The sequence below is a fragment of the Enterococcus italicus DSM 15952 genome (assembly GCF_000185365.1).
Classification (GTDB): Bacteria; Bacillota; Bacilli; order Lactobacillales; family Enterococcaceae; genus Enterococcus_G; species Enterococcus_G italicus.
Genome location: NZ_GL622241.1, coordinates 1609160 through 1724502 on the forward strand (window position 1 = coordinate 1609160; position 115343 = coordinate 1724502).

At 38.7% G+C, this 115343-nt stretch carries 125 protein-coding genes and 3 tRNA genes (1 of these 128 cut by a window edge); 16 read left to right on the plus strand and 112 right to left on the minus strand.

Features of this window, described 5'->3' with window-relative positions:
* Nucleotides 1–128: 128 nt before the first annotated feature.
* The 18 genes from HMPREF9088_RS07445 to HMPREF9088_RS12085 form a co-directional block, all read right to left on the minus strand.
* Nucleotides 129–914, minus strand: a complete 786-nt coding sequence (locus HMPREF9088_RS07445; protein WP_007208582.1) for an acetyl-CoA carboxylase carboxyl transferase subunit alpha — start codon at nt 912–914, stop codon at nt 129–131.
* A 2-nt stretch (nt 915–916) separates the two neighbouring features.
* A complete protein-coding gene (accD, locus tag HMPREF9088_RS07450; protein WP_007208583.1) occupies nt 917–1777 on the minus strand; it encodes an acetyl-CoA carboxylase, carboxyltransferase subunit beta in 861 nt (286 codons plus the stop codon).
* Between the two features lie 12 nt (nt 1778–1789).
* Nucleotides 1790–3154 carry an acetyl-CoA carboxylase biotin carboxylase subunit gene (locus HMPREF9088_RS07455; protein ID WP_007208584.1) on the minus strand — a complete coding sequence of 455 codons (1365 nt, stop codon included), beginning with the start codon at nt 3152–3154 and terminating at the stop codon, nt 1790–1792.
* Nucleotides 3155–3162: 8 nt separating this feature from the next.
* Nucleotides 3163–3591: a 3-hydroxyacyl-ACP dehydratase FabZ gene (gene fabZ / locus HMPREF9088_RS07460; RefSeq protein WP_007208585.1), complete on the minus strand. Its 429-nt coding sequence runs from the start codon at nt 3589–3591 to the stop codon at nt 3163–3165.
* Nucleotides 3592–3594: 3 nt separating this feature from the next.
* Complete coding sequence (gene accB, locus HMPREF9088_RS07465; RefSeq protein WP_007208586.1) at nt 3595–4062, minus strand: acetyl-CoA carboxylase biotin carboxyl carrier protein; 468 nt, start codon at nt 4060–4062, stop codon at nt 3595–3597.
* Entirely contained in the window at nt 4059–5300 is a 1242-nt protein-coding gene (gene fabF / locus HMPREF9088_RS07470) for a beta-ketoacyl-ACP synthase II (RefSeq protein ID WP_007208587.1), read from the minus strand. The genes accB and fabF overlap by 4 nt, the downstream gene beginning before the upstream one ends.
* 12 nt (nt 5301–5312) lie before the next feature.
* Complete coding sequence (gene fabG / locus HMPREF9088_RS07475) at nt 5313–6050, minus strand: 3-oxoacyl-[acyl-carrier-protein] reductase (RefSeq protein WP_007208588.1); 738 nt, start codon at nt 6048–6050, stop codon at nt 5313–5315.
* Nucleotides 6051–6059: 9 nt separating this feature from the next.
* On the minus strand, nt 6060–6989 hold the full coding sequence (fabD, locus tag HMPREF9088_RS07480) for an ACP S-malonyltransferase (protein WP_007208589.1): 930 nt from the start codon (nt 6987–6989) through the stop codon (nt 6060–6062).
* A 53-nt stretch (nt 6990–7042) separates the two neighbouring features.
* Nucleotides 7043–7267, minus strand: coding sequence for an acyl carrier protein (locus HMPREF9088_RS07485; protein WP_007208590.1), 225 nt, complete (start codon nt 7265–7267; stop codon nt 7043–7045).
* A gap of 31 nt (nt 7268–7298) precedes the next feature.
* Nucleotides 7299–8252 carry a beta-ketoacyl-ACP synthase III gene (locus HMPREF9088_RS07490; protein WP_040367358.1) on the minus strand — a complete coding sequence of 318 codons (954 nt, stop codon included), beginning with the start codon at nt 8250–8252 and terminating at the stop codon, nt 7299–7301.
* A gap of 9 nt (nt 8253–8261) precedes the next feature.
* Nucleotides 8262–8702 (minus strand): fatty acid biosynthesis transcriptional regulator FabT, encoded by a 441-nt coding sequence (gene fabT / locus HMPREF9088_RS07495; RefSeq protein ID WP_007208592.1) that lies wholly within the window; start codon nt 8700–8702, stop codon nt 8262–8264.
* A 210-nt stretch (nt 8703–8912) separates the two neighbouring features.
* Nucleotides 8913–9143 carry a YkuJ family protein gene (locus tag HMPREF9088_RS07500; RefSeq protein WP_007208594.1) on the minus strand — a complete coding sequence of 77 codons (231 nt, stop codon included), beginning with the start codon at nt 9141–9143 and terminating at the stop codon, nt 8913–8915.
* Between the two features lie 87 nt (nt 9144–9230).
* Entirely contained in the window at nt 9231–10106 is an 876-nt protein-coding gene (locus HMPREF9088_RS07505; protein ID WP_007208595.1) for an NAD(P)-dependent oxidoreductase, read from the minus strand.
* A gap of 67 nt (nt 10107–10173) precedes the next feature.
* Nucleotides 10174–11409: a glycosyltransferase family 4 protein gene (locus HMPREF9088_RS07510; RefSeq protein WP_040366784.1), complete on the minus strand. Its 1236-nt coding sequence runs from the start codon at nt 11407–11409 to the stop codon at nt 10174–10176.
* Nucleotides 11410–11425: 16 nt separating this feature from the next.
* On the minus strand, nt 11426–12457 hold the full coding sequence (locus HMPREF9088_RS07515; RefSeq protein ID WP_007208597.1) for a glycosyltransferase family 4 protein: 1032 nt from the start codon (nt 12455–12457) through the stop codon (nt 11426–11428).
* Nucleotides 12458–12615: 158 nt separating this feature from the next.
* Entirely contained in the window at nt 12616–14343 is a 1728-nt protein-coding gene (gene ptsP, locus HMPREF9088_RS07520) for a phosphoenolpyruvate--protein phosphotransferase (RefSeq protein ID WP_007208598.1), read from the minus strand.
* Nucleotides 14343–14609 (minus strand): phosphocarrier protein HPr, encoded by a 267-nt coding sequence (locus HMPREF9088_RS07525; RefSeq protein WP_007208599.1) that lies wholly within the window; start codon nt 14607–14609, stop codon nt 14343–14345. The genes ptsP and HMPREF9088_RS07525 overlap by 1 nt, the downstream gene beginning before the upstream one ends.
* 154 nt (nt 14610–14763) lie before the next feature.
* A complete protein-coding gene (locus HMPREF9088_RS12085) occupies nt 14764–14940 on the minus strand; it encodes a hypothetical protein (protein ID WP_007208600.1) in 177 nt (58 codons plus the stop codon).
* A 158-nt stretch (nt 14941–15098) separates the two neighbouring features.
* On the opposite strand from HMPREF9088_RS12085, the gene HMPREF9088_RS07530 reads away from it, so the two are divergent.
* Complete coding sequence (locus HMPREF9088_RS07530; protein ID WP_040367360.1) at nt 15099–17315, plus strand: ATP-dependent Clp protease ATP-binding subunit; 2217 nt, start codon at nt 15099–15101, stop codon at nt 17313–17315.
* Nucleotides 17316–17536: 221 nt separating this feature from the next.
* A complete protein-coding gene (locus HMPREF9088_RS07535; RefSeq protein ID WP_007208602.1) occupies nt 17537–17848 on the plus strand; it encodes a DUF1827 family protein in 312 nt (103 codons plus the stop codon).
* Nucleotides 17849–17887: 39 nt separating this feature from the next.
* Here the strand turns inward: HMPREF9088_RS07535 and HMPREF9088_RS07540 are convergent, their stop codons facing one another.
* The 4 genes from HMPREF9088_RS07540 to HMPREF9088_RS07555 all read right to left on the minus strand — a co-directional run bounded on the left by HMPREF9088_RS07540 (nt 17888) and on the right by HMPREF9088_RS07555 (nt 22949).
* The gene (locus tag HMPREF9088_RS07540) at nt 17888–19468 is read right to left on the minus strand and encodes a peptide chain release factor 3 (protein ID WP_007208603.1); all 1581 of its coding nucleotides are present in this window, start codon (nt 19466–19468) and stop codon (nt 17888–17890) included.
* A 128-nt stretch (nt 19469–19596) separates the two neighbouring features.
* Nucleotides 19597–20100: a DUF6287 domain-containing protein gene (locus HMPREF9088_RS07545; protein WP_007208604.1), complete on the minus strand. Its 504-nt coding sequence runs from the start codon at nt 20098–20100 to the stop codon at nt 19597–19599.
* Nucleotides 20101–20363: 263 nt separating this feature from the next.
* Nucleotides 20364–21740: a hemolysin family protein gene (locus tag HMPREF9088_RS07550; protein WP_007208605.1), complete on the minus strand. Its 1377-nt coding sequence runs from the start codon at nt 21738–21740 to the stop codon at nt 20364–20366.
* A gap of 69 nt (nt 21741–21809) precedes the next feature.
* A complete protein-coding gene (locus HMPREF9088_RS07555) occupies nt 21810–22949 on the minus strand; it encodes an AI-2E family transporter (RefSeq protein ID WP_007208606.1) in 1140 nt (379 codons plus the stop codon).
* A 135-nt stretch (nt 22950–23084) separates the two neighbouring features.
* Here HMPREF9088_RS07555 and HMPREF9088_RS07560 point away from each other — a divergent pair, with 135 nt between their 5' ends.
* Nucleotides 23085–23522, plus strand: a complete 438-nt coding sequence (locus HMPREF9088_RS07560) for a GNAT family N-acetyltransferase (protein ID WP_007208607.1) — start codon at nt 23085–23087, stop codon at nt 23520–23522.
* A gap of 157 nt (nt 23523–23679) precedes the next feature.
* On the opposite strand, the gene ntdP is transcribed toward HMPREF9088_RS07560, so the two are convergent.
* The 3 genes from ntdP to recX all read right to left on the minus strand — a co-directional run bounded on the left by ntdP (nt 23680) and on the right by recX (nt 26246).
* Nucleotides 23680–24213, minus strand: a complete 534-nt coding sequence (gene ntdP, locus HMPREF9088_RS07565; RefSeq protein ID WP_007208608.1) for a nucleoside tri-diphosphate phosphatase — start codon at nt 24211–24213, stop codon at nt 23680–23682.
* 103 nt (nt 24214–24316) lie between these two features.
* The gene (mutY, locus tag HMPREF9088_RS07570; RefSeq protein ID WP_007208609.1) at nt 24317–25462 is read right to left on the minus strand and encodes an A/G-specific adenine glycosylase; all 1146 of its coding nucleotides are present in this window, start codon (nt 25460–25462) and stop codon (nt 24317–24319) included.
* Nucleotides 25449–26246, minus strand: a complete 798-nt coding sequence (recX, locus tag HMPREF9088_RS07575; RefSeq protein ID WP_007208610.1) for a recombination regulator RecX — start codon at nt 26244–26246, stop codon at nt 25449–25451. The genes mutY and recX overlap by 14 nt, the downstream gene beginning before the upstream one ends.
* A 94-nt stretch (nt 26247–26340) precedes the next feature.
* Here recX and rlmD point away from each other — a divergent pair, with 94 nt between their 5' ends.
* Nucleotides 26341–27717, plus strand: a complete 1377-nt coding sequence (gene rlmD, locus HMPREF9088_RS07580) for a 23S rRNA (uracil(1939)-C(5))-methyltransferase RlmD (protein WP_007208611.1) — start codon at nt 26341–26343, stop codon at nt 27715–27717.
* Nucleotides 27718–28078: 361 nt separating this feature from the next.
* On the opposite strand, the gene HMPREF9088_RS07585 is transcribed toward rlmD, so the two are convergent.
* The 10 genes from HMPREF9088_RS07585 to rpsB all read right to left on the minus strand — a co-directional run bounded on the left by HMPREF9088_RS07585 (nt 28079) and on the right by rpsB (nt 42030).
* Nucleotides 28079–32416: a PolC-type DNA polymerase III gene (locus tag HMPREF9088_RS07585; RefSeq protein ID WP_007208612.1), complete on the minus strand. Its 4338-nt coding sequence runs from the start codon at nt 32414–32416 to the stop codon at nt 28079–28081.
* Between the two features lie 126 nt (nt 32417–32542).
* A complete protein-coding gene (gene proS, locus HMPREF9088_RS07590) occupies nt 32543–34213 on the minus strand; it encodes a proline--tRNA ligase (RefSeq protein WP_007208613.1) in 1671 nt (556 codons plus the stop codon).
* A gap of 23 nt (nt 34214–34236) precedes the next feature.
* Entirely contained in the window at nt 34237–35502 is a 1266-nt protein-coding gene (rseP, locus tag HMPREF9088_RS07595; protein ID WP_007208614.1) for an RIP metalloprotease RseP, read from the minus strand.
* Between the two features lie 166 nt (nt 35503–35668).
* A complete protein-coding gene (locus HMPREF9088_RS07600) occupies nt 35669–36475 on the minus strand; it encodes a phosphatidate cytidylyltransferase (protein ID WP_007208615.1) in 807 nt (268 codons plus the stop codon).
* The gene (uppS, locus tag HMPREF9088_RS07605) at nt 36472–37266 is read right to left on the minus strand and encodes an undecaprenyl pyrophosphate synthase (RefSeq protein ID WP_040366788.1); all 795 of its coding nucleotides are present in this window, start codon (nt 37264–37266) and stop codon (nt 36472–36474) included. Before uppS ends, HMPREF9088_RS07600 begins: the two co-directional genes overlap by 4 nt.
* Before the next feature lie 21 nt (nt 37267–37287).
* Entirely contained in the window at nt 37288–38514 is a 1227-nt protein-coding gene (locus HMPREF9088_RS07610; RefSeq protein WP_007208617.1) for an aminoacyltransferase, read from the minus strand.
* Nucleotides 38515–38825: 311 nt separating this feature from the next.
* Nucleotides 38826–39383, minus strand: coding sequence for a ribosome recycling factor (gene frr / locus HMPREF9088_RS07615; RefSeq protein ID WP_007208618.1), 558 nt, complete (start codon nt 39381–39383; stop codon nt 38826–38828).
* Between the two features lie 2 nt (nt 39384–39385).
* Nucleotides 39386–40108, minus strand: coding sequence for a UMP kinase (pyrH, locus tag HMPREF9088_RS07620; RefSeq protein ID WP_007208619.1), 723 nt, complete (start codon nt 40106–40108; stop codon nt 39386–39388).
* Between the two features lie 147 nt (nt 40109–40255).
* Entirely contained in the window at nt 40256–41137 is an 882-nt protein-coding gene (tsf, locus tag HMPREF9088_RS07625; RefSeq protein ID WP_007208620.1) for a translation elongation factor Ts, read from the minus strand.
* A 104-nt stretch (nt 41138–41241) separates the two neighbouring features.
* Nucleotides 41242–42030 carry a 30S ribosomal protein S2 gene (gene rpsB / locus HMPREF9088_RS07630; protein ID WP_040366793.1) on the minus strand — a complete coding sequence of 263 codons (789 nt, stop codon included), beginning with the start codon at nt 42028–42030 and terminating at the stop codon, nt 41242–41244.
* A 249-nt stretch (nt 42031–42279) separates the two neighbouring features.
* On the opposite strand from rpsB, the gene HMPREF9088_RS07635 reads away from it, so the two are divergent.
* Nucleotides 42280–42747, plus strand: a complete 468-nt coding sequence (locus HMPREF9088_RS07635) for an arginine repressor (protein WP_040366795.1) — start codon at nt 42280–42282, stop codon at nt 42745–42747.
* 108 nt (nt 42748–42855) lie between these two features.
* Here the strand turns inward: HMPREF9088_RS07635 and argS are convergent, their stop codons facing one another.
* From argS to galE, 7 genes are all read right to left on the minus strand, one after another.
* Entirely contained in the window at nt 42856–44547 is a 1692-nt protein-coding gene (argS, locus tag HMPREF9088_RS07640; RefSeq protein ID WP_007208623.1) for an arginine--tRNA ligase, read from the minus strand.
* 394 nt (nt 44548–44941) lie between these two features.
* Entirely contained in the window at nt 44942–45964 is a 1023-nt protein-coding gene (tsaD, locus tag HMPREF9088_RS07645; RefSeq protein WP_007208624.1) for a tRNA (adenosine(37)-N6)-threonylcarbamoyltransferase complex transferase subunit TsaD, read from the minus strand.
* On the minus strand, nt 45957–46430 hold the full coding sequence (gene rimI / locus HMPREF9088_RS07650) for a ribosomal protein S18-alanine N-acetyltransferase (protein WP_007208625.1): 474 nt from the start codon (nt 46428–46430) through the stop codon (nt 45957–45959). The genes tsaD and rimI (HMPREF9088_RS07650) overlap by 8 nt, the downstream gene beginning before the upstream one ends.
* Nucleotides 46427–46960: a ribosomal protein S18-alanine N-acetyltransferase gene (gene rimI, locus HMPREF9088_RS07655; RefSeq protein ID WP_040366800.1), complete on the minus strand. Its 534-nt coding sequence runs from the start codon at nt 46958–46960 to the stop codon at nt 46427–46429. Before rimI (HMPREF9088_RS07655) ends, rimI (HMPREF9088_RS07650) begins: the two co-directional genes overlap by 4 nt.
* Entirely contained in the window at nt 46944–47663 is a 720-nt protein-coding gene (gene tsaB / locus HMPREF9088_RS07660) for a tRNA (adenosine(37)-N6)-threonylcarbamoyltransferase complex dimerization subunit type 1 TsaB (protein ID WP_007208627.1), read from the minus strand. Before tsaB ends, rimI (HMPREF9088_RS07655) begins: the two co-directional genes overlap by 17 nt.
* Nucleotides 47664–47757: 94 nt before the next feature.
* A complete protein-coding gene (locus HMPREF9088_RS07665) occupies nt 47758–48942 on the minus strand; it encodes a hypothetical protein (protein ID WP_143139647.1) in 1185 nt (394 codons plus the stop codon).
* A gap of 1 nt (nt 48943) precedes the next feature.
* Nucleotides 48944–49933 carry a UDP-glucose 4-epimerase GalE gene (gene galE, locus HMPREF9088_RS07670; protein WP_040366802.1) on the minus strand — a complete coding sequence of 330 codons (990 nt, stop codon included), beginning with the start codon at nt 49931–49933 and terminating at the stop codon, nt 48944–48946.
* A gap of 168 nt (nt 49934–50101) precedes the next feature.
* Between galE and HMPREF9088_RS11690 the strand changes: the two genes are divergently transcribed.
* Nucleotides 50102–50269: a DUF3042 family protein gene (locus HMPREF9088_RS11690; RefSeq protein WP_071859015.1), complete on the plus strand. Its 168-nt coding sequence runs from the start codon at nt 50102–50104 to the stop codon at nt 50267–50269.
* Between the two features lie 47 nt (nt 50270–50316).
* On the opposite strand, the gene HMPREF9088_RS07675 is transcribed toward HMPREF9088_RS11690, so the two are convergent.
* From HMPREF9088_RS07675 to HMPREF9088_RS07700, 6 genes are all read right to left on the minus strand, one after another.
* Nucleotides 50317–50763, minus strand: coding sequence for an 8-oxo-dGTP diphosphatase (locus HMPREF9088_RS07675; RefSeq protein WP_412338722.1), 447 nt, complete (start codon nt 50761–50763; stop codon nt 50317–50319).
* A 70-nt stretch (nt 50764–50833) separates the two neighbouring features.
* Nucleotides 50834–51229 (minus strand): rhodanese-like domain-containing protein, encoded by a 396-nt coding sequence (locus HMPREF9088_RS07680; protein WP_007208632.1) that lies wholly within the window; start codon nt 51227–51229, stop codon nt 50834–50836.
* A gap of 14 nt (nt 51230–51243) precedes the next feature.
* A complete protein-coding gene (locus HMPREF9088_RS07685; RefSeq protein ID WP_007208633.1) occupies nt 51244–52209 on the minus strand; it encodes an ROK family glucokinase in 966 nt (321 codons plus the stop codon).
* A 3-nt stretch (nt 52210–52212) separates the two neighbouring features.
* Nucleotides 52213–52416: a YqgQ family protein gene (locus HMPREF9088_RS07690; protein WP_040366804.1), complete on the minus strand. Its 204-nt coding sequence runs from the start codon at nt 52414–52416 to the stop codon at nt 52213–52215.
* A 26-nt stretch (nt 52417–52442) separates the two neighbouring features.
* Nucleotides 52443–53123 (minus strand): rhomboid family intramembrane serine protease, encoded by a 681-nt coding sequence (locus HMPREF9088_RS07695; RefSeq protein ID WP_007208635.1) that lies wholly within the window; start codon nt 53121–53123, stop codon nt 52443–52445.
* Nucleotides 53120–53686 (minus strand): 5-formyltetrahydrofolate cyclo-ligase, encoded by a 567-nt coding sequence (locus HMPREF9088_RS07700; protein WP_040366807.1) that lies wholly within the window; start codon nt 53684–53686, stop codon nt 53120–53122. The genes HMPREF9088_RS07695 and HMPREF9088_RS07700 overlap by 4 nt, the downstream gene beginning before the upstream one ends.
* Before the next feature lie 194 nt (nt 53687–53880).
* Between HMPREF9088_RS07700 and rpmG the strand changes: the two genes are divergently transcribed.
* Nucleotides 53881–54030, plus strand: a complete 150-nt coding sequence (rpmG, locus tag HMPREF9088_RS07705) for a 50S ribosomal protein L33 (RefSeq protein WP_040366810.1) — start codon at nt 53881–53883, stop codon at nt 54028–54030.
* Between the two features lie 26 nt (nt 54031–54056).
* On the opposite strand, the gene HMPREF9088_RS07710 is transcribed toward rpmG, so the two are convergent.
* From HMPREF9088_RS07710 to HMPREF9088_RS07750, 9 genes are all read right to left on the minus strand, one after another.
* A complete protein-coding gene (locus HMPREF9088_RS07710) occupies nt 54057–54815 on the minus strand; it encodes a DNA/RNA non-specific endonuclease (protein ID WP_007208638.1) in 759 nt (252 codons plus the stop codon).
* 131 nt (nt 54816–54946) lie between these two features.
* Nucleotides 54947–55402, minus strand: coding sequence for a hypothetical protein (locus HMPREF9088_RS07715; RefSeq protein ID WP_007208639.1), 456 nt, complete (start codon nt 55400–55402; stop codon nt 54947–54949).
* A gap of 97 nt (nt 55403–55499) precedes the next feature.
* Nucleotides 55500–56720 (minus strand): CCA tRNA nucleotidyltransferase, encoded by a 1221-nt coding sequence (locus HMPREF9088_RS07720; RefSeq protein WP_007208640.1) that lies wholly within the window; start codon nt 56718–56720, stop codon nt 55500–55502.
* Nucleotides 56717–57046 (minus strand): nucleotide pyrophosphohydrolase, encoded by a 330-nt coding sequence (locus HMPREF9088_RS07725; RefSeq protein ID WP_040367366.1) that lies wholly within the window; start codon nt 57044–57046, stop codon nt 56717–56719. Before HMPREF9088_RS07725 ends, HMPREF9088_RS07720 begins: the two co-directional genes overlap by 4 nt.
* 50 nt (nt 57047–57096) lie before the next feature.
* Complete coding sequence (locus HMPREF9088_RS07730) at nt 57097–57633, minus strand: YpiB family protein (RefSeq protein WP_007208642.1); 537 nt, start codon at nt 57631–57633, stop codon at nt 57097–57099.
* Between the two features lie 10 nt (nt 57634–57643).
* Nucleotides 57644–58903, minus strand: a complete 1260-nt coding sequence (locus HMPREF9088_RS07735) for a tetratricopeptide repeat protein (RefSeq protein ID WP_007208643.1) — start codon at nt 58901–58903, stop codon at nt 57644–57646.
* Entirely contained in the window at nt 58890–59945 is a 1056-nt protein-coding gene (locus HMPREF9088_RS07740) for a hypothetical protein (protein ID WP_007208644.1), read from the minus strand. Before HMPREF9088_RS07740 ends, HMPREF9088_RS07735 begins: the two co-directional genes overlap by 14 nt.
* Before the next feature lie 145 nt (nt 59946–60090).
* The gene (locus tag HMPREF9088_RS07745) at nt 60091–60699 is read right to left on the minus strand and encodes a superoxide dismutase (RefSeq protein ID WP_007208645.1); all 609 of its coding nucleotides are present in this window, start codon (nt 60697–60699) and stop codon (nt 60091–60093) included.
* Nucleotides 60700–60808: 109 nt separating this feature from the next.
* A complete protein-coding gene (locus HMPREF9088_RS07750) occupies nt 60809–61171 on the minus strand; it encodes a GtrA family protein (RefSeq protein WP_345908484.1) in 363 nt (120 codons plus the stop codon).
* A gap of 125 nt (nt 61172–61296) precedes the next feature.
* On the opposite strand from HMPREF9088_RS07750, the gene HMPREF9088_RS07755 reads away from it, so the two are divergent.
* Nucleotides 61297–62100 (plus strand): DUF1189 domain-containing protein, encoded by an 804-nt coding sequence (locus HMPREF9088_RS07755; RefSeq protein ID WP_007208647.1) that lies wholly within the window; start codon nt 61297–61299, stop codon nt 62098–62100.
* 69 nt (nt 62101–62169) lie between these two features.
* Nucleotides 62170–63123 carry a phosphoglycerate dehydrogenase gene (locus HMPREF9088_RS07760; protein WP_143139648.1) on the plus strand — a complete coding sequence of 318 codons (954 nt, stop codon included), beginning with the start codon at nt 62170–62172 and terminating at the stop codon, nt 63121–63123.
* Nucleotides 63124–63305: 182 nt separating this feature from the next.
* On the opposite strand, the gene HMPREF9088_RS07765 is transcribed toward HMPREF9088_RS07760, so the two are convergent.
* The 18 genes from HMPREF9088_RS07765 to HMPREF9088_RS07850 all read right to left on the minus strand — a co-directional run bounded on the left by HMPREF9088_RS07765 (nt 63306) and on the right by HMPREF9088_RS07850 (nt 79622).
* Nucleotides 63306–63605: a HesB/YadR/YfhF family protein gene (locus HMPREF9088_RS07765; RefSeq protein ID WP_007208649.1), complete on the minus strand. Its 300-nt coding sequence runs from the start codon at nt 63603–63605 to the stop codon at nt 63306–63308.
* 11 nt (nt 63606–63616) lie between these two features.
* Complete coding sequence (locus HMPREF9088_RS07770; protein WP_007208650.1) at nt 63617–64282, minus strand: potassium channel family protein; 666 nt, start codon at nt 64280–64282, stop codon at nt 63617–63619.
* Between the two features lie 73 nt (nt 64283–64355).
* A complete protein-coding gene (locus tag HMPREF9088_RS07775; RefSeq protein WP_007208651.1) occupies nt 64356–64985 on the minus strand; it encodes a response regulator transcription factor in 630 nt (209 codons plus the stop codon).
* Nucleotides 64960–66045, minus strand: coding sequence for a sensor histidine kinase (locus tag HMPREF9088_RS07780; protein WP_007208652.1), 1086 nt, complete (start codon nt 66043–66045; stop codon nt 64960–64962). Before HMPREF9088_RS07780 ends, HMPREF9088_RS07775 begins: the two co-directional genes overlap by 26 nt.
* Entirely contained in the window at nt 66042–66767 is a 726-nt protein-coding gene (liaF, locus tag HMPREF9088_RS07785; RefSeq protein WP_040366818.1) for a cell wall-active antibiotics response protein LiaF, read from the minus strand. Before liaF ends, HMPREF9088_RS07780 begins: the two co-directional genes overlap by 4 nt.
* Nucleotides 66768–66923: 156 nt before the next feature.
* Nucleotides 66924–67397, minus strand: a complete 474-nt coding sequence (gene greA, locus HMPREF9088_RS07790; RefSeq protein WP_007208654.1) for a transcription elongation factor GreA — start codon at nt 67395–67397, stop codon at nt 66924–66926.
* A 37-nt stretch (nt 67398–67434) separates the two neighbouring features.
* The gene (mltG, locus tag HMPREF9088_RS07795; RefSeq protein ID WP_007208655.1) at nt 67435–68610 is read right to left on the minus strand and encodes an endolytic transglycosylase MltG; all 1176 of its coding nucleotides are present in this window, start codon (nt 68608–68610) and stop codon (nt 67435–67437) included.
* A gap of 188 nt (nt 68611–68798) precedes the next feature.
* On the minus strand, nt 68799–69074 hold the full coding sequence (locus tag HMPREF9088_RS07800) for an HU family DNA-binding protein (RefSeq protein WP_007208657.1): 276 nt from the start codon (nt 69072–69074) through the stop codon (nt 68799–68801).
* Between the two features lie 238 nt (nt 69075–69312).
* Nucleotides 69313–70623: a ribosome biogenesis GTPase Der gene (der, locus tag HMPREF9088_RS07805; protein ID WP_040366821.1), complete on the minus strand. Its 1311-nt coding sequence runs from the start codon at nt 70621–70623 to the stop codon at nt 69313–69315.
* Between the two features lie 151 nt (nt 70624–70774).
* Entirely contained in the window at nt 70775–71659 is an 885-nt protein-coding gene (gene ftsX, locus HMPREF9088_RS07810) for a permease-like cell division protein FtsX (protein ID WP_007208659.1), read from the minus strand.
* A complete protein-coding gene (gene ftsE, locus HMPREF9088_RS07815; protein WP_040366823.1) occupies nt 71652–72338 on the minus strand; it encodes a cell division ATP-binding protein FtsE in 687 nt (228 codons plus the stop codon). Before ftsE ends, ftsX begins: the two co-directional genes overlap by 8 nt.
* Before the next feature lie 102 nt (nt 72339–72440).
* A protein-coding gene (prfB, locus tag HMPREF9088_RS07820) for a peptide chain release factor 2 (protein WP_143139649.1) occupies nt 72441–73548 on the minus strand; the annotation gives its coding sequence in 2 pieces (ribosomal slippage) (nt 72441–73475 and nt 73477–73548; 1107 coding nt in all).
* A gap of 71 nt (nt 73549–73619) precedes the next feature.
* On the minus strand, nt 73620–76130 hold the full coding sequence (gene secA, locus HMPREF9088_RS07825) for a preprotein translocase subunit SecA (RefSeq protein WP_040366826.1): 2511 nt from the start codon (nt 76128–76130) through the stop codon (nt 73620–73622).
* Nucleotides 76131–76297: 167 nt separating this feature from the next.
* Entirely contained in the window at nt 76298–76840 is a 543-nt protein-coding gene (hpf, locus tag HMPREF9088_RS07830) for a ribosome hibernation-promoting factor, HPF/YfiA family (RefSeq protein ID WP_040366828.1), read from the minus strand.
* A gap of 123 nt (nt 76841–76963) precedes the next feature.
* A complete protein-coding gene (locus HMPREF9088_RS11950) occupies nt 76964–77641 on the minus strand; it encodes a ComF family protein (protein WP_040366831.1) in 678 nt (225 codons plus the stop codon).
* On the minus strand, nt 77631–78932 hold the full coding sequence (locus tag HMPREF9088_RS07840) for a DEAD/DEAH box helicase (protein WP_007208665.1): 1302 nt from the start codon (nt 78930–78932) through the stop codon (nt 77631–77633). The genes HMPREF9088_RS11950 and HMPREF9088_RS07840 overlap by 11 nt, the downstream gene beginning before the upstream one ends.
* Before the next feature lie 56 nt (nt 78933–78988).
* Nucleotides 78989–79303 carry a PTS sugar transporter subunit IIB gene (locus tag HMPREF9088_RS07845; protein ID WP_245785515.1) on the minus strand — a complete coding sequence of 105 codons (315 nt, stop codon included), beginning with the start codon at nt 79301–79303 and terminating at the stop codon, nt 78989–78991.
* A 25-nt stretch (nt 79304–79328) separates the two neighbouring features.
* Complete coding sequence (locus HMPREF9088_RS07850; RefSeq protein WP_007208667.1) at nt 79329–79622, minus strand: DUF7662 domain-containing protein; 294 nt, start codon at nt 79620–79622, stop codon at nt 79329–79331.
* Nucleotides 79623–79772: 150 nt separating this feature from the next.
* On the opposite strand from HMPREF9088_RS07850, the gene HMPREF9088_RS07855 reads away from it, so the two are divergent.
* Nucleotides 79773–80360, plus strand: a complete 588-nt coding sequence (locus HMPREF9088_RS07855; protein WP_052607491.1) for a YigZ family protein — start codon at nt 79773–79775, stop codon at nt 80358–80360.
* A 1-nt stretch (nt 80361) separates the two neighbouring features.
* On the opposite strand, the gene HMPREF9088_RS07860 is transcribed toward HMPREF9088_RS07855, so the two are convergent.
* The 33 genes from HMPREF9088_RS07860 to rpoN form a co-directional block, all read right to left on the minus strand.
* A complete protein-coding gene (locus HMPREF9088_RS07860; protein ID WP_007208669.1) occupies nt 80362–81066 on the minus strand; it encodes a GntR family transcriptional regulator in 705 nt (234 codons plus the stop codon).
* A gap of 42 nt (nt 81067–81108) precedes the next feature.
* The gene (locus HMPREF9088_RS11955; protein ID WP_007208670.1) at nt 81109–81270 is read right to left on the minus strand and encodes a hypothetical protein; all 162 of its coding nucleotides are present in this window, start codon (nt 81268–81270) and stop codon (nt 81109–81111) included.
* An 81-nt stretch (nt 81271–81351) separates the two neighbouring features.
* A tRNA-Gln gene (locus HMPREF9088_RS07865) sits at nt 81352–81423 on the minus strand.
* 1 nt (nt 81424) lies between these two features.
* Nucleotides 81425–81508 (minus strand) — tRNA-Tyr (locus tag HMPREF9088_RS07870).
* A 75-nt stretch (nt 81509–81583) separates the two neighbouring features.
* Nucleotides 81584–81814, minus strand: coding sequence for a DUF2969 family protein (locus HMPREF9088_RS07875; RefSeq protein WP_007208671.1), 231 nt, complete (start codon nt 81812–81814; stop codon nt 81584–81586).
* Between the two features lie 81 nt (nt 81815–81895).
* On the minus strand, nt 81896–82543 hold the full coding sequence (locus HMPREF9088_RS07880) for a CBS and ACT domain-containing protein (protein WP_007208672.1): 648 nt from the start codon (nt 82541–82543) through the stop codon (nt 81896–81898).
* 3 nt (nt 82544–82546) lie between these two features.
* Nucleotides 82547–83248, minus strand: coding sequence for an ABC transporter ATP-binding protein (locus HMPREF9088_RS07885; RefSeq protein WP_007208673.1), 702 nt, complete (start codon nt 83246–83248; stop codon nt 82547–82549).
* A complete protein-coding gene (locus tag HMPREF9088_RS07890; RefSeq protein WP_007208674.1) occupies nt 83248–84024 on the minus strand; it encodes an ABC transporter ATP-binding protein in 777 nt (258 codons plus the stop codon). The genes HMPREF9088_RS07885 and HMPREF9088_RS07890 overlap by 1 nt, the downstream gene beginning before the upstream one ends.
* Nucleotides 84002–84982: a branched-chain amino acid ABC transporter permease gene (locus tag HMPREF9088_RS07895; protein WP_007208675.1), complete on the minus strand. Its 981-nt coding sequence runs from the start codon at nt 84980–84982 to the stop codon at nt 84002–84004. The genes HMPREF9088_RS07890 and HMPREF9088_RS07895 overlap by 23 nt, the downstream gene beginning before the upstream one ends.
* 9 nt (nt 84983–84991) lie before the next feature.
* The gene (locus tag HMPREF9088_RS07900; protein ID WP_007208676.1) at nt 84992–85870 is read right to left on the minus strand and encodes a branched-chain amino acid ABC transporter permease; all 879 of its coding nucleotides are present in this window, start codon (nt 85868–85870) and stop codon (nt 84992–84994) included.
* Between the two features lie 84 nt (nt 85871–85954).
* Entirely contained in the window at nt 85955–87133 is a 1179-nt protein-coding gene (locus HMPREF9088_RS07905; protein WP_040366834.1) for an ABC transporter substrate-binding protein, read from the minus strand.
* Between the two features lie 172 nt (nt 87134–87305).
* Complete coding sequence (gene yidD, locus HMPREF9088_RS07910) at nt 87306–87593, minus strand: membrane protein insertion efficiency factor YidD (protein ID WP_040366837.1); 288 nt, start codon at nt 87591–87593, stop codon at nt 87306–87308.
* Between the two features lie 55 nt (nt 87594–87648).
* Entirely contained in the window at nt 87649–87825 is a 177-nt protein-coding gene (locus HMPREF9088_RS11695) for a DNA-directed RNA polymerase subunit beta (RefSeq protein ID WP_007208678.1), read from the minus strand.
* A 16-nt stretch (nt 87826–87841) separates the two neighbouring features.
* The gene (gene murA / locus HMPREF9088_RS07915) at nt 87842–89137 is read right to left on the minus strand and encodes a UDP-N-acetylglucosamine 1-carboxyvinyltransferase (RefSeq protein WP_007208679.1); all 1296 of its coding nucleotides are present in this window, start codon (nt 89135–89137) and stop codon (nt 87842–87844) included.
* A gap of 47 nt (nt 89138–89184) precedes the next feature.
* Entirely contained in the window at nt 89185–89418 is a 234-nt protein-coding gene (locus HMPREF9088_RS07920) for a DUF1146 family protein (protein WP_040367376.1), read from the minus strand.
* Nucleotides 89419–89554: 136 nt separating this feature from the next.
* Nucleotides 89555–89977 carry a F0F1 ATP synthase subunit epsilon gene (locus HMPREF9088_RS07925; RefSeq protein ID WP_007208680.1) on the minus strand — a complete coding sequence of 141 codons (423 nt, stop codon included), beginning with the start codon at nt 89975–89977 and terminating at the stop codon, nt 89555–89557.
* Between the two features lie 13 nt (nt 89978–89990).
* Nucleotides 89991–91397 (minus strand): F0F1 ATP synthase subunit beta, encoded by a 1407-nt coding sequence (gene atpD / locus HMPREF9088_RS07930; protein ID WP_007208681.1) that lies wholly within the window; start codon nt 91395–91397, stop codon nt 89991–89993.
* 27 nt (nt 91398–91424) lie between these two features.
* The gene (locus HMPREF9088_RS07935) at nt 91425–92330 is read right to left on the minus strand and encodes a F0F1 ATP synthase subunit gamma (RefSeq protein WP_007208682.1); all 906 of its coding nucleotides are present in this window, start codon (nt 92328–92330) and stop codon (nt 91425–91427) included.
* Between the two features lie 23 nt (nt 92331–92353).
* Nucleotides 92354–93913: a F0F1 ATP synthase subunit alpha gene (atpA, locus tag HMPREF9088_RS07940; protein WP_007208683.1), complete on the minus strand. Its 1560-nt coding sequence runs from the start codon at nt 93911–93913 to the stop codon at nt 92354–92356.
* Between the two features lie 23 nt (nt 93914–93936).
* Nucleotides 93937–94479 (minus strand): ATP synthase F1 subunit delta, encoded by a 543-nt coding sequence (gene atpH, locus HMPREF9088_RS07945; RefSeq protein ID WP_007208684.1) that lies wholly within the window; start codon nt 94477–94479, stop codon nt 93937–93939.
* Nucleotides 94469–94990, minus strand: a complete 522-nt coding sequence (atpF, locus tag HMPREF9088_RS07950; protein ID WP_007208685.1) for a F0F1 ATP synthase subunit B — start codon at nt 94988–94990, stop codon at nt 94469–94471. Before atpF ends, atpH begins: the two co-directional genes overlap by 11 nt.
* Nucleotides 94991–95050: 60 nt before the next feature.
* Complete coding sequence (atpE, locus tag HMPREF9088_RS07955) at nt 95051–95263, minus strand: ATP synthase F0 subunit C (RefSeq protein ID WP_007208686.1); 213 nt, start codon at nt 95261–95263, stop codon at nt 95051–95053.
* A gap of 32 nt (nt 95264–95295) precedes the next feature.
* The gene (atpB, locus tag HMPREF9088_RS07960) at nt 95296–96015 is read right to left on the minus strand and encodes a F0F1 ATP synthase subunit A (protein WP_007208687.1); all 720 of its coding nucleotides are present in this window, start codon (nt 96013–96015) and stop codon (nt 95296–95298) included.
* A 266-nt stretch (nt 96016–96281) separates the two neighbouring features.
* Nucleotides 96282–96740, minus strand: a complete 459-nt coding sequence (gene smpB / locus HMPREF9088_RS07965) for an SsrA-binding protein SmpB (RefSeq protein ID WP_007208688.1) — start codon at nt 96738–96740, stop codon at nt 96282–96284.
* A gap of 12 nt (nt 96741–96752) precedes the next feature.
* Nucleotides 96753–99098, minus strand: coding sequence for a ribonuclease R (gene rnr / locus HMPREF9088_RS07970; RefSeq protein WP_007208689.1), 2346 nt, complete (start codon nt 99096–99098; stop codon nt 96753–96755).
* Nucleotides 99088–99864, minus strand: a complete 777-nt coding sequence (locus HMPREF9088_RS07975) for an alpha/beta hydrolase (protein ID WP_007208690.1) — start codon at nt 99862–99864, stop codon at nt 99088–99090. Before HMPREF9088_RS07975 ends, rnr begins: the two co-directional genes overlap by 11 nt.
* A gap of 66 nt (nt 99865–99930) precedes the next feature.
* Nucleotides 99931–100167: a preprotein translocase subunit SecG gene (gene secG / locus HMPREF9088_RS07980; RefSeq protein ID WP_007208691.1), complete on the minus strand. Its 237-nt coding sequence runs from the start codon at nt 100165–100167 to the stop codon at nt 99931–99933.
* A gap of 142 nt (nt 100168–100309) precedes the next feature.
* Complete coding sequence (gene eno, locus HMPREF9088_RS07985; protein ID WP_007208692.1) at nt 100310–101611, minus strand: surface-displayed alpha-enolase; 1302 nt, start codon at nt 101609–101611, stop codon at nt 100310–100312.
* A 117-nt stretch (nt 101612–101728) separates the two neighbouring features.
* Nucleotides 101729–102484, minus strand: a complete 756-nt coding sequence (tpiA, locus tag HMPREF9088_RS07990) for a triose-phosphate isomerase (protein WP_007208693.1) — start codon at nt 102482–102484, stop codon at nt 101729–101731.
* Between the two features lie 48 nt (nt 102485–102532).
* Nucleotides 102533–103723: a phosphoglycerate kinase gene (locus tag HMPREF9088_RS07995; RefSeq protein WP_007208694.1), complete on the minus strand. Its 1191-nt coding sequence runs from the start codon at nt 103721–103723 to the stop codon at nt 102533–102535.
* A gap of 110 nt (nt 103724–103833) precedes the next feature.
* Nucleotides 103834–104835 (minus strand): type I glyceraldehyde-3-phosphate dehydrogenase, encoded by a 1002-nt coding sequence (gene gap / locus HMPREF9088_RS08000; protein ID WP_007208695.1) that lies wholly within the window; start codon nt 104833–104835, stop codon nt 103834–103836.
* Nucleotides 104836–104874: 39 nt separating this feature from the next.
* Entirely contained in the window at nt 104875–105918 is a 1044-nt protein-coding gene (locus HMPREF9088_RS08005) for a sugar-binding transcriptional regulator (RefSeq protein WP_040366839.1), read from the minus strand.
* 231 nt (nt 105919–106149) lie between these two features.
* Nucleotides 106150–107469 carry an RNA polymerase factor sigma-54 gene (gene rpoN / locus HMPREF9088_RS08010; protein ID WP_007208697.1) on the minus strand — a complete coding sequence of 440 codons (1320 nt, stop codon included), beginning with the start codon at nt 107467–107469 and terminating at the stop codon, nt 106150–106152.
* A gap of 50 nt (nt 107470–107519) precedes the next feature.
* Between rpoN and HMPREF9088_RS08015 the strand changes: the two genes are divergently transcribed.
* Nucleotides 107520–107591: transfer RNA gene (locus tag HMPREF9088_RS08015), tRNA-Arg, on the plus strand.
* A 115-nt stretch (nt 107592–107706) separates the two neighbouring features.
* Here HMPREF9088_RS08015 and rpoE read toward each other — a convergent pair.
* Together rpoE and HMPREF9088_RS08025 are read right to left on the minus strand one after the other, a co-directional pair.
* Complete coding sequence (gene rpoE, locus HMPREF9088_RS08020) at nt 107707–108309, minus strand: DNA-directed RNA polymerase subunit delta (protein ID WP_007208698.1); 603 nt, start codon at nt 108307–108309, stop codon at nt 107707–107709.
* Between the two features lie 84 nt (nt 108310–108393).
* On the minus strand, nt 108394–108831 hold the full coding sequence (locus tag HMPREF9088_RS08025; protein ID WP_007208699.1) for a YwiB family protein: 438 nt from the start codon (nt 108829–108831) through the stop codon (nt 108394–108396).
* A gap of 146 nt (nt 108832–108977) precedes the next feature.
* Between HMPREF9088_RS08025 and HMPREF9088_RS08030 the strand changes: the two genes are divergently transcribed.
* The 3 genes from HMPREF9088_RS08030 to yidA are packed head-to-tail and all read left to right on the plus strand — an operon-like array spanning nt 108978 to nt 111965.
* Nucleotides 108978–109799 (plus strand): lipoate--protein ligase family protein, encoded by an 822-nt coding sequence (locus HMPREF9088_RS08030; RefSeq protein ID WP_007208700.1) that lies wholly within the window; start codon nt 108978–108980, stop codon nt 109797–109799.
* Nucleotides 109783–111141 (plus strand): HD domain-containing protein, encoded by a 1359-nt coding sequence (locus tag HMPREF9088_RS08035; protein ID WP_007208701.1) that lies wholly within the window; start codon nt 109783–109785, stop codon nt 111139–111141. The genes HMPREF9088_RS08030 and HMPREF9088_RS08035 overlap by 17 nt, the downstream gene beginning before the upstream one ends.
* Nucleotides 111142–111155: 14 nt before the next feature.
* Complete coding sequence (gene yidA, locus HMPREF9088_RS08040) at nt 111156–111965, plus strand: sugar-phosphatase (RefSeq protein ID WP_007208702.1); 810 nt, start codon at nt 111156–111158, stop codon at nt 111963–111965.
* Between the two features lie 160 nt (nt 111966–112125).
* Here yidA and HMPREF9088_RS08045 read toward each other — a convergent pair whose 3' ends face one another.
* A complete protein-coding gene (locus HMPREF9088_RS08045; RefSeq protein ID WP_007208704.1) occupies nt 112126–112569 on the minus strand; it encodes an NUDIX hydrolase in 444 nt (147 codons plus the stop codon).
* A gap of 133 nt (nt 112570–112702) precedes the next feature.
* Here HMPREF9088_RS08045 and gloA point away from each other — a divergent pair, with 133 nt between their 5' ends.
* A complete protein-coding gene (gene gloA, locus HMPREF9088_RS08050; protein WP_007208705.1) occupies nt 112703–113077 on the plus strand; it encodes a lactoylglutathione lyase in 375 nt (124 codons plus the stop codon).
* A 103-nt stretch (nt 113078–113180) separates the two neighbouring features.
* A complete protein-coding gene (locus HMPREF9088_RS08055; RefSeq protein ID WP_007208706.1) occupies nt 113181–113900 on the plus strand; it encodes a gamma-glutamyl-gamma-aminobutyrate hydrolase family protein in 720 nt (239 codons plus the stop codon).
* Between the two features lie 168 nt (nt 113901–114068).
* Here the strand turns inward: HMPREF9088_RS08055 and uvrC are convergent, their stop codons facing one another.
* Nucleotides 114069–115343, minus strand: the 3' portion of a protein-coding gene (uvrC, locus tag HMPREF9088_RS08060) for an excinuclease ABC subunit UvrC (protein WP_007208707.1). The gene runs 522 nt beyond the window's last position; only the last 1275 of its 1797 coding nucleotides appear in the window; its start codon lies beyond the right edge, outside the window; it ends in the stop codon at nt 114069–114071.

Below are 115343 nucleotides of genomic sequence, written 5' to 3' on the forward strand. Positions count from 1 at the left end.
ATAGATTAGATGCAGAATAAAGGACATTTTTATAAAAAATTTGGATAATCTTTATATTTATTCAAAAAAAGGAATGTGACAAAATCCCGTCACACTCCTCTTAAACATACCTATCTTCCAATAAACGTTTAATATGCACGGTACCGATTGTACCTATTTTGTACCAATTCCTCTTCATCCAAAGCCATCAATTCGGTTAATTTTCTTGATATGTCCTCTTTCAAACGGGTAACAATCTCTTCTTGAGGAAGAGGACGACCACGAAACGTCTCTGGAATCACACGCTCGATGACCTTCATTTGCTTTAGCTCGCTTGCGGTGATTTTCATTAACTCAGCCGCTTCCGGCGCTTTCTTGCCATCTTTCCATAAGATTGATGCGAATCCTTCAGGTGATAATATCGCATAGATCGAGTGCTCCATCATCCATACTTCGTCTGCTGCGGCTAGAGCTAAGGCACCACCACTACCACCCTCACCGATAATGATGGCTAAAATAGGTGTTTTAAGGTCAGACATTTCGAGTAAGTTTCTAGCGATGGCCTCGCCTTCTCCGCGCTCCTCTGCCCCAACCCCGCAAAATGCACCAGCTGTATTGATTAGCGTCACGATGGGGCGCTGGAATTTCTCTGCTTGCTTCATCAAGCGCAATGCTTTACGGTAGCCCTCTGGATGAGGTGACCCAAAATTTCGGCGTAAATTCTCAGGTAAATTTTTTCCTTTTTGAATACCTACTACAGTCACCGGCTTGCCTGCCAAAAGCCCAACACCACCAACAATTGCTTCATCATCTGCATAAAGACGATCCCCATGAAATTCTTGAAATTGATCAAAAACTTCCTGAATGATATCAAGCGAGGTCATGCGGTCTTTGTCACGTGCGAGCGACACGATTTCATAAGCGTTCTTTTCCATGCTTACCAGTCCCCCTTTTGGTGCAATTGAATCAACGTAGCTAAACGAGATTTTATTTCTAAACGGGGGACGATTTGATCAATGAAGCCGTGCTTTAATAGAAATTCCGCTTTTTGAAAATCTTCAGGCAGCTCTTGTTTAATCGTCTCTTCAATCACTCGACGCCCGGCAAATCCAATCAACGCTTGTGGCTCTGCTAAAATAATATCGCCTTCCATCGCGAAACTCGCAGTCACTCCACCAGTCGTAGGATCTGTCAAAATAGCTATGTACACTAACCCTGCATTACTATGACGCTTGACAGCTGCTGAAATTTTAGCCATTTGCATCAAGGAGAAAATACCTTCTTGCATCCGAGCACCTCCGGAAGCTGTAAACAAAATAACCGGTAATTTTTCACTTGTTGCTCGTTCAAAGAGCCGAGTGATTTTTTCTCCAACAACCGTCCCCATACTTCCCATAATGAAATGGGAATCCATAATGCCAATCGCAATTTCTTTTTGATCAAGTAACGCTTTGCCAGTTAATACCGCTTCGTTTAAATGCGTTTGTTTCTGTGCTTTGACAACTTTCTCACGATATCCAGGAAACGTCAAAGGATCTTTCGTTACCAAATTTTCATCCCATTCTTCGAAACTTTGCTCATCAATCGTTAACGCCAAGCGTTCCCATGCACGAATGCGGAAATTATAGCCACAGTTAGGGCAGACTTTTTCAGCTCCCATTTCTTTGGTATATAGGATATGTTTACAGCTCGGACATTTCGCCCACATATTGTCAGGCACGCTTGGTTCAGGATTCGTTGGTTGATGTCTATTTGGAGAAATGCGAATATAATCTTTTTTCTTCTTGAATAATGCCACTACGCCTCACCTCTAATCTTCAGGTTGCCAATTTGGTAGAAAGTCTTCTTGTAAAAAGGCCGTCGTATAATCACCGGCAATCACATTTGGATGACTAATCAAATCCATTTGAAACTCTGCATTGGTTTGTACACCTTCTGTTAATAATTCACCCAGAGCTCGTTGCATTTTCATTAACGCTTCAAAGCGATTCTCACCATGGACAATAATTTTTGCAATCATCGAATCATAGTATGGCGGAATTGTATACCCTGAATACATCGCACTATCCACTCTAAGCCCCATCCCACCACTTGGAAGCAATAAATTTGTAATCTTTCCTGGTGATGGCGCAAAATGAAAAGCAGGGTTTTCTGCATTAATTCGGCACTCGATGGCATGTCCTGTAAATGAAATATCCGCTTGTTCAAGATTCAATGGTTGTCCATCGGCAATTTCAATTTGCTTTTTGACAATATCGACTCCCGTCACCATTTCAGTGACAGGATGTTCCACCTGGATACGGGTATTCATTTCCATGAAATAAAAACGGCCGGCTTCGTCTCGTAAAAACTCAATTGTTCCGGCATTTTGATACTTCACTGCCTCTGCTGCTTTCACAGCTAGTTCGCCGACATAGGCACGATCACTAGTAGACAAAGCGACAGATGGCGATTCTTCGAGCACTTTTTGGTTGTTTCGTTGCAGTGAACAATCACGCTCACCTAAATGAACGATTGACCCATACTCGTCACCTAAAATTTGAACTTCAATGTGACGAGCTGGATAGATGATTTTTTCCATGTACATATCGCCATTGCCAAATGCTGCTTGGGCTTCTTGTTGAGCGGAGGAGAATAGACTTGCTAGTTCTTTTGGACTCGGTACTTTACGAATCCCTTTACCGCCACCACCAGCTGCTGCTTTCAGCATGACTGGATAGCCAATCTCCTCTGCTAATGTCAACGCTTCATCCATCGTTTTTAGAACACCTTCAGACCCAGGAATCACCGGTACTTTTGCATCAATCATCAATTGACGAGCATGAATTTTATTGCCCATTTCATCGATGGTTTGACTATTTGGCCCGATGAATTTGATTTGACATTCTTCACACATTTCGGCAAACCGGCTATTCTCTGATAAAAAACCAAAACCAGTGTGAATCGCCTCCGCTTTGGTCACGATGGCTGCGCTCAAAATTTGTTGCACATTTAAATATGAATCGGAAGCTTTAGCAGGGCCAATACAAATGGCCTCATCAGCTAGCTCCGCATGAAATGCTTCTCGATCTGCTTCGGAATAGACAGCTACTGTGCGTATACCTAACTCGCGACAGGCACGAATTATTCTGACCGCGATCTCTCCACGGTTTGCAATCAATATTTTTGAAAACATGTGTTCACCTATCCAATCATAAAGGTTAGCTCAGCTTCAGCTACTTTCTTCCCATCGACTTTGGCAATTCCCTTGCCCATGCCAGCATTGGCTTTCACTTTTAATAATTCTACTTCTAGTATCAGGGTATCACCAGGTGTAACTTTTTTGCGAAACTTCGCTTTATCGATCCCACCAAAATAAGCGGTCTTGCCTTTGAATTCCTCAATCGACAGTAATGCTACCGCGCCAGCTTGGGCCATCGCTTCAATGATTAAGACACCTGGCATGACTGGTTCATGCGGAAAATGTCCCTGAAAGAAAGGTTCGTTAATCGTTACATTTTTTTTAGCAATAATGCGTTCTCCGACTACTAACTCTTCTACACGATCAATTAATAGCATCGGATAACGATGAGGAATAATTTCTTTGATTTCTGTAATTGATAGACTTGTCATCGACTAACTCTCCTTTATTTGAATCAATGGTTGACCAAATTCTACCACTTCTTCATTTTCAACGTAAATTGCCGTTACTTCACCATTCACATCACTGACAATTTCATTCATGACTTTCATCGCCTCGATAATACATACTACTTCACCAACTTTAACTTGATCACCGACTTGTTTAAAGACGGGCTTATCGGGATTTGGTTTTAGATAAACGACTCCCACAAGTGGTGATTCAATCTGGTGTCCGCCTTCACTGGCTACAGGGGCTGAAGCTGGTGTTTCTTCAGTTGGTTGAATCTGAGGAGCAGCTACTGGGGCGCTAGGGCTATAAGCAACCTCTTCTTTTCGCGAGGATACTCCACATTGTTGATTTTTATTTAAATACAATTCAAACTGTTGTTCTTGCATGCGAAATTCAGTTAATTTCGAGTCATTCACCAAAGAAATAAGCTCTTTTATTTCTGAGAAGTTCATTTTTCTTCTCCCCATTTCTTCATTAAAATAACGGCATTGTGTCCGCCAAATCCCAACGAGTCGCTCAATGCGTACTCAAAAGTTGCAGGAATACTCGTATTTTTTACGACGTTCAGATTTATCGATGGATCTTGTTCATTCACATTGATATTCGGTGGAATAAATTGGTGCTGTAAGGCCAAAATGGTCGCAATCGCCTCTACACCTCCTGCGGCCCCTAGTAAGTGACCAGTCATTGACTTGGTACTACTTACATATGTCTCCAAATAGCTATCACCCAATCCATATTGAATAGCAGTCGCCTCTGCACCATCATTCGTAGGTGTGCTTGTGCCGTGTGCATTCACATAGCCGACTTGCTTGGCTTTAATGTTCGCTTCGGTCAATGCTTGCTTGATTGCTTTGCCGGCACCTGACCCATCAGGATTTGGCGCTGTCATATGATAGGCATCACAGGTGGCACCATAGCCGACTACCTCCGCTAGAATGGTGGCCCCTCTTTTTTGAGCATGTTCTAATGATTCGAGCATAACCACCCCAGCTCCTTCACCCATTACAAAGCCACTTCGTTCATTATCAAACGGAATGGATGCTCGGTTAGGATCTTCTTCTGTTGTCAAGGCGGTCAAAGAAGCAAAACCAGCAATACCAATTTCGCAAATCGTTGCTTCGGATCCTCCAGCTAAAATCAAATCTGAATACCCATGCTTAATATTACGGAATGCTTCGCCGATTGCATTGGTTCCTGTCGCACAAGCGGTTACCGGTGAATAACAAACGCCTTTCGCTCCGACACGCATGGCAATATTTCCTGACACCATATTGACGATTGAAAGTGGGACAAACATCGGTGATACGCGCTGAGCTCCCTTGGCATTCATGCGCGTTACTTGATCTTGAATGGTCGGTAATCCACCGATACCAGACCCAACAATGACACCAAAACGATCTGTATCAATCTCGTCAATCGAAATGTTCGCCATCGCCAATGCATCTAGGGCTGCATGAATACCATAAATAGAAAACATTTCCATTCTCTTAGTATCTTTTTTAGTAAAATATTTCTCTAAAGGAAACTCTTTCACTTCACCGGCAACATGAATGCCCGTTTCCTCAGCGTCAAATTTCGTTATCGGTCCAATGCCGTTTGTTCCCTCTTTTAGGCTTGTTAAAAAGGTGTCTGCATCATTTCCAATTGGAGAAACGACGCCAAATCCTGTAATTACTACTCGATTCATTTTTTTCCTCCTTTAATCATGCATGACTAGACCGCCATCAACATTGACGACCTGTCCTGTAATGTACGGGCTTTTTGCCAAAAACACAGCTGTTTGCGCAACATCTTCAACAGTGCCAAATGATTGCAATGGAATGGTTTGTGTCACTTGTTGTTTGACCTTATCAGAAAGCACCTCTGTCATATCGGTCTGAATAAACCCTGGAGCAATCGCATTACACGTAATTCCTCTTGCAGCAGCTTCTCGGGCCACCGTTTTCGTAAAGCCAATCACCCCTGCTTTACTTGCAGCATAGTTGGCTTGACCGATGTTACCAATTAATCCCGAAACACTTGATAGATTGATGATTGTCCCGCTGCGTTGCTTCATCATTTTCTTAACGATTAATTGGGTCATATTAAATGTCCCGACTAGATTGATTTTTAAGACATCTTCAAAATCACTAGGTGCCATACGCAACAATAATTTATCATTCGTAATTCCCGCATTATTTACCAACACAGAAATAGCTCCTAATTGAGATTCAGCTTGCTCGATCATTTCTTTAGCAGCGTCATAATCTGAGATATCACCACTAATTCCAATACAAGTCACCCCATAGGAAGCAATCGAGTCAATCATTTCCTTTGAAATGTCTTTACGACCATTTAAAATGATGTTCATTCCTTCTTTAGCAAATGCATGGGCAATTGCTAAACCAATCCCTCTTGAACTACCAGTAATAAATGCTGTTTTTCCTTTTAATTCCATCGCTTCCTCCTATCGACAATTTGCCACTGTCTCATTTAGTGTAGGTATATTTTCGATATGACTTGTCGTAAGGGTCTTATCAATTTTTTTCATAAAGCCTGACAATACTTTTCCAGGACCAATTTCGATAAAGTTCGTCACACCTAATTGTTGCAATGTTTGGATACTATCGTAAAACCGTACAGGTGACATTACTTGTTTTTCAAGTAGTGGAATAACCTCTTCATCTGTCAATACTTCAGCGGTCACATTGCCTACCACAGGAAGTCTCATTGGTGAAAAGGATACCCGTGCCAACTCCGCTTTCAAATCACTTGCTGCTTGTTTTAGTAGCGGTGTATGAAAGGGACCACTTACTTTTAGTGGCACGCAACGACGAACACCTGCTTCTTGTAACTGCACCACTGCTTGGTCGACCGCTTCTGTTTCGCCACCAATCACAATTTGTTGGGGCGTATTGTAGTTAGCAGGAGCAACAATTTGACCAGTCTCAGAGGCAACCTTGCGACAAATTTGTTCAATTAATGCAGGATCAGCATTCATGACCGCAACCATCTTGCCAGATCCTTCAGGTGCACAATCAGACATGAACTTTCCTCTTTTAGCAACCAGTTGGACCGCTTGAGAAAATGTAAGTGCTTGACTAGCTACCAAAGCAGTATACTCTCCAAGACTTAGACCAGCGACAGCCTCTGCCGTAAGCCCTTCTGCTTGTGCCACCCGCATAATTGCCGTGCTTACCGTTAGTATGGCTGGTTGTGTATATTCAGTGAGGTGCAGACGATCATTTTCTTCAAAACAAAGAGCGGCCATATCATATCCCAGACAATCACTTGCTTCTTCAAATTGTTCACGTGCCAATTTGAAATTTTCATATATATCTTGACCCATACCTGTATATTGCGACCCTTGGCCACTAAATAAAAAAGCAGTCTTCATGTATGTATTCCTTTCTAAAAAGAAAAGCCAGGCTTTCGCCCAGCCTCTAAGTATTATGCTTGTTGGTTTTCTACATATTTCACTAAATCTTCAACTGTCTTGATGCCATCTTCTGTTTCAATCTTCACATCAAACTCATCTTCAATTTCGTTAATAATTTGGAACAAATCTAAGCTATCCGCTTCTAAATCTTCTTGAATATTTGTTGTTAATTTGATTTCTTCTTTTTCTTTACCTAATTCTTCTGCCACAATTGCTTGAATTTTTTCGAATACCATTTATACATTCCTCCAAAGATTTCTTTTATAGTTATACTTGTAGCAAAAGATTGCCCCAAGTTAATCCACCGCCAAAACCAGTCAGGATAATTTTTTGCTTCCCGCCTAGTATAATCGTACCATCACCCACTGCTTCATCTAGCAATAATGGAATGGTTGCTGCCGATGTATTGCCGTAGTGCTGAATATTTTGTAAAAATTTCTCACGCGGCACTTGTAATTTTTTCGCAAAAATATCAAGAATCCGCGCATTTGCTTGATGCAACAAAAAGTAATCCACAGATTGTGCCTCATCAGCTAGTAATTCTTTGACCGATTGGACAACAGTCCGAGTCGCAAAATCAAAGATTGCTCGCCCTTCCATTTGTAAAGGATGGACGGTCTTTTGATAATCCGTCGTCTCTACTAATCCCGAGGTAAGTGCCTGACCTAGCGAGCCATTTGAATAAAGCTTTTCTTTAACAATCATCGGTTGATCACTTGCTTCAAGCACCACACCTGCTGCACCATCTCCAAACAATACTGCCGTCGAACGATCTTGCCAATCAAGCATCTTTGAGAGTACTTCTCCGCCAATCACCAATCCACACTTAGCTCCTGTTTGGATAAGTTTATTTGCCAATGATAGTGCATAGACGAATCCTGAGCAGGCGACACTAATATCAAATGCATAGGCATTCGTAGCTTGAATTGCTCCTTGCACCATGCAAGCTACTGAAGGGGTGTGATAATCAGGTGTCATCGTCGCAATAATAATAAAGTCAAGGTCACTACTTTGTTTCTTCACTTTTTGTAAAAGTGTGTTGGCGACGTGAATACATAAATCTGACGTATTCTCATTTTCTGCGATGTGTCGTTGTCTAATACCTGTTCGGCTAGCAATCCATTCATCACTTGTCTCCATCACTTTTGCTAAATCATCATTTGTCACTACTTTAGGCGGAAGGTAACTCGCAGTTGCCGTAATCCGTCCATAACTAACCATCTCATCCACTCACTTGTACTCTTGCAAAAAATTATGCAAATTATCTAGCGCTTTAAGTAACGCCGAAGATTGTTCTCCATCCATGCCCTTGATAACAGCTTTAATCATTTCTCGATGAAAGTGTTGATGAACACGAAAAATTAATTTTCCTTTTTTTGTCAAACCTAATTTCACAACACGTCGATCATCTTCACTTCGAATTCGTTCGACATATCCTTTTTTAACTAAGCGATTAATCGCAATTGTTAACGTGCCCACAGTATTAGATAGTTCATTTGCCACTTCCGTAGTTGTTTTCTTCTTGTACATACCTATCGCTTCGATGGTATGCATTTCAGTAATCGATAAATCTTTGAATTGCGATTTTTTTAATTCAGATTCTTCAATCACCAAAATATCATTGAATACTTCTACTAATAAATCGTTAATTTCTTCAAAATTTTGTTCCATAATGTGCCCACCCAGATAGTTTGATTGTCAAATGATTTGATAATCAAACTATAAATTAAGAAAATAAAAAAAGCAAGTATTAATTTATAAAAACCACTTTTCCTCATGAAAATGTGCGTATATAACTACTTTCTTTATTAAAAAAATCTTAAAATAATTTGATTGTCAAATTATTATTATAAAAAAAAGAGCAACTATTGCTCTTTTTGATTATTGGATTAAATCGTAAATTTCCATAGCAACAATATCAATGTTATCAAATTGATACGGTTGATTTGATTCTGCTTCGGTTAATTCAAATGTTTCAGTTGAACGATCATAGGTAACTGTGCACTTTTCAACGCCATCTTTTTCAAAACGTCGTACTTGAACTTCATTATCTTGTGCTTCGACCATTGCTTCAAGACGTTTGATAATAGCGACTAATTGCGAACTCTTCATTCGGCAATCCTCCCTTTCCTTACTTCTGTTACATTGTAACAGAAGCAAGGTTAACTTGCATTTGTTTTCAGGAAAAAAAATATCTTTTTAAGATTTTTTTTCATTCTCCCACCAAAGTTTGATTAAAGCCTGTGTACCATCATTTTCAAATCCTTGATCTGCTAATTGTTCATACAGTCTTGTTGCTAAGGAAGTGCTAGGTAAGTCAAAATTCATCGCTTTGGCTTCATCGAGCGCTATTTTCAAATCTTTAATAAAGTGTTTTACGAAGAAACCTGGTGAATAGTCTTCTTTAAGAATTCTTGGCCCATAATTCAACATCGACCAATTTTCTGCACTCCCGCCACCAAGAGTATGGATGACTTTTGGTAAATCTAAGCCTGCAGCATTGGCATAGACAAGCATTTCAGTCATTCCCGTCATCGTACCTGCAATCATGATTTGATTCGCCATTTTTGTATGCTGGCCGCTTCCTGCACCACCATGAAAGGAGTACGTCTTACCTACAATTTCAAAAAATGGGAGAACTTTCTCGTACGTTTCTTCCTCACCACCTACCATGATGGTTAAGGTCGCATTCTTGGCCCCTAAATCCCCGCCTGAAACTGGAGCATCTAAGCTGGCCGCTCCCACTTTTTGAGCTTCATGATAAATTTTTTCGGCTAGAGACGGCGTACTTGTCGTAAAGTCAACAAGTGTTTTCCCTGCTAAATTCGCTTTAAATAAACCTTTATCACCAAAGTAAATTTCTTCCACATCTTTAGGATAGCCAACCATTGAAAAAACAAACTCAGCATTCGTAGCAACTTCTGTCGGAGTGTCACACCAAGTCGCTCCATCGTTTACAAGATCATCAGTTTTTGATTTAGTACGATTGTAGACATATAATTCATGCCCAGCATTTTGCAAATGTTGTACCATAGCATGGCCCATTACACCAGTACCGATAAATCCAAGTTTCATTTTTCATTCCTCCAATCAAAAATCACAAGTCTAGTATAAGCTATCCTTGTGATCTTAAGCGAATATTTTAATCGATAGATGATCTTTTTAAGCTTGGTAACTTCATTTTCATCTTTTTTAAGATAACTTCTTCTTGCTTTTCTTCTCGTTCCAACTGATTTAGGGCAATCAAATCTTCATAAAATTCAATAATTTTCGCTCCGAATTTTTCAGCAGATATCTCATATAGTTTCTTTGCTAAGATAGCGGGATCCATCGCTATCTTTTGATCTACATAATTGATGACTGCATTTGCAAAGTCTTCATCGGTCTCAAAGGTAGTTCCTAAGCAATCGTAATTGATTAAATTATTTAGGTAATCATTTCCTTCAACGATCAGCTGTGTTCCAGCTGCCATCGCTTCCGTGTACGTCAAGCCTTGCGTTTCAGAGGTTGACGTACTAACAAAATAGTCGGCTGCATGATAATAGATTGCTACTTCATTATTCGGAACTTCTCCGACAAAAGTGACAAACTTCTCGACTTGTTTCTGCTTGACCAAAACTTCTAAATCTTCGCGATATGGTCCATCACCCACGATAACTAACTTCACATTTGGTTTCATTTTTAAAATAGCTGGTAGTCCATAGATTATTGCCTGAATATTTTTTTCATATGACAAACGACTCAATGATAGCAACATCACCTGATTTTCATCAATCCCTAATGACCTACGTGTCTTTTGTGACATTTCAGGTGTGATATCTGGACGTTCAAATTTGTCTATTTCAATACCTGTTGGAATAATTCGCATTGGGATCGATACACCATACTCTTTTAAGGTCTTAATGACTCTTTCACTAGGGCAAATCACACCACTGGAATGATTCACAAACAAGCGAGAAAAATATTTGACATGAGCTGGTCGTATAACTTTTCCATTGGCAATATAATGCAAATAGTCTTCATACATCGTGTGATACGTATGAACAACAGGAATTTTCATTTTTTTACCAACCATTTTACCTAAAATACCAGCACCAAACTCAGTGTGTGTATGAATTAAATCTAGCTCAAGCTCTTTCGCTATCAAATAGGCATACCACATTCCTCTTACAACGACACGGCGATCGGTGAAAGAGACAAATGGCACACTCGGCATGCGAATAATTCCTTCATCAAATCGCGGAGCATTTGGGTCAGTAGTCGTAAAAATATACACTTGATGACCATGCTCTTCTAGCTGGTCTTTTAATGTCTTAATGGATGTCGCTACTCCACTCACCTGTGGAAAATAAGTATCCGTGAAGAAACCAATTTTCAAGAATAGCACTCCTCTCTTATGAACGATATTTTTTATAGGTAGTCATATAATAGTTATACCAAAGCTTTGCAACTGCCGCTTCAGAATATTTCTGAGCGGCTCTTTGAGATGCTTGACGCCACTGAGCCAATTTAGGACGATTAGAATCCAAGACAGCTATCTTTTGTTGCATATCCGCTCGATCTTTACAGCCAATATAAAAGCCTTCAATGACTGATTGATACAACTCTAGCTCTCTTACCATCACCGGCGTACCGCAATTAAAAGCCTCTAAAATGCTCATTGGAAATAATTCGTTATATGAAGGCAGTAAAAAAATGGTGGCAATATTATAATAATCAACTAATGTCTCACGGTCAACAATTCCAGGAAAGTACAAATTTTTAGGTGGGTTTTTATATACTTTTTCATAGTCAGCATACCCGTCTGTAATCTTCCCGAATGAAAAACCGCCCGCCCAAATAAACTTCCATTGAGGGTTGTCTTTGGCAAGTTGGATAAAATCGTCCAGTCCTTTTCTTTTTTGAATCTGACCCACACCCAAAATGACCATATCGCCTTCATCATACCCTAATCGAGAGCGAATCTGATTTTTTTGTTCTTCAGTCTTTTCATAAAACTCGCTTTGTGAGACAAAGTTAGGAATATAGGTGATCTTGTCCTGGTCGCATCCTGTGCGCAATAATGCGGGGATAAAGCTTGGATTCACGACGACCAACTCATCCATCCGTCGATAAAAATCAAGCAAATACCAATTAAAAATTTTTTGGAATGGTTTATATAATTCAATACTTCCCTCTAGTGTCTCTGGTAAAAAATGAACATAACCAACTCTTACTCCTCTAGCTTTTTTTAAAAAAGTAGACAAATAAAAGGGGAAATTCACTGTATGATAATGGGAAATATCTGCTTTTTTCCAAGAATTAATCTTTATTTTAAATTCAGTCGGAAATTCTCTACGCAACATCTTAACAAGCTCTAAATAGGCACTGCCAACTCCTTGCCCTTTGACCTCATCAGCGCGCGAAAACATAGTGATTTTTAACATGCGAGTTCCTCTCTCCAAGCTAACAGCTAGTTAACAAATCTATTTTTATCTATTATATCATAGCTTTGTGTCATTCAAATAGCTCGGGCTAATGATTCTGAAACAAAAAAAGAGCTACATAGAAGGATATCCTTCTATGTAGCTCACTTAAGACTAGCCTATTCAGCGTACTCTTGAACCAATGCGACAACTTCTTCCATTGTATCACAATCATTCAAGGCACGATTTGCTAACTCTTGCATTTTTGTTGTGTCCAATTTTTTCATTAAGCTACGTGTCTTCAAGATTGAAGTAGCACTCATAGAGAACTCATCTAAGCCAATACCCATTAATAATGGAACCGCCGTTTGATCGCCCGCCATCTCTCCACACATACCAGCCCATTTACCTTCAGCATGCGCAGAATCAACAACATGTTTGATTAGGCGTAAAATTGAAGGGTTATAAGGTTGATACAAGTAAGAAACTTGTTCGTTCATTCGGTCAGCAGCCATTGTGTATTGAATTAGGTCATTCGTTCCAATACTGAAGAAATCAACTTCTTTTGCAAACTTATCCGCAAGAACAGCTGCTGCAGGGATTTCAATCATAATACCAACTTGAATATCATCAGCGACTGCAACACCTTCGTCAACGAGTTTTTGTTTCTCTTCGTTGTACAATGCTTTTGCAGCTCTAAATTCTTTCAAAGTTGCTACCATTGGGAACATAATGCGTAAATTACCATGCACAGATGCACGCAATAATGCACGCAATTGTGTACGGAACATATCGTCTCCTAATGAAGACAAGCTAATTCTTAACGCACGGTATCCTAAGAATGGGTTCATTTCGTGTGGTAATTTCAAATAAGGTAGCTCTTTGTCGCCACCGATGTCCATTGTACGAACAACAACTGGTTTGCCATCCATACCTTCCAATACTGCTTTATATGCGTTGTATTGGTCGTCTTCAGTTGGAAAATCAGGAGAATCCATGTACAAAAATTCTGTCCGGTACAAACCAACCGCTTCAGCACCATTATTGTTTACACCAGTCAAATCTTTTGGTGTACCAATATTGGCTGCTAATTCAAAATGCTTGCCATCTGCAGTCACAGTTTTAGCAAGTTTTAGTTTTTCCCATTCAGCTTTTTGTGCTGCGAAGTCTTCGCCAGCTTTAAGAAACTCTGCTTTTTCTTCTTCAGTTGGTTTGACAATAACATCTCCAGTAATACCGTTTACTGCCACAATTTCATCAGCTTTAACTTTCGCTGTAATTTCTTTTGTACCTACGATTGCAGGGATTTCTAACGAACGAGCCATAATAGCCGAGTGAGAAGTCCGTCCACCGATATCTGTTACAAAAGCTTTTACATATTGACGGTCTAGTTGTGCCGTATCACTTGGTGTCAAATCATGCGCGATAACAACGACTTCTTCATTAATCATTGAAGGATTTGGCAGCGTTACTTGTAACAAGTGAGCCAAAATACGCTTCGTTACGTCGCGGATATCTGCTGCGCGTTCTTGCATGTACGCGTTGTCATCCATTGCTTCAAACATAGAAATATACATATCTGTCACTTCTTTGAGTGCAGACTCTGCATTTACTTTGTTATCAGTAATGTTTTGTTTAATTTGTCCAATTAATTCTGGATCACTTAGCACCATCAAGTGTGCATCAAAAACCTGTGCTTCGGCTTCGCCTAAAGTCTTGGCAGCTTTATCACGAATAAATTGCAAATCTTGTGTTGACTTTGCTAAAGCTTCATCTAAACGTTTTTCTTCAGCATCTGTGTCAGAAACACTTACTTTAGAAAATGATAAATCTGGTTGAACTAATAGGTATGCTTTTGCAACAGCTACTCCATCACTTGCCGCAATTCCTTTTAGCTTTTCAACCATTATTCAGATAAACCTTCCTTTTGCATTGTTTCAGTAATTGCTGCAATTGCTTCAGCTTCGTCAGCACCTTCAGCTGAAATAGTCACGTCAGAACCTTGACCAACACCAAGAGACATAACACCCATGATAGATTTTAAATTAACTGATTTACCTTTGTATTCTAGGTTAACATCAGAATTAAATTTACTTGCTGTTTGCACCAATAATGTTGCAGGACGTGCATGGATTCCTGTTTCAGCTACTACATGAAAATCTTTCTTTTCCATAATGATCAATCTCCTTCATTCAACGAATAATTTTTTTAGAGTTTGCTCCTCTCATCTGAGTTTGTTCAGAAGAAAACAGTACCCCTTCAATTGTTTAGATTACCATTTTTTTCGTTCTTAGACAACCGTTTTACTGGGATATTCCTATTATTCATTATTTTTTATAACGATACGTAATCTGCCCATTCAAACTAGCCTCACCTACAAAGGCATTTCGGTCTTCTTCCTTCAGCCATACTTCTCGAAATGTTAAAAACTCTTCTCGGTTTACGACTAGCTCTGCACAGTTACCTTGCCTCAATTCCTCAAGCTCTTGTTTATAATCTCGCATACTCCTCACCTCATGTTATAGTTTATATTTTTATTATAATTAAGAATAGTGAAAAACCAAATTGTTGAAAGTTTTTTATTTTTTTGTATAATTACTTTAAAGGTCAATATTGGTCAATCAATACTGACTTAATTTATGAAAAGAAAGGTCGTGAGCCCATGCTTTGTCAAAATTGTGGAAAAAATGAAGCAACTATCCATTTGTATGCTAACGTTGCTGGCCAACGCAAACAAATTGATTATTGTCAAAGTTGCTATCAAAAAATTAAGGCTCAACAAGAAGGAAGTGCTGGTCAAATGATGCAAAAAGATCCATTTGGATTCGGAAATTTAGATGACTTTTTCCGTCAAATGTCACAACAAATGAACTCTTCTAATAATACCCAAACCCCACCTACTCAAACTGGAGGCGGCAATAACCAACCACCTAGAGATAACGGTTTACAAGGTATTTTAGGTGAATATGGGATTAACATGACTAAATTGGCACGCGAAGGAAAAATCGATCCTGTTGTCGGTCGCGACAAAGAAATTGAACGTGTCATTGAAATTTTAAATCGCCGAACTAAAAATAATCCTGTTCTAGTAGGTGAACCGGGTGTCGGAAAAACTGCGGTTGTAGAAGGATTAGCCCAAAAAATCATTGACGGTGAAGTCCCTCAAAAACTACTAAACAAAGAAGTCGTTCGATTGGACGTTGCTTCACTGGTACAAGGTACTGGAATCCGAGGTCAATTCGAAGAACGGCTGCAAAAATTGCTGCAAGAAATCAAAGATGCTGAAACTATTATTCTATTCATTGATGAAATTCATGAAATTGTTGGTGCAGGATCGGCTGGAGATGGGAATTTGGATGCCGGTAATATCTTAAAACCCGCACTCGCTCGTGGCGAAATCCAACTTGTCGGAGCAACAACCTTAAATGAATACCGAATCATCGAAAAAGATGCTGCCCTTGAGCGAAGAATGCAACCAGTCAAAGTCAACGAACCTTCTATTGAAGAAACAATTCGTATTTTAAAAGGGTTGCAACCAAGGTATGAATCTTATCATCATGTGCACTATACTGATGAAGCAATCAGAGCTGCAGCAGAACTATCAAATCGCTACATTCAAGATCGCTATCTGCCAGATAAAGCAATTGACTTACTCGATGAAACAGGTTCAAAAGAAAACTTAACCATTCAGTTTACTGACCCTAAATTAATCGAACAAAAATTACAATATGCCCAAGAGCAAAAAAACTTAGCGTCACGTGAAGAAGATTATGAAAAAGCTGCTTACTATCGTGATCAAGTGACCAAATTACAAAAGCTTAAAGAAAAACAAGTATCCGATGAAGATATTCCTGTCATTACGGAAAAAACGATGGAAAAATTGGTCGAACAACGAACAGGTATTCCAGTCGGGGAACTAAAAGAAAAAGAACAGACACAATTGCGTAATCTTGCAGACGATATTAAAAAACATGTCATCGGTCAAGATGAAGCTGTAGACAAAGTAGCAAAAGCTATCCGTCGTAATCGTATCGGACTTGGCAAGAAAAATCGTCCAATTGGTTCGTTCTTATTTGTCGGTCCAACTGGTGTCGGTAAGACCGAGCTTGCTAAGCAATTAGCCTATGAATTATTTGGATCAACAGAATCCATGATTCGATTTGATATGTCTGAGTACATGGAAAAACATAGCGTCTCAAAATTAATCGGTTCGCCTCCTGGTTATGTCGGCTATGAAGAAGCTGGTCAACTAACAGAACAAGTACGTCGCAATCCTTACAGCTTGATTCTTTTAGATGAAATCGAAAAAGCCCATCCCGATGTCTTGCATATGTTCCTCCAAATCCTAGACGATGGTCGATTGACTGATGCACAAGGCCGAACCGTTAGCTTTAAAGATACCTTAATTATTATGACAAGTAATGCTGGTACAGGCAATGTCGAAGCAAGTGTTGGCTTTGGTGCGTCCATTACTGGTACAAATAAATCGGTGTTAAACCAATTATCAAACTATTTTGTCCCTGAATTTCTTAATCGCTTTGATGGCATTATCGAGTTTAAAGCCTTACGCAAAGAACAACTACAAGCTATTGTCGGCTTGATGATTGATGAAGTAAATGACATGTTGCACCAACAAAAACTGCACCTTGATGTGCCAGTGGCTGTTCGAGAAAAGATAGTCGAACTAGGCTACAATCCTTCAATGGGAGCTCGACCACTTAGAAGAACCATTCAAGATACGCTGGAAGACGGTGTAGCAGAATATTACCTAGATCATCCTGAAGTGCATGACTTGCAAGCGACATTAGATGACAACGAGCACATTTTAATTGAAGCGCAAACTGAACCAGTTGTAATCAAAGAAAGTGTAGAAGACTAAGTAAAAGGAGTGTGATTAATTTTGTCACACTCCTTTTACTATGGAAAATTTGAAGCAAATTCTTTTTTTTTTGATTCATTAGAATTAGAAAACCACTTTTTTGGTCTTTTACCTAAATAAATGTGTGCTTTTCGTGTTTTCTACTTTCTATTTTTTATAAAACTAATTATAATTAATTATGAATATAAGTTTTTTTATTCCACAACGAAGAAGGTGAGAAAATGAAACTAATTAACGTAACCAATAGCCATTCTAGACTAGTCATGCAACAATTAGAGCACACAGACGCGGAAATGGTAAAAGTGTATACTGCTGGAGACATTACAGTTGTATATACAGTAGCACCGACTCATTATGAAATATTATTAATCAATAAAAAAAGAGCGATCAAACCAACTGAAGTTGAAGATATTCGCGCCTACTTCTTAAAAAAAATTCCTAGCGAAAATTACAATAGCTCCGCGATATCCATGATTCAGACTCCTGGTCTAGTTGAAATTTCTATTCCTCGAACAAACACCATTAACCGCTAAAAAGTGCCACTGCATTTATTTGCAGTGACACTTTTTTTCTTACATCAACTTATGCAATTCAATCTGCGGGTACTTCTCCATAAACCATCTTTCAGCAAATTGATTTTCAAATAAAAACAACGGTTGGTCAAAACGGTCTTTCGCTAAGATATTGCGACTAGAGCTCATCCGTTCATCCAAATCTTTCGGATCAATCCATCGAGCAATCTTATGGCCAAGCGGTGTCATAATGACTTCTGAGTTGTATTCATTCATCATACGATACTGGAAGACTTCAAATTGTAGCTGACCTACTGCACCCAAAATATATTCATCCGCTAAGTAAGTTTTGTACAGTTGAATCGCACCTTCTTGGACTAACTGATAAATGCCTTTATGAAATGACTTTTGCTTCATCACATTTTTAGCCGTGACTTTCATAAATAGCTCCGGCGTAAATGATGGCAATTCTTCATAATTGATCTTTAATTTACCTTCTGTTAACGTATCCCCAATTTGATAATTACCAGTATCGTAAACACCGATAATATCCCCGGCAACTGCTTGCTCGATATTTTCTCTCGCATCAGCCATAAATTGTGTCACGTTGTTTAGCTTCATTTTTTTACCCGTTCGCTGTAACGTCACATCCATGCCGCGTTCAAATGTTCCTGAACAAATTCGAACAAAGGCAATACGGTCACGATGGGCCGGATTCATATTTGCTTGAATTTTAAAGACGAAGCCTGAGAATTCTTCTTCATCTGGACGAATCAATTCGCCATCGACTGTCATATTGCTATGCGGCGCAGGTGCGAATTTTAGGAATGTTTCTAAAAATGTTTGCACACCAAAGTTCGTTAATGCCGAGCCAAAAAAGACAGGCGTTTGATTTCCTTTTGCGATTTTTTCAACATCGAATGTATCGCCAGCTTCTTTCAATAACTCAACTTCTTCTAATACTTGATGATATAAGCTGTTCTCAGTTAATGCATGATCGCCTGAAAGTTCACCATTCGCATCTAACTTAACAAAGCGTTGATCTCCATATTGCTCAGGACGATAAAATTCAATGCGCTCATTATAAATATCATATAAGCCTTCTAATCCCCGTCCCATACCAATCGGCCAATTCATTGGGTAAGACTCAATATCCAATAGTTCCTCTAATTCTTCTAATAAGTCTAATGGTTCCCGACCATCACGATCCAACTTATTGATGAAGGTGAAAATTGGGATTCCTCTTTTTTTCACGACTTGAAAAAGTTTCTTTGTTTGCGCTTCAATCCCTTTGGCACTATCAATAACCATGACGGCACTATCCACTGCCATCAGTGTTCGATAAGTATCTTCAGAGAAATCCTCATGTCCTGGCGTATCTAAAATGTTTACTTTTTTATCTTGGTAATCAAATTGCATCACTGAACTTGTCACGGAAATCCCACGTTGTTTTTCAATTTCCATCCAGTCAGATTTGGCAAAATTGCCCGTTTTTTTCCCTTTTACAGTTCCTGCTTGGCGAATAGCGCCGCCAAATAATAATAACTGCTCTGTGATAGTCGTTTTCCCAGCATCCGGATGGGAAATAATCGCAAATGTTCGCCGACTATCTACCTGTTCTTTTAAATTTGTATTTTTCATATAGTATCACTCGTTAAGAGCACTTGCCTCCTCTTATAGCTTGTCTTACTTTCACAACTGATTTAGTATAGCATGATTTGAATGGTAAAAAAAGATTCCCTTTAGCAAGTAGCTTTTTCTTTTAAATTTTATTGGCGGTAGTAATAGGTTTCTGGTGAATAGTTTCCGCCTTGTTGCGCTATGACAACTCGTGGTCTAGATGTATCCGAGCGATCGCCGTCAGGATTTTCAAAGCCAATTTTAAATAATCCTAAGGCTGCACCCGTCGTACCATCAGTCAAACTGGCATATGGGATCGTACTCGTTTGATCCGAATTTTCCACGCCATGTACTGTTAAATTCTTATTTGTAGACCCATCAGAATAAATAATTAACGTATCTCCTGTACCATTTTCCCACGTACCTACTAAAGAAGCCAAATTATTATTGTTAATTTCTTCAATATTTAAATCTGTTTCACCTTGGTTTTCAGCTGATTCGGTTATCAATTCTTGACTACTGGTACTTGTTACTGAGGTAGTTGAAGTAGTGCTAGTCAGTTCACTTTTTGAAGTCGATGAGCTAGTTTCTTCGGCACTTTGACAGCCACTTAGTAAAAGTACTGGTACAAATAATAAAAATAGTTTTTTCATGTCCCTCCCTCCCAATTCGTGTTCTTGATTTTAACCATTCAATAAGATTATTCGTCTTATCTTTATTTTACTATATGAGTTGTGATATGGCGAAGTACAAAAAGGACGTGTGACAAACTTCTGTCACACGCCTTAACATACATAACCGATTTATAAAAGTTACTCCCTCAACATTCAGTCAAAAACTTGAGAAGCAATTTTCGGAATTTCGCGATTTATTGCTGAGAGCTTACTGGATAAGCCCTAATCTTTCTGCAATTTTTTTATCTTCTTGGCTCGTCATCCTCGAAGTCTTTTTTGAAGAAGCGACGTTCCTCCTCGGGATCTTCATTTTCTTCTTGAATTTCGCTAAAGACAACTTTTATTTTTAAGACACGGCTTCCTTCCATTTCTTCGGAAGTTAGCGTTATATTATCAACCTTAAATGATAACTTTTCACCTTCATCAGGAATCGTTCCTAATGCTGTAATCAAATAGCCAGCCATGGTATCTACATCCGACATGTGCAAATTCGTTTCAAATAATTCATTGAATTCATCAATTAACATCCGACCTTGGATAAGGTACTCTTGATCTGATATTTTCTCATATAGATTCTCAACTTCGTCTGTTTCGTCGTCAATCTCGCCGACAATTTCCTCTAATAAATCTTCCAACGTCACAATCCCTACCACACCACCATATTCATCTAATAGGATAGCCATTTGGTTTTGTGTTCGCTTCAATTCATATAATAAATCATCAATAAAGACAGTTTCTGGGACAAATAGTGGTTCTTGCAAGATTTCTTGTAGCACTAATTGATCAAAACCAACTTTGTAAGCTGCTTTTAATAAATTTTTGGTATGCAAGACACCAATGACTTTATCTTTGTCTTCATTATAGACTGGAATTCTAGAGAAGTTTTCTTGTAAGACTCTGGTTAAGATTTCACTTACTGAATCATTTACGTCTACCATAAATGCATCCGTACGAGGGACCATTACTTCACGTGCTACTTTTGTATCTAAAGAAAAGACACCTTGTAGCATTTCAAGTTCGTCATCCTCTAGGACACCTTCTGTTTCAAGCATATAACGCATTTCATCACGCGTCATTTTTTCGTCTACATCATCAAATTTCATTGGGGTAATTCTAGCCAATAAGCTTGTCGAAGCCGACAGCAACCATACGAATGGTTTCATCACGATTCCTATTGCTTGAATCACTCCTGAGGTAGCCTGTGCAATTTCTTCTGATTTGTTTAATGCCACTCGTTTTGGATAAAGCTCACCAAATACAATTGATACGTAGGTCAAAACAGCTAAAATAATCAGATTTGCAAGACTCTTTGCAACAGATGTGCCACCTAGTACTGGTGCCAACTTAGCCGTCAAACTCTCTGCCAAGGAAGCCCCTGACAAAATGTTTACTAAGGTAATCCCAACTTGGATTGTCGATAAGAAATTAGTGGGATTTTCAAGAATCTTCAACAACTTTTTGGATTTAAGATTTCCCTCTTCTGCTTTTTGTTCCACACGATTTTTGTTGATGGATACAACAGAAATTTCGGCGGCAGCCAGAAAAGCATTGATCAGTGTTAAAACAATCAAAATTAAAATTTGCGCTAAAAGCGACTGACTCTCGGGGTCAGCATTCATAGTTTTTTCTCTCCTTATTCATAAAAAAATAGTAAAAAAAAGCATGGATAAATCCATGCTAAAATCGTATCACAAAGATTCTTTCTTTGCAACAGAATCCTTTTTGCTCTCGTCATCTTTATGACTTCTGGCATCTTGAATCATTTTATAAACAAAAACAATAATTGTACGACAGATTGCATAGAAAGGTACGCCTAGAAAGATACCTAATAAGCCTGCTAAATTACCAGCTACTAGCAAAACGATGATAATTGTCAATGGGTGGATTGCGAGTGACTTGCCGATAACATTCGGATAGATGATGTTTCCATCTAATTGTTGCACGACTAAAACTACAATACAGCACAACAATGCTTTGAATGGATCATTGAAGATTGTTACCAAAACAGCTGGTAATAGACCGAAATACGGGCCCAGATAAGGAATCAAGTTAGCCAAACCAGCAATGACCCCAAATAAGAAGGCAAAATCGACACCAATCAGCCAATAACCTAAAAAAGTAAAGGTTCCGACAAAAAGACATTCAATCGCTTGACCACTAATATAATTCGAGAGTGTCTTATTAAGCTGTCCCATCAAGTCTGACACTTGGGAGCTACGTTTTGGTGATAAGACTTTTTCGACGTTTGGTACAAATTTATGACCATCTTTTAACATATAAAACAAAATAAATGGCGCGGTAATCACTATCATCGCCGCATTGGCAATTGTCGATACGATTGAGCCCAAGCTACTAGAAAGGCCACTTAAAAAATTTTGCAAAATTGATCCATATGAAAGGTTAAATTTATCAAGTTCCTCCATCACATCCACTTTTTTTAACCACTCTGTTTGTGAAATATTATAGAGCCAACTTTCCACATCTGAAACAAATGATGGGATATTTGTCGCTAGTTGGGCAATTTGGTTGACCAAATTCGGAATAACACTGACAACAATCAAGACTAGTGCCACTATTAATAAAATAAATACTAGGGCAATCGCTAAAATTCGTTTAAAGTGGAACCGCTCTGTTAATAAACTAACCACTGGGTTTAAGAGGTAATACAAAAACCCTGCAATTAAAACAGGTATAAATAAGGTAGAAAAAAATGTTCCTACTGGTTGAAACAAAAACCCAATCTTACTCAGTACGTAGATGAGTGTCGCACCAATCAAAATTTCTACAGACCAAAAAAGCAAATGTTGTCTCTTTTTTGAATTTAGCAATAGACTTCCCCCTTTTATAGACTTTATTATATGTTATTTAGGCATAAAAGAAAACTTTAGGGTCAATTTTCTACTTCTTTACAGTGTGAGAAAAAAAAGTGTATAGTTATCCTAATAAAACGATGAGGTGACCAGATGATCATAAGACAAACAAAAGATACGTTAAGCCAAATATATTTGGATGCATTAGCTTTACGAAAAGAAGTCTTTGTAGATGAACAAAAAGTGCCAGTAGAGCTAGAAATCGATCAAGATGAAGCACATGCGATTCATTTCGTATTGTATGAAGCAAGCCAACCGATAGCGACAGCGCGTATTCTAGAAAAAGCGAATGGTGTGGCAAAACTACAACGGATGGCTGTCAAAAAAACTGCTAGAGGAACCGGCAATGGTGCACTACTAATAAAAGAAATCGAAAAAAGATGTGAAGAACTAGCATTTACTCGTATTGAATTAGGCGCACAAGTAACCGCAGAAGGATTCTATCGAGCACTGGGCTTCAAACCCTTTGGTGACTACTTTCAAGATGCAGGTATCAAGCATATTGCTATGCAAAAAGCACTTACGGAGTAAAGTTGGTGTAGCTAATTCATCGTATAGCGTCAAAAAATAGCTATTAGCAAAAGACCATAGAATCTAAAAGTTTAAGAAACAACTTTCGAATTCTATGGTCTTTTTGCATGTAGCTGAACACTTCTGTCTCAGCTTTCTGGACTACTTTCATAGTCGATTATCTTTGTGACAATTGCTTATAGCGATCATACCAGATATCAACATACCCTTCAGAAAACGGCCCTTCCCCATTATTTATCCAATCAACCAAAATTTTGACATTTTCTTTCAAAATAAAGTCAATATCACGAGGATAGTGCATCATCTTCTTGTGTAGCTCGTATTCATCGACGTCAAGTAGGCGCTTTTCACCATCAGGAAATACTTTAATGTCCAAATCATAGTCAATGTATTTTAGTGCTTCTTCATCCAAAAGATAAGGCGAAGCTAGATTGCAATAATAAGAAACACCTTTTTCTCGAATCATCGCAATGACATTGAACCAATATTTTTTATGAAAGTATACAATGGCTGGTTCACGTGTAACCCAACGTCTACCATCTGATTCCGTGACCAACGTATGGTCATTTAATCCAATCATTGAATATTCGCTTGTCTTCAATACCATGGTATCACGCCACGTCCGGTGCAAATTGCCATCGTGTTTGTAGCTTTGAATGCTGACAAACTCTCCTTCTTTCGGAACTCGCATAGCAACCCTTCCCTCAGCGAAACATCAACGCAATAGTTTGGTGGAATCCACCAATATCAGTAATATTATAACAATAAAAAATTTTTTTGCCTAGCACTATTCTTTATTGTTTCCCATTTTTCTTCAATTGCTCGACAAGTTTCTGCTGGGGCTTTGGAAAGACATAATTAGTGAAGTCCTTTTGTTTGACCCAATTTAACTCTTGACTCACATCTTGACCAACTTTGCGACCATAAAACAAAAGTACGTGCCATTTTAAGTGACTAAAGATATGGGTCACTTCTCCTAAATGACGTGTTTGCCAAATGACATCACCATAATCTGGAAATGGCTCAATCGTCTCCTCTGCGACTAGATCTAGATCAAGCTGCTGGTCACTTTTATCCCATGTACGCTGAATGGTCCGGTACTCGTCCTCTGATACCTCTTGCATTGGAAAGAGCCACATATTGGCTAACAAACCTTCAGATAGCCGCTTCACTAAGGCAAACTCATGGTCCACATTCTCAATCGCCGCAGCCAAATAATACAGGTTCTTTGGTTTTTGTTTTTTTGATTTAACAGGAAAAGCAGTGGTCTGCTCCGTTTTATACGCATAACAAAAATTGATAAGCGGACAGCGCTGGCAATCTGGAGAAGTCGGCGTGCAAATACTCGAGCCTAAATCCATAAAGGCTTGATTCATCTCTCCAGGTTCCACCGGCGATAATATATCGCGCACATACGCGTCAAACACTTTCCGCGTGCTGGCTTTTGCGATGTCGTCAGTGATGCCAAATAGACGACTGGTGACGCGCATCACATTGCCGTCAATAGCCGGCTCAGCAATGCCAAATGCAATACTTGCAATCGCACCTGTAGTGTACGGCCCAATTCCCTTTAATTCACGAATCTCCGCGACCCTTTTTGGAAATTGACCCCCATACTCAGTGACAATTTGTTTGGCCGCGACTTGTAAATTCCTAGCTCGTGAATAATAGCCTAACCCTTCCCAGACTTTTAGTAATTTGTCTTCCGGTGCATTAGCTAAGTCCTGAATGGTAGGAAATTCTTTCATAAAGCGGTAATAATAACCAATGACCGTTTCAACTCTGGTCTGTTGGAGCATAATTTCTGAAATCCAAATCGCATAGGGATCTCGGTATTCCCGCCAAGGTAATTGGCGCTTCTCGCGATGGTACCAAATTAAAAAGGCCTCTTGAAAAGCGCTAATAGTTGCTTGTGACCAGTTCGTTTTATTCTGACTCATCTATACATTCCCTATCTATAAACTCTTGAATCTGCTCGATTGCAAATCCTTTCGCATATAAGCCTTGTTTTACTTTTTGTCTTCTTTTAACGAGCGACAAACGCTGATTTTTGCGCCAAAGCAACCAGCCCGCCTTCTCCAACGCCAAGTTTTCTTCTTGTTCATCTTCTTCAATCTCTATCTGTCCCATCACTTGTTCGATAACTTGAGATTGATAACCTTTTTGAAGCAAGCCTAACCGAATTTTTTGCAGTCGTTCGCGATGACTTTTGTGATGAATGCGCTGATTTAATTTCATCGCCGTGCGAAGTGCTAAGTCAACTTCACTTTGCTCGTCAAACAATTGGAGCGCATCTTGAATAATTGTTTCTTTTATCCCTTTTTGCTTCAGTTTTTGTTGAATTTGCTTTGGTCCTTTATCGGATAACGCAAGCTGAGTGCGGACATAGCTCTGCGCATAAAAAGTATCGTCAATCACCTGTAGTTCCGCGAGTCGCTCGATAATTTTTTTGCGATTTTCACTGGTAAATTCCTTTTCTTTCAAAAAGCGGTCGACTTCTTGGACTGTTCGCAATTGATAACTAATATAGTTTAAAGCAAGTTGCAACCCGCGATCATAGCTCGCTTTATACACAAGCTTGTCCCACTCGTCTGAGCTAAGTTCATTGTCTTTTATTAAGCGAAATTCCACTAGCAAATCTTCTGAGACAAGTAATGAAACATCATTGTCAAATTCTACTTGGTAGCTATCTTTTTTATGTTTGCTTACCTTTATGACTTTCATGCGCCCAACTCCAATCCTTTTTCAGTGTACCATATTTTTTTCGGCTCGGCATGTATGTTACAATTAGAAGAATACAATTTCAAAGGAGCTTTCAATGATACAAGCAGCAATCAAAAAAGGGCAAACAGTCCAACTAAAAATCAAACGATTAGGCATAAACGGGGAAGGAATCGGGTATTTTCGTAATCTAATTCTATTCATTCCAAACGCCCTACCTGGTGAAGAAGTCGTGGCGACAGTAACCAACGTTTCGCAAAAATTTGCTGAAGGCCAAGTCACTAAAATTGTCAAAAAAAGCCCCAATCGTATCACACCACCTTGCCATGTTTATGAAGAATGCGGGGGCTGTCAACTACAACATCTATCCTACAACAAGCAACTGGTATTTAAGCGGGATTTACTAAAGCAAGCACTGCAAAAATTCAAACCAAAAGGCTACCAAGAATTTGACTTACGACCAACGATTGGCATGGATGATCCTTGGCATTACCGTAATAAAGCTCAATTCCAACTAAGATATTCTAATAAGCGTCAACGAATTGAAGCTGGACTCTATCGTCCGAATAGTCACGAACTAGTGCCGATTGATGATTGCTTAGTTCAAGAGCCGCAAACGCAGCAAGTCCTAAACACAACGGTCCAACTCTTAAACAAATACAACGTACCTGTTTATGACGAGAAGAAAAACAGCGGCATCTTTCGGACATTGATGGTGCGAATTGGTGTCATAACCAATGAACTACAACTTGTCTTTATTACCAATTCAGAAAAATTTCCATCCAAACAAGCACTAATAAGAGAACTGACGACTCGTTTACCAAACGTCGTATCAATCATGCAAAATATCCAAAACAAAAAGACTTCGCTCGTAATGGGTGAGAAAACGGTCAACCTTTGGGGCAAAGATACAATTGAAGAACAAATCAACGAAGTAACGTTTGATTTATCCGCACGCGCCTTCTTCCAATTAAATCCTTATCAGACAAGTGTTCTCTATCAAGAAGCCATTCGTGCTCTTGACTATCAGTCGTCAGATACTGTCATTGACGCCTATTGTGGTGTCGGAACAATTGGTTTAAGTGTCGCCCCATTTGTTAAACAAGTCCGTGGCATGGATACCATTTCGCAAGCAATTACCGATGCCAAAAAAAATGCCCAACGAAAAGGACTTACAAATACGCACTATGAGACTGGCACCGCTGAAGATCTGATTCCAAAATGGGTGAAAGATGGCTACCATGCAGATGCCATCGTCGTTGACCCACCACGCACCGGTTTGGATGACAAATTATTACAAACCCTCTTGCGTCACCCTAGCAAACGGTTGGTCTATGTCTCTTGTAACGTCTCCACCCTCGCACGTGACCTCGTACAACTGGCAAAAGTCTATCGTGTTGATTATTTGCAATCTGTCGATATGTTTCCCCAGACTGCTCGCTGCGAAGTCGTCGTAAAACTAACTAAAAAATAGGTTGTGATAAAAGCGTCTAGCTCTACGCAATAAGTCAACAATTCTAAAAATTGCTCTTCAAATTTTTAAGAAGTTTTGACTTATTGTTAAGAGAGCTGCTTTTAGAACACCGCTTAAAATAGGTTGTAATAAAAGCGTCTAGCTCCGCGCAATAAGTCAGAAATTCTAAAAATTGCTCTTCAAATTTTTAAGAAGTTTTGACTTATTGCAAAGAGAGCTACTTTTAGAACAATTCTTAATTAGGTTGTGACAATAGCAGTTTTGTACTGCAAAAAAAACCATAAACGCCAAAAGTTTGAGACATAACTTTTTGGATTTTACGGTCTTTTTGCTTCGTGTTGCATCATTCTGTCTTGTTTTTTTACAACATATCAAACAAACTAAGTTGGTTTTCATCTGGTAAATCTTTTAAGACACCATTATCTGTCATGTATTCAATCAAGGTTTTCGAAACTTTCCCCCGATTCGCTAAATCTTCTTTAGATAAGAATGGACCATCCTTACGCGCTTCGACGATTTGCTTAGCAACACTTAGCCCCAAACTAGGAACAGCGCGAAACGGTGCAATCAATGTATCACCATCAATAACAAAGTTTTCAGCATCTGATTTATATAAATCAATCATCCCAAAGTTATACCCTCGCTCTAGCATTTCATTACAAAGTTCAAGTACGGTCAAGAGATTTTTTTCTTTGGTCGAGGCATCCATTCCTTTGTCATTGATTTCTTTCATCAAATCTTTCACTGCTTGTTTTCCCTTACTCATCGCCACCAGATCAAAATCGGCCGCGCGAACTGAAAAATACGCACAGTAATAAAGAATCGGGAAATACACTTTAAAATATGCAACCCGTAAGGCCATCAACACATACGCCGCAGCATGGGCTTTCGGGAACATATATTTTATTTTTAAACAAGAATCAATGTACCACTCTGGCACATTTTGTTTGCGCATCTCTTCTTGCCAATCATCAGGAATACCTTTTCCTTTACGGACACTTTCCATGATTTTAAACGCTAGCCCATCATCCAAGCCCGCATGAATTAAGTAAACCATAATATCATCCCGACAGCCGATGACATTGGCTAAGTTCGCCTCACCACGACGAATCAACTCTTCAGCGTTGCCTAACCAAACATCGGTTCCATGTGATAAACCAGAGATTTGTAATAATTCCGCAAACGTTGACGGATGGGTTTGCTCAAGCATACCTCGGACAAACCGTGTTCCAAATTCAGGAATACCTAACGTCCCCGTCTTTGAATAGATAGCCTCTTGCGTTACACCTAAGACATCTGTCCCTTCAAAAATTTTCATCACTTCGGGGTCATCAGTCGGAATGGTTTTCGGATCAATTCCAGATAAATCTTGTAACATACGAATCACTGTCGGATCATCATGACCGAGAATATCAAGCTTTAAGATGTTGTCATGAATGGAATGGAAATCAAAGTGAGTGGTTTTCCATTCCGAGTGAATATCATCTGCCGGAAATTGAATCGGTGTGAAATCATACACTTCCATATAATCAGGAATAACAATGATTCCCCCTGGATGCTGACCGGTCGTTCGCTTGACACCCGTCGCACCTTTAGCGAGTCGGTCAATTTCCGCACCACGAAAATGCAAATTGTGGTCTCTTTCATAGCCTTTTACAAAGCCATACGCCGTTTTGTCAGCAACCGTACCAATCGTCCCTGCACGATACACATAATCTTCACCGAATAAGACTTTTGTATAATTGTGGGCTTCAGGTTGATATTCACCAGAAAAATTCAAATCAATATCTGGTACTTTGTCGCCATGGAAACCTAAAAAGGTCTCGAAAGGAATATCATGACCGTCTTTTTTAAGTCGTGCATCACATTTCGGACATTTCTTTTCAGGCATATCGAATCCTGAGCCAAACGAACCGTCTTCATAAAACTCAGAGTACTGGCAGTTTGGACAATAGTAATGCGGAGCTAATGGATTCACCTCAGTAATACCAGTCATTGTTGCTACAAAACTAGAACCGACTGATCCCCTAGAACCTACAAGATAGCCATCTTGATTACTTTTATGCACCAATTTTTGAGAAATAAGATAGATAACAGAAAACCCATTACCGATAATCGAATGCAATTCTTTTTCGAGGCGTTTTTCTACGATATCTGGCAAAGGATCACCATACAATTCTTTGGCTCGAGTATAACTTAATTGCGTAATTTCTTCTTCAGAACCAGGAATTTTAGGCGTATACAACTTATCTTTGACTGGCACTACTGTCTCACATCGGTCGACTAACGCATTCGGATTGGTCACAACGACCTCTTGTGCACGCTCACTACCTAAAAAGTCAAACTCTCGCAGCATATCATCAGTTGTACGGAAGTGCACTTTGGGTAGACTATGACGATTTAAAGGATTGGCCCCACCCATGGAATTAATCAGTATTTTGCGATAGATACTGTCTTCTTCATTCAAGTAATGGACATTTCCGGTCGCTACTACCGGTTTATTTAATTCATCACCAATTTGTATTAAGTTAGTAATAATTTCTTCCAAATCAGCTTCGTTTTTTATTAATTCTTGCTCAATTAATGGTGCATACACGGGTTTTGGCATGATTTCAATATAATCATAAAATTCTGCCAGCTTTTTCGCAGCTTCGACCCCTTTTTGCATCATCGCAACAAAGACCTCTCCTTTGTCACAGCCTGATCCGACAATCAATCCTTCACGCAGCTTGACTAATTCAGAGCGTGGAATTCTAGGAACCTTATCATGGAAATAAGTGACATTGGACATTGAGATTAATTTAAATAAGTTTTTCAACCCTTTTTGCGTCTGTACCAAAATCGTCGCATGAAATGGTCTCGCCGCCCGATAACTATTTTCTCCGCCGACATGGCGATTAAGGTCTTCATGTAAAAACATCTTGTGATGCTCCATTGCCTCTTTCACAAAAATCCAAGCCAAATGCCCTGTCGCTTCCGCATCGTAAATCGCACGGTGATGTTGTTCGAGACTTACACCGAATTTTTTTGACAAGACACCTAAACCAAACCGTTTAAATTCCGGATAAAGGTAGCGGGCTAGCTCGAGTGTATCAATCACGGGATTTTCCGCTTCAGGAATACCATATTTTCGATAACTAGTATTCAAAAAGCCCATATCAAATGACGCATTATGTGCGACCAAAACCGCTCCTTCTGAAAATTCGCGAAATAGACGCAATACTTCTTCTTCCGATTTTGACCCACGAACCATTTCATCCGTAATTCCAGTCAAATTGATGGTAGTATTCGATAATGGGTGCCCAGGATCAATAAATTCATCAAAAGATGCTTCTACATTCCCTTTGTGCATTTTCACCGCGGCTAATTCAATAATCGTATCGTAAACAGCTGACAGTCCCGTTGTCTCCACGTCAAAGACGACATAAGTTGCATCGGCTAGTGGCGTTGGTTTTGGATTGTATGCCACTTGGACACCGTCATCGACAATATTTGCCTCTACCCCGTAAATCATTTTAATTCCGGCTTTTTTAGCTGCTTGGTGAGCATCAGGAAAAGATTGTGCGCCTCCATGATCGGTAATAGCGATGGCTTTATGTCCCCACTTAGCTGCTTGGGCCACGAAATCTCCGACTTTATTTGTTGCATCCATTTGGCTCATATTGGAATGCACGTGTAGTTCAACCCGTTTTTGATCCTCAGGTGCACGATCGACTCGTTGTGCATGAGTGACTTCCACCAAATCTTGGGCATTCATGACCAAATCACGCATAAACGTATCTTCTTGGATGCTTCCTCTGACTTTTAGCCATTTTCCAGTTTGAATTGCATCAAATATCTGTTCATCTTTTTCACCAGATGAGAACTTTTTAACAATAAAGGAAGACGTGTAGTCAGTAATTTTTAAAATCAAAATTTTTCTTTTCGATCGTAATTCGCGGACTTCTTTATCGAAAATGTAGCCTTCGATCGTAATTCTACGCTCTTCTTCCAAAATATTGCCCATTGGTGTAATTAATTCTTCTTTCGGAATAGCTCTTCCTAACGCAATCGGACCATCATAGGCTGGACCATCTTTCTCTGCGGCTTTGGCTCTTTGTTCATGCAAAGCAACTGCCTCTGCAGCTTGCTTCATAAAAATTTCTTGTTGGTTTTTTTTGCGTTCCTCGTGCGCCTCTAAATCTTGCAGTGCTTGTGTTTGATCAAATTCTGCGACAAAGCGCAATTTCGGAAAGCCAGCTTGTTGAAACAGCTGAGCTAAGGTTGGAAAATACTGCTGCATTACTAAAGAGATAGCCGATTCATTGGCTACTTTAATGGTCACCTGATCATTTGCAACAGTGGGAATGCAGTCTTTTACTACCTGCTGAATAAACGGTGTAGCAAATGGTTGGTTTTCATTAATAAATTGCCAATACTCAACTAACTGTGTGCCATCATAAGCATGATTTGTCGCTTCTATCTGTAACTCGACTGTTGCGATTTGTTGAAAAGCTAAAGTTAAATTTTGTAAAAAAATCTGATACAGGTCAATCGGTAAAATTTCCGCAAATAAAAGTTGAAACGTCCATTTTCTTGATTCGGTATGGACGAGAACTTGTTTTAATTGTCCGCTTTTTAAGAGCGGTGTGTTTTTAATTGATTCTGGTAGTTGCATTTGCTCCAGAAGTATGTCATATTTTGCTTTTTGATTTTCCAAAAAGTACGCCTCCTTACCATTCTAGTCAAATGCTCAGTATAAACTATACCATTTTTTTGCTTTTAACGTTGCTTTAACGAAAAAAAATTGTCGAATACGGAATCCATACCCGACAGCCTTTCCTTTTCATTCATTGGTGTGAGTTAAAATAGCCAGCGTTGCTACTAACTCTTCCTTGCGTATTTCAAGCGAATCTCCTGACTGATGAAGCTTAATTTCTACAATACCTTCTTTGGCTTTCTTTCCAATCGTAATGCGGATTGGACAGCCTATTAAATCCGCATCGGCAAATTTCACACCTGCACGCTCAACACGATCATCCAACAAAACTTCGTATTCTGCTTGTTCCATTTGCTCAACTATTTCATCGGTAAGTTGCTGCTGATCGCTATCTTGGTAATCAATTGGAACCACATGAGCATCGAATGGTGCTACCGTATTGGGCCATTGAATTTTATTTTCGTCGCAATGTTGTTCGACAATCAATGAGAGCAAACGACTCACACCAATACTGCAATAACAAATACGAGTGGGTACTGCTTGACCAGTTTCATCAATAAACTGCGCTGAAAGTGCCTGACTATATTCTTTTGACATGGTCATCATATGACCGATTTTCAGCCCTTTTTCAATGCGAAGCGTCTCCTCACCGTCAAGCATTAAGTCCCCTTCTTGTACCATCCGAAAATCACTATAGGACGAAATATGGAAGTCACGAGGACTATTCACATTCAGATAAAGATAGCCCTCTTCATCAGCATAACAAGTCATATTCGTTAAATCTTGTAGATAGGTATCAGCAATAACCGTGATTTCAGGTGACGAATGGACAGGTGTAACCACCCCATTCGTCGCATCGAAATACAGTTGCTTTTGTTCTTTTGAAGCTGGAATAACTTGTTTTTCGGGATAAAATAGCTTGACCTTTTCCAGATTTAACTGATCACTGGCTCGTAATACTATCAGAGTCGGCTGCTCATCAACAAAATATAAATAAGAGCGAATGGTTATTTCTTGGTCCGCTGTTTGTGCTACTTTTTCTAACGGTAGTGGCGGTTGGTCCGACGTTTCCCCTTGGTATTTTGCTTCTGCTAAGTCTAAAGTGGCAACGTATGTACCTTGGTCTGATAAACAAAGTTGTTCATCTCCAAATGATGCTAAGGCCATAAACTCTTTGACTTTTTCAATGCCTACTCGGTTCGTATGGCCCAATACGAGATGATACGTTAGCCCACATCGAGCCAAAATAGTTTTGATGCTTGATTCTACTTGCTGATAGGTTTGCTCCAAGCTCACTGCACCGGCATGAAAGGAATAAAAATCAGTCATTAAAAATTCCCGACTATACAAAAATCCAAACTTTGGCTTCTTTTCATCACGGTACTTCATCTGCACTTGATACAGTTTCAGTGGCAGTTTTCTATAGGATTGCACTTCATTTCTTACTAGCTCAATGAATGCTTTCTCCTGCGAGGGTGCGAGCATGTATTGCCTTTGATTCCGATCACTCACTTCAAATAAAGATGACGTACAAAGACGTCGACAAGCATCATCTTGCCAATAATCCATAGGCAAGATATTCGGCATTTGCATTTCATTTGCACCTATCGCATCTAGCTCATCTTTAATGATCGCAGTAATTTTTTTCATAACTCTTTGTGCAAGAGGCAAATAAGCATATACCCCTGTCGCTATTTGCCGAATATAACCAGCCCTAACCAACAATTGATGGCTACGCACATCGGCCTCACTCGGTGTTTCTCGTAAAGTCGGCACTAATAAGTGTGATTGCTTCATTTTTTTCTCCCTTTATTTCCCCATTAAAAGAAAAAGCGCTGAATATCATTCCAAGTAACCAAAATCATTAATAACATCATAAAGCCAAAGCCAATCAACGTAATGATGCCTTCTTTTTCTTGACTCAACGGTTTTCCACGAACGCCTTCAATGATATTTAAGACCAACTTGCCACCATCTAAAGCAGGTATTGGCAGTAGGTTAAATATTCCAAGGTTCATAGAAATCATCGCCATGACACCGATGATCGTCGTCCAACCTTGCGTAGCAGCTTGTGAAGAAATCTGGTAAATTGCAACTGGTCCGCCGAGTTTATCCAGACTAAAGCTTTTTAAAAGTGAACCCAGAGCAACAAATATTTGAACAAAACTATTGATACTCATAGTAAACGCGCCAATTATCTTATCCATGATACCCGTTTTCATCGATATCCCAACACCAACTTGGTAGACTGTTTGGTCATTCACGGTATTTTTTTTAGGTGTCATGGTCACCGTTTTAGACTGGCTTCCGCTTTTATAGACAACCGTCAGTTCATCAGATCCATTTTTTTGTACAGCTTGCGTAAGCTCTGACCAATTCGATACCGTCGTACCATTAATTTCTTGAATGGTGTCACCTGTTTTTAGGCCAGCTGTGGCGGCCGGACTATCAGTCGCCACACTTCCTATTTTCGTCGACTGAGGATCTTGAACGCCACCTTGCAGCAAAATTAAAATAAAAAACAAAAAGACCGCCAAAATGAAATTATTCATCGGTCCAGCAAAATTGGTTAGCATTCGTTGCCAAAGCTTGGCAGATTGAAACTGGACGTCTCGTGGTGCAATACGGACTTCTGTACCATCCTCTTCAATAATGGTTGCAATGGGTGACACGTAAAATTGTTGCTCATCGGCCTCTTGTCCATTAACATATCCAGTAATGGTTAGCTCATCAACTAAATTTTGTGCAGTGACCTCCACTGGGACGGCATTGGTCAATTGAATTTTTTTACTCGTATTTATTTTTATGACATTGTTTTGCTCATCCAAGACAAGCTGGACAAACATCCCGGGTTTTAATCCATCCTCTTCTTCAAATCCAGCCATCCGCACATATCCGCCTAATGGAAGAATCCGAATTGTATAAGTCGTGCCATCTTTTCCTTGATGAGAAAAAATCTTAGGTCCCATTCCGATTGCAAATTCACGTACTAAAATCCCGGCACGTTTTGCAAAATAAAAATGACCAAATTCATGGACAACGACAACAATTGAAAATATAAAAAGGAACACTAAAAGTGCCTTCATTTTGTATCCTCGCTTTCGATCTTTTTTCTATTCTATGGCAATAGACTATTCAGTTTATTTTATCATACAAAAAAAGAATCACAATCAAACCACTTTTTTGTAATGAGAATTTAACGTTCACTCAAAAAGACCTCAATCACTTGTATACAAGTAACTGAGGCGTTGGTTAAAATATTCCTAACAAGTACATCATTGGAAAAACAAAAATCATGCTATCAAATCGATCCAAGATGCCCCCGTGTCCTGGTAGAATCGTTCCCGAATCTTTTACTTCAAAATGTCGTTTAATCGCTGATTCAACTAAATCACCAAATTGTCCAATAATCGATAAAACAATCGTTAAGCCAATCATGACAAAATAATTGTGCCCAAAATACGTATTCGCTGGAAAGACAAGCAAATAGACAATCGCAATGGCTAGCGCACAAGCAATCCCACCTAAGGCACCTTCAATCGTTTTATTCGGTGAAATTTCTGGCCATAGTTTTCGTTTGCCGTATTGTCTGCCAATCATATAGGCACCAATATCGGTCGCCCAGACAATAAATAAACCAAAAAATAAAACAACTACACTAGATGAACGCGCTAAAGCAAAGGACTCAAAACCAACACCAGCATAAAACATGGCAAGAATTGGATAGGCAGCTTCCTCAATCGTGTAGGTATTTTTTGAAATTACTGATAACCCAAGAAAGAGCATCACAATGAAATAAATCAGTGCGTACTTGGATGTCGTATCTGATAGGAAAGCAAACCAAGGATCTTTAGGTAATACAATTAGTACGGCTCCAATAATCGCCAAAACACCTTCAATACTCACTACCGTCAGTTGTTTCATGCGAAATAATTCATATACGCCGACACCAGCAAATACTGCTGCCATAAGATTCACTGCTTGACCACCAAAATCAAAAAATACAATTGGTAAAAATAGCGCCAACGCCACGACAGCAGTGATCACTCTTTGTCTCATTTCTTTTCCTCCTTCACGCCACCAAAGCGACGATCTCGATGCTGATAAATCGCAATCGCCTCCTCTAATAGCTTATCATCAAAGTCAGGCCAAAACGCCTTTGTAAAGAAGAATTCTGAATAGGCGATTTGCCATAGTAAAAAATTACTAATCCGTTCTTCACCACTAGTCCGAATTACTAGCGAAGGATCTCTCAATTCTATAGGCAAAAAGCCCGTCATTAAATGCTTCGCTAAAACCTCTTCTGAAATACCATCGACAGCCAATTGATTCTCTTTTACTTCTGATGCAATCTCTTGGACAGCTGTAATAATCTCTGCTCTGCTTCCATAGTTTAACGCAAAGTTTAAGACCATACCCGTGTTCATTTTGGTTTGATCAATTGCTCGTTTGACTGCCTTTTGAGTATGCGCAGGTAAATGCTCCTTGTACCCCATGACGTGGACTTTGACGTTTTCTTTGATTAATTCTGGTACAAATTTATCAAAAAAATCGACCGGTAACTGCATCAAAAAATCGACCTCTTCAGTCGGCCGTTTCCAATTTTCTGTCGAAAATGCGTACAGTGTAAGGACTTTAACCCCAAGTTTCGAAGCATGCTTCGTTATTTTTTTTACAGTCTCCATGCCTTCTTTATGGCCAGCTACTCTTGGGAGACGACGATTTTGGGCCCATCTGCCATTACCATCCATAATAATTGCGATATGCTCAGGAACTGGCAGCGTTGGATCAAACGCATGCTCTGCTTCTTCTTGTTTGTATTTCTTCTTTTCCGGAAAAAAACGCAACATCTCTTTCGCTCCTATCACTTGTTAGTCGGCTCTACCTAGTATTTTTTTGATACTTGACGCCAATCGGTATTTAAATGGATTCGTAATAATTGTATAGATACCCAAATATTTGTAAGTATGGCCAGTAAATGACTGCTTAAATCGTAAAACGCCATCAGACCCATCAAACACTCCTTGCACACCATAAAAATTGTATCGCGGAATTTGATGCGCCACAGCATATGACATCATTAGGTGCTGAATACCATAAGGACCATAATATTTTTTAAACTCTTCATTAGTAAAACTAAATAAATAGGTCACTTCCTGTGGTTGAATAATAAACATCGCACCAGATAAAATGATGGTCTCACCATGCTTTTGGACCAGCTCACTAGCTTCATTGATTCGTTTTTGATGTTGTTTCAACTGGTCTTGTAATTCTTTTAATTGATTTCTTTTCTTTTTGTGATTTGGTTTTTCTTGTAAGTCCGCCTCAAGCTTATCGATGTCTAGTTGAATGGCGCCCATCACTTCGCTTTGACTGGCTTGGTAGTTAACTAGATTTAGTTCCGCTACAATAAACTTCACCTTATCGCCATATGTTTCAAACGCTTCTTGATAATACGCCAAGTCTTTATCTTTAAATCCAATCCGATCAGCGGTCGATTGCGTATATTGCTTAAATAATGGTAATTCCTCATAAGTAAGCTCCCGGTATTGAATACCAAAATCTTTGGTTTTATTTAAGTAATATTTGCCATCTTTTTTATAGGAAGCAATCAAACTTTTTTCGTCTAAATTGGCTAGATCTTTAATAAACTCATAACTAACGATTGGTTGATGCTTGTCATAGACTGCACCAGCCGCCTTAAGATTTTTGTCCGCTTCTTGGCCAAGTTTTTCAATTATCTTTCCTTCATCATCAAACTTTTCCGAATGAAGATTGGGGACAATTTTTAACAATAATCCCTTATTCTTTTTTGCATATTTTTTTAATTCTGCTAAAAAAAAGACAACTAATTGTTCGTTGGAAAAATCCATGACCGGTCCGCCTGCCACTTCAAAAACTTTTCCTAAAAAAATCGAAGTACTATTTAAAAGCGCCGCGGCTATAATTTGTTGCTTTTCTTTCACGCCGACATATTCGGATTTCCAATGACGTTTCTCAACTAGGTCATGTTGGTAACTCGTTTGCATAAACATACCAAGCGGATGAGCTTGTTCAAACGCCATAAATTCTTGTTCTGTTAAGTGTACAAATTCCACTGCGTTCTCCTCACTTATATCAACTTCAAAATTGTCCGTGCTTTCATTTTATGCTATATCTAATTGAAAATAAACCAGTAATACGATCTATTCAAAGAACTTTAGCTATTTTTTTAAGAAAAAAATAAGAAAGTGCAATGAATGTTCTTGAATTAGCTATTATGTACCTCATCAAAAGACATGATGACCAAATAAAAAACACCCGAACGAGAAATAGCAAGATGATCCAAAGGAATGTACCACTTTAGAATGGCACCTAGGCTATTTCGCTAAACGTTCGGATGCTCAATCGATTGCTAAAGGAAGTTAAATTATACTTCTAATAATTCTTCTTCTTTGCTTGCTGCGATTTTATCTAATTCTTTGATGCTTGCATCAGTTAGCTCTTGAATTGTTTTTTCTGATGTACGCAAATCATCTTCCGTGATGTCTCCGGCTTTTTGTTGCTTTTTGTATGAATCCATCCCATCACGGCGCGCATTACGAATAGCAATTTTTGCTGATTCTGTTTCTTTTTTCACTTCTTTGACTAATTCTTTTCGGCGTTCTTCCGTTAATTGAGGAATGACCAAACGAATCACGTTACCGTCACTTGTCGGATTGATACCGATATCAGAAGCTAAAATTGCTTTTTCAATATCTTTTAATGTTGACTTATCAAAAGGTGTAATCATTAAAATACGGGCTTCAGGAATTGTGATTGAAGCCAATTGGTTAATCGGTGTTGGCGCACCATAGTACACCACTGAAATGCGATCAAGTAAGCTTGCATTCGCTCTACCTGCTCGGATTTGTCCAAGTTCACGTTGTAGATTTTCAGCCGTTTTTTCCATTTTTGTTTTAATTTCATTTAAAATTGCATCTGCCATTACTATTTCCCCCTTACAGTTGTTCCAATATGTTCCCCTAAAATTGCACGACGAATATTGCCTGGTTCATTCAAATTGAATACCAATAACGGAATGTCATTGTCCATACTTAGTGAGCTTGCAGTCGAGTCCATCACTTGTAGACCTTTGGCAATAACTTCTAAGTGAGTCAATTCTTCAAATTTTACTGCCGCTTTGTCCACTTTTGGATCGGCTGAGTAGACACCATCAACATTGTTTTTAGCCATTAAAATAACATCTGCATTAATCTCTGCAGCTCGTAGCGCAGCTGTAGTATCGGTAGAAAAATAAGGGTTACCTGTTCCACCGGCAAAAATTACTACCCGTGCTTTTTCAAGATGACGTTCTGCACGTCGGCGAATATAAGGCTCCGCGATTTGGCGCATTTCAATCGATGTTTGAACGCGTGTTGGCACACCTTCGTTTTCAAGCGTATCTTGCAAAGCAAGTGCATTCATAACAGTTGCTAACATGCCCATGTAATCGGCTTGAGCGCGTTCCATACCCATTTGTGCACCAATTTGACCACGCCAAATGTTGCCACCACCGACAACGATTGCTAATTCCACACCTAAATCATGAACTTCTTTTAATTCTTTGACAATCTCTTTGATAGTCGGTGGGTTAATACCAAATCCTTCTTCACCTGCTAATGCTTCACCACTTAATTTTAATACTACTCGATTATACTTTGGTTTTACCATGCCTAATTCCTCCGTCTTAATGCTATTTCTATTTTACCATATACTTTTTTTACACGTCTTATTTAATGAACGATTTAGAAAAAATACTATTTTCTTAAAAAAAAGGGAGCGCATTTCCATGCGTTCCCTTCTGTTTTGAGAACAGAATTATTTTTTCACTTGGCTCATAACTTCTTCAACAAAGTTATCTTCGCGTTTTTCGATACCTTCGCCAACTTCAAAACGGATAAATGATTTTACTGTAGCATTTTTTGCTGCAAGATATTTTGCAACAGTCACGTCTGGATCTTTAACGAATGGTTGGTCTACTAATGAAATTTCAGCTTTGAATTTGTTTAGACGGCCGACAACCATTTTTTCAACGATATTCGCTGGTTTCCCTTCGTTTAACGCTTGTTCAGTTAAAACTTGTTTTTCATGATCAAGTTCTGCTTGAGGAATTTGTGCTTCGTTTACGTAGCGAGGGTTGATTGCAGCAACGTGCATAGCAACATCTTTCGCTAATGCTTCGTCAGTTGTTCCTTCAAGGACAGTTAATACAGCAATACGTCCGCCCATGTGTAGGTAACCACCAAATGCTGAATTGTCATCTTTTTCAACAACTTCAAAACGACGGAAGCTGATTTTTTCACCAATTACTTGTGTTGCTTCGATTAAATCAGATTCGATAGTTCCTTTAGCTGTTGGTAATTTCATAGCAGCTTCTAAGTCAGCTGGTTTGTGTTCTGCAACTAATTCTGCGATTTCTTTAACTAATTCTTGGAACTTTTCGTTTTTAGAAACAAAGTCTGTTTCAGAGTTAATTTCAACGATTGAAGCAACGTTGCCTTTTACTGCTACAGAAGCTAAACCTTCTGCTGCAATACGGTCGTTTTTCTTAGCAGCTTTCGCCATACCTTTTTCACGTAATAAATCAACTGCTTTTTCAATGCTTCCTTCTACTTCAACTAATGCGCGTTTGGCATCCATCATGCCGACACCAGTCATGTCACGTAATTCTTTTACTAATTTTGCTGTTACTTGAGCCATCTTTAGTTTTCCTCCTAAATGTCATTCGTTCTTTTTAAAAAGAGCTGTTTCAAAGGAGCAACAGGCTTACGCCTAGCCTTTGAAACAGCTCCAATGAATATGAATTATTCTGCTGATTCGTTATCGCCTTCAACTACGTCTACGATTTCTTCGATTGAAGTTGCTTCGCCTTCTGATTCAGCTACAAAGTCTTCTTCAACTACTTGATCTTCACCTTGGTTACCTTCGATAAATGCGTCAGCCATTTTAGCAGTGATTAATTTCACGGCGCGGATAGCATCGTCATTTGAAGGAATTACTACATCGATTTCATCAGGGTCACAGTTTGTATCAACCATAGCCACGATTGGAATGTTTAATTTTTGAGCTTCTTGAACTGCAATACGTTCTTTACGAGGGTCAACAATGTACATTACATCTGGAATACGAGGCATGTCAGCGATACCGCCTAAGAATTTTTCTAAACGTTCGCGTTCTTTTTTGATTCCTACAACTTCTTTCTTAGGTAGGACTTCAAAAGTACCGTCTTCTTCCATTTTGTTGATTTGTTTCAAACGAGACACACGTTTTTGGATTGTTTCCCAGTTTGTTAATGTTCCACCTAACCAACGGTGGTTAACATAGTATTGACCAGAACGAATTGCTTCGTCTTTGATTGCTTCTTGCGCTTGTTTTTTTGTTCCTACAAAAAGAGCGATTCCGCCGTCTTCAGCGACTGCTTTCATGTAGTCATAAGCTGCATCTACTAATTTCACTGTCTTTTGTAAGTCAATGATGTAGATACCGTTTCTTTCAGTGAAGATGTATTTCTTCATTTTTGGGTTCCAGCGACGAGTTTGGTGACCAAAGTGTACGCCGGCTTCTAGTAATTGTTTCATAGAAATTACTGCCATTTTTTGTTTCCTCCAATTGGTTTTTGTTTTCCTCTCTTCTCCCATGACTCCTCAAAGAACTGAATATCAGCACCACTTTTCGGACAGGATAAGATGTGGATTTGTGTGAATCTATCACACCTGATAAATTATACTTGAACAATCGACTAATTGCAAGCAATTCTTTTCTTTCTTTTTCTGTTCATTTCAATAAATTTTTGATATGATTTGATAGAATAAAAATGAATTTTTATGCAAAGGAGAACACATATGAGGAAATCCGAACGTCATCAAGTGATTAAACGAATTATTCAAGAAAAAACCGTTCGTACCCAAGAGGAATTATTAGCTGAATTGAAAGAGCTGAATATTACTGCGACCCAAGCGACCATTTCCCGAGACATTCGCGACTTAAAAATCGTTAAGAAGGCCGATAAGGATGGTCTTGTGCGTTTTGAATTGTTTACGGAAGTCTCTGCAACTGAGGAACAGACCGATCACCAAGAATTATTCCGACAAATGAACGAATTTGTGACGAAAGTAGATGTCGCACAATTTTTAACTGTGCTTCACACACTTCCTAATAATGCACAACTCTTGTCCGCAAGTCTCGATGATTACCCGCTTCCGGGCAAAGTTGCGACCATCGCTGGTTTTGACACCATTGTCATTATTACTAAGTCAAATGATGATGCACTAGCCGTCGCCGATTTCTTTAATCAACAAATCGCCTTGTAATCACTAAATAAGTCTAAGATAGAACCGCTAGAAGACAATAGACCCTACCATCCAAATGTTTGCGAAACACCTTCTGGATGGTAGGGTCTATTTGATTGTATCTCAGTCTTACATTTTTTCTGGTGCGTGTAGTCCCAATAAGCGTAAGTCTTCTTTTAATAGTATCGCTACTGCTTTTACTAATGCAAGGCGTGAGTCTTTTTCGCCGTCTTCAGCTAATACTTTCGTGTTTGCATAGTATTTATTGAATGCTTGCGATAATTTGATTGCATGTTTCGCGATGACAGATGGTTCATATTTATCTGCTGCAGCCTGAACAACATCAGGGTACGCTTGGATTAGCTTCACTACTTCCCAGCTAGCATCATCCGCTAGTGCATAGGTTGCATCAGGATTAAACGTAAATGCAGCTTTTGTCAAAATACTCATAGCTCTTGCATGGGTATATTGAACATATGGACCGGTCTCTCCTTCGAAACGAACGACTTCTTCTAATGTGAAATCAAAATTATTTAAGCGATCATTTTTTAAATCATGGAAAACCACGGCACCAATACCGACTTGTTTTGCCACTTCTTCTTTATTGGCTAACGAAGGATTTTTTTCAGCGATTTGCTGTTGCGCAGAGGCTACAGCTTCGTTTAATACTTCCTCTAATAAAACAATTTTCCCTTTACGAGTAGATAATTTTTTACCATCTTTCGTAATTAAACCAAATGGGACATGATACATATCGTCTGACCATTCGAAGCCCATTTCTTTTAGGACTGCTTTTAGTTGTTTAAAGTGATAAGTTTGCTCATTTCCAACAACATAAAGTGATTTTGCAAACTGATACGTCCGTTTGCGATACAATGCCGCTGCCATATCACGCGTAATATAAAGTGTCGCTCCGTCTGATTTACGAATAAGTGCAGGGTTTAAGTCGTATTGACTTAAGTCCACAATATCCGCACCTTGATCTTCTTGCAACAGGTGTTTTTCTTCTAACAATGTAACAATTTCATCCATTTTATCATTGTAGAAGGCTTCACCATTATAAGAATCGAACGAAACTTCAAGCATCGTATAGATTTTATTGAATTCTTTTAGTGATTCTTCACGGAACCATTTCCACAAATGAACGGCTTCTTCATCACTTTCTTCCAATTTTTTAAACCAAGCTCTTGCTTCATCTTCCAAGGCCTTATCTTCTTCGGCGCGCTCATGAAATTCCACATACAGACGTAGTAGTTCATTGATTGGTTGCGCTTTGACCGCTTCTTCAGAGCCCCATTTTTTATAAGCAACAATCAACTTACCAAACTGTGTCCCCCAGTCTCCTAAGTGATTGATCCGGATGGGTTGGTAACCAACTTTTTCTAAAATAAACCCTAAAGAATTGCCGATTACAGTCGAACGCAAGTGACCCATCGAGATAGGCTTGGCGATATTTGGTGAAGACATGTCAATCGGAACACTTTCATGATTTCCTATTGATGAGTCCCCATAATGACTGTCAGCAACTAATGCCTCATGCAAGATGGCTTGACTGATGGTTTTTTTAGACATAAAGAAGTTGATATAGGGTCCAACTGCTTCGACTTTCTCAACATATTCACTCGTTAATTGCTCAGCTAACTCGCCAGCGATGGCTTGTGGCGCTTTACGAAAGGCTTTTGCCAGTAAAAATGTCGGAAAGGCAACATCACCATGATCGACGGATTTGGGATTTTCTAATAGAGCTAGAATTTGATCATAAGATAGTTCATTTTTTAGCTGCTCATGTAATACTTCGGCAACGATTACTTTGTTATTCATTTTGTTCCTCCTTCAGATTTGTTCACAAAAAAAGCTCTAGCAATCATCCAATTGCTAGAGACGAGATTCCCGCGGTACCACTCTACTTGTCTGCTTAACAGACCTACTTTGCTCTAACGGCAGCTACCGTTGATTCTCTAAAGTGCGTTTTCATTCTCTTAGTATTCAGCTTGCACCGGCCTGAATTCGCTCTATGATTAGAATGTACTTCTCTTCGTCATTGAATCATTTATGAAACTGTTACGATTATACCAAAGGACGTATGATTTTGCTACCCTCAAAGTTTTGTGCGGAAATATTTTGGAGGCTAATGGTTTTACGATGAGTAGTTAATTTTTCCCTTTTGGATAACCGACACCTTTATACCAATGGAACCTTTCGTTCACTCAAAGTCTTACTTTTCATATCGCTCAAAAGCAAGACTTGGTTCAGCATTTAATGCTAAGTCCGCAAAGTGTCCTTTTTTTCGTTCAATAGAAGCTGCCGAACCAATCATTGCTGCATTGTCGCCACAAAGTTTTAACGGCGGGAAGATTAATTCGACATTTGGTAAGGTCGTTTTTATCGTTTCTGCTAATCGCTCTCTTAGTCCTTGATTGGCTGCGACACCGCCAGCAACAATTAACTGTTGCACCGGAAACTCTTGACACGCACGAATCGTCTTAGTAACTAATACATCGACCACACTCGCTTGAAAGCTGGCTGCCAAGTTCACTTGATCTAATTCTTCTTGACGCTGTTGCGCATTATGAACCAGATTAATAAAAGAACTCTTCAGTCCGCTAAAGCTAAAATCATACGTATCATCATTCAACATCGCACGCGGAAAATGATAGGTATCTTTTCCTTTGTGTGCGAGTTCGTCAATTTTTTTGCCACTAGGATAAGTTAGTCCGAGGACTCTTCCGACTTTATCGTATGCTTCGCCGGCTGCGTCATCTCTTGTTTCACCGATGATCTCATACACGCCTTCAGCAGGTAGATAGACCAATTCAGTATGTCCGCCACTGACAAGCAACGCCATCGCTGGATATGTCACCTCTGTAACAAAGCGAGCAGCGCAAATATGGCCTGCCATATGGTTCACACCAATCAAAGGTAGGTCATTAGCCCAAGCAAAGGCTTTGGCGGCTGTAATTCCTATTAATAGTGCGCCTACTAAGCCGGGGCCTTTTGTAACTGCAACGGCAGCCAACTCTTCTGGTGAAACATCGGCTTCCTCTAACGCATCCTGAATACAATAACCAATTTGCTCCACATGGTGTCTACTCGCTACTTCTGGCACTACTCCACCGAAGCGCTCATGGCTTTTAATTTGTGAGGCGATAATATTTGTAAGAATGGTCGAACCGTTTTTAACAATTGCCACACTAGTTTCATCGCAACTACTTTCAATTGCTAGAATTAATTCATCCATGGGTCTGTTCCTTCACTCTCTTTCGCAACAACCAAGCATCCTCTACTGGTTGTTCGTAATAATTTTTTCTAATGTGATAACGCTCGAACGAGAACTGCTCATATAATTTAAGGGCTCGCTGATTTGATGCTCTCACTTCTAGTAAGATTTGCTGCACCTTTTGCCTTTGAAGTTGATCCTCCATGCTTTGAAATAAACAAGTCGCTAAGCCTTTTTTGCGAAAATCAGGATGGATGGCAAGTAAAAATAACTCAAACTCATCAAACAGCTGATGGCCGTTGACTAGGCCGATAATGTTTCCGTCTTCTTCTAGCAAAAAATAGCGAGCAAATTGCGAGTGAAAATCACTTATAAAAGCTTGATAATTCCAAGAAACACCCTCAGTAAATGCCGTCTCGACTAGCTCCTCGAGCTGGCGTGCCAGAGCCTCTTGATCTGGGTAATCCGTCAAAGTTTTGATTTTCATAAGCGCTTAAGCATATCCACTCCATCTTCTGCTATTTCTTGATAATAATTTGGCTTAATCTTTTGCGCTTCGAAGCCTAGTCGACGATACAAGCGCTGTGCATCGAGATTACTCACCCGCACCTCTAAAGATACAGTATCACAACCACTTGCTTTGGCATGTCTGATTAATTCTTCCAAGAACCATTTGCCAATTCCTTGATTCTGATGATCTGGGTGCACTGCAATATTAGTAATGTGACCATCACCACCAAATAGCCGAATACCCGCAAAACCAACTAAATGATTTTCGCATTCACAAATTAAATACAAATGCGGTTGCTTGGAATAAAATTCAAGTAAAAAGGCACTCTTCGTCCAAGGTGTCTCACCTGCATAAACAATTTTTTCAAGCTGTAATAATTCCTTAATATCCGACACCATCACTTCCCTAAATTGATAGTGCGCTTGCTTCGTTTTTAGTTCATCTATGTATGGGATTGCTTGTTTGGGTAACAACTGTTTAAAAAAGGCTTTAAACTTTTTCCACATAGCTTTGTTTTTCCTCATTTTGATGATCGATTAACCATTTTTCCTCAGCTTCAACTCGTTTTAAATACTGTGGCACTACTGACAACGGATCAACAGTCACTTCGTTTTTTGCCAACTCGATCAAACGCACTGCTGTCGGGTAATTGGACAACTCATCCGTTGCAAAGATGGCTTTAGGTATGCTCGCTAAAATTTCTTGTTGAAATTTTTTTATATCCTGGCCGACAAAATGGACGTTGTCATAAGCCTTCACTAAATCAATCAGTTGGCTTAATGAGTAGTGTGCTTCGGTAATCACCGCCACTAATTGATCTTCTTGCCATTTATACGCCCCTGCATAGACATTTTGTCTCCGTGCATCAAAGAGCGGGACAATAATAGCATCTTGGACACGCACATTTGCTGCTAAGACTTTTAGACTAGAGATTGCCTTCAATGAGCAATTTAAGCTACTCGCAAGTATTTTCGCTGTCGTAACACCAATTCTTAATCCTGTATACGAACCAGGTCCAATTGCCACAAGGACTTCTTCGATTTGGTTGGGCTTCCAGCCTACACTTTTCACCAAATAATCAATACTAGGCATCAAAGAGACGCTATGATTTTTGTTGCCCATCGTTTGAATTTGACCTAAGATGACTTGTTCTTTTGCAACTGCTAATGCCATTGTCAGATTCGATGTATCAATTGCCAATTGTTTCATTCGTTTGTTCCACCTTCTTCAATTTCTTCCATATTCTACCACACAAAAAGAAAATAGCACAGAACCACTCCTAGAGTCGCCATGTGCTATTTTATTAAAACGTGTGAAACGTACCGTTCAACTGCTGTATGAATCGTTTGTGATCTGCGATTGAAGCATTTGGCATAACCAGTATTCCAAATGCACCCAATGCTTGTACTTCCGTCAATGTTTTTTCAGAGTGAAAGGCGACATACAACTCGTGACCAGAGTCACTTTTTCTTGCTAAGAGCAAGACATCTTTGGAAGCTGTTGCTAGATGAAGCGAATTGTTTGCATCACCGATTTGTTCCCCTTGTTGCAAGGCTTTAATCACGTACTCTGCAGTCTTTAACAAAGCGTGTTGGTTCGTTGCCTGTATACGCAAAACTGGCACTGGCCAATTCAAAGCCGTGACAGCCACCTCGGGAAAGAACGGTAACTTGCATTGAAATTTTGTAGAAGCTTGGTAAATCGGTAACGGATCACTTGCACCTCGGTATTGATCACCAACCCGCTCTTGATTGTTCCCATTGTTTGTCGCCACAAAATAATGTGGAAAAAGCTCCACCAACCGACCTAAATGACTTAACTTGGCGTGCAAGGATAACGACTGCTCTTTTTCAGCAATGACAGTAAATTCTTCAGCAAGTATCTCATCACTTAGATAGTGAAATCCATAAGACTCTCCTTGCAAATTCATCCGAATCATTCGGCGATTGGTATGAATCTCTTCTGTCGTCGCTCCACATGAGCCTTCCATATCAAATCGATAGTCTGCATCAAACGCTTTTTCCATAGCGCCATCTGGTACAATGCATGCTTTGAACTGAGCTTTATCAAATAGTGGTTCATCGATAAGCTCTCCTACTTTTTGAATCGTGCCAGTTATTTTATTTAGCTGATAAAAATAATCTGTCGCTTCTTTGGGACTTTTGGCATAGTATTTTGCAAACAATGCATTCACAACGGAAGTCGGTGGTGTAAGCAAATCTAGGAAATCGACTAACTTTTTTTTCCATTCCACTTCAGATACCTGATCTTGTTTGCTTTGTTGAAAGTAACATTCCGTCAACTGAGCAGCCAACTCTGGTGCCTCATTAGCATTGATTGCATGAACAGGTTGACTTAGTTCACCCGAATAACCACTCATAGTCTTTAGGCGATTGTATAAATAGAGACGATCCATCTCCATCCAACCACCTGTTTGAATGGCTATTGTTGTAAAATCGACAATGACTTGACCCATCTGATCTGTCATATTAGTTTTGGTAACCATTTGGATGTGTATGGTGCCAATTCCAAGCAGTCTCAATGATTTCTTCAATATCTGTTAGTTGAGGGTTCCATTTTAAGACACTTCTCGCCTTGTCAGCACTAGCGACCAAACGGCTTGGATCTCCTGCTCTTCGTGGCGCAATCGTAGCTGGGATTTCTTTGCCGGTCACTTTACGAGCCGCATCAAGCATTTCTTTCACTGAATATCCGGTATTTGATCCTAGATTAAAGGCAGCACTTGGATTACCCGCACTTAAGTAGTCTAATGCTAGCAAGTGAGCCGCAATCAAATCTTCGACATGCACGTAGTCACGGATACACGTACCATCTGGTGTGTCGTAATCATCACCAAAGATTTTTAATTCTTCACGTTGACCCAATGCCACTTGCAAAATAATTGGGACTAGATGTGTTTCAGGTGTATGGTCTTCACCGATTGATGCATCTTGTTTGGCCCCTGCGACATTGAAGTAACGCAAAGCAACATACTTCATGCCATATGCACCATCACACCATTTCATCATTTTTTCCATCATTAATTTGCTTTCGCCGTAGGGATTGGTTGGGTTTGTTGGGTTTGTTTCAGAGATAGGGACTACTTCAGGCTCGCCATATGTAGCTGCCGTTGAAGAAAATACGATTTTTTTCACATTGGACTCATGCATTACTTCTAGCAAAATCTCCATACCAGTAACATTATTGCTAAAGTATTTTAATGGTTTTTCTACTGATTCACCCACAAGTGAGCTTGCTGCAAAATGAAGAATTCCATCAATCGCCTCTTTTGAAAAAACGTCTTGCAAAAAGGCTTTGTCGCGAACATCTCCTTCATAAAATGTTGCCTTAGGATGAACGGCTTTCCGGTGTCCTGTTAAAAGATTGTCGACTACGACTACCTTCTCCCCTTTGGTAATCAATTGGTCTACTGCATGCGAGCCAATGTAGCCAGCTCCACCTAAAACTAAAATCGTCATTTTTTTCCCTCCTAAACATAGTTCACTAAATATCATAGCGCTTTGCGATTGATACATCAATTCTATTTTGCAAATTTTTTTAACATTTTCTTAGCCACGAATGGTTTTCACTTTGCAAAAAATCCCTTTTCATTCATAATAAAAAGTGAGAAAAGTGAGGTGGATGAGATGAAAAAATTTACATCAGGTTTTTTTGCCGGCACATTTGCAACAATCGCCGCAACAGTCGGTGTTGTTTCAGCAATTAAAAAAACAGTCATTGAACCAATCGAAAAGAAAGAAGCAATGATTGAAGCAAATCGTCGCAAAGCAAACCGTAAAAGTCGCGCTAGATAAACATATACTCGCTTCATTTGTGCACAGACACAAGTGAAGCGAGCTTTTTAATATAATTGAATGTTCCATCCATCGCCTTTTTTTTGATAAAAAAACTCAGAAAGAGTCTCTGAGCAAAAAACTTGATACATTTCTAGAAAATCAGGAGCAACTTGGTACTCCTGAATGCGATTTGGCTCTAGCCAAAATACCGGGCCCTCAATCGATTCAGTCAGTTCTCCCACAAATGAATTGGTCCGATAAAATAAAACCATATAGCGAACGCCAGCTGATGTTTTGAATTGTTTTATCCCACAAAGCTTAGGACAAGAAATTGTTAAGCCTGTCTCTTCATACACTTCTCTTACAACAGCATCATGAAATGACTCATCAGGTAAGACATGTCCGCCTGGAAATGTCAGTCCCGGCCAGTCTTTCTTTTTACGAAGTTGGACAACTACTTGTCCCTTTTGATTTTCAATCATGCACATATTGGTTAATTCGACCGTTTCCATCGTTCTTCTCCTTTTCATTGTAGTAAAAAAGCAGCCGAACACACTAGATGCATCTCAGACTGCTTTTTCATTAAGATTTTTGTTTTGTTTTCCCTGTCCAGCTATCATAACCATCTTTTAAGATATAGATATTTTGATAGCCTTTTTTTCGTAATTTATTCGCTGTACGGACACTTAATGCGCGCGTACCATCGTATAAATAAATTGGCATATCTTTTCGAATGGATGCATAAGATTGACTCAAGACCGTGTATGGAATATTTCTAGCCCCTAAAATATGTCCTGCTTGAAAGGCATCTTTTTCGCGGACATCGATGACTTGCGCTTTACGCATCCCCTCTTGAAATTCTTCTTGGGATAACATCGTAGCCGACCGTTTCCCTAAAATATAATAATACAACCAATTTAATCCCATCACTACTAAAATGGTCGCTAAAACAATACTTAATCCATTCAAAAAATTCATTTATCTGACTCCTTTTATTTTTCTATCTTCATTGCTAGTGAGGCTGCACCGATGACACCGGCATCATTGCCTAATTCGGCTAATTTAATTTTGGTTGATTCTCCAACTTGTGGAAAGACAAATTGTAAAAAGTTCTTCTCTACTCTGCTACGCAAAAATTCGCCCGCAGCCGATACGCCACCACCTAATACAATACTTGAAGGGTTTAACGTATTGCCAATGTTGCCTATCGCAAGACCAAGGTAATAACAGACTTTATCTACGACCATATTGGCAAACAGATCACCCGCTTCTGCTGCTACGAAGACATCTTTACTTGTGATCGACTCACCATTGTCCAATTGCTTCTTCAGTTCAGAATCCCCCGCGAATTCCTCTGAAAGATGGCGAGCAACACGGACAACACCTGTCGCACTAGACACAGTCTCTAGACAGCCTCTCTTGCCACATGTGCACTCAAAACCATCTGGATCAACGGTAATATGGCCAATCTCACCCGCAGCACCAGCGACTCCATGAAGCAATTGGCCGTTCATAATTACACCACCGCCAACACCAGTCCCTAAAGTAACGAAGACAACATCGGGATTATTTTCCCCAGCACCTTTCCATTGTTCGCCTAAAGCAGCGACATTGGCATCATTATCGATTGCAAATGGGATACCTGTTTTTGACTCAATTGCTTCTTTAATTGCTTGTGTCGTTTTCCAATTTAAATTGTAAGCACCAATCACTGTTCCTAAATGGCGATCAACACTACCTGGCGTTCCCATGCCAATGCCCAAAAAGTCATCTTTTGTAAGACCATATAGTTCCATATGATGATTGATTGATGCAATAATATCTGGCACAATATGCGTTCCATCATCCAAAATATTGGTAGGAATACTCCATTTTTGTTGAACGTCTCCTTGCGCTGTCAAGATTGCAAATTTTACTGTCGTACCACCTAAGTCAATGCCAATAATTTTTTTATCCATCTACTATTCTCCTCGGCTTTCTTCAATATGATGTTCCCGCTTTAGAATGCGCCATGCTGTTAAGTAAGTGTCCTTATCAATTAAACGACGCTCATAAATATTTTTTACCTCAAGCATCATTAACTCAATATCATAAATTCGTTTGCCAACATAGACGATTATTCCAAACTGTTTTAAAAGTTGCTGCACATCATATAACGTTTTCATCATGTACTCCTTGAATATTATACTCGTTATCCATATTTTTTTAAACCATACATTACACATAATATCACAAAAAATACCAAAATGAGGAGCGACAAAATACGGATATGAATCGAATATTTTTTTGCTGGTTTTGGTAAGCCAATGATATTACCAATCAATACACCACCAATCAAGCCACCGACATGGCCCCAGATGTCAATCAACTGGTCAAACATACCGAAAACAAAACTCAAAATCAAAAATAACGTAAACTGTTTGACCATCCCTTCGATAGCCGGATTGTGGCGCAAATGAAATCCTAAAATTATAAATGACCCAAACAATCCAAACAAGGCCGTACTTGACCCCGCTGAAATAATCCCCGCCGTATTAAAGGCAAAACTCATCAAATTTCCCATTATTCCTGTCACTAAGTAGATGATAAAAAAGCGGGTATGGCCATAAATGGCTTCAATCTGCTCACCCATGTAGTACAATACCACAGAATTAACGGCAAAATGCATTAAGCCAAAATGGAAAAAGATTGGTGTCAAAAAACGCCAATACTGATGTAAAAAGGCAATGGCTGGTCCATATAAAACGCCATTACTTTCTAAAGGGATACTGGGCAAGAAGTACCCAATTAAAAATACCAACGTCTGAATTCCTAAAAATAGCCAAGTAAAAAAAGGCTGACCTCTAAACTGCCGTAAACGATACTCGTTCATCGCTGTTCCTCCCGATTCACTGTTATTATTTTTTGAATAAGCTGATCATGTTCGTCACTAAGCCAGTCGTCCTCTGCTCCAAGCTGGAATGGAAAGGCTAGACTAACTGTTGCTCCACGATAATCCTCAAGATAGCAATCATAGAATCCACCACCATAGCCAATACGCTTACCATCTAATGTGAAACAGACACCAGGGACGACCATTAAATCAATGGCTTCTTTTTCAATTACTTGCTCAGAATCCGGTTCTTCGACTCCGAATGCGGTCAGTGTGAAAAGAGTCGTTGGTAATACACGGACAAACCTCATCTGTCTTGCTTTCCCAGTCTGAGGCAAAACGACTACTTTGCCTTCACGCCATGCTGCAGCAAGTAGACTTTTCGTATTGCATTCATGTGCCATCGATTGATAGAGCGCTATCACTTGTGCATGCTGCCAGCGTTCACTTGTCAGCAATTGATTGATCAGCTGTGCTTCTAACAGTTCTTTTTCTTTCGTCTGATTAGAAAAATGTTTCAGTGCTTGCAATTTTTCTTTTCGTAATTCTTTTTTTGATGTCACACGTTCCACCTCACTTGATTGTTATTCTACCATGTTTGTAAGTAGAAAACGCAAATAGTTTTGTTTTTTCGTCGTCAAGTAAAACTACTTAACAAATTTCGTCAAAAGACTAGCAATCTGCATTAAATCATGCTATGATATTTAAGTCTGAGAGATATCTTAGTTATATTTATTGCTAAGGGAGGGAAATGAACATGCGCGTAAACATTACATTAGAATGTACTTCTTGTAAAGAACGTAATTACTTAACAAGCAAAAACAAACGTAACAACCCTGATCGTTTGGAAAAAGAAAAATATTGTCCACGTGAACGCAAAGTTACTTTGCACCGCGAAACAAAATAATAAAAAAAGCCATCGGTGATGGCTTTTTATTTTGTCTTCGTTGAGTAACCTGTTTGATAATCAATCGTGTAGCCCGGCTGAATATTATAAATAAATACATTCAACTCAATGTCATCATCTTCAATACTCTTCGCTTCCATCTCAACACCGCGAGCAACCAACTCATCACCTTTAAAGTATGGTGTCACACGGTAACGCACGTGATTGCCCGTTTTTCTCAAATACTGCGCAATGGCATTTTCATAGTTGGTCATTTGATCCTGATTGAGCGCTTTTGTTCCAGTAAATAAATTACGGGCATTGGTATTCTCCCCTGTAAATTGAAAGCCAATCAAATGCGAACGATTGTAAAGCATTTGTTGATTACTAATTTTTTTTTGCTTCCAGCCCGTGGGATAGATGGATGAAATGGACTCTCTTTCCTTGGTAGGCATCATACTTTTATGCAAGAGTGCATTGGCTACCCCTACTCGGTTGAGTTGATCTAAATCTGAAAAGGTTTGCCATCCTTTTTTCTCGACTGATAAATCAGCTTGGTCAAAATACGGTTGGTTGTTATTGAGCTTTACAACTTGATTGGTCCCATCGTAGTCAGGTAATTGTACAAGATGGTCATAGTTTTTCGCTAGCTTTTCGCCAGAAAGGACTTGATCCGCAACTTGGATAGCATCATCGATCGACCAATTATCATAAGCAATTTTTCCTGAACTAATGAAAAATAGGAGAAGTCCAATTGCGACATATGTCCCTTTTTTCAAGTTTGACTTTGCTTGTTTCTGATTCATTTCTTAACACCTTATTCTCCAGTTAGCGACAAAAAAATCCGAAAAAGAGAACGATGACTTCTGAAGTACTGAAGTCATCGCCTATCAATCGGATTTTGGATGCCATTCGGTTTGTAACAGTCTAACTTTACTTATTTGATTTCGTCAGCATAAAAATCTTCTACTGTCTTTTCAGGATCGATGACAATGTATAGATTTTTAGTTGATTCACTTACTTTTGTAGATTGGTACTCATTGTCTAATCCATCGCCGTCTGTATCTTTGTATGGGAAATAGATCAAGTCAGGTGTGCCTGCTTTATACAAAATTTCCATGCGTTCAATGTCTTGGTATTTAAGTGCTCGTGCAAACATTCCTAATTCTAGTCCACCTAAATTAATATCATGTGTTGCTACATGGTCGCCCTCAGTGAAAATTTCAATTTTGAAACCAGCACAAGGATGAATTTCAACGAATTCGCCGCCGTTGATGCGACCAAAGCTAGAAGTAATTTGTTTAATCCATAGGTCACCGATGAATCGACGCTCTACAGTCCATGTTTCTCCATTACGGAAAAGAAATTTCAATGCTTTCATTTCTCTTGACATTTAAAACACTCCTTACCATTTACTTTTTACACATTTAGTTTAGCACACTCCGGAGCATGTTGCATGTGAAAACGAAGCGTTTTACTAAAAAATTTGCTCACTTTTCACAGATTCCCGCTAAATAGTTCTCAGCCGCTTGTAATAGTTCCACTTTTTGATTCGCCACGGCTCCTTCGACAACTTGTTTTTCCAAAAAATGTAAGGTATCACTTAGCCATTTTCCCGGTTTCTTTTGAAACGTATGTTGCAAGTCATGACCGTTTACTTGTAAGTCTTTTAAAGATTCAATTGGCAATAGTTGGACAAGCTCCTCGATGGCTACAAAGGATTGCTCAGGATTGTAATAAGCTAGTAGCGATTCAACTCGCAATACTACCTCCGCGCCCAAAGTATAGACCATCCAGCGATTCCAAGGAAAGTGTTTGCGAAATTGCAAGCCTTGATATGTTTTTTGAATTTGCTTAATGGTGTCATTAGACAGCTTCCATTCTTTAAAAAATGCCACAAACTGTCTTTCGGGTACATCTAAACAATCCATCAGCAACGTCCAGGCAGCCTCAACCTCAGTCAGTTGCTTTTCAGGTAACTCAATAAATTTTTGAAGTCCTTCAATCTGCTGTTCAAACTGTGGACAATACAAAAAGCAATTGGTTGCTAGAAAAAGGCGTAAAGCTCTATTTCTTGCTCTACCTAATACTAATTTCTCCCACTCAATACGAATACGTTCGATGGAAATAAAAGATAACAGTTGACTATGTTTTTCAATCGCTGCTAGCGTATCGGGTGCCATCGTAAAGTCTAACTGACTAATAAAACGCAAGCCTCTCATCATGCGCAACGCATCCTCATGAAATCGCTCATTGGCATCGCCCACTGCCCGGACAACTTTTTGATTAATATCGCTTAGCCCGTTAAATAAATCAATAATAGTGCCATTTTCCGCTAAAGCTAATGCGTTCATCGTGAAATCACGTCTTTTTAAATCCTCAGCAAGTGAGCGAACAAAAGTAACTTGATCAGGCCGACGAAAATCTTGGTAGGTCGACTCTGTACGAAACGTCGTCACTTCATATTGCTCCTCATGCCAAAGTACCAACACCGTCCCATGCTCAATGCCAATATCAATCGTGCGACTAAAAAGCTCTTTGATTTCACTAGGGTACGCACTTGTAGCAATGTCTACATCGTGAATCGATTGATGCAATAAGACATCTCGTACACAGCCACCCACAAAATAAGCTTCGAAACCAGCTGCTTGTATTTTTTGCAAGACCGGTTGTGCGTTGATAAATTCACTTGGTAAATGTAATTCCGTCATTTTTCTTTTTTCTCTCCTACTCGGCCATCGACACGCTCAAAGCGAAATTGATCTCTTTTTTGGAATTTGTCCATATTTTTTTCAAATGCCTCAGTCAGATCAATGTCCAAAGAATTGGCCATCATTAATAAGACAATTAAGACATCACCCATTTCTTCAGGAATAGCTTTCGCTGGCTCAGTCGCCTTTTTTTGCTTCTCCCCATAGTGATGATTAATTTCTCTAGCAAGCTCCCCCATCTCTTCTGTTAGGCGCGCCATTTGCGCTAAAGGGCCAAAATAGCCGGTTTTAAATTGACGGATATAGTCATCAACTGTTGTTTGCATCTCAGAAAGTGTTATTTTTGATTCCAAGTATTTCACCTCTTTGCTTTATTTCATTTTTTATCCAATTCAAGCAATTGTTTTGAAAAATCATCAAATGATTCACGGTTGTTTGCATCAAGTGCCGCATTAATTTTTTCGATTAGATGATGGCGTTCACTGGCTTTTTCTTGGTTTTCTATGAATAAGTCGACTTCCTCACACGTACCTTCTGTCAAATTATCATTCCAACGACGATAAGGATTATCCTCCAATACTGCTAGGTATTCAGGAAGTTCCCAAGATTTCGGTAGTGGGCATTCCAAAAAAAGAGGTTGTTTCCAATTAAAGCGAACTTCATGGAAAATTTGATCTGGATCATGAAACAGATGGCCATTCAAATAAAGAGTCAAAGCGTCTTCAGATGATTGGTTGGGCATAAGGACTAAGCCACGAGTTGTTGCATCGGCATGCTCCACAATTTTGATATTCGCTAAAATATTGTCGTGATGCAACAAATAGTCTAAAATCCACAAGATTTCACGTCGCTGGAAAGGACCATATGCTAACAACCATTTCAGCCACTGTTTTTTCTCATTTAAATCAACCATTTCTATTCACCTATCTTTCAGATAAATCATCTAGTATCGACTGAATCTCTAAATCACCCGGTTCATGGGCTAGATAATGAGTAAGCAGACCTTTTGCCTCATCTAGGCGGCCTTCTTCTCTTAAGAACAGCCCATATTCCTTCATAAAATCAATTTCATGATGCAAATGATCATTTGCTAGGGCATAGTACTTAGCTGCATCGCCAAATTCTTCTAGCTCATTGTAGGCCTTCGCACGATTCCAAAGAGCAAATGGCTGATCTTGATTTTCCATTTGATCAATGGCTGCAAGTGCTTCTTCATAAAACCCTTCTTCAACGTAAAGATTGCTAAGTAAAAGTAACGTATCATCTGTTCGTTCACCTATTTCAAGCGCATCGGTCAAAAATGTCTCAGCTTTTTTTGTATCGTGTAAACGATAGGCATTTTCAGATGCAAAATAATACAATTCGACTTGATAAGGATTCTCATGAATACCTTCTTCAATCACGAGTTGGGCCTCGTCAATCTGCTCTTCCTCTTGCAATACTTGCGCCAATTGTAAATAGACGGCTTGGTATTGGGGATTTAAGGTACGTAATTTTTGTAAATAATAGATAGCTTGCTCATTTTCCTTTAGCTGGAGGAGTACGAGAGCGATATGAAATAGTCGTTCATCCGTTTCTTTTACTGTCACTGCTTGCTCTAGAAAGGGAATTGCCGCTTCAAATTCTCCTAGCATGCTTAAACTATAGCCAATTTTTTCATCCAAGAGATCTTTAGATAAATTCGGATTGGTATTTTTTTCTTTGACTTGTTCAAATTCATTTAAAGCTTGTTGGTATTGATCCGTAGACAAATACAATTCACCTAAAGCATAGGCAATTAAGACTTCATTTGGCGCGATTGTCTGTGCTTCCTTTAGTTTCGCTTCACTTACTTCAGGAATAGATAGTAGTTGATACAAATCGGCTGTGACCAATAAAGCATCCAAGTAATTTTCACTTGTTTTTGGTATTTTTTCTAGTTCTTCAAAAGCTAGTTCAATTTCATCATTTTCAATGGCAATTTCTGCTAAAGGCAAAAAATACCCGTCATTTTCAGGATGACTTTTAGCTAAATGAGTAAAGACTTCTTTACTTTCCTCCAAAAAGCCTAATTGCTGCAAGTCTTCCCCTAGTTCTGCCAAACTCGCTTCGGAATCTGACCGCAATGCTTTTTGCAAGGCAACTTGCGCGCTTGCCAAATCATCCTTTTCGATGGCACTTAATACTTTTTCACTTTCTGTCACTCGATGGTTCCTCCTCTATTACATGCTGGTAAAGTTGATACACATCAATAAATTGTTCTTCATTGGGTGCAATGAGCTGATAATTCTTGGTAAAAAAATCCACCTGCACAAGGCGGGGTGTATTTTTGCTTTCCTGGGCTGCTTTGACTAAAAAATCTGAAACGACAAAAGAATCAGGCACGTTTATCGGAAAGCCTAATGTCCTCATCCAACCTAAAACATCTTTACATAATTCCGATTTTTCGATTGTGACACAATTCCAGATAAAATGAAAGAGAAACCCTAAATAATGTTTCATTTCAGCTGAAAGAACATGGCTATTTTCTGTTTCGTACAGTATTTCTTCAAACCAACTCCCATATTGTGTCAATGGGTAAGTATTGGTTGCATAAGATTGAGTAATAAATTCTATGTAGTTCATATACGACTCTTTTACTAGTCGCTCTTTGTTCAGATAGCGCTCCTGTAACTGGGTGTAAAATGTATCATCCGTTAGTGCGATTCGTAAGAGTACGAGAAAATCTGACAGCCTCTCTCCCAATGATACGGCATCTTTTGGTAAGAATACATAACTGGCTTGCGGTAAATTTTCCCAAATTAGACTTTTCAAAAATGGTGGTTGGATTAAAAATCGTTCTTTTGTTAACGCAACTGAAAAGGACTGAAGCGACAGACAAATCGCCAAAAATTCCGAAGAGAACGGACTAAATTGATGAAAAAAACTAGTCAGTTGAATCGCACCTTTGTTTCCAAATGAAACAAACACATAGGACTCAGATCGATTAAATTTTGCCAAAAATTTTAAGCCTTCAAGCATCTCATTGACTGTGTGACAATTTCGTTGATTTGATAAAATATACCAATCCATGTCAGTATGTTCAAAAAAGGTCGTCGCTTGATTGGCAAATGATTCATAGTATTGTTGGTTGGCAAAGAAGATAAGGTGTTTCCCCTTAAACTGCGTCGGTGTAAATGCTTGAAAGAACGTCTGTCCGTAATGAATCGTCGACTCGAAAGATCCTACAACAAACTGTGTGTCCATCTCCTCACCCCTTTAGCATCAGTATACCATGTTCGCTGCCAAAAACCTTTAAGAATCAAGCATAGTCATTTTGACATCAAAAAAAGCCAAGCGATGATGCACAATCGTCACTTGGCTTTTGCTATGCTATATTATAACACCTAGATTATTTAGCAGCAGAAAAGATTTCGTTTGCTTTTTCCCAGTTTACTAAATTCCAGAAAGCTTCAATATAGTCAGGGCGTACATTTTTGTATTTTAAGTAGTATGCATGTTCCCACACATCTAACCCAAGTACGGGTGTTTGACCTTCCATTAATGGAGAGTCTTGATTTGCAGTTGAAGTCACTTTTAATGTACCGTTATCTAAAACAAGCCATGCCCATCCAGAACCAAAACGGCCTGTAGCAGCAGTTTTAAATTCAGCTTTTAAATCGTCAAAACTTCCAAAAGTTTCATCAATAGCAGCTTTTAAGTCTCCAGTTGGTTCTCCGCCAGCATTTGGAGCTAAAATTTCCCAGAAGAATGAATGGTTCGCATGTCCGCCACCATTGTTACGTACAGCAGTCTGGATATCTTCAGGAACAGTTGACATTGAAGAAATTAACTCTTCTACCGATTTTTCTGCCAATTCTGGGTGTTTTTCAACCGCTGCATTTAAGTTTGTCACATACGTATTATGATGTTTGTCATGATGTAAGTGCATCGTTTCAACATCAATGTAAGGTTCTAATGCATCATAAGCATATGGTAAATCTGGTAAAGTGTAAGTCATAATTTTCTTCCTCCTAAATAGTTGTCATTACTCTTTAAGAATAGCAAATTCAAGCCATTTCCTCAAAAATTTTGCTTAAAAAACACTTATTTTTTATTATTATTAAATATTAATAGCTTACTAAAAAATAATTGGCTACAACGACCAAGACTTGGGTAAACAGTTTTGCTGAAAAATCCGACGTCATCAATAGTTTTAGACAGACAAACATGGAAGCCATATCAATCAAATAAGATAATCCCCTATAAAAAATAAATTTGGCGGCTTCAATTATCCATGCCAGTTTTGTTTCACTTTTGCTATGAAACACCCACTTTTTGTTCGTCACAAAAGCAAATAAGACCGATGCAATCCAAGACAATGTGTTTGCTAGTACAAACTGAAACTGCAACAAATCCCGACAAAAAAAATAAACAATAAAGTTTACTAACGTCGTCATAACACCAAAAAACAAATAACTTACTACTTCCATCGACCAACTCGCTCCTTTTCTTTCTGAAATGATTATACCAGTATAGGAAATGAACGGGTAGTCCTTGTTTTCTCTGCTTGCTTTCGTTAAAATGACCATGAAGCTATTTATAAAGGAGTGTATTCATGTCAATTTACCAAATGTTTCTTGGCTCTTTTTTTCAGTTTAAAAATCTTATCTCAGTGCGGAAAAGCCCGTTTGGCAAGGTTATCTTTTATCTGGTACTTCTTAGTTTTGTATACGCCATTCCTTTAACGACTCAAGTGATGAACATCTTTGGTAATTTACATGCAGATGGCCAAAAAATTGCCGGAAAGTTACCAGATTTTACGATTAAAGACAATCAACTTTCCTCACCCGAGGAAAATTCAGGATTTATCTACCAAAGCAATTATTTAATCTTTACTTTTGATCCGGATAATAAACGGAACGCAACGGATATACAATCAGACTTAAAAGGGAAATTGGTGAGCATAGGAATGTTAAAGAACCAATTAATTATTCTTTTCCCTTCCGATGAAACGACACAGTCACTATTAGGTGATACGTCATTTCATTTGACTTACGATCAATCGATTTTCTCATCCTTCAACGGTAAAACAATAAAATCTGTGTTGGCAGAAAAAAGGTTACCTTGGTTTCTTTATGTGATTATTTTCCTAGTGGCTATTTATCCATCTTTTATCAATTTGGTCTTTACTATTCTTTTTACGGCTTTGTTTTCGAGTATTTGGCTAAAAAGAATGGATCGCTCATTGACTTTTTTAGAAACATTAAAGTTGGTAATCGTCAGCGCAACCGTTCCTACCCTATTGAGCACGCTGATAATGCTCTTTCACTATTCATTTAACTCAGGTACATTTTTATTTTTAGCAACCAGTTTTATAGTCTATCAGGCTGTTCGGAAAACAAAGTCATCATCAAAGTAGGCTCACGCCGCTTGATGATGGCTTTTTTTCCTTTAATTAGTGTACACTAGTGCTAAAGGGGGAATTGTTTTGAAATATATCTTATCTAAACGATCATTTCGATCCATCTATCATGAAAAAGTTCAACAACTAGCGCCTGATTACCAGCTTGTTTCGATTAATGAGCTTCCTGATTCTTTTCGATGGGAACAAGTCGTGATTACGATTGGTTGGGATAAAAAATGGGCAGATAAACTTTTGCACTCAGCAACGAATCTGAAATGGGTTCAATCAATTTCAGCAGGAGTAGACTATCTCCCCCTTGAATCCTTTGCTAAGTACGGGATCCTTTTATCCAATGGTAGTGGGATTCATGCCCAATCTATTTCAGATCACCTACTTGGTCTGTTACTTATGAAAACTAGAGGTCTATTTCCAGCGATGCAACAGCAAATGACGCATACTTGGGAATCAGAAACCCTACCTTACGATAATTTGAGCGAGCAAGTGATTACGATTGTCGGCACGGGTCAAATCGGACAAGAACTAGCTAGGAAGCTATCCTTATTAGGCTGCTCTGTCCAAGGGATTAATACGACTGGTCGGAAGACACCTTACTTTTCTCAGACGTATCCGTTAACGAATCTTCATGCTTGCGCCCAAGAATCGGATATCGTCATCAATATTTTGCCACTAACTGAGGATACACGGCATCTCTATGATCAAACGTTTTTCCAAGCAATGAAGAAGACGGGCTCTTTTATGAACGTCGGACGTGGGCCAAGCGTGGATAGCCATGCACTATTGGCAGCCTTACAAGCAAACGAACTAGCCTTTGCATCAATTGATGTCACAGATCCAGAGCCACTACCAAAAGACGATCCACTTTGGGATGCACCTAATTTACTCATTACCCCACATATTTCTGGACAAACGGCTCACTTTCAGTCTCTGTTCATGGAAATTTTTCTTAAAAATTTCAGTTCATTTATCCAAAATCACTCGCTTACTAAAAACGAAGTATCACTCGAAAATGGTTACTAAGAAAACCTAACCAGAATTATACAGTAATAAACAAACAAGACCACAGAATCCAAAAGTTTGAGATACTACTTCTGGATTTTATGGTCTTTCAATCGTACCTGCTAATTCTCACCGTTTGGAATTAGCAGCACAAATTAGTTACGTTCAAATTCTTACATACCATATGTTACTGCCGCTTGTCCCTATTCTTTTGATTCTTCAAAAACATAGGTTGGTTCATCTAACTTCTTATCGTAATCAACAATTAAATCATAGCGCTTAAAGAACCACTCATCAGTCTCTTCAATAAAAAAGAGCATGTCTGATACTGTTGTTTTCACCAATGGATCTTCAGGACGATCAACTGAAAGTCCGACAGAAAAGCCATCATGAACTTGTGTTTTGCCATAGACTTTCCCGTAAAATCTGATCCCCATTCCAGATTCTAATTGAATTTCTCTTTTAAACCACTCTAGCGCGGATGGTGTGATAGTTAATTGCATACTTACTCCTTCTATTCATTTAATTTTTTATCGAGTAAATCAACATCTTCTGCATTTCCAATGACTAACAAGCTATCATTTTCTTTTACAATTTGGTCCGCAGCAGGTGAAACAATGACTTGTGCATCTGGTCTACGAATCGCAACGACTGTTAAACCATACTTTTGGCGAAAATTTAAATCAAGTAAGGTATGATTAAAGAATTTGGGATTTGATACACGAATTTCTGCTAATGAGAACTCATCAGATAATTCAATGAAGTCTAAAATGTTTTTAGAGACTAAATTATGTGCCAAACGGATTCCCATATCTCGCTCTGGGTGAACCACTCGATCTGCACCAACTTTCTCTAAAACTCTTGCATGGTATTCATTTTGCGCCTTTGCTAGAATATTAGGAACGCCCATTTCTTTTACCATTAGGGTAACCAAAATACTTGCCTGAATGTCTTCACCAATCGCTACAATGACATGGTCAAAATTACGAATCCCAAGCGATTTTAGAACCATCTCATCCTGGGCGTTGCCTACGACCACGTGCGTAGCGATATTCATATACTCATTCACTCGATCCTCATTGGCATCAATAGCTAGTACTTCTTGACCAGATTCGACTAACGTCCGACAGATACTTCCTCCAAATCGTCCCAATCCAATGACTGCATAGTTTTGTTTCACTAGTTCACTTCCTTCATTTCTTGATTCTAAATTATTATAACAAACTCATTGAGTGTTCACCTAGTAGGTTGTCTTATTTTATATAGCCATGTTTAAATGCATAAATCGCAGCTTGAGTTCGATCTTCTACTTCAAGTTTTGACAAAATATTGGATACATGGGTCTTCACTGTTTTTAAAGTAATAAATAGTTCATCTGCAATTTCTTGGTTACTCTTTCCATTTGAAATCAGTTGGAGTACTTCTTTTTCACGATTTGTCAGTTCATCATGTAAATGAAAATTTCGATTGCTCGTCTCATTTCGTAGCTTATTTGATACTTGCGGTTCAACTACCCGTCCACCTTGGTAAATCGTACGAATGGCTTGGGCAATATCATGGGCTGCGGAAGTCTTTAGAAGATACCCAGATGCTCCTGCTTCGATTGCCGGATATACCTTTTCATCGTCAATGAAACTCGTTACAATAATAATTTTGGCTTCAGGCCAAGCATGTAAAATTTCTTTGGTCGCTTCAATCCCATCCATCACGTCCATCACTAAATCCATCAAAATAACATCAGGTCGTAAGTCTAGTGCTTTTTCAACACCTATTGCTCCATTTTCTGCTTGTGCGATGACATCAATATCATCTTGGATGGACAAGTACGCCGACACACCAATTCTAACCATCTCATGGTCATCTACTAATAGCACTCGAATCATCTGATACGTTCCCTTCTTTAAAGATTGGTACTTTAATTTCAACACTCGTACCTTGATTGTTAAAACTTATGATCTTCACAGTGCCACCTACTCCTTGTATTCGTTCGCGAATATTGGTAAGTCCATAGCTACCTGCTTTTTCTTTAGAAATGTCAAAACCAATACCATCATCAATAAATCGCAACTGAATTTGTTGATTTACCTCATTTAAATACACTTCCAATTCTTGCGCTTTCGCATGCCGTAGCGTATTGGATAATAATTCTTGAACCACTCGAAATAGCTGATCTTCGATGATAGTGGGCAAATGTAAATCGGCAATTTGCCAGCGAATTTGGATTGTCACTTTTGATTGTAGTTCAATTAATAATTGCTCAATACCCGTCTTCAATGATTTTCCTTCCAGATTAACTGGTCGCAAATGGAGCAATAATGCCCTCATTTCTGACTGTGCAGTCGTTATAATATCAGTAATCATTGTCAGTTGTTTTTGCTGGTTTTCTTCGACTTGTTTTTTCCTTGCTTGCTCATTCATCGCAGAAAGCAACATCATAGCTGCAAATAATTCCTGTGAAACCGAGTCGTGCAATTCTCGTGCTAGTCGATGCCGTTCTTCAGTCAAAATTTGTTCTTTTGTCTGACCGTTAAATAGTTTGGGCTGTGCATTACTCAGTTGCAACTCTTTTGAAACCATCTGTAGCTTGTCGCGGATCATTTGAATATCCTCTTGAATGCCGTGCATTGGCTGATAATCAATGGAAGGTTTAGTAATTTTAAAATCATATTTCCCAGCAGCCAAGTTTTGCAATGGCTGTTCAATCGGTTTTAGTACCATACGCTGACAATAACCTAGAATGAAAAAAAACACCACGCCACTGCTAAAAGCTAATAGCAATAAAAACAGAACCATGGGCATAAATAGAATTTGCATTTGGAGAAATGTAAAAAACCAATCATGGGTATGCGTCACTTGGACGATACTCATGCCAAGCAACAAGAGCGTCAAAAAGGTTGCGACTCCGACAACGCAGGATACAATGATTCGAAGGGGTTTGGTCATATACGAATCACCTCTACCTCTCCTACACAATTAGCAGATAAAATATGTAGCTTGCGTTGACTTTCGTCGTAATCTTTACTATAAATAATTAGTTCTTCATTTTTTAACTGAAAAGATTCCTTTTCAAAGCGCACTGTCCCTAATAAACTATTTTGTTGCAACTTAATCCCAATACCAGTCGGAACCAAAATACGTGTTTTTCCAAAAAGCTTGCGGATCACAATTGTATTCTCTTTTTTAGGTAATAGCGTATTGCCTAGATCAATAATCGTATCCCCTGCAAAAATACTGATCACAATGTCATTCCATTCGAAGATATCAGACCCAATTCGAGTATCACCGATCCATGATTTCTTCGTTCTTTCGGCTGCATGTGTGCTCGGATCAACCGTATCCACAATCACTATTTTCTTTTTATTTAGCCAATTTTGTTGAAAAAGCTCGATACCAGAAATTTCAACACCTTTTAAGCCGACAAATAAAATAGCAAAGATAAGCATCAACCATACAGCAAAGTTATTTAACAAGGAAACAATAACTAGGATACTACCTATAATTTGTAAGAAACGTTTGCTTTTCTTTTTGCGTTTGGCTCCGCCGTAAATACTCAGACAGCCCAAAAAGAAAAGGATTGCTAGTGGCTCTGTATCAAACAACTGCCAAAGTGCAATTACAAATAAAAGACATTCGGCAGTCAAAAAAAAGCGCCATGCATTTTTCATTTGAAGGTTCCTCTCCCATTTTTCTTTAATGTAGCAAATCACTTCTCAGTTGGCATCCAACTTTTGACTGAAAAAAACTACCCACCTAACAACGATCATTCCCAAAATGAGATTTTTTAGGAACGCTTTAATTAGGAGGGTAGTTTTTTTAACTACTTATTTAACACTAATAATTTTCACGGGCATATCGCCACCAGGGGTTGAAATCGTCACTTCGTCATTTAATTTTTTCCCAATTAAAGCTTGAGCAATTGGTGAATCGTTAGAGATTTTCCCAGAGAATGGATCAGCCTCTGCACTACCGACGATTGTATACTCTTCTTCATCACCATCTGGCAACTCAACGAAGGTAACGGTCTTTCCAATAGATACTTCGTCTTGATCGACACCATCATTATCAATAATTTGTGCAAAGCGAATCATTGTTTCTAACGTTGTAATTCTTCCTTCCACAAACGCTTGCTCATCTTTTGCTGACTCGTACTCAGAGTTTTCAGATAAATCGCCAAAGCTACGCGCAATTTTGATACGCTCAATAATCTCTCCACGTTTGACTGTTTTTAATTCTTCTAATTCTTGCTCTAATTTTGCTTTACCTTCTAAGGTCATTGGATATACTTTTTCTACCATCGTAATTACTCCTTTATCTACATTTCATCAGACTTTTTTATTGATTGTCTACGTATTTTTCTTTATTCACAAGATGTTCATCATAGGTAGCGGCAAAATACACTTTACCGGTTGATGTATCTGCAACAAAATAGTAATAATTATTAGCCGTTGGATCGAGAACAGCTTGAATCGATTGCTCGCTTGGATTATCAAAAGGTCCTGGGCCATAGCCAGTGTTGGTATATAAATTGTATGGCGAATCCACTTGAGTATCACTAATCGTGACGTCCTCTTTGTGTTCACCTAAAGAATACAAAATTGAAATATCTGACTGCAATGGCATATCTGCAGCAATTCGATTAAAGAATACTTGGGCAATATTTTTGCGGTCATCATCTGTCACGCCCTCTTTTTCCACCAATGAGGCTAAGGTTAATACTTCATGAACACTCATATTTTTTTGCTTAATCTGCGTATAATACTTGCTCATCACACTATCTGTCTTAGCAACCATCGCCGTTACTAACTCTTTTAAGGTCATATCGTCATAGTAGTTATAGGTAGCAGGGAATAAATACCCTTCCAATCGATAACGCACATCAGTCGCTTCTGAGGCACTTTGCAGTAAACTCGGATAACTAGCTAATAACGTATTAAAAAAGTCAGTATCACTAATTATTGATAAGAAGTCATTTTTAGTAAATGCTGTTTTTTCAGCAATCACATCGCCAATTTGATCGATGTCGTATCCTTCAGGTATAGTGAGTTTGGCCTGAGCAGTTTTTTCTGTGACATCGCCATTTTTTAATGCTTCACTAATGGCGTCTAAATCCATACTTGCTGAAAATTGATAGGTGCCTGCTTGAAAGCCCGTCAAATTATTAAATTTCGTATAATAATTAAAGACCATCCCACTTTTAATTATTTTTTCTTTTTCTAGTATTTCGCCAATTGCTTTATTTGAAGAGCCATTAGGAATGACGACCTCCACTTTTTGCTCACTTTTTGCGTTTAATGGTTCTAGACTCGAAACAATATAATTATAAATATTAAAAATTAAGACTCCACCGACAATCAAGATGATTAGCAGAACGGAGATTGTAATTTTTCTAACAAGTTTATCTTCTTTTTTACGTAGAGAACGTCGTACATCTCTCGGTGTACCAGAAATAGTCGATTCTTGATCAATATGTTTTTGGTTCTGACTGTTTGCTTGTTTTTTGTTTTTCATTAAAGATTCCTTTGTTTTCTATAATATCTAGCTACTAACCTAACTTGTACTATTATACATGATATAGCTAAAAATAAAAACCGCCAGCAAGTTTATTTTATAAAAAGCAAAACAATCATGAATTAAATATAAAACAAAGAGGATAGAGTAACTATCCTCTTTGCCAATCATCTTCAAAAAGTAAAAGATTACTTCACAGCATCTTTTAATGCTTTACCTGGTTTAAATGCAGGAACTTTGCTTGCAGGAATCTTGATTTCTTCACCAGTTTGTGGGTTACGACCTTTACGTTCAGCACGAGTGCGAACTTCAAAGTTACCAAAACCGATCAATTGAACTTTTTCTCCGTTTGCTAAAGCTTCTTGAATTGATGAGAAGACAGCGTCTACAGCTAAAGTAGCGTCCTTTTTAGTAAGGTCAGTCGCTGCAGCAACTTTTTCGATTAATTCTGCTTTGTTTGCCATGGAATATTTTCACCTCCTGATTCAATACTTGTTCTCTACTAACTTTCTATTACTTGAGTGGTCCAAGTAATAGTAAAAATATTGACTTCTGTCATCAATATTCTGATAATAAGTTATCACAAGAATCCCTTAATATCAAGGATTTTAGGGATTTTTAACCGTTTTTTTTTCGAAATGAACATTTCAATTTGTTTCGCTTAGTTTTCTTTGTAAAAACAGTCATTCTATGGTAAAATCACTATTTTCTTCTGCGAGGGATGATCCGAATCGGCGTCCCTTCAAAGATAAACGCTTTGCGAATTTGGTTTTCTAAAAATCGTGCGTAAGAAAAATGCATTAGCTCTTCTTCGTTCACGAAAATTACAAAGGTCGGTGGTTTGATTGCTACTTGCGTTGCATAGAAAACCTTCAATCTTTTTCCTTTATCGGTCGGCGTTGGATTAATAGCTACCGCATCCATAATGACATCATTTAGTACAGCGGAAGGTACGCGCATAGATTGGTTCATACTTACGGATTCAATCATTTCCGGTAGTTGATTTAGTCGTTGTTTTGTCATCGCTGAGACAAACAATATCGGTGCATAGTCAAGGTATTGGAATTCTTCGCGAATTTCTTTCTCAAAATCACGCATAGTATTGGTATCTTTTTTAACTAGGTCCCATTTATTGACTATAATAATAATGCCTCGACCTTCTTCGTGGGCATAACCAGCAATTTTCTTATCTTGCTCGCGAATACCTTCATCTGCATTCAAGACGACTAAAACGACATCGGAACGTTCAATCGCACGCATCGCACGCATCACACTATATTTCTCAGTAGACTCATAGACTTTCCCACGTTTACGCATACCTGCTGTATCGATCATCGTGAATTCCTGACCAGACTCACTTGTAAAATGAGTGTCGATGGCGTCTCTTGTTGTTCCCTCAACATCAGAAACAATGACGCGATCTTCTCCTAAAATTGCATTAATCAAAGAAGATTTACCGACATTTGGTCGACCAATCAGACTGAAGCGAATCGTCGAATCGTCCTCTTCTTCCGTATCTTCGCCAAAATGTTTCACAGCTTCATCCAACACATCGCCTAGACCAAGGCCGTGGCTTCCTGAAATAGGATAGGGTTCGCCTAAGCCCAATGAGTAAAACTCATAGATTTCTGCGCGCATTTCCGGATTATCTACTTTGTTTACCGCCAAAATGACTGGCTTCTTACTACGATACAATAGATGCGCTACTGATTCATCCGCATCGGTAATTCCTTCACGTGCACTCGTTACAAAGACTATCACATCTGCTTCATCAATCGCAATTTCTGCTTGATGCTTGATTTGCTCCATAAACGGCTCATCACTTAAATCGATTCCACCTGTATCAATAATACTAAAATCTTTTCCAAGCCACTCTCCGGTCGCGTAGATCCGGTCACGCGTAACACCTGGTGTATCTTCGACAATCGAGATTCTTTCTCCAGCAATTCGGTTGAATACTGTCGATTTTCCGACGTTTGGTCGTCCCACGATTGCAATTGTTGGCTTCGCCATAATTATTTCTACCTCCATCTAATTGAATCTTATCTAGTTTACCTAAAGCCTTGACTTGTTGCAAGTATTCTCTCACAACTTCACTCACAAAAAATTCCGGATCAAGTAAAAGATGTCTCCATCTTTAGACTTCATCCGGATAGAATAAAAATTATACTTTTAAGAACCGTCGCATTGAAATGACTGATCCAATCGAACCAATCACCACCCCTATTAAAAGGACACCGACTGCGACTGGTACCATGAATTCATTTGGTGTGACCAGTGAATAGTTCGAACGCAACATAATTGGGTTGGCCACTGCATAGAACTTCTGATAACCAAATACAATAATTAAGACCGGGATCACTGCGCCTAACAAACCAATCCAACCACCTTCTAAGAAGAATGGCCAGCGGATATAACTATTTTTAGCTCCCACTAAACGCATAATTTGAATTTCACGTTGGCGAGACAATATGGTAATCCGAATGGTATTTGAAATTAAAAACATTGCAATGAATAACAGCAAAATGGAGCCTACTAATCCCCACGTACGCACTCCTTTGGCGATGCTAAATATTTTATCAGATAGGTCATCTCCATAGCGAGCATCTTGGACATAGGTAGTTAATTTTTTGGCAGAAGCCGTAATACTTTTAACATATTGCGGATCCGTGGCACTGACAATATAGACATCATGGAGCGGATTGTCTTGTTCGAACAAATCCCATGATTTTCCATAGCTACCTTTGATTTTTTCTAATTGATCATCTTTACTAGAAAAAGTCACCGTTTTGACATGGTCAATGGCTTTTAATTCTTTCTCAAGTTCTTTTTTGTCATCATCGTTCGCACCAGTCACCACAAAAACTGACACATCTACATTGTTTTCCATGTCATCAGCCAACTTAACAGCATTTAAGATAATTGCCGCAAAAATAGCTAATAGACTAAGGGTAATTGCAACTGCACTAATCGATGAAATCGACATCCAGCCATTTCGCTTTAGACTCTTCATACTCTCTAATAAGTGGCGGAAAAACCTTCTAATCATCGTACTCATACTCTCCTTCCGCCTGATCTCGTATAATGCGTCCATTTTCAATAGCAATCACACGGTGACGAATCGTATTTACGATTGTACTATTATGAGTCGCCATGACAATCGTTGTCCCTTGAGAATTGATACGATCTAATAGTCGCATGATTTCCCATGAATTTTCGGGATCCAAATTTCCTGTTGGTTCATCAGCGATTAACACTTTCGGCATATTGACAATTGCTCGCGCGATACTTACACGCTGTTGTTCCCCACCAGAAAGCTCACTCGGAAAGACGCGAACTTTGTGCTTCAATCCGACTAGGTCTAATACTTCCATGACCCGTTTTTTTATTTCTTTTGGCTTTTTGCCAATTACTTGCATGGCATATGCAACATTTTCGTAGACTGTTTTTTTAGATAATAACTTATAATCTTGGAAAACAACCCCTATTTCTCTTCGCAAATAAGGAATGTCGCGATTTTTTATTTTTAATAAGTCATAACCGGCAACTTTCAGCGTTCCTTTGGTTGCTTTTTCTTCTCGATACATCAATTTGATAAATGTCGATTTACCAGCTCCTGATGGGCCTACAACATAGACAAAATCACCTTGATTAATCGATACGGATATATTTCGGATGGCGGTTGTCCCGTTTGAATATTTTTTCAAAACATCCTGCATTTCAATCATGGCTTTTCTCAATTCCTTTCCTTGTACTGAGACAGTATAGCATTGCATTATTGCAACCGATTTTCAGCAAGTTACAATCAGATGTCAATTTGTTAACTTTTTTTACGCTCGATTTAATTTTTGTTTGAGGTAGGCGTCGATGAAACCATCGATGTCTCCATCCATGACCGCCTGTACATTTCCAGTTTCAAAATTGGTACGGTGATCTTTAACCATAGAGTAGGGATGGAAGACATACGAGCGAATTTGTGATCCCCAGCCGATTTCCATTTGTTCCCCTCTCAATGCCGCTGCTTCTTGTTCCTGTTTTTCAACCTCTAACTGATAGAGTTTGGCTTTCAACATCCCCATCGCTTGTTCTCTATTTTTCAATTGCGACCGTTGCGCTTGACTGGCGACCACTGTCCCAGTCGGAATATGCGTAATACGGACAGCAGATTCCGTTTTGTTGATATGCTGTCCACCGGCACCACTCGCACGATAGGTATCGATTTTTAGGTCATCTGAGTTAATCTCAATATCAATGGTATCATCTAGTTCAGGCATGACATCCACTGAACAGAAAGAAGTGTGACGACGATTTGCGGAATCGAATGGAGAAATCCGAACTAACCGATGAACACCTTTTTCTGATTTCAAGTAACCAAAGGCATTTCGTCCTTTGATTAATAGCGTCACACTCTTAATCCCTGCTTCATCCCCAGGCAAATAGTCAAGTGTCTCTACTTGAAATCCACGCTTATCAGCCCAGCGTTGGTACATTCTTAGTAACATACTGCCCCAGTCTTGGGATTCAGTCCCACCGGCACCAGGATGCAGTTCAATAATCGCGTTGTTATGATCATACGGTCCATCTAGTAACATCGCTAGCTCATAGGCGCTCATTTTACCCAAAAGCTCAGAGGCACGTGTGGCTAACTCTTGCTCCATCTCATCATCTGGCTCTTCTTGAATCATTTCCAGTAAAACTTCCAATTCTTCAAGTTCATCTGCCAATTCATGAAATTGATCGAACGCTTCTTTATTACTATTATTTTCATTAATAACTTTTTGTGCTGACTGTGTATCATCCCAAAATCCAGGCTCAGCCATACGATTTTCTGCCTCGGCAATGTCTTCTTCCAACTTATCTAAGTCAAAGAGACCCCCTAAAACTATTAATTTGTGTTTGCATTGTAGCTAGTTCATTTTTTAATTCTGAAATTTCCATGATGTTTCCTCCAATTATTCTTTGACAAAAAAAAGCTGGACAACGACTGCTGACCAGCTTAATGTGGCGTTTTACATGCCTTTACCGTGACAATTTTTGTACTTTTTCCCGCTTCCACATGGACAAGGATCATTACGACCAACTTTTTGGACATTGACTGGTTTTTGTGGTTCCACCGTTTCTTCTTGTTCTACCTCTGCTTCGCCTTGTGCTACTTGCTCACGTTGAACATTTTGGCGAATCTCAGCCTTCATGAAGAGACGCGTTACTTCATATTCAATTGCACCCACCATTGCTTCAAACATCGAATATCCTTCTGTTTGATACTCAACCAATGGATTATTTTGACCATATGCACGCAAACCAATCGATTGACGCAGTTGATCCATCGCATCGATATGGTCGGTCCATTTCGAGTCAACTACGCGTAAAATAACCACTTTTTCAAACTCAAGCAATTGCTCTGGGCTATTTAGTTGTTCAGACTTGGTATCAAAAATAGCTTTCGCGCGACTGTATAGATCGTCTTTGATTTCTTGTGCTGTTTTCCCTTTTAATTGATCGACACTGATGCTATCTTCATGGACCAATGTACTACTTGCAAAATCAACGATGCCCTCGTAATTCCATTCTTTTTGATCCAACTGAGTATGGCTGTCAACCATTCGATCAATCGTCCGTTTTACCATACCTAATAACTGATCTGAAAGCGTTTTGTCTTCCATAATAACTTGTTGTCTTTGTTTATAAATGACTTCACGCTGTTCACGCATCACATCATCGTATTGTAAGACATTTTTCCGCGTATCATAGTTGTTCCCTTCTACTCGTTTTTGAGCAGCCTCTACTTGTTTGGTCAACATACGACTTTGAATCACGGCATCTTCTTCATCTATTTTTAGACGTTCTAAAAATGATTTGATACGCTCTGAACCAAAACGTTTCATTAAGTCATCTTCTAAAGAAAGATAAAATTGTGATACACCAGGATCTCCTTGACGTCCTGAACGACCACGCAGCTGGTTATCGATTCTTCTTGACTCATGACGTTCAGTACCGATTACTGCTAGTCCACCAACTTCTGCGACACCTAGGCCTAATTTAATATCTGTTCCACGACCAGCCATATTTGTGGCGATCGTTACAGCGCCTTTTTGACCAGCGTTTAAAATGATTTCCGCTTCTTTAAAGTGATTTTTAGCATTTAGGACTTCGTGAGGTACGTTTTCTTTATTCAGTAAGTTTGACAGTAATTCAGATGTTTCGACGGCGACAGTCCCCACTAAAATTGGCTGCCCCTTGCGATAGCGCTCTTTAATATCTTGGACTACGGCAGTAAATTTGCTTTCCAAAGTCGGATAAAGCAAATCAGCACGATCATCCCGGATAACTGGACGATTCGTCGGAATTTGAATCACTTGAATGTTATAAATCTCACGGAATTCTTCTTCCTCAGTCTTGGCTGTACCGGTCATTCCAGCAAGCTTCTTATACATTCTAAAGAAGTTTTGGAAAGTAATTGTCGCCATCGTCTTTGTTTCGTCCTCAATTTCGACACCTTCTTTGGCTTCGATTGCTTGGTGTAATCCATCTGAATAGCGACGACCCTCCATAATACGACCAGTAAATTGATCGACAATTAAAACTTGATTTTCTTGCACGACATAGTCAATGTCACGAATCATAATAAAGTTGGCACGTAACGCTTGATCCAAGTGATGCGTTAATGCAGTGTTTTCGATATCGTATAAGTTAGTCAAGCCAAAGTTTTCTTCTGCTTTTTCGATACCTTGTTCAGTAAACGCAATGGTTTTGGATTGCAAATCGATTTTAAAATCGTCTTCTTCTTTTAACTTTTTAACGAAATTGTCTGCACGAATGTATAGTGCCGTTGATTTTTCTGCTTGACCAGAAATAATCAATGGTGTACGTGCTTCATCAATTAAAATCGAGTCAACTTCATCGACAATTGCATAATTTAATGGTCTTTGAACCATTTGATGACGATAAACAACCATGTTATCACGCAAATAGTCAAATCCTAATTCATTGTTTGTACTATAAGTGATATCGCAAGCATATGCAGCTCGTTTTTCTTCTGATGACAACGAATTGATATTTAATCCGACTGTCATTCCTAAGAAATTATACAATTCCCCCATCTCGGTAGAATCCCGTGTTGCCAAGTATTCATTCACAGTTACGACGTGCACGCCTTTTCCAGATAAAGCATTTAAGTATACCGGCATTGTCGCTGTTAAAGTTTTCCCTTCACCAGTACGCATTTCAGGAATATTGCCATCGTGTAAAACAATCCCACCCATTAATTGCACATGATATGGGTACAAGCCAAGTACACGCTTGGCAGCTTCACGCACAACTGCAAATGCTTCAGGTAATAATTGATCCAATGTCTCTCCGTCTTTAAAACGTTGACGAAATTCGTTAGTCTTGGCTTGCAATTGTTCATCTGATAGAGCAGCGATTTGCTCAGCAAATGATTCAACTTTTTTAGCAATATGGTCTAATCTTCGAAGTTCTTTTTTATCATTTTCAATAATTTTCTTTAGCAAATTGGCCATTCGTATATAAGTCTCCTTCAATCCTTTTTCAATTTCATATGAAAGTCTCCAAACCATTTTATCATTACTTGTCAAGAATTGAAATATTTTCTATCGATTAAGTGCTTGATACTTAAAAAAAAGGCATCACCCAACTAACTGGGGATGCCTTTGCTCAATAGTAAGTGTTAGTTTGTTTCGATGAGACCATATTTACCATCTTTCCGACGATAAACAATGCTTGTGCCATTCGAATCTGCATCTTCAAAAATAAAGAAATTATGACCTAACATATTCATTTGTAAGACCGCTTCTTCACTATCCATTGGTTTTAATGATAGTCGTTTCGTACGCACGATTTCTAGTTCAGACACTTCTTCTTCTTTTTCATTCGAAGGGATGACTGGTGTTTCAGGAATAACGACTGCTCGAGATTTCCGGTTTATTTTTGTTTTAAATTTTCGTATTTGACGTTCCAATTTATCAACAACTAAGTCTACACTTGCATACAAATCTGGAGAAGTTTCTTCAGCTCTTAATACAAGATATGGAAGTGGGATCGTTACTTCAACTTTTGCAGTTTTATCGGAATAGACTTTCAGGTTAACATGTGCAGTAGCATCCGGTGCATCGCTAAAGTAGCGTTCCAATTTGCCAACTTTCTTGATTACATACTCTCTGATTGCTTCTGTAACCTCGATATTTTCTCCACGAACATTATACTTAAACATAACAATTGCCCCTTTCATCTACCAATTAAAAAGAAATAAAGGACCACTCTTATTCCTTTCTACAATAATAGTATAACTAAAAGAATAAGAAAAGTAAAAGAAATCGTTAACATTTTTCAAAAACTATCTCGCCAAGGTAAGCGTTGTGATTTTTATCTTTGGATACGTCCAAAAACAACTCGTTGCATGCAAAATTGTTCGACCGGTCGTATAGACATCATCGACAATCAATATCGTACGGGCATCTGAATTTATCTCCTTAGCCAAATGAAAAGGCTGCCCCATATTTAACCGTTCGACTCGGCTCTTTTCACTTTGCGGTGATACATTTTCATTTTTGGCTAATAACAGTTGATATGGAATGTTTGCTGCCTTTAGTAGTTCTTCTACTTGATTGTAGCCTCTCATATTCTTCCGTTCTTCAGCTAAAGGAATTGGGCAAATAATATCAACTTTTTGCCTTATAATTGCCTTCCTTAAATCTTTAGAAAATGTGCCTGCTAACTGAATATCTCCTAAAAATTTAAACCGATGCATCCATTCTTTCATTCCTTGATTGTATTGATAGAGCGCGGTATGCTGTAGATTGATCTCCGGATATACACGTAACCACGCCTGACAATCTAGGCATACACTGCTTGAGTCTTGACTTCTAGAGCACATCGGGCAGTGAGTGATTGGAATTTTTTGAAATTTCCTTTGGCAATCAAGACAAAGTTCAGCAGACGATCTAATCGGAAGCAAATACTCAAGGATGGTTAGATTACGAATAATAGGTTGTCTGCAATTGCTACATTCCACCCTCTTCACCCTCCCTTGCTAATTGATTCATCAGCTTTATTTCAGCTAAGGCCTCTTTGATAGCCCCTGATTTACGATTATACATAAAAACTAGTTCGCCATTTTGATGCTCTCCTTTTCGGTCAACACGGCCAGCTATTTGTACCAAACATGACTTCGTATAGATACGATGATTCGCACCAATCACAATGACCGATACTCGTTCAAACGTCACGCCACGCTCGAGAATTGTCGTTGTCAATACTATCTGATACGCTCGTTTTCTTGCATTTGCTACTTTCAGTTTTCGATCTGGATCCTCAGAATGAACAGCAATCAACTCACTTTCTCCATATACTTTTAGTAATTCTTGATATAGCTGCCTCATATAGGCAATGCTTGGACAAAAAATAAGCACAAAAGAATCCACAATCAGTCTTTCAAGTAATTGTATGAGTTGCTTCTTAAAAAAATAATTTTGACAGTTTTCCCAGTGATTTTGCCAAATAAGCTGCGGCAAAGGTAATGGTCGCCCATGATACCGCCTTGGCAGTTTCAATATTTCTGTATCAGCTGCCAGACTTTGACTTAAAAAGCGTGAAGGGGTAGCAGTCAAAAACAAATTTCTACCCGTTTTTTTAAGCGCTGTTTTTCGTGCATAATGTAACATTTCATCGCCTTCATAAGGAAATGCGTCGGCTTCATCAACAACAAGCAAATCAAACGCATGGTAAAAATGTAGTAACTGATGCATGGTACAGACAGTCAAATTAGAAAAACGGTAAGACTCTTCGGAATTACCATGGAGAAGCAAAACATTTTCATCTGGAAATACTGCTGCGATACGAGGAAACAACTCTCGACAAACATCAATTCGTGGCGAGCACACGGCCACTCTGCCACCTGAGGATAAAACATGATTGATAATAGGAAAAATCATTTCTGTCTTCCCCGATCCAGTCACCGCCCATACCAAACTATCTCGCTTATCTTGATAAACTGTAATTAATTTTTCGGCAATTTTTTTCTGTCCAACCGTTAATTGTCCTTCCCACCTGTAAGTTATATTTCTAGGAGCAATTGTTTCTTCTTGCCATACTAAATAATCAGTCGTAGTTAACCGACCATAATGAATACACGCAGGACAATAATATTTCCCACTTGCTGGCAAAAAATGGCTAGTCGCTAGTGATTTGCTGCCACAACGATGGCAAAGGAGCCAATCAGTCCTCTTTTCGACTGCCACACAATTGAATCCTTCTGATGGTATCTCTGATTGCTCACACCTAGTTAGCCTTCCAACTTCTATCATGCGCACCCCTCCATAAAAAAATACGCAAAAAAAAAAAGAACACCCTGTGCTCTTCTTTATTTCATCACCAATCCCAATAATGCCATCGCTTTGGATAAAATCGTTTCCCCATCTAACAATCCATAATCTTTCATATCAATAATCGAAAGTGGAATTTGATCATTTTTCGTTATCGTCTCTAACTCTTTTTTCATATAGCGAACTTGTGGACTAAGTAAAACGATATCTGGTTTCAACTCATGATACTCAGTGAGCGCTTGGGCACCACTGACCGCCGATACATCAATAGCTAAATTTTTTGAAAAAATGATTTTGACTATTTTTGCAACCAATATATCCGTTGTTAATCCCGTACTACAGACCAACATCATCTTTTTCAATTACATTTCCTCCAAACTATTTCTTTTCAGTAAAGAACCAATTTGATTTTAATAATGGAATAAACACCACGTACTCTTTTTCTAAATTAATATGAATCACTTCGTATTTTGCGTTTAACCATGCGTACGCGCCATTTTCCGGATGACGATAATCATTTGCCCACCATTCCACTGAAGTTCGAGCAGTTTTAGGTAGACCAACTGAAGGAAAAAGAAGCTCATCAAATTGAGTAAACGTCAACGTAATCTGACTTCCTCCATTATGTTTTAAATAGTTTGTGATTACATCATACTTCTTTTTTCGCTCCATTCTCTCGTCACCTCCTTACTCATTTCAAAATTCTACCCTCTTACAAAGTTGAAAACTAGCAACTGATTGACTATACTTACTTGAAAGGAGGAGAACTGTTGAATACTAATTATATTACTATTGCCAAAGATGAAACAGATGAGCAACTAAATAAAAAAATCACGATTTATTTGCACAGTTCATCGCATTGAATCCGAAGATGAAGCTAGATCGTTCATTGCAATGACTAAAAAGGCACACCCAAAAGCAAATCATAATTGCTACGCGTTCATTGTAGGACAGGCGCCTGAAACTCACCGCTCAAGCGATGATGGCGAGCCAAGTGGAACTGCCGGTATCCCAATGCTAGACGTGTTAAAAGGTCAGAAGCTGACAAATACCCTTGCCATTGTCACACGCTACTTTGGCGGAACGAAGTTAGGTACGGGAGGATTAGTACGTGCATATGCACATAGTACCAAGTCGGCAGTAATAAAAGCTGGACTAATCGAAAAACGGCTAGAATCAGCTGTCACTATATTTATCGACTATTCTAATCTCAATCAAACCAACTATTTTCTGGAAGCAAAACAGATCAACACACTTTCAACCGAATTTTTACAAGAAGTTGCGCTTACAATTTCGACAGAACATCCTGAAATAATTAAAGCTGAGCTAATTGAATTATTAAATGGTCGCGTCCGTTTTGAGGATGGTCTGAAAACATTTTATGACTATCCTATTTTACAAGCTGATTAAGTTATTTTTCTAAATAAAATTCAAAACGCGAGCCAACATATTGTGTACGCACATACTCGAACGGCCGACCATCATCAAAAAAAGAGACTTGTCTTAGTCGCAACACCGCGTCACCGCGTTTGATATTTAAAAATTCAGCAATCTTTTCTGATGCTTCAGTCGCAGAAATTGTTTGGTTGGCACGCCCAATTTTAAATCCTTCATCTTCCAATATCCGATAAAATGAATTCGTGATGCTCTCTTTCGTAAACTGATTGATTAGCGTTTCTGGGATGGAGGCGAGTTCAAAACAAATTGGTATCCCATCCGCGTATCGGATTCGCTCCATTCGTAAGACAAGTTGATTTTCACTTAAAGCTAATTTTTCTATTTCACTTGAGCTGGGAGAGGTCACAAAATAAGAAGTCACCTTGCTTGACGGCTGTCTTCCTTGGGATAACATAATTTCAGTAAAACTTGTTGTTCCAGTCATCTTTTCCTGAACTTTTTGATTGGCTACATACGTGCCAGAACCAACTTTTCTTTCCAAAATACCTTCATCAGACAAATTCTGAATCGCTTGCCGTAAAGTCATACGACTAACGCCAAAATGCAAAGATAATTCCCGTTCGGATGGTATACGATCCCCGACTTTCCAGATATTTTCTTCTATTTTTCGTTTGATATCATCATGTATTTGAATATATATAGGTAATTGCTCTGCCATTTGTTTTCTCCCTAAGCTCAATCTCTTAAAAGTGAATGACTATTATTTATTTTTTGCATGCCATTTAATTGTTTGTTGTTTTAATCGTGATCTTGTTCCTGCTACCTTTTTTCCTTTTGACTCATTGAAGGCCTTCTTCGATAAGTCGTACACTTCCAATGCAGCTTCCCGAATCGCCAATTTAATTTTTTTCGTCATTTTCATAATAATTCCTCCTTTAAAATAACAAAACTATAAAAAAATAAAGAGAGTATCGAACGTTTCGATACTCTCTTTATTGCAAGACTGGGGTAGCTGGATTCGAACCAACGCATGAGGGAGTCAAAGTCCCTTGCCTTACCGCTTGGCTATACCCCAATGGTGGAGGAGAGTGGATTCGAACCACTGAACCGAAAGGAACGGATTTACAGTCCGCCGCGTTTAGCCACTTCGCTACTCCTCCAATGTTGTCTGAATAACCCGACCTCGTTATAATACAACATTATATAACGCATTGCAAGTAGAATATCAAATTTTTTTAATCTTGTAAATTCCATTGACGAATAAACAATTCTAATGCGTCATCCATTGTTTTGGCACTTCCGCAATTTTCATCGCCAATAAAAACCCGAAAGTCTTTGGTTGCATAGGTCAAGATTTCACCAATCTTCTTCTTGCCTAAGTATAGTTCACCAATTTCATATTTTTGACCGTTGATTACTTTTGTTGTCTCTTGGAATTGAATTTCCGTATCTTTATTTTTTCGCATTTTCCCACCTCATGAATAGTGTAGCATAACTTTTGCATAAAAAAAACAGGTGACCGTCGCAACAGTCACCACAGTTAGAATTTATTTGACATTCGTTAATACCGCATCGACAACCTGATAGCCCGCGTCTTCAAATAATTCGCGGATCTTAATTACTTGTTTAGAAACAACTTGGAACTCAACAATGGTGCCATCTGATTTTCTGTTGACGACAATCGTTGATATACTCATTTGATGATCGGCTAAAATTTTTGATAAATCAGCAATTACACCGGACTTATCCTTAGAAATATTGACGCTAATTCTCGTGCCACCTTCGTGATAGCCAGTAATCTTTAAGAAAGCATCAAAAATATCATTATTCGTAATAATTCCAACCAAATTCCCATTGTCTAAAACAGGTAAAACGGCTACACTATTCGTCCGCATTTTTGCGATAGCATCTTCCAATAAGGCTGTCGGTTGAATAGTTAAAACATCTTTAATCATTATATCTGATACGTTTGTTTTGTTAATTAAATAATTTAATTCATAGACACTTAGTGACGTAGCCTTTGATGGCAATGCAGATTGAATCACGCCTTCAGTAATCAATCCGACTAAGTGCCCCTCTTCTACCACCGGAAGACGGTGAATATTATGAGCTTTCATTACATCTATCGCATCAAATACAGGTGTAGCTGGCGTAACTGTTACAACTTTTTTTGTCATGAAATCACTAACACTCATTGTTTACCCTCCCAAGTATGCTTTCTTCACAGCTTCACTGGCTAATAATTCTTGACCAGTACCTTCAAGAACGATTTTCCCAGTTTCTAAAACATAACCTCGATTCGCAATGGATAAAGCCATTTTCGCATTTTGTTCAATCAATAGAATCGTTGTTCCTTGCTTTTGAATTTCCTGAATAATCGAAAAAATTTCTCGAATGAAGATTGGCGCCAAGCCCATTGAAGGCTCATCTAAAAGCAATAACTTTGGCTTAGACATTAAGGCTCTTCCCATTGCTAGCATTTGTTGCTCCCCACCTGACAATGTGGCTGCATCTTGATTTTTTCTCTCTTTCAATACTGGAAATTTCGAAAAGACTTGTTCATAATCTTGTTTGACTTCCTTATCTTTCCGTAAAAATGCCCCCATCTCCAAATTTTCTTGAACCGTTAACCCTGGAAATACATGACGGCCCTCAGGTACTTGAGAAAGTCCTGATGCGACAATTTTTTGGGGTGCTTGTTTTTCAATCCCTTTGCCCTCAAAAGAAATTTTTCCTTTCGAAGAACGAGTCAAACCTGATATCGTTCTAAGGATGGTTGTTTTTCCTGCTCCATTGGCACCAATTAATGATACTATTTCACCTTTTTCGACATGAAAAGACACATCGTGAACGGCTTGAATCATACCATAGTGGACAGATAAATTTTCGATCTCTAACATTATAAATCTCCCCCTAAATATGCTTGAATGACCCTAGGATTATTTTTAATTTCTATGGGGGTACCATGTGCAATGACTTGACCATATTCTAATACATAAATTCGCTCACATACATCCATAACCAAGCTCATGTCGTGCTCGATTAAGACAATAGTAATTTGAAATTCACGTTGGATTTTTCGGATCAGCTGGGTCAACTCTGCAGTTTCTTGAGGATTCATGCCCGCTGCCGGCTCATCTAAAAATAAAATTTTTGGTTGCGTTGCTAAGGCACGAACGATTTCTAATCTCCGTTGTTCCCCATAAGGCAGATTTTTTGCTAGGGTATCCATCTTAGAATCAAGACCAAAAATCTGAAGAAGCTCTTTTACTTTTGTGGTCATCATTTCTTCTGTACGATAAAATTTAGGTAACCTGAAGACACTTGTTAAGAAACCTTCTTTATTTTTTGAGTTCATTGCAATTAAAACATTGTCTAATACTGTTAAGTCTTTGAATAAACGAATATTTTGAAATGTCCGAGACAAGCCAAGATCAGCAACCTTATAAGGTTTTATGCCATTTAATCGTTCTTCTTTGCCACCAACTTTTAATAACACATCACCTGAACTAGGCTCGTATACACCCGTCAATAAGTTAAATAATGTCGTTTTTCCTGCTCCATTCGGACCAATTAATCCTATTAATTCATTTTCTTCAACTGACATGGAGACATGGGAGACGGCCGCCAGACCACCAAAATTTTTCGTTAAATTATTTACCGTTAGAAGTGCCATCTAAGTCGCCTCCCTTTTTGCTAAAACGATTGAACAAGCGTTTGATTGAGAACTCCCAAGTGCCTAATAATCCACTTGGTTTAAAAATCATAATACCAATTAATGCTAATGCGTAAATGATCATTCGCAAGCTACCAAAATCTTGCAGGTACATATTTAAAACACCTAAAACAATAGCTGCCAATACAGAACCAGTCGTACTTCCTAAACCACCAAATACCGCAATAATTAAAATATCAATGGATTTATTAAAGGTGTAATCACTTGGGAATACAGATTGTTGATAACTAGCATAGAGTGTCCCGGCCAAGCTTGCCAACATGCCACCAAACACAAAGGCAATTACTTTAAATTTGGTTGTATTGACTCCCATCGATTCTGCAGCAATCTCATCTTCTCGGACTGAAAGAGTCGCACGACCTCCACCGCTATTAATGAAGTTTGAAACAAATACAACAGTCAATACAGCAAAAATAAATACCAACTGCCAATTACTGAATTCTGGAATACCAAAAATTCCTGAAGGTCCATTTGTTAACCAACTATTGTTTACTATAAGAATCCGAATAATTTCAGAAATACCTAGTGTTGCAATGGCAAGGTAATCCCCTTTTAAACGCAATGTTGGTGTTCCGACTACAAATGCGACAACGCCTGCAATAATCATACCTACGATAATCGCTAGCAAAAAGCCACCAAAAGTAGGATTCTTAGTCGTAATAATCGCACTAGCATATGCGCCAATTGCCATAAATCCAGCATGTCCTAATGAGAATTGACCAGAAAAACCAATAATTAAGTTCAAGCTGACTGCCAAAATAATATTAATACCGATATTGACAATAATCGCATCTGTAAAAATATTTATAAAGCCACCATTATACAAACCAAATAAACCAAAATAGATGACCAACGTAAGTAGCAACCATGTTAGATTGTATTTCAAGTTTTTTTTCATTTATGCCACCTACACTTTCTCTTTAATATTTTTACCCAAAATACCAGCTGGGCGAATAAGTAAAATAATGATTAAGACGCCATAAACAAAAGCATCTTTATAATCTGAAAAACCGAGTGCAGTGGAAATTGTTTCAATCAACCCAATGACAAAACCACCAATGGCTGCCCCAGGTATAACACCGATTCCACCTAATACAGCTGCTACGAAAGACTTCAATCCGGGTACTACACCCATCATTGGATCAATCGAATTGTAATACAAACCAATCAACATCCCACCTGCTGCAGCCAATGCTGACCCTAAAGCAAAAGTGAATGAAATTGTCCGATTGACATTAATCCCCATCAATTGGGCTGCATCTGCATCCACACTGACTGCACGCATCGCTTTACCCATACGTGTTTTTTGAATAATAACTTGTAATAAAATCATTAAAAATAGCGAAACCCCTAAGATTAACAATTGAATATTACTAACGGAAATAAACCCCAACTGATAAGTCTGACGTGCAATGACTTGCGGAAAAGGTCGCGTATCTGGTTTGAAAAAATAAATCATTAAGTTTTGCAATAAGTATGAAACCCCAATTGCTGTGATTAACGCAGAGATACGTGTCGATTTTCGTAAAGGACGATAGGCTAAAAATTCAATGACCACCCCTAAAATAGCACAACCCACCATGGCAATTATCATAGATGGGAAAAAGCCAAAACCTAATTGTTTAATTAAAAAATATCCAATAAAACTACCAATCATGTAGATTTCACCATGAGCGAAATTGATTAGTTTGATAATACCATAAACCATCGTATATCCTAATGCCATTAATGCGTAAATACTTCCTAAAAAAAGACCATTCACGACTTGTTGTAGTAATACTTCCATCTCATCACTTCCAATTTTTTATTATCAACGAAAAAGGCTAAGACAAAACCCTATACGATTTTGCCCCAGCCCCACTTACCTTACTTATGGATTGATCGTCTCTGCTGAGCTTTCTTTTCCATCCGTATATTTGATGATTACCACTGATTTTTCTGGATTATGATCTTTATCAATCGTGATATTACCAGTAACACCTTCAAAATCTTTCAAATTTGCTAACCCTTTTGTAATTGCCGCTGAATCAGCTGAATTTTGATCGATGATTGCTTGCTTGATCATGTTCATTGCATCATACGCCAATGCATTAAATGTTGAAGGTTCAGTTCCAAATTTTTCCTTATATGCATCTATGAACGGTTGTACAGTATCGTTTGCTGGAGCTAGAATTGAAAAGTGTCCGGTATAGTATACATCAGTAACATTGCTTGCTCCCGCTAATTGAATAATCTTTTCATCTCCGAAGCCATCTGCACCAAGAATTGGTTGGGTAATTCCCATTTCTCGTGCTTGTTTGATGATTAGACCAGCTTCTTCATAATAACCAGGTACATATAAAACATCGAAGTCTGAGTTTTTAATTTTTGTTAAAACTGCTTGGAAATCTTTGTCACCACTCGTAAAGTTTTCTTCAATAGCAATATCGCCTTTGTATTCAGATTTAAATGCTTTTGTTAACCCAATTGCATAATCACTTGAATTATCACCCAAAATGGCCACTTTTTTCGAATCTAGTTTTTCCGTTGCATATTGTGCTAAAACTTTTCCTTGGAAACTATCTTGAAAACTTGAACGGAAGACATATTCTTGCACTTTTCCATTACTCATTGTAACAGAATCATCTGTTCCAGAAGGAGTAATAAATGGTACTTGTGCTTTTGTTATGTTCGGAATAACAGCTTTCGATGCACCAGACGTTGCAGGACCAATAATTGCCACAACATCATCGTTGGTTGCTAAGTTGGCAGCAGCAGTTGCAGCTTCGTTGTTATCAGATTTATTATCTTTAACAACTAATTCAACTTTTTTACCTAAAATTCCACCGTCATTATTAATTTGTTCTACAGCTAATTCAATACCGTCTTTTTCTTGTGATCCATAACCGGCAACTGCGCCAGATAATTCTAAATTCACACCGATTTTAATGGTATCTCCGGTTTGTTTGTTTCCGCCATCTGCGGAACTACTCGATTTTCCAGTCGGGCTAGCACTACAAGCACCTAGGATAAATAGACTTGCAAACAAAAATGCCAACTTCTTTTTCATCATTACTTCCTCCCTTAAATTCCCCTGAATATGAATCATAATATACCTAAAATAATAACAATTGTCAACGAATTTTCAGAATATTTTATTTATTCTGTCATAGATAGCTTACTTTATGTATTTAATTTGTCTAAATTGTGAAATTTCACCCAAAAAAAAGAAAACACTCAAATTAAGAATGTTTTCTTTTCATAATATCTTGATAGTTAGGCTCAACTCTATCGACCCTATTTCTAACCAATGAAAATTTTGTTGGTACATAGTCAAGGCCTCCATGAACGAATGGATGGCACCGCAATATTCTAGAAATGCCCATTACCGCACCTTTAAAAAAACCATGTACCGTAACTGCTTGAATCATATAATTTGAACAAGTAGGATAATAACGGCAACTTGGTGGTGTCAACGGAGAGATAAATTTTTGGTAACCTCTGACAAGCCCAATAAGTATTTTTTTCATATATGACCTCTCTACAGATGAACGATTTGTTCAAAGATTGTAGACCAACAATCAACTATAGGAAAAATTCAAAAATATGTTGCCACAATTTTCCACTAAACACACCAGTCGGGTTTCCGTCACCAATGTAGCCGTAGCCGACCATTAAGCCTACAAAAAATAAAATCATCGCAATCAAAATAACTAGTACTATTTTAAATAAAGACATAAGTATTGTTGAAGTGTTTTTCATTGTATTCACATCCTAATTAAAATGAATAAGCGGCCACTTTTTCGTTCGAACTATCATTGATTCGTTCAATTTTTGCACCTAGTTTTTGTAATTTTTGATGGAATTGATAATACCCACGATCTAAATATTTTAAATTCCGCACTCGTGTAATACCTTCAGCACATAGTCCAACTAAAACCAATGCTGCCGCAGCACGTAAATCTGTCGCATGCACGATAGATCCTTGCAAGTCATTTGGTCCATCGATTACGGCTACATTTCCATCAATCTTCACTTTAGCATTCATGCGCACCATTTCTTCTAAATGTTGGAATCGGTTTTCAAAAACCGTTTCTGTCACAATACTTCTACCGTGCGCTAACATTTGGATAGCTGTCATTTGCGCTTGCATATCGGTGGGAAAACCAGGATGGGGTAGGGTTTTAATATCTGTCGCTTTTAAGATTTTAGGTCCTACAATCCGAATTCCTTCATCATTTTCTGAAATTTCTGCACCCATCTCCGCCAATTTGGATAAAAGCGGACGATTGTGTTCGGCAATTGCATTTTCAATTAGAACATCACCTTGCGTCATCGCGGCTGCTACCATAAAAGTACCTGCTTCAATCCGGTCCTGTACGATAGCGTGCTCTACAGCGTGAAGTTTTTCCACACCTTCAATGCGCATCGTTTCAGTACCCACACCAAAAATCTTGGCACCCATTTTGTTTAAGATATTTGCTAAATCAACTATTTCAGGCTCGCGGGCAACATTACTAATCACAGTCGTTCCCTTAGCCTTCACTGCAGCCATCATAATATTTTGCGTGGCTCCGACACTTGGAAAATCCAAATAAATATTCGTCCCAATCAACTGATCGGCAATCGCTTCGATATAGCCATCCTTTTGAATGATTTGTGCGCCTAATGCTTGAAACCCTTTTAAGTGCAAATCAATTGGCCGCTTACCTATAGCACAGCCACCTGGCATAGCTACTTTGGCATGACCATTTCTTGCCAATAATGGTCCCATGACTACTATTGATGCACGCATTTGGCTTACGTATTCATAGGGTGCTTCTATATTTAAATCGGCTGTCGCATCGATAGTGACTTGCTTTTGTTCTTCATCAAATTTTACTTGCGCATTTAATTGACGGATTACCTCATTCATTGTAAATACATCTGATAAAATTGGTACATTATGTAAGTTGGTTGTTCCTTCATCTGCTAATAAACTAGCTGCAAGTATCGGTAAGACTGCGTTTTTTGCTCCTTCAATCTTAACTGTACCCTTTAATTGATTACCGCCTTTAACGATAATTTCATCCATTATTGTTCCCTCCAAAGCATAGGCTTAACTGTATCTTTCATTCATCCTCAAATTCCACTTAAAAATAAATTTTTGCTCAATGCAATCAATTCTAAAAAGAAGCTACTGGCAGTATAACCAATTGTGATTGAGAGCAATACCATTAATGTACGAATTTGCGGGGTTTGTAATGATCGGAACAAGATATCCAATCTCAGGGCTTTTAAGCTCCAAAAAGTTAAATAAATAAAAGCAAGATGGCTCGTAATACGAATGATGACATCTATTCCGTATACTTGCAACACCTTCACATCCCTTCCGCTAAAAACCCATAGGCACATAATACCATAAGTTTTGCAATTAAAAAAATATCTAGTATATAAGAATTTATCAAATAAAAAAAGTCTCTAACAAAATCAGAGACTTCTTTTATAATTGTTACAAATGTTTCGAGACATTGATACGGTTTATTGCTCTATGTAGTGCAACCGTTGCTCGACGAAGTTCATCAACGTCATCTTTCTGTTTGGCTTCTTCAATCATTCGTTCGGCACGAATTTTCGCCCGTTCAGCACGTGAAACATCGATGTCTCTTTCACGCTCTGCACTATCAGCCACTATCGAAACAACACTGTCACGAACTTCCATAATGCCACCATTGACTGCAATCCAATCAACATGTCCATCATCGTCTTTACGACCTACTTTAACTTCATCTATTAGAAGTGGTGCGATCACAGGGATGTGATTAGGCAAGATTCCTAGCTCGCCATCCGTCGTTTTAGCGACGACAATCGATGCATGATGGTCATAGACTAGTCCGTTTGGCGTTACCACATTTACAGTTAAGTATTGACTCATGGTACACCTCTTTCTAGTAGCCTAGTTTTTTAGCCTTCTCAACGGCTTCTTCAATTCTTCCGACACTACGGAAGGCTTCTTCAGGTAGCTCATCGTATTTGCCATCTAGAATATCTCTAAACCCTTGAATCGTTTCTGAAACAGGTACATATGACCCTGGTTGGCCTGTAAATTGTTCAGCAACGTGGAAGTTTTGAGATAAGAAAAATTGAATTCTTCTAGCACGAGAAACTAATACTTTTTCATCTTCTGATAACTCGTCCATACCTAAAATAGCGATAATATCTTGTAATTCACGGTAGCGTTGTAAGGTATGCTGTACTTCCGTCGCTACTTGATAATGTTGTTCACCGACAATTTCTGGCGCCAAGGCACTAGATGAAGATGCCAGTGGGTCAACAGCTGGATAAATCCCTTGTTCTGTCAATTTCCGTTCCAAGTTAGTCGTTGCATCCAAATGAGCGAACGCTGTGGCTGGCGCTGGGTCAGTATAGTCATCCGCTGGTACATAGATGGCTTGAATCGATGTTACTGATCCTTTTTTGGTAGAGGTAATTCTTTCTTGTAATTGCCCCATTTCAGTGGCTAGTGTTGGTTGGTATCCTACCGCTGATGGCATCCGGCCAAGTAAGGCGGATACTTCTGATCCGGCTTGAGTAAAACGGAAAATGTTATCGATAAACAACAATACATCTTGCCCTTCCACATCACGGAAATATTCCGCAATTGTCAATCCAGTCAAGGCGACACGCATCCGCGCACCAGGTGGCTCATTCATTTGACCAAACACCATTGCTGTTTTTTCAATTACGCCAGATTCACGCATTTCATTGTAAAGGTCATTTCCTTCACGCGTACGTTCACCAACCCCTGTGAAAACAGAAATACCACCGTGTTCTTGGGCAATATTATGAATTAATTCTTGGATAAGGACGGTCTTACCAACACCGGCACCACCGAAAAGTCCAACTTTCCCACCTTTTAAATAAGGGGCTAGTAAATCGATGACTTTAATCCCTGTTTCCAAAATTTCAGTACTTGTACTTAATTCATCAAAGTTTGGTGCTGGTTTATGAATCCCACTACGTTGCGCATCTTTAGGAAAAGGTTCTTGTAAGTCAATTGTTTCACCTAGCACGTTAAATACTCGGCCTAACGTTTCTTTTCCGACGGGCACAGAAATAGATTCGCCAGTATCAACGACTTCCATTCCTCTTTGAAGTCCATCTGTTGACTCCATTGCGATAGCACGAATCACACCATCACCTAGCTCTAAAGCTGCTTCTAATACAACTTTTGTTTTAGAAGCATCATTTTTATAGACAACAAGCGCATTGTTGATATCTGGTAATGACTCATCTAATGAGAATTCTACGTCAACAACGGGTCCAATGACTTGGACAATTTTGCCTGAACTCATTTATTTTCCTCCATTCATTCACGAAAATTATTCGAGTGCAGCTGCACCACCAACAATTTCGGTAATTTCTTGGGTAATTGCCCCTTGACGTGCACGATTGTAACTAATCGTCAAATCATCAATAATATGTTTGGCATTATCCGTTGCAGTTTTCATCGCAGTCATTCCTGCCGCGTGTTCAGCTGTTTTTGCATCCACAATTGCACCATAAATCAAACTTTCCGCATATTGAGGAAGTAGCTGATCCAAGATGGCTTCTCTTGAAGGCTCGAACAGATACTCTTGCTCATATTTTTTGGCTTCACTTGGATCTAAGTCTATAATTGGCAGCATCTTTTCAACTCGGAATTGACTGGTCAATGAATTGACATGATGGTTGTAGCAAACATATAACTCATCAAAGACTTCTGTTTGATACATTGACGTTGCCATATTGACGATTTTGCGTACCTCTTCAAAACTTGGTTGATCAGAAAGATTTCTTAGTTCATATGCAAGTGGAATTCCGCGCGTTTTAAAGAAATCAGCCCCAGTTCCCCCAATGGAAATCATGACATAATCATTGGAATTTTGGTGATCGTCTTTGATCATTGTCATCATTTGTTTCAAAATTGAACTATTATACCCACCAACTAACCCCCCATCGGAAGTTATTACAATATACCCTGTTTTTTTCACAGGTCGACTGATAAGCATGCTGTTGTAGTTGATTCCCTTTTTGCTATCTGGTGTACCCGCAAGGTCAGTTAGTTGCTGTGCTGCCAAGTGGGTAACGATTTCTCGAACTTTAGATGCATAGACCTGAAATTGTCTTGAATGGGCTTCAGATTTTGTAAGCTTTGCCGCAGAAACCATCTGCATTGCCTTTGTAATTTGGCTTGTTTTTTTTGTGGAAGCAATTCGTTGCTTTATTTCATTTAGAGAAGCGCCCATTGCGATTCACCTCTTCCTTACACTTATGCATTTTCAATTGTTGACAATTTGTCTTCAGTTGAACTAGTCGGTTGATTTAATGAAGCAGCAAACAGGTCTTTACAATCTTTGATTGCCTTATTTAGCGCATCTTCCGATGGTAAATCTTTTGTTGTACGAATTGTTTCAAATAAATCTGGTTGATTCGCTTCAATATAGTCAAATAATTGAGCTTCGAAATCTAACACTTTATCAACAGGAATACTATCAATAAATCCATGAGTAAGTGCATAAAGACTTACGACTTGTTTTTCTACAGCTAATGGTGAATGTAGTTTTTGTTTCAAGATTTCAACTGTTCTTCGACCACGATTAAGTTTAGCCTGAGTAGCGGCATCTAAATCTGACCCAAATTGGGTAAAGGCTTCTAATTCACGGAAACTTGCTAAATCAAGACGTAATGTTCCAGCAACTTTTTTCATTGCTTTAATTTGTGCTGAACCACCAACCCGAGACACTGACAATCCTGCATCAACGGCTGGACGAATTCCAGAGTAGAATAAGTCACTTTCCAAGAAAATTTGGCCATCGGTAATTGAAATAACGTTTGTCGGAATGTAAGCGGAAATATCTCCTGCTTGCGTTTCGACAAATGGTAAGGCCGTCATCGATCCGCCACCTAATTCATCACTTAACTTCGCAGCACGTTCTAATAAACGAGAATGCAAGTAAAAAACATCCCCAGGATAAGCTTCACGACCTGGTGGACGACGAAGTAGTAATGACAGTTCACGATACGCAACTGCTTGTTTTGATAAATCATCATAAACAATTAATACATGTTTGCCATTATACATAAATTCTTCACCCATTGCTGCACCAGCATAGGGGGCGATGTATAACATTGGCGCTGGTTGGGAAGCGCCAGCAGACACAACAATTGTGTAATCCAATGCACCAAATTTTCTTAGTGTTTCGACTTGCGTTCTTACTGTTGAGTCTTTTTGACCAATCGCGACATAGATACATATCATATCCTGTCCTTTTTGATTAATAATTGCATCGATAGCGATTGATGTTTTCCCAGTCTTTCTGTCACCGATGACAAGTTCACGTTGGCCACGGCCAATTGGAACTAACGCATCAATCGCTTTTAAACCAGTTTGCATTGGTTCATGGACTGATTTACGTTGCATAACGCCAGGAGCGGCAGCTTCTACTGGGCGCGTTTTATCGGTTTTGATTTCACCTAATCCATCAATCGGTTGACCTAATGGATTTACCACACGTCCAATTAGTGCTTCGCCAACAGGAACTTCCATAATTTTACCTGTTCGTTTTACCTTATCGCCTTCACGAATGGATTCAAATTCACCAAGGATAATAATCCCTACATCATTTGACTCTAAGTTTTGTGCCATACCATATGAACCATTTGAAAATTCAAGGAGCTCTCCACTCATCGCATTTTCTAAACCGTGTGCGCGGGCGATTCCATCACCTACATATGTCACCGTTCCGATTTCTTCAACGGAAAGTTCATTTTTATAATTTTTTATTTGCTCTTTAATCAAGGCACTGATTTCTTCTGCTTTGATAGCCATTCGGTTCACCTCTCATCTCTTGTTTATCTCGCTAGCTTAGCACGGAGATAATCTAATCGACTTTTTACACTACCATCAATCACTTGATGATTGGCTTCGACAATTACACCGCCGATAATCGTAGGATCGATTTTTTCTTCTAACTTCGCTTGCTGGTAATGCAACAATGAGGCTGTCTTACTTTCCAACGCCTCTTTTTGCTGACTATTTAAGGGCACAGCAGTCGTAACTGTACCAATGACTAACCCTTTTTGATCGTCATAGCGGCGTTCAAATTCAGCAAAGATCAGTAAAAAATCATCCATGCGATTGTATTCAAATACAATTTCTAAAAACCGTAACATTAAGCCAGAAAATGGCTCAACCAATGTGTCCATCAGTTGTCTCTTTTCATTTTTATCCAAGCGAACATCACTTAGTAAATCGCCTAATGTTGGAATTTCTTTATAGATATTTCGTAAGCTAAGCAAGTCTTGATAAATTTCGTCTGTTTGGCCATCTTCGACCGCCAATTCAAAGAGGGCTTTTGCATATCGTTTGCCAACAGTGGCTTTATCAAGCTTCATGGCTTCCTAGTCCTTCGATATACTCATTGATTAATGATTCATGGGCTTCAGGCGACAATTCTTTTCCTAGAATTTTCTCTGCGATTTGAAGTGATAGTGAGGCTACCTCATTCTTCACTTCAAGAAATGCAGCATCTTTTTCAATAGAAATATCAGATTTTGCCTTAGCTTTTAATCGTGAAGCTTCCTCCTTTGCATCAGTAACTATTGCTTGGCGGGTTACTTCTCCAATATCTTTCGCATTTTGAATAATCGAAGCAGCTTCTGAACGTGAATTCATCAGCTGATCTTGTCTTTCTTTTTCAAGCGCAGCTGCTTTTATTCGAGATTGCTCTGCAGAGTCAATGTCATTGGCAATTTTTTCTTCACGCTTTTTTAACATTTCGCTGATAGAACCCCATGCAAAATGTTTCAAAAGCAAAAGTAAAATAAGCATAGCCCCACTTACGACAATCATGTTGCCCCAAGTGGTATTTTTTACTGCAGCTGCTATAACTAAGTGATTTAGCATTGCGCAACTTCCTTTCAAGGATGTAACCAAAAATTACAAATCCACTATTCTTTGATTTGATTATCTGAAAACTAGTAATAACGCAATAACGACCCCTAGAATCGGCACAGCTTCAACAAGTGCTACCCCAATAAACATCGTAGAACGCAATTGGCCTGTCATTTCAGGTTGGCGAGCCATTGATTCAATTGTTTTTGAAATAACTTGACCATTACCATATCCTGCTCCAATTGCTGCTCCGATAATTGCTAATCCTGCTGCGATAAAATTCATGTTGTTTTCCTCCTAATAAGTTTTCACTTTTTTTAATGTTCTTCCACAATTTTGTGGCTTAAAAATACCATGAATAAGGTGACAAAGACATATGCTTGAATTGCTCCGATAAATAATGAAAAGGCAATCCAAATCATTTCAAGCGGTATTACGATAGGTAGTGACCACCACCCTATAGAAATTAGCATTTTTGCAATTAACCCTAGTAACACTTCACCAGCAAAAATATTCCCATATAACCGTAGTCCCAATGTAATGATATTCGTAAACTCTTCAATAATCTTAATAGGTAATAAAAATCCTACTGGTTTTAGATAAGCATTTACTAAATATCGCTTAAATCCTAACTTTTTCACACCAAAGAAATGGGTCATAGCAATCGCCATTAATGCAAGTGTCAAAGTTACGGCTGGATTAGCAGTTGGTGACTTCCAAAGAGTCAAATCTTTTTCAACAACTATTTTGGTTACTAATCCAATTTCATTGGCAATAAAAATAAATAAAAACAAAGTCACGGCAATTAAATGATACGTACTGACATCCTTACCTGGTAAATTATCACCAACAATTTTTCGAACAAATTCAATAATCCATTCGATAAAATTTTGTTTACCAGTCGGTTTTAATTTCAAGTTCCTTGTGCATAGGAACACAATAAGAAAAACCAATAAACATGTAATAGCCGTCATAATCAAAATAGTCCCATCAAACCATAGCGGCCCAATACGAAACAATAAAGATTGTTCTTCCAAATGGTCTCACCTCTTTTCGACAAAGATCAACCAACGATGATCTTGTGATATTTTAATCATTCTTAGCGACAACGGTATCATACCACCACTAGTAGAAAATTTCAAAATATTTTCAAAAAAATTTAGACATATTCTCAAAACTGTTCAATGAATTTCAAGTGTTGGTACTAACCTCAATAAATAAGCCGCCTTCAAACCAATCCTATCAGACAATGACGTGAATTTAAAGTAAGATTAACAAAATTTCACAAAAATCCATGATACGTTTAAAAGTTTTTCAAAACACGACTAATTTGTCGTTCTTGGTCTTTTCTTTTCAATGTTTCGCGTTTATCATACTCTCTTTTCCCTTTGGCTAACCCAATCAAAACTTTTGCAAAGCCATCTTTTATATAGACTTTTAATGGCACAATTGTTGTCCCCGGATTTTTTGCTTCGTTAGCAAGCTTTTGGATTTGCTTTTTATGCAAAAGAAGCTTTCTTGTTCTTAAGGGATCGTGATTAAAAATGTTTCCTTGGTCATACGGACTTATATGGACATTGTACAGATAAGCTTCGCCATTACGAATACGAACGAACCCATCTTTTAGATTAATGCGACTGTCCCGCACAGATTTGATTTCCGTACCTTGCAATACCACTCCCGCCTCGATTGTCTCAAGGATGCTATAATCGTGACGGGCTTTTTTATTTTGAGCAATGAGTTTTCCTTCACCTTTTGGCATAAGATCCTCCTCTTAACGAGTTTTTTTCTTTGTTTTTTTCTTTTTTGCTACTTCTTTATAAAATGGCTTTTTCTTTGGCTTTGCTTTTGGTTGTTTTTTATTTTTTGCTGTTTTTTTCTTTGATTGAAACTCTTGGCTTTTCGGTTGACGTCTTTTACTTCGATTTTGTTGAGTGAGATTTGGTAGTGCCTCTACTTGCTCAGAATGAATCAGCTCGAAATCAATCTCACGAGTATCAGGATCTGACTTTGTTACTTTCACTAGGACTTTTTGACCAATTTTAAAGGTTCTACCAGTCCGTTCGCCCACTAACGCCAAATGTGTATCAATAAAATGATAATAATCGTCTTTTAACTCATTAATATGGATTAAACCTTCCACAGTGTTTTCAAGTTCAACGAAAAACCCAAACTTCACTACAGAACTAATCATTCCTTCGAACTCTTCGCCAATATGATCTGCCATAAATTCTGCTTTCTTCAAAGCATCTACTTCACGTTCTACCTCCACAGCCTTGCGTTCCATTTGTGAGCTATGGTTAGCAATATCAGGAAGTTTTTCAGCCCATTTTTGCTGATTTTCCTTGGACCGATCATTGTCATACGAACGAATCAAGCGATGGACGATTAAATCTGGATACCGTCTAATCGGTGAAGTAAAGTGCGTATAGTAGTCCGCTGCTAAGCCATAATGTCCTTCATTACTCTCAGAATACTTTGCTTGTTGCATACTACGTAATAACATGGTGCTAATAACAGGTGCTTCGGGTTTTCCAGCGACACTTTCAAGAACATTTTGTAAATCTTTTGGAGAGATACTTCCTTTTGTCTGCTTGACGATGAGACCTAGGGCAGCTGCGAACGTAAAGAAACGTTGCACTTTTTCTTCTTTTGGATCTTCATGAATCCGATAAATAAACGGTAGCTGCTTCGTCTCAAAATGCTCTGCAACTGTTTCATTAGCCGCTAACATAAATGACTCAATCATGCGTTCACCAATCCCACGAGAACGAAAGACAATATCTACTGGATGTCCTTGTTCATCAACAAGGACTTTCGCTTCAGAATCCTCAAAAGATACCGCACCTCTTCTCCTGCGCATGTCAGTCAAGATATGGTGTAATTCAGCCATCTCATGAAACATTGGTACTAGGTTTTTGTAGTGTGCTATCGTTTCTTGTTCTTGATTCTCCAAAATATCATTAACGGCAGTATACGTCATCCGTTCTGTCGTTTGAATCACACTTTGAAAAATAGCGTAATTTTGGACTTTCCCAGTCGAGTCAATCTCCATTTCACAACTCATTGCTAATCTAGGAACCCGTGGATTTAATGAACAAATGCCATTAGACAAGCGTTGCGGTAGCATCGGTATTACACGGTCGGTCAAGTAGACACTCGTACCTCTTTCAAAAGCTTCCTGATCCAGCGCAGAATTTTCACGAACGTAATAGGAGACATCAGCGATATGCACTCCCAAAAAATAGTTACCATTCGCTAATTTACGTACTGTCACCGCGTCATCTAAGTCCTTCGCATCTTCCCCATCAATCGTGACAATCACTTCATCTCGTCGATCTTTGCGACCTGATAGTTCTTTTTCATCGATGGAATCACTCGTTTGATCTGCTTCTTTTTGAACTTCTTCAGGAAAGGTTGTTGCTAATCCATGAGAAACAACAATGGACATAATATCAATGCCAGGGTCGTTTTTGTGACCGAGAACAGAAAGTACGACACCCTCTGCACTTGTAGCATATCCAGGCTCAGGATAATGACTAATCGTCACTTTCACAATGGCGCCCTCCACCGGTCGAATACCGACAGCAGAAATAAAAATTTTAATGCCATTTAATTTTTTATCTTTTGGCGTAACATAGCCGTATAGATCAGTCTCTTGAATTTCCTCTTCCTCATACAAGTGAAACTCTCCCACGACCTCAGAGAATGCCCGTTGAATGATTTCTTGGACTTTTCCTTCTGCACCTTTATCACTACCAGGTAACGCGGGCTTCGTGATGTCTATCGCGACAGTATCACCATCCATCGCATAACCCGTCGCTCCTTGAGGAATATAAATATCCTCTTCTTCATCAGGAATGCTCACAAAGCCAAAGCCTCGCTCATTTGCACGAAAAGTTCCCTCAACCAAGATTTGTGGACTTGGAAGTTTCACTTTCCCTTTATTTGTAAACTCGATCGCTTTGTCGCGCTCCATACTTGCTAAAGTTTGTACGAGCAACTTAAAGTCTGCACTTTTTTGTAAACCTAACCCCGTTGCCAATTCTTCGACTGAAAAGGTTCGTTTCTTTTGATTCAGCAAATACTGATTGACGTGCTCTTTGATTTTATTGGTCATGCATTTCCTCTTTCCAAGGTAAACTCTCGATAAACGAGAGTACGTCTCTTTCAAATTCTTTGTGTTCTTTCCCAACTGTTACTACATGTCCACTATTAGGATACCATTGTAATGTAAATTTTTGGCTTTTTATTTTTTGAATCACTGTAAACACACTATCCGGTGAAATCATCTCATCCAATGCTGCCTGAGCAATAAAATAAGGTGCATCCATTTGTGAGAGTTGCTCATACGTCCTTCTCCCATGGGTATGGATGTTTTCAAGTTGTGTGTCTACCAGTGAGGGAATGGCCTCTAAACGACGTTGCTGCTCTTCTGGTGTATCATCAGAAAAAGTATCTAACATGAATTGGGCATAACGGTAAAAATTTTCAGGTACATTGGTCTTTTCAGGTAATAATGGAGAACAAAAAGCCCCACCGCCAATTAAGCCACTAATTTTTTCTTCTAAGGCTCTCGTGGCGAATAAACCACCCATTGATAAACCAAATATAGCAATCTCTTGAAATCCTTCTTGTTTTAAAAAGGCAATCGCCGCTTGTGTATCTTGCCACCATTGATCTGGCTCTTCATTTAAGATATCTTCTGGATTCCTTGTGCCGTGACCTGTGAATATTGGCGTATAGACTGTATAATTTGCCTGCTCTAGAAAGCGTGCCAACATCCGCACATCATTAGGGCTACCAGAGTACGCATGTAGTAAAATAATGGCTCGACTAGTTTTTTTAACATAAATTGGTTTAGGATTCATAAATTTTTTCTTCATAGTTCACCTCGGCTATTTTTTATACATATCTAGCAAAAAACCTCTCATTTCTGAGAGGCTTCAAGATTATTTTGATGATAAGAAAGCTAGCACAAATAGTAAGATGATCCAAATCGCTCCTAAAATTGCTGTTGAGCGTTGCATTACTGCTTCAAATCCTCGTGCTTTTTGCTTTCCAAATAATTGATCTGCTCCACCCGTAAAGGCGCTTGCTGCACTATTTTGTTTGCTTGGTTGCATCATAATCGTTGCTATAATAACAAATGACAACACAATGACTACACCTAAAATGAAATCGTACATGCTTAAAAAACCTCCCTAGTTGCCGAAAATATCTCATTACTACTCTAGCATATTTAAGCAAAACTTACCACAAAAATTTATTTAGCTCAAAACGAAAAACCTCTCTACAAGTGTAGAGAGGCCCCCATCATCAAATGAATGATTATTTGTTTTTTAAGTTGTAGAAAGATTTCAAACCTTTGTATTCAGCAACTTCACCTAATTGGTCTTCGATACGTAATAATTGGTTGTATTTTGCAATACGGTCAGTACGTGAAAGAGAACCAGTTTTAATTTGGCCAGCGTTTGTTGCTACAGCGATATCAGAGATTGTTGAATCTTCTGTTTCACCAGAACGGTGAGAAACAACTGCAGTGTAGCCAGCTTCTTTAGCCATTTCGATTGCATTAAATGTTTCAGTTAATGTACCGATTTGGTTCACTTTGATTAGGATTGAGTTACCAATTCCTTGTTCGATACCTTTTTCAAGTTTTTCAGTGTTTGTAACGAATAAATCATCACCAACTAATTGAACTTTGTCGCCTAGACGGTCAGTTAATAGTTTCCAACCATCCCAGTCGTTTTCATCCATACCATCTTCAATTGTGATGATTGGGTATTTGTTAACTAATTCTTCAAGGTAGTCTACTTGTTCAGCAGCAGTACGTTTAACGCCTGTTTCACCTTCAAATTTAGTATAGTCATATACGCCGTTTTCGTAGAATTCAGATGAAGCACAGTCAAAACCAAGATATACATCTTTACCTGGTTCTAAGCCAACTTTTTTAATAGCAGCTAAGATTGTTTCAACTCCGTCTTCAGTTCCTTCAAAACGAGGAGCAAATCCACCTTCGTCACCAACAGATGTTTCTAATCCGCGGTCATGTAGGATACCTTTCAAAGCGTGGAAGATTTCAGCACCCCAACGTAATGCTTCTTTAAATGTAGGTGCGCCTACAGGTAAGATCATGAATTCTTGGAAAGCGATTGGTGCATCTGAGTGAGAACCACCATTTACAATGTTCATCATTGGTGTAGGTAATACTTTTGTATTAAATCCACCTAAGTAATGGTATAAAGGTACTTCTAGATAGTCTGCAGCAGCACGAGCAACAGCGATTGAAACACCTAGAATAGCGTTCGCACCTAATTTTCCTTTATTAGGAGTACCATCTAAAGCGATCATTGCTTTATCAATTGCCATTTGATCACGAACATCGTAACCGATAATCGCTTCTGCAATCACGTTATTTACGTTGTCAACTGCTTTAGTAACACCTTTTCCACCATAACGAGCTTTGTCACCGTCACGTAATTCGACAGCTTCGTATTCACCAGTTGAAGCTCCAGAAGGAACCATTCCGCGTCCAAACGCACCTGATTCTGTATAAACTTCTACTTCGATTGTTGGGTTACCACGTGAGTCTAAGACTTCGCGAGCGTAAACATCAGTAATAATTGACATGATTTTGTCTCTCCTTTAAGTGTTGTTATATTAAAAAGGAATATTCCTTTTTTTAACATCTTTATTGTAATGAATTTTTGTGTATCCTGCAATTGAAATTGCAGTTTGTTACCAAATTTATTTTACAGCATCTAATAATGCTAAGAATGAATCAGCTTCCAAGCTTGCGCCACCAACTAATGCGCCATCAACATTTTCTTTTGCCATGTATTCAGCGATATTTTCTGGTTTTACTGAACCACCGTATTGGATACGGACTTTAGATGCTACGTCATTGCCGTATAATTTTTCTACAGTCGAACGTACCACACCACATATTGTATCTGCAATCGTTGCATCAGCAGATTTACCAGTTCCAATAGCCCAGATTGGTTCATACGCAATCACCATGCTGCTTACTTGTTCAGCAGATAAATCAGCTAAGCCAGCTGTAATTTGTCCTTCGATCCATTCAGCTGTTTTTTCAGCTTCATATGTTTCAAGAGATTCACCACAACATAGGATTGGTAACATACCGTTTGCAAAAATTGCTTTGGCTTTTTTGTTGATTTCTTCATCTGTTTCGTGGAAGTATTCACGACGTTCAGAATGGCCAATAATTACATATTGAACACCAAGGTCTGCTAAAGCTGCTGGTGAAATTTCACCAGTGAACGCACCAGCATTTTCCCAGTAGCAGTTTTGAGCAGCAACTTTTAAATCAGTTCCTTTAGACTCAGATACCAAAGTTTCTAAAAATAATGCTGGTGAACCAACAACTGAATCTACCTTGTCGTTGCTAGGGATTTTTGTTGCTACTGCTTGAGCAAAAGCTTTTGCTTCAGAAGCAGTTTTGTTCATTTTCCAGTTTCCTGCGATAATTGGTTTACGCATGTTTGACACTCCTCTATAAAAAACATTCACTATATTTACTAATTTAGATTATTTATCGTTAATAGCAGCTAATCCTGGTAAAGTCTTGCCTTCTAATAATTCAAGACTCGCACCACCACCAGTAGAGATGTGGGTAAATTTGTCAGCAAAGCCTAATTGTTCAGCTGCAGCAGCAGAATCGCCACCACCAATAATTGTGATTGCATCTGGTAATTCAGCAATTGCTTTACATACACCAATAGTCCCTTTAGCAAAGTTAGACAGTTCGAATACGCCCATTGGACCATTCCATACAACTGATTTTGCGCCTTGCAATTCTTTTGTAAATAGTTCAACGGTTTTTGGACCGATATCTAGACCTTCTAAGTCATCAGGAACATTTTTTTCATGAATTTCTGTGTGAGCATCGTTGCTAAAGTCATCTGCACAAACAGTATCGATTGGTAAGATAATTTTGCCATCTGCTTTTTCTAATAAGCTTTTAGCTAAGTCTACTTTATCTAATTCACAAATAGATTTACCTACTGAATGGCCTAATGCCTTGTAGAATGTGTAAGTCATTCCACCACCAATAAGAATTTTATCAGCTTTATCGATTAAGTTTTCGATTACACCAATTTTATCTGATACTTTTGCTCCACCTAAGATAGCCACCATCGGACGTTTTGGATTTTCAACTAATCCACCAACAAAGTTGATTTCTTTTTCCATTAAGAATCCAGCAACAGTCGGAATACCAGTAGAAGCAATACCAACATTAGAGGCGTGTGCACGGTGAGCTGTACCAAATGCATCATTTACAAATACATCGCCTAAAGAAGCCCAGTATTTGCCTAATTCTGGATCATTTTTGCTTTCTTTTTTGCCGTCGATGTCTTCAAAACGAGTGTTTTCAAATAAAACAACATCTCCGTCTTTCATCCCAGCGATTGCAGCTTCTAATTTTTCACCACGTGTTTCTGGCACAAATGTTACTTCTTTGCCTAATAATTCACTTAAACGTTTAGCAACTGGTGCCAATGATTTTCCAGCTTTATCTTCTTCTGTTTTTACACGACCCAGGTGAGAGAACAAGATTGCTTTACCATCATGATCTAATACATACTTAATTGTAGGTAGTGCTGCTTTAATTCTTGTATCGTCAGTAATTACTCCGTCTTTCAATGGAACATTGAAATCCACACGTACCAATACTTTTTTGTCTTTTAAGTCAAGATCTTCAATAGTCATCTTTGCCATTGAATATACCTCCTAGCTATTATACAACAGTTATTTTCTAAAAAAAAAGCGGAGAAGCGCGCTGCTCCCCCGCTCATACAATGCAAAATTAGATTTTATGACTACAAATCTTATAATTTAGCGAAGTATTCTAAAGTACGAACTAATTGTGAAGTGTAAGACATTTCATTGTCATACCAAGCAACTGTTTTAACCAATTGTTTGTCGCCAACTGTCATAACACGAGTTTGTGTTGCATCGAATAAAGAACCAAAGTTGATTCCAACAATATCAGATGAAACGATTTCGTCAGTTGTGTAACCAAATGATTCGTTAGATGCTTTTTCCATTGCAGCATTTACTTCGTCAACAGTTACTTGTTTTTCTAATACAGTAACTAATTCAGTTAATGAACCAGTTGGAACAGGAACACGTTGTGCAGCTCCATCTAATTTGCCGTTCAATTCAGGGATTACTAAACCGATTGCTTTAGCCGCACCTGTTGAGTTAGGAACGATGTTTGCAGCAGCAGCACGCGCACGACGGAAGTCGCCTTTAGGGTGTGGTCCGTCTAAAGTCATTTGGTCACCTGTGTAAGCATGGATAGTTGTCATTAATCCTTCAACAACACCAAAATCGTCATTTAAAGTTTTAGCCATTGGAGCTAAACAGTTAGTAGTACATGAAGCACCAGAGATTACTGTTTCGTCTCCAGTTAATGTTTCATGGTTTACGTTGTAAACGATTGTTGGTACATCGTTACCACCAGGAGCAGAGATAACTACACGTTTCGCACCAGCTTTTAAGTGTAATTCTGCTTTTTCTTTAGAAGTGAAGAATCCAGTACATTCTAAAACGATATCAACACCTAATTCACCCCAAGGTAATTCTTCAGGGTTACGGTTAGCTAATACTTTAACTTCTTTTCCGTTAACATTGAAAGATCCTTCGTGAACTTCAACTGTACCATTGAAACGGCCTTGTGTTGTATCATATTTTAACAAGTGAGCTAACATTTTAGCATCTGTTAAGTCATTGATAGCAACTACTTCGATTCCTTCTACATCTTGGATACGACGAAATGCTAAACGTCCAATACGTCCAAATCCATTAATACCTACTTTAACTGTCATTTAAGATTTCCTCCTTATGAAAATCATAAAAATTTTATTTTAAAGGGTTACCCCTTTTAAAATCTCATTAGCAGCAGCTTCATCAGTGATGAGCCACGTTTGTTTTGGTGCATTTTGCATGTAAGCTCGAATTGCTTTGGCCTTTCCTCGTCCACCTGCAACTGCAAATACATAGGGAATATGTTGAATATCTTTCAATTGTAACCCAATTCGAGGGATTTTATAAATAATCTCTCCTTGTTCATTGAAAAAATACCCAAATGACTCAGCAACCGCATGCTTTTGTTTTAGCATTAAAATATCGGTCTCTGGCATTTTCCTTCTTGCTGCCATGTGCAGTGCTCGTCCAATCCCGTGAATCACACAATTTGCCTGTCCAATCAAATTTAATACTTCTTTAATCGAAGGCTCTTGTAGTAGTGAATCATATGTTGTGGAGCTCAATTGTTCTGGAACGAACAACGAACGATAATCACCATGCGATTTCATCGCCATTACGGCGCTGACTGAATTGGCTTGTACATTTACAGATTCCCCAATTCCTCCGCGAGCTGGTACAAATAAATTGTGTCGGCGATCAGTTTCCAAACTTCTCAATTCTTCCGCAGCCATCGCCATGGTTGTACCACCCATTACAGCAATGATATTGCTTTTTTCTGGAAGCTTTGCATCAAGTGCTTCATTAAGCAATCTTCCAAATGAACTGATCACTTTTCTTTGTTGGTCAGAATCTCCATCAGCAATTAAACATTTGTCAATACCAAAATAGCTTGCCAATTGCTTTTCTAGCTGTCTCATCCCAAAAAGACGATCTACTAGTGAACCCAACTGGGAATATAACTGCTCCCCTTTTTTGGTGAGTAACATCCCACTTTTTGATGAAGAAATCAGATTTAAGTTTTTCAACCCATCTGTTTCAGTTCTCAAAACTCGTTCAGTCAAGCCAAGACTTTCTGATAAGCTTCTACGTCCTACCGGTTGCATCCAGTAAATATGCTGGAGAATACGATATCGTTCTTGTAAAACGGTCAAGATATCCGGAACGATTTCCTCTAACACTTTAAAATCATCTTGCTTTTGCATAAAAACCTCCGGCGGACAAAAAACGTCCAACATAGACTTAATACGACCCGTTGAGGATAAAAATTTTTGAAGAGCATCTAATAACTCTTACAAATGAATGATAGCACGATTTGAATTATGATGCAACCATTAGCTGTTCAACATTTTAATGAATAAGAAATCTTAACACTTTATTCATAAGGAAACACTTCATAATCGCTCTACATAGCGGTTATGAAGTGTTTAAAAATTTTAATCAAATCGTTTTCTTTTAGAGGAGCCTAAAATACCTAATTCTTCACGATACTTCGCAACCGTCCTCCTAGAAAGATTGATTCCTACACTCTTCATTAGCTCTACTACCTTTTGATCAGATAGTGGCTTCCTTTTATCCTCATTACGAATAAACTGAACAAGATGCTCTTTTGCTTGTTGTGTAGATATCGCTTCACCACTTTCACTTGCAAGTTTTGCGACAAAAAAATGCTTTAATTCAAAAATACCAAAACTTGTTTCAAGATATTTATGATTTACTGACCGACTCACAGTTGATTCGTGAATCGCTAACTCATCAGCAATTTCTTTTAGGGTTAGTGGCCTCAACGGATGTGTTTCTTCTAAGAAAAAAGCCTTTTGATGACGTACAATACATTCTCCAACACGCAAAATTGTATTGCCTCTTTGATCAATTGTTTTTTTCAGCCATTCGTAGTTTTGTTTTTTTTCTTTTAAAAATTTTTTGACATCCAGATCCGTCGTCTCCTTGAATTGATCAAAATACTCTTCATTTAACTTTAATGGTGGCTGAATGGAGCGCGTAGATTTTAACACAATCTCATTTCCCACGATATCGACTTTTAAATCGGGAATAATGTATAATCCCTCGTCCTTTTGAAAGAATCCTCCTGGCGCTGGTGATAAAGTCTGAATATAGTCAAAAACCTTTTGGACATCTTCTAGCGTTACCTCCAACTGCTTACTAATCTCAAGCCATTTTCTTTCAACTAATTGATCAAAATAGCTTTCAAGAATTATATAAGCAATGGACGGTGCATAGTTATCTCGCTCTGTTTGAAGCATGAGACATTCTTGTAAATTTCTCGCACCTACTCCGGCTGGATCCAGTTGTTGAATTAAAGTCAACGCATCCAACAATTCAATATAGCTTTTTTGAAGTTCATCACTAATGTCATGCAAAGATGTTCGTAAAAATCCATCATTGTCCAAATAGCTGATTAATGTTATGACTAGTTTTCTCAATGGTGTGTCGCGGTAATTCAAATGAACTTGTGCTAACAAATATTCAAAAAAAGAATGGTGCGTATCGGCTATTTGACCAAAATTTGTCTCTACCGGTGTTGAGGTGTTTCCCAATGTATTTTTTCGGGCTAATCCATTGTAGTATTGGCTATTTAATTCAATTAATGGGTTTTCAAGAGTTTGCTGATTAATAAATTCAAAAAGTTCTTCACCACTAAATTGCAAAACTTTAAGTGACTGCTGTAACTGCTGTGTCAGCGCTAGTTGTTGCACCTGGCGTTGCTTCTGGGAAAGTTGCTGTTCAAATTTCATGTTTACCCCCTTGTTTTTTTCAAAATATTCGTTATACTAATTAAGTGCTTGCACCCTTAGTGTAGTGGATATCACACAAGATTCCGGTTCTTGAGACAGGGGTTCGATTCCCTTAGGGTGCGTAGTTTCATCTGTAATAGCATACAACAGATTGTTCTAGAACTCAATCTGGATTGGCTAATGATTTTCGATAAAAAAACACCCGGCTCAAATTGAGCTGGGTGTTTTTTGTTTAGACTATTCTTCATCGTCTTTGTAAAGTTCTTCGTCGTCTTCATCGTCTTCGATAATTGTTAAGTCTTCTTCGATATTTTCAGGAACTTGTTCTTCATCGTCTTCTGATGCGTCTGCTCCAATTTCTTGTAAATCAGAGTTGTATGCCGAAATTTCTTCATCGTCATCATCATCATCTTCAAATAAATCATCCTCGTCATCTGACAAATCTGCATCTTCTGGATCATCATCATTGTAATCGATTGCGTCATCATCACCATTAATAAAGGCGTTGACTTTCTTGCGCTTTCTACGACGTGGCGCATCTTCATCATCTTCATCTAAGCCATGGTTTAATTCTTCATCAATTGAATCAATTGCATACCAAGATCTTAGTCCCCAACGGTTGTCGCCTAAAGAAATGAAACTTCCATCAATATTCAAATCTGTATAAAACTGAGCCAAAGAATCACGAATTTCACCATCCGATTTTCCAAGGTAGTTTTGAATCTGATTGACTAAATCAGAAAAGTCCATCACATCACCACGTTGTTCTAAAATCGCATGCGCCACTTCTATCATGGATAATTCGCTCTTATCTTTGCCTTCAAATACATTAATTTCCAATCGGGACACGTCCTTTCAAAGTCTACGTCTAATCATACAAAAACCGAGGCAAAAAAGCAATTTTTTCTTTCATTATTTCAAAAATTACACTGTAAATGTTAAGGAAAGTGAGTATTCTCCTATTTTTTGCTCAGCCATATATAAATCATACGAAAGCGAAACTGCTCCCGCGATGGGCTTATCTGTCAGGCTAACGTGCAAATTATGGGTATATGTACTAAAAAATAGCATACCAAATGGTGCTTTATATTGGCTTTCATTTCTTTCCTTATAAGTAAATTTCAAACGCAAACGCATTTCACCCGCGCGAATTAATTGTATGCTGCCATCCGGAAGTATTTTAATTGTGACCGGAATTTCTTCGGTCGAATCCGTTGCTTCCTCTTTGTAACGAATATATAATGTATCGCCAATTTTTACAATCTGGCCAGCCACATCAAAGACAAAGTCCTGACGTGTTCCTTCTTGTACTGTGACAGTCTCTAAATGGATAGCAATTGGTAATGCTTGTGTTAAATCCACAAATGTTCCTCCTTTAACTTACTAGCTCCATTGTTCATTTTTTTTGCTGTTTTGTCAATTTATCTACAATTTCAATCGGCTCCTTCCTTTTCACCCAAATTATCGTATATAATAAGTACAGAATACTTATGAGGAGAGATAATTATATGACTGTGTATCTTTTTGATCAAAGTGCTTCTCAGTCCATGACTTCTTTTTCACCCTTTGCCATCACTGATGTCTTTACGCAAGAGGCTGGTGAAACAAAAAATGCGTTTCTACATTTTTGGCAACTTGATCGTACGCTGATTCTAGGAATGAAAGACATGCGTGTCCCTTATTTGCAAAAAGGCTTACAATCTGTAATCCATTCAGGTTACCAGCCAATTGTTCGCAATGCTGGTGGGCTAGCCGTCATTGCTGATGAAGGCGTACTTAATATTTCATATATATTTCCAAAAAGTGAGCAACTTCGGCTGACAGATGAGGCATACCAGGTGATGTATCAGCTCACGAAAGAAGCGTTACCTGAGTTAGTGATTGAAGCATTTGAAATTAGTGATTCTTATTGTCCAGGAACGTTTGATTTATCTGTCAATGGCAAAAAAATAGCTGGCATTGCTCAGCGGCGTGTCAAAAATGGCATTGCAGTGATGATGTATTTAAGTGTCAATGGCGAGCAACAGCGTCGTGGTGAGCTTGTCCGAGCTTTCTACCAAAGTGGACTTCAAGAGCAGTTCGGCCAAGATGGTTATCCACCTGTCAATCCGGATAGTATGACAACTTTAAGCCAATTACTCAATACTGAGATGACTGTTGATCAAGTGAAAGGCCGTTTTGTCGCCTTGTTTGATGACCCTACAGTCATTTCATCGCTATCCGATTGGCTAGATCAGAGAGCGTCGGCAGACTTATATCGCACCAAAGAAAATAGTATGATTGATCGCAACGATCAAATAAAGGAGCTATTACATGACAACAGCCTATAAGCAACAGATGCTTCCCATTGAGAAGGTGTTTCGTGATCCGGTTCATAATTATATTCATGTGCAACATCAAGTGATTTTGGATCTGATTAATTCTCGAGAAGTCCAACGCTTACGTAGAATCCATCAGCTTGGTACATCTTCATTTACCTTTCATGGAGCAGAGCACACTCGCTTCTCGCACTCTTTGGGTGTTTATGAAATTGCGCGTAGAATTTGCGACATTTTCGAGCGAAATTTTTCAATCAAAAAAATGGGAGCAGCCGGTTGGGATGATTCTGAACGATTGGTAGTCTTGTGTGCTGCGCTCTTACATGACATTGGGCATGGGGCTTACTCTCATACCTTTGAACACATTTTTCAAACCAACCATGAAGCCATTACGGTAGATATCATTACCTCTCCTACTACGGAAGTGTACCAAATTTTGAACCGGGTAGAAGAAGGTTTTCCAGAAAAGGTAGCTAGCGTTATCACCAAACAATATCCAAATCCACAAGTAGTTCAAATGATCTCTAGTCAAATTGACGCCGATCGTATGGATTATTTATTGCGTGATGCCTACTTTACAGGTACGGAATATGGAACATTTGATATTACACGAATTTTGCGCGTAGTCAGACCCTATAATGATGGCATCTGCTTCGCAATGAACGGGATGCACGCAGTGGAAGATTACATAGTGAGTCGCTACCAAATGTACGTGCAAGTATATTTCCATCCTAGCTCGCGCGGAATGGAAGTCGTCTTACAACATTTATTAAATCGTGCCAAAGAATTGTATCCAGAAAACCAAGAGTGGTTCGAACGTCATTCCGAATTAATCGTTCCCTTTTTAAATGACGAATTCAAATTAGAAGATTACGTCCGCTTAGATGATGGCGTCTTGAATACCTATTTCAATCACTGGACCGATTCTTCTGATGCAATTTTAAGTGATTTGGCGAATCGATTCCTGAATCGAAAACCACTGAAATCAGCAAGTTTCCAGCCTGAGATTGATGAGCAGCTGATTCAACTTTTAAGAAAAGATGTCAAAAAAGTCGGCTACAATGACGAGTATTATACAGCTATTAATTCTAGTTTTGATTTGCCTTATGATTTTTACCGACCAAAATCAAACAAGCACCGTACTCAAATTGAGCTACAACAAAAAGATGGTAGCTTAGTAGAATTATCAAAAGTCAGTCCGCTTGTGGCTGCACTAGCTGGCCAGACGCAAGGTGACAACCGTTTTTATTTCCCTAGAGAAATGATTCATAACCAGCAACAAACAAACTACAATTTATTCAGCGAAACCTATGAGTCATTTCTTTCTCATATTCATAACGGTCACTTGCAATAGAAAGGAAAAGACAAATGACAATAAAACTAATCGCAATCGACATTGATGGTACTCTCTTAAACAGCCATCATCAAGTAACGGAAGCTGTCAAAGAAAGCTTAAAATTGGCACAAACAAAAGGAATTAAGATTGTCCTTTGTACTGGTCGTCCCTACTTAGGTGTCGAAAAATTAATTCAAGAATTAGACTTAACAAATGAAGACGACTATGTCATCAATTTTAATGGGTCGCTCGTGTTAAACTGCAAGACAAAAGAAAAAATCTCGCTATTTGGCTTATCGTATGAAGATTACCTAGCGATTGAAGTCGAGGCAAGAAGATTAAATTGCCCATTATTGACTGAAACGGAAGAAGCTATCTACACAGCCAATCGCGACGTTAGTCCTTATACTGTGCATGAAGCGTATTTGTCAACTATGCCCTTAAAGTATCGGACACCCGAAGAAATGACCCCTGACTTGAGCATTGTCAAAATGATGCTTATTGATGAACCGGAAAAATTAAATCGAACAATCAATCACCTATCGCGAGACTTCTATGAACGGTTTACAATTGTCAAAAGCGCCCCTTTCTTCCTTGAAGTACTCAACAAAGAAGTTAGTAAAGGCTTAGCATTAAGTCGTTTGAGTGAGCATTTAGGCCTTACAGCAGATGAAGTGATGGCCATTGGTGATAATGAAAATGATGTATCGATGTTGCAATATGCAGGACTAGGTGTCGCTATGGGCAATGCGACAGCAGCTATTCAAAAGCATGCCCAACACGTGACCAAATCAAATGATGAAGATGGCGTTGCCTATGCCATCCATACTTACGCGCTATAAAGAAGTAACAATTCGTACACAATTATTTTGTGCTGCTAAACTGATTAAACCCGCATGGTAGAAGTACCAGCTACACAAAAAACTAGCCAACCCAAAGTTTTTCAAAACAACTGTTGGATTGGCTGGTCTTTTTGCTTGATGGTGACTCAGCTTTTTTTCTTTATTCATTCATCCATTTTTGCAATGCCCAACGATGGCTCCCTCTCTTTAATAAGAGCATGGCATCTTCTGGCGTAGTCCAAAGCAAATGATTCGTTTTTTCTGTAGGTTCCGCGATTTTGGACCAATGATCCACAACATAGAAAAATCCTGGGTGTTCATAATAAATATCGCGGTGACTCGAGTAAAAGTACTCGACTGCAGTACCTAAAAACTCGCCCACAAATACCTCAAAGCCAACCTCTTCTAGCATCTCTCTACGAATGGTTTCAAGATGCGTCTCGTTTGCTTCAATTTCGCCTCCAGGTAAAAAGTATGCTCCGTTTGGCGCCTGAACCAAAATGACTTCTTGTTTTTGATTACGGCTAATAACGACATAAACCCCCACTCGTTTTTTGTATTGTCTACCGTGTTCTTTCTTTCCAAAAACTGGCTCACTCTTCATATTAGACCGTCTCCTTTTACGAAAATTCTACTCGTTTTCGATTTTAAATACAAGCAGAATCTAGGCGAAATCATTTTTCATTTTCTCACACTATGTTATGATATACCTATCAAAGAAATGGAGGATGAACATTATGAAAATGGCCCATACTTGTGTTCGAGTAAAAGACTTGGATGCTTCACTTGCTTTCTATCAAAAGGCATTTAATTTTGAAGAAAGTCGCCGTAGAGATTTTCCAGATGCAAAATTTACGCTAGTCTATTTGACACTACCGGATGATGACTATGAATTAGAGTTGACGTACAATTACGACCATCCGGGTTATGATTTAGGAGATGGCTATGGTCATATTGCCATCGCGACTGAAGACGTTGCCGCTTTGCATGAAAAGCATGTAGCAGAAGGGTTTGATGTAACGGATCTGAAAGGACTACCCGGTACCCCTCCTTCTTATTACTTCATTAAAGACCCAGATGGATACAAAATTGAAGTCATTCGTGTACGCTAAAAATTATCATTGCTACGTCGAAAAATAAGGAAAACTTAGTTAGTTACTAGAGGGTGTTTCTTTCTAACTCGACTGCAGTATTGTTTTGAAAGGAACGACCACTATGAAAAAAAGAATTGGTATTATCGGAAACGAACGGTCAACATATGACGAAAAAGATCAACATACGTATTATTTTTCCTATACGCCTAGAGATTTTATTCAAGGTTTTTTACGCGCAAATAGCTTGCCAGTAATCCTACCTGTAGGAATTGTTGAGGATGCAGTCGCCTATATCGAGCAAATTGATGTATTAGTATTAGCTGGTGGTCAAGATATCGATCCAAAATACTTTCATCAAGCGCGACATCCCCTACTAGGAGAAGTCTTTGAGGCGCGCGATGAATTTGAGTTAGCATTAATCAAAGAAGCTGTGAAGCAAGGAAAATCAATTGTCGGTGTATGTAGAGGCATGCAAGTCCTTAACGTGGCTTTTGGTGGTACGTTGTATCAAGATACATCATTGACGGATTACACATTGAAACATGTCCAATCACCGATTTCTTTGGAGCATCCGACGCATGACGTGACGATCAAAGAGACAAGTTTGCTTCGTCAATTTTTACCTGAGACGTACAAAGTAAATTCGTATCATCATCAATTTGTTGATCAAGTTGCCAATCACTTTACAGTGACCGCTCATACAACTGACGGCGCTATTGAAGCCATCGAAAGTACTTATTATGGCAATACAATTATTGGTGTACAATGGCATCCGGAGCAATCCTGCCATACCCACCCACTAGATCAAGAATTTTTTAAGTACATTGTTGAAAACTTATAAAAATTGGTTCATTCGGTTGACAATGTAACTATCTGGTGGGCATCGTACTCATAAACAAAGCTGAGATAGCAGTAGATACAAGTAAAAAGCCCATGAAATCCCGAAGTTGATTCTCGTAATTTTGGCTTGCATGGGCTTTTGCTTGTAGTTACTGCTATCTCAAAATTTTTATTCTTGCTTATCTGTAGCTTTCTGTTCATGAAGTTTTTGGTAAAGAGTTTCAGCTACTGGTCTTGGAAGTCCGACTTGTTGGAGTTCCTCGATGGTCGCTTCTTCGATTTTTTTCAATGATTTAAATTGTTTGAGTAATTCTTTTTTTCGCTTTGGTCCAAGTCCGGCAATATCATCCAATCGAGAAGCAAAACTATTTTTGCTTCTAAGTTGACGATGAAAGGTAATTGCAAAGCGGTGCACTTCATCTTGGATCCGTTGCAACAGAAAAAACTCCGCTGAATTTCGTGGCAATGGAATTACTTGTAGTGGTGATCCGAATAGTAACTCGCTCGTTTTGTGCTGATCATTTTTAGCAAGACCAGCGATGGGGATGTCTAGACCTAATTGGTTATCTAAGACATCTTTGGCGACATCGACTTGGCCTTTTCCACCATCAATAATAATCAAATCAGGTAGCGGCAAATTTTCCTTTAAGACACGGGCATAGCGTCGGTAGATAACTTCACGCATAGATGCATAATCATCCGGACCAACGACGGTCTTGATTTTGTATTTCCGGTATTCTTTTTTTGCTGGTTTGCCATCTACAAAGACAACCATCGCCGAAACAGGATTGGTCCCCATAATATTGGAATTATCAAAGGCTTCGATACGGATTGGCTTTGGAATATTCATCGCTTGACCGAGCTTATCAATTGCACCAATCGTCCGCTCTTCCTTACGTTGGATTAATTCAAATTTTTCTGTCAGTGAAATCTTCGCATTCTTTCCCGCCAAATCGACTAACTTTTTCTTTTCTCCCCGTTGTGGCTGCGTAATTCTTGTCGGAACAATGGCTTTTACACTCTCCTGATCGATGTCAGCAGGAATTAATACTTCTTTTGGGATAAAATGGGCATTCTCTTGATAAAATTGGCCAATGAATGTCAAAAAATCTTCCGGTGCATCATTATAAAAAGGGAACATCGAGACATCACGTTCGATTACTTTTCCCTGTCGAATAAAGAATACTTGCACGCACATCCAGCCATTTAAAATGTCGTAACCAAAAACATCTCGATCAACAAGGTCAGTCTGTGTCATTTTTTGTCGCGTCATCACTGTCTCAATCGCCTGAATCTGGTCTCGATATTCGGCTGCCTTCTCAAATTCAAGACGCTCAGCAGCATCTTCCATACGTTGTGTTAGCATTTTTTGAATCTGTGCATGGCCCCCATTTAAAAAGCGCCGAATTTCAATTGCCATTTTCGTGTATGTCTCTTTCGGAAT

Bases quoted from the DNA above. Each gene is read 5' to 3' on its own strand.
- HMPREF9088_RS07445 (WP_007208582.1), bottom strand. From the start codon at position 914: ATGGAAAAGAACGCTTATGAAATCGTGTCGCTCGCACGTGACAAAGAC.
- HMPREF9088_RS07455 (WP_007208584.1), bottom strand. From the start codon at position 3,154: ATGTTTTCAAAAATATTGATTGCAAACCGTGGAGAGATCGCGGTCAGA.
- fabZ (WP_007208585.1), bottom strand. From the start codon at position 3,591: ATGACAAGTCTATCAATTACAGAAATCAAAGAAATTATTCCTCATCGT.
- accB (WP_007208586.1), bottom strand. From the start codon at position 4,062: ATGAACTTCTCAGAAATAAAAGAGCTTATTTCTTTGGTGAATGACTCG.
- fabF (WP_007208587.1), bottom strand. From the start codon at position 5,300: ATGAATCGAGTAGTAATTACAGGATTTGGCGTCGTTTCTCCAATTGGA.
- fabG (WP_007208588.1), bottom strand. From the start codon at position 6,050: ATGGAATTAAAAGGAAAAACAGCATTTATTACTGGTAGTTCAAGAGGG.
- fabD (WP_007208589.1), bottom strand. From the start codon at position 6,989: ATGAAGACTGCTTTTTTATTTAGTGGCCAAGGGTCGCAATATACAGGT.
- HMPREF9088_RS07485 (WP_007208590.1), bottom strand. From the start codon at position 7,267: ATGGTATTCGAAAAAATTCAAGCAATTGTGGCAGAAGAATTAGGTAAA.
- HMPREF9088_RS07490 (WP_040367358.1), bottom strand. From the start codon at position 8,252: ATGGTTAGTTATGGACGGATTACGGCAACTGCGAGTTACCTTCCGCCT.
- fabT (WP_007208592.1), bottom strand. From the start codon at position 8,702: ATGGAACAAAATTTTGAAGAAATTAACGATTTATTAGTAGAAGTATTC.
- HMPREF9088_RS07500 (WP_007208594.1), bottom strand. From the start codon at position 9,143: ATGAAGAGTTCGCAATTAGTCGCTATTATCAAACGTCTTGAAGCAATG.
- HMPREF9088_RS07505 (WP_007208595.1), bottom strand. From the start codon at position 10,106: ATGAAACTTGGATTTATCGGTACTGGTGTAATGGGCCATGCTATGGTA.
- HMPREF9088_RS07515 (WP_007208597.1), bottom strand. From the start codon at position 12,457: ATGTTAAAAATCACTATGTTTTCGCGCGCTGATGAGGTCAAAGGGCAA.
- ptsP (WP_007208598.1), bottom strand. From the start codon at position 14,343: ATGGTTGAAAAGCTAAAAGGAATTGCGGCAAGTGATGGAGTAGCTGTT.
- HMPREF9088_RS07525 (WP_007208599.1), bottom strand. From the start codon at position 14,609: ATGGAAAAGAAAGATTTTCATGTAGTAGCTGAAACAGGAATCCATGCA.
- HMPREF9088_RS12085 (WP_007208600.1), bottom strand. From the start codon at position 14,940: ATGCGAGATTATAAACAAGAGCTTGAGGAATTGAGGCAAGGTAACTGT.
- HMPREF9088_RS07530 (WP_040367360.1), top strand. From the start codon at position 15,099: ATGCTTTGTCAAAATTGTGGAAAAAATGAAGCAACTATCCATTTGTAT.
- HMPREF9088_RS07535 (WP_007208602.1), top strand. From the start codon at position 17,537: ATGAAACTAATTAACGTAACCAATAGCCATTCTAGACTAGTCATGCAA.
- HMPREF9088_RS07540 (WP_007208603.1), bottom strand. From the start codon at position 19,468: ATGAAAAATACAAATTTAAAAGAACAGGTAGATAGTCGGCGAACATTT.
- HMPREF9088_RS07545 (WP_007208604.1), bottom strand. From the start codon at position 20,100: ATGAAAAAACTATTTTTATTATTTGTACCAGTACTTTTACTAAGTGGC.
- HMPREF9088_RS07550 (WP_007208605.1), bottom strand. From the start codon at position 21,740: ATGAATGCTGACCCCGAGAGTCAGTCGCTTTTAGCGCAAATTTTAATT.
- HMPREF9088_RS07560 (WP_007208607.1), top strand. From the start codon at position 23,085: ATGATCATAAGACAAACAAAAGATACGTTAAGCCAAATATATTTGGAT.
- ntdP (WP_007208608.1), bottom strand. From the start codon at position 24,213: ATGCGAGTTCCGAAAGAAGGAGAGTTTGTCAGCATTCAAAGCTACAAA.
- mutY (WP_007208609.1), bottom strand. From the start codon at position 25,462: ATGAGTCAGAATAAAACGAACTGGTCACAAGCAACTATTAGCGCTTTT.
- recX (WP_007208610.1), bottom strand. From the start codon at position 26,246: ATGAAAGTCATAAAGGTAAGCAAACATAAAAAAGATAGCTACCAAGTA.
- rlmD (WP_007208611.1), top strand. From the start codon at position 26,341: ATGATACAAGCAGCAATCAAAAAAGGGCAAACAGTCCAACTAAAAATC.
- proS (WP_007208613.1), bottom strand. From the start codon at position 34,213: ATGAAGCAATCACACTTATTAGTGCCGACTTTACGAGAAACACCGAGT.
- rseP (WP_007208614.1), bottom strand. From the start codon at position 35,502: ATGAAGGCACTTTTAGTGTTCCTTTTTATATTTTCAATTGTTGTCGTT.
- HMPREF9088_RS07600 (WP_007208615.1), bottom strand. From the start codon at position 36,475: ATGAGACAAAGAGTGATCACTGCTGTCGTGGCGTTGGCGCTATTTTTA.
- uppS (WP_040366788.1), bottom strand. From the start codon at position 37,266: ATGTTGCGTTTTTTTCCGGAAAAGAAGAAATACAAACAAGAAGAAGCA.
- frr (WP_007208618.1), bottom strand. From the start codon at position 39,383: ATGGCAGATGCAATTTTAAATGAAATTAAAACAAAAATGGAAAAAACG.
- pyrH (WP_007208619.1), bottom strand. From the start codon at position 40,108: ATGGTAAAACCAAAGTATAATCGAGTAGTATTAAAATTAAGTGGTGAA.
- tsf (WP_007208620.1), bottom strand. From the start codon at position 41,137: ATGGCTCAAGTAACAGCAAAATTAGTAAAAGAATTACGTGACATGACT.
- rpsB (WP_040366793.1), bottom strand. From the start codon at position 42,030: ATGGCAGTAATTTCTATGAAACAATTACTAGAAGCCGGCGTACACTTT.
- HMPREF9088_RS07635 (WP_040366795.1), top strand. From the start codon at position 42,280: ATGAGGAAATCCGAACGTCATCAAGTGATTAAACGAATTATTCAAGAA.
- argS (WP_007208623.1), bottom strand. From the start codon at position 44,547: ATGAATAACAAAGTAATCGTTGCCGAAGTATTACATGAGCAGCTAAAA.
- tsaD (WP_007208624.1), bottom strand. From the start codon at position 45,964: ATGGATGAATTAATTCTAGCAATTGAAAGTAGTTGCGATGAAACTAGT.
- rimI (WP_007208625.1), bottom strand. From the start codon at position 46,430: ATGAAAATCAAAACTTTGACGGATTACCCAGATCAAGAGGCTCTGGCA.
- rimI (WP_040366800.1), bottom strand. From the start codon at position 46,960: ATGTGGAAAAAGTTTAAAGCCTTTTTTAAACAGTTGTTACCCAAACAA.
- tsaB (WP_007208627.1), bottom strand. From the start codon at position 47,663: ATGAAACAATTGGCAATTGATACATCGAATCTGACAATGGCATTAGCA.
- HMPREF9088_RS07665 (WP_143139647.1), bottom strand. From the start codon at position 48,942: ATGACAGATCAGATGGGTCAAGTCATTGTCGATTTTACAACAATAGCC.
- galE (WP_040366802.1), bottom strand. From the start codon at position 49,933: ATGACGATTTTAGTTTTAGGTGGAGCTGGCTACATTGGCTCGCATGCA.
- HMPREF9088_RS11690 (WP_071859015.1), top strand. From the start codon at position 50,102: ATGAAAAAATTTACATCAGGTTTTTTTGCCGGCACATTTGCAACAATC.
- HMPREF9088_RS07675 (WP_412338722.1), bottom strand. From the start codon at position 50,763: ATGGAAACGGTCGAATTAACCAATATGTGCATGATTGAAAATCAAAAG.
- HMPREF9088_RS07680 (WP_007208632.1), bottom strand. From the start codon at position 51,229: ATGAATTTTTTGAATGGATTAAGTATTGTTTTAGCGACCATTTTAGTA.
- HMPREF9088_RS07685 (WP_007208633.1), bottom strand. From the start codon at position 52,209: ATGGATAAAAAAATTATTGGCATTGACTTAGGTGGTACGACAGTAAAA.
- HMPREF9088_RS07690 (WP_040366804.1), bottom strand. From the start codon at position 52,416: ATGAAAACGTTATATGATGTGCAGCAACTTTTAAAACAGTTTGGAATA.
- HMPREF9088_RS07695 (WP_007208635.1), bottom strand. From the start codon at position 53,123: ATGAACGAGTATCGTTTACGGCAGTTTAGAGGTCAGCCTTTTTTTACT.
- rpmG (WP_040366810.1), top strand. From the start codon at position 53,881: ATGCGCGTAAACATTACATTAGAATGTACTTCTTGTAAAGAACGTAAT.
- HMPREF9088_RS07710 (WP_007208638.1), bottom strand. From the start codon at position 54,815: ATGAATCAGAAACAAGCAAAGTCAAACTTGAAAAAAGGGACATATGTC.
- HMPREF9088_RS07715 (WP_007208639.1), bottom strand. From the start codon at position 55,402: ATGTCAAGAGAAATGAAAGCATTGAAATTTCTTTTCCGTAATGGAGAA.
- HMPREF9088_RS07720 (WP_007208640.1), bottom strand. From the start codon at position 56,720: ATGACGGAATTACATTTACCAAGTGAATTTATCAACGCACAACCGGTC.
- HMPREF9088_RS07725 (WP_040367366.1), bottom strand. From the start codon at position 57,046: ATGCAAACAACAGTTGATGACTATATCCGTCAATTTAAAACCGGCTAT.
- HMPREF9088_RS07730 (WP_007208642.1), bottom strand. From the start codon at position 57,633: ATGGTTGATTTAAATGAGAAAAAACAGTGGCTGAAATGGTTGTTAGCA.
- HMPREF9088_RS07740 (WP_007208644.1), bottom strand. From the start codon at position 59,945: ATGGACACACAGTTTGTTGTAGGATCTTTCGAGTCGACGATTCATTAC.
- HMPREF9088_RS07745 (WP_007208645.1), bottom strand. From the start codon at position 60,699: ATGACTTACACTTTACCAGATTTACCATATGCTTATGATGCATTAGAA.
- HMPREF9088_RS07750 (WP_345908484.1), bottom strand. From the start codon at position 61,171: ATGGAAGTAGTAAGTTATTTGTTTTTTGGTGTTATGACGACGTTAGTA.
- HMPREF9088_RS07755 (WP_007208647.1), top strand. From the start codon at position 61,297: ATGTCAATTTACCAAATGTTTCTTGGCTCTTTTTTTCAGTTTAAAAAT.
- HMPREF9088_RS07765 (WP_007208649.1), bottom strand. From the start codon at position 63,605: ATGCAATTAACTATCACACCATCCGCGCTAGAGTGGTTTAAAAGAGAA.
- HMPREF9088_RS07775 (WP_007208651.1), bottom strand. From the start codon at position 64,985: ATGATTCGAGTGCTATTAGTAGATGACCATGAGATGGTTAGAATTGGT.
- HMPREF9088_RS07780 (WP_007208652.1), bottom strand. From the start codon at position 66,045: ATGACCAAACCCCTTCGAATCATTGTATCCTGCGTTGTCGGAGTCGCA.
- liaF (WP_040366818.1), bottom strand. From the start codon at position 66,767: ATGAAAAATGCATGGCGCTTTTTTTTGACTGCCGAATGTCTTTTATTT.
- greA (WP_007208654.1), bottom strand. From the start codon at position 67,397: ATGGTAGAAAAAGTATATCCAATGACCTTAGAAGGTAAAGCAAAATTA.
- mltG (WP_007208655.1), bottom strand. From the start codon at position 68,610: ATGAAAAACAAAAAACAAGCAAACAGTCAGAACCAAAAACATATTGAT.
- HMPREF9088_RS07800 (WP_007208657.1), bottom strand. From the start codon at position 69,074: ATGGCAAACAAAGCAGAATTAATCGAAAAAGTTGCTGCAGCGACTGAC.
- der (WP_040366821.1), bottom strand. From the start codon at position 70,623: ATGGCGAAGCCAACAATTGCAATCGTGGGACGACCAAACGTCGGAAAA.
- ftsX (WP_007208659.1), bottom strand. From the start codon at position 71,659: ATGATTAGAAGGTTTTTCCGCCACTTATTAGAGAGTATGAAGAGTCTA.
- ftsE (WP_040366823.1), bottom strand. From the start codon at position 72,338: ATGATTGAAATGCAGGATGTTTTGAAAAAATATTCAAACGGGACAACC.
- secA (WP_040366826.1), bottom strand. From the start codon at position 76,130: ATGGCCAATTTGCTAAAGAAAATTATTGAAAATGATAAAAAAGAACTT.
- hpf (WP_040366828.1), bottom strand. From the start codon at position 76,840: ATGTTTAAGTATAATGTTCGTGGAGAAAATATCGAGGTTACAGAAGCA.
- HMPREF9088_RS07840 (WP_007208665.1), bottom strand. From the start codon at position 78,932: ATGATAGAAGTTGGAAGGCTAACTAGGTGTGAGCAATCAGAGATACCA.
- HMPREF9088_RS07845 (WP_245785515.1), bottom strand. From the start codon at position 79,303: ATGATGTTGGTCTGTAGTACGGGATTAACAACGGATATATTGGTTGCA.
- HMPREF9088_RS07850 (WP_007208667.1), bottom strand. From the start codon at position 79,622: ATGGAGCGAAAAAAGAAGTATGATGTAATCACAAACTATTTAAAACAT.
- HMPREF9088_RS07860 (WP_007208669.1), bottom strand. From the start codon at position 81,066: ATGGCAGAGCAATTACCTATATATATTCAAATACATGATGATATCAAA.
- HMPREF9088_RS11955 (WP_007208670.1), bottom strand. From the start codon at position 81,270: ATGAAAATGACGAAAAAAATTAAATTGGCGATTCGGGAAGCTGCATTG.
- HMPREF9088_RS07875 (WP_007208671.1), bottom strand. From the start codon at position 81,814: ATGCGAAAAAATAAAGATACGGAAATTCAATTCCAAGAGACAACAAAA.
- HMPREF9088_RS07880 (WP_007208672.1), bottom strand. From the start codon at position 82,543: ATGAGTGTTAGTGATTTCATGACAAAAAAAGTTGTAACAGTTACGCCA.
- HMPREF9088_RS07885 (WP_007208673.1), bottom strand. From the start codon at position 83,248: ATGTTAGAGATCGAAAATTTATCTGTCCACTATGGTATGATTCAAGCC.
- HMPREF9088_RS07890 (WP_007208674.1), bottom strand. From the start codon at position 84,024: ATGGCACTTCTAACGGTAAATAATTTAACGAAAAATTTTGGTGGTCTG.
- HMPREF9088_RS07895 (WP_007208675.1), bottom strand. From the start codon at position 84,982: ATGAAAAAAAACTTGAAATACAATCTAACATGGTTGCTACTTACGTTG.
- HMPREF9088_RS07900 (WP_007208676.1), bottom strand. From the start codon at position 85,870: ATGGAAGTATTACTACAACAAGTCGTGAATGGTCTTTTTTTAGGAAGT.
- HMPREF9088_RS07905 (WP_040366834.1), bottom strand. From the start codon at position 87,133: ATGAAAAAGAAGTTGGCATTTTTGTTTGCAAGTCTATTTATCCTAGGT.
- yidD (WP_040366837.1), bottom strand. From the start codon at position 87,593: ATGAAAAAAATACTTATTGGGCTTGTCAGAGGTTACCAAAAATTTATC.
- HMPREF9088_RS11695 (WP_007208678.1), bottom strand. From the start codon at position 87,825: ATGAAAAACACTTCAACAATACTTATGTCTTTATTTAAAATAGTACTA.
- murA (WP_007208679.1), bottom strand. From the start codon at position 89,137: ATGGATGAAATTATCGTTAAAGGCGGTAATCAATTAAAGGGTACAGTT.
- HMPREF9088_RS07925 (WP_007208680.1), bottom strand. From the start codon at position 89,977: ATGAGTCAATACTTAACTGTAAATGTGGTAACGCCAAACGGACTAGTC.
- atpD (WP_007208681.1), bottom strand. From the start codon at position 91,397: ATGAGTTCAGGCAAAATTGTCCAAGTCATTGGACCCGTTGTTGACGTA.
- HMPREF9088_RS07935 (WP_007208682.1), bottom strand. From the start codon at position 92,330: ATGGGCGCTTCTCTAAATGAAATAAAGCAACGAATTGCTTCCACAAAA.
- atpA (WP_007208683.1), bottom strand. From the start codon at position 93,913: ATGGCTATCAAAGCAGAAGAAATCAGTGCCTTGATTAAAGAGCAAATA.
- atpH (WP_007208684.1), bottom strand. From the start codon at position 94,479: ATGAAGCTTGATAAAGCCACTGTTGGCAAACGATATGCAAAAGCCCTC.
- atpF (WP_007208685.1), bottom strand. From the start codon at position 94,990: ATGCTAAATCACTTAGTTATAGCAGCTGCAGTAAAAAATACCACTTGG.
- atpE (WP_007208686.1), bottom strand. From the start codon at position 95,263: ATGAATTTTATCGCAGCAGGATTAGCAATTATCGGAGCAGCAATTGGA.
- smpB (WP_007208688.1), bottom strand. From the start codon at position 96,740: ATGCCAAAAGGTGAAGGAAAACTCATTGCTCAAAATAAAAAAGCCCGT.
- rnr (WP_007208689.1), bottom strand. From the start codon at position 99,098: ATGACCAATAAAATCAAAGAGCACGTCAATCAGTATTTGCTGAATCAA.
- HMPREF9088_RS07975 (WP_007208690.1), bottom strand. From the start codon at position 99,864: ATGAAGAAAAAATTTATGAATCCTAAACCAATTTATGTTAAAAAAACT.
- secG (WP_007208691.1), bottom strand. From the start codon at position 100,167: ATGTACGATTTCATTTTAGGTGTAGTCATTGTGTTGTCATTTGTTATT.
- eno (WP_007208692.1), bottom strand. From the start codon at position 101,611: ATGTCAATTATTACTGATGTTTACGCTCGCGAAGTCTTAGACTCACGT.
- tpiA (WP_007208693.1), bottom strand. From the start codon at position 102,484: ATGCGTAAACCAATTATCGCAGGAAACTGGAAAATGAACAAAACTGCT.
- HMPREF9088_RS07995 (WP_007208694.1), bottom strand. From the start codon at position 103,723: ATGGCAAAGATGACTATTGAAGATCTTGACTTAAAAGACAAAAAAGTA.
- gap (WP_007208695.1), bottom strand. From the start codon at position 104,835: ATGACAGTTAAAGTAGGTATTAATGGATTTGGACGTATTGGACGTTTA.
- HMPREF9088_RS08005 (WP_040366839.1), bottom strand. From the start codon at position 105,918: ATGCAAAAGCAAGATGATTTTAAAGTGTTAGAGGAAATCGTTCCGGAT.
- rpoN (WP_007208697.1), bottom strand. From the start codon at position 107,469: ATGAAATTTGAACAGCAACTTTCCCAGAAGCAACGCCAGGTGCAACAA.
- HMPREF9088_RS08030 (WP_007208700.1), top strand. From the start codon at position 108,978: ATGACTGTGTATCTTTTTGATCAAAGTGCTTCTCAGTCCATGACTTCT.
- HMPREF9088_RS08035 (WP_007208701.1), top strand. From the start codon at position 109,783: ATGACAACAGCCTATAAGCAACAGATGCTTCCCATTGAGAAGGTGTTT.
- yidA (WP_007208702.1), top strand. From the start codon at position 111,156: ATGACAATAAAACTAATCGCAATCGACATTGATGGTACTCTCTTAAAC.
- HMPREF9088_RS08045 (WP_007208704.1), bottom strand. From the start codon at position 112,569: ATGAAGAGTGAGCCAGTTTTTGGAAAGAAAGAACACGGTAGACAATAC.
- gloA (WP_007208705.1), top strand. From the start codon at position 112,703: ATGAAAATGGCCCATACTTGTGTTCGAGTAAAAGACTTGGATGCTTCA.
- HMPREF9088_RS08055 (WP_007208706.1), top strand. From the start codon at position 113,181: ATGAAAAAAAGAATTGGTATTATCGGAAACGAACGGTCAACATATGAC.